The organism is Anoxybacillus sp. FSL W8-0104 (assembly GCF_038004465.1).
GTDB classification, from domain to species: Bacteria; Bacillota; Bacilli; order Bacillales; family Anoxybacillaceae; genus Anoxybacillus; species Anoxybacillus flavithermus_G.
In genome coordinates this window covers 2,330,001-2,441,254 of record NZ_JBBOQU010000001.1, presented here as the reverse complement: position 1 = coordinate 2,441,254, position 111,254 = coordinate 2,330,001, and the positions used below count along the sequence as shown (strand labels likewise).

Here is a 111,254-nt window from a genome sequence, read left to right as displayed (position 1 = left end):
CAATATATAATTCTTTCCAAGGTTGATGTTCATTGTTTAATAAATATTCTTGAGCAAATTTTTGTCTGTCTTTTTTATGGCGAAAGGTATTCACATTAAATTTTTTGGTTAAAAGTCCATCCAATATAAAGTACAGTTTTTGTTTCGAGTTATCGTTAATTAATGTGATTTTTTGATTTTTTCTGTCCATGGTTAAACCAATTGCATCTCTCATATCTGGGTCAGATATAATTCTTTCTATAGTTGTTAAACCGAAGTTATCTCTGATTTCAGGATGAATACCTTTTAGAAATTCGAGTAAATACTTCCTAAAGGCGTCTGTTGATTGAAATCTTACTTTACTTTCTGTATCCCAGTTAAGCCTTCCTGCACCTTTGTTTTCGCCAGTATGCTTTAATTCAATGAAATGGTGTTTAATACCTTCGTCATCAATAATAACGCAATTAATCTCTTTTATATTACTATAAGAAAATTTTTCTTTTATTTTTTTCACTTGTCTTATGAATTTATCACGATTTCTAGTAAAGTGAGGGGTTATATCTGGATCGTTTAAAATTTTAACTGCTGTTACTCGTCTATTGCCTTCATCGGCTACATATACTCCTAATTTTTCGTCATAAGAAACGATTAAATTTTCACTTGGATCTAATCCGTACTGAGCGATATCTTTAATTAATTCTAATATTTTACCTTGACTTACTATTAAATCCATTTCTTTTAGTTCATCTTCTTGGGGTTCATATCTCGGATTTAATATATTAACATGTATTTTATCAATGTTAATAGTTTTGAACTTATAAGCCATAATGACACCTCTTTGGGAATCGATTGTCATATTAGGTATAGATTTACTTTAATAATATCTAGTTTTGTTAACTAAAAATAAAAATACAAAATAATACATAAATTGACATTACATAAACAAAAATATACACGCTTTTGACAGCGTGTTATTCCTTTTCTTTATTTTTCTCCTTCGCCTTATGAACAACCCACTCAAAGTGCTTAATGATTTCCTCGATTTCTTCTTCCGATAAATGTTTCCACTTCTCAATATCAAAGAATCCCATCTGCTCGATTCCATACTCTTTGATGAGCTGATTAATCCTCGCCAGTGTACCTAATTCCTCATTGTCGCTGTCGCTCCCTGGCGGATTCGGATCATCCGTGCGACCGAGTAGGTAGTCTGCTGATACACCGTAGTAATCAGCAAACTTGTTGATAATATCTGGATCTGGATTGCTTGTCCCTGATTCGTAGCGATGAATTTGATACTTTGTAAGCCCGAAAATCTCTCCAGCTCTCTCTTGGGTCAGGTTGTGCCTTTCGCGCAACTTCTTCAAACGGTTTCCCAGTACACTCATAGGCATAGTGACTCCCTTACATTTCTAAGATTTATCATATCATAATTGCTAAAAATGCAAAATAAAATTGCGTAAAACGAAAAAAAGTATTTGACATTGCACAAAACGCAATTTATACTAAAATCAAAGGTTGCGAAAAATGCAACAGAAAGAAGGTGAGATGTTGTTTAAATTGAACCTTGAAAAGGTCAAGGAACTACGAAAAGAAAAGGGTCTCTCACAAGAAGAAGTTGCAAAAATACTAGGTCTAAAGACTGTGTACCCATATCATCGTAAAGAAAGTGGAAGACAATCGTTTACAGCAGAAGAGCTTATGATGTTGTCTAATATCTATAACGTCCCCTGTGAAAAATTTTTTTACTCTTCTTGTTGCAAAAAATGAAACTTTGTGGTTGAGGCATCGTTCCTTGACAACCCAATCCCATGACATGAAAGGAGGTGAGTAAGATGAGCGTTCTAAACAAATACGTGATTATCGCACATTTTCATCTCATGTTAAGACAAAACAATTTTAGTGAAGCAGACCTAAAAGAAGCGGTCGATCTGCTTCACAAAGAGCTGTTCCCAGAGGTTTGGGCGAAAACTAACGATTTGAATAATAGCAAAGCTTAATTTGCGTTAATAACTTGTTCAGAATTTATCGCACGTTTTGTGTTTTTAAACTCCTTAACACCCCAATCCATTGTAAGGAGGTGAAACCGAATGACAATTGAGCAACAAACGAATAAAGAGATTGTTCAAGCCATTGAACAATATGTCGAACAAGAGTCTGAAGAGTGGGTGCAACATGTTCTCAGCAATGCAAAAACGGTAGGCGATTTAATGACGGCTCTCTGGGAGCATGGCAAAGTAAAAAAAGACGGAACCGAAGTTGAACGTATGTTACATCGCTTAATTTATGAGCGCGGCGCATCCACAATAAAAGCTTTGATTAGAGAAATGGAGTGCCTTGTGTCCGAAAAAGCACTGTCTCACTTTGGAGACAGCGCAATACGCTAATTTAGTTGCTGAATTTGATCTTTTAGCATACGTTCAACAATCTCATGTTGTCTTTTGTAGTTTTCAAATTCTGAATATAACCAAGATGTATTTCGATCCCGTTGCTCAATCACTTCCTTTAATTCAAAGTAAACATCATTCCAGAAGTTGAACAGTGAAGTGATTTCATAATGAGCAAGCTCTTCGTTCATTGCTAAAAATAATTTAGCTTTTTCACTAAGTGTATAAATCTCTGATAAGTAAACGCTGACGATTGGCGACGGATTTTTAGGATCGTTTACCGTTTTTTGATACAAAGAATTTGTTTTATGAAAGAGCTCAGTGCAATTGTTCAGAAACTCAATCAAGCGATATTTATCCATTTGTTTTTCACCTCCTTCCTGCCGTATTCATTCGCCAAGAAGGAGGAAATTCCTACAAAAAACGACCTGACTGAAACAAGGTTTATGAACAACCATAGTAACGGAAATGAGCGATGTTTTAATGCAAAGGAGGTAGGTTTAATTGGATAAAATCTGGTGGTCCATGCAAGACCTCAAAGAACGAACGGGCTATAGCGAGGATTGGCTCAAAGAGAACATCCTCTTGCATCCTCGCTATCGGCAAATGCTTGATTTAGAAAATGGTGGGTTTGTGTATTACCCAGAGAAAAAAGGAGAGCGTTGGTGCTTTATCGCATCGCGTATGGAGGAGTTTTTAGCCAAGTATTTCCGTGACATATTCACGACAAAGACCAACACAAAATCACGGATCGCTCAATGAACTTCCACTGTTGACGCTGGTTGTTCTAATGATACTGTAACATGCCATTCTCAATGGTGATGGTAGAAGGGGGAGAACAGGAAATGAAACGTGGTAGAGCGGCCGATGCGGTGAAGTCGGCGCGGCAGGCGACAGGGATGACACAACAACAACTTTCGTTTGAAATCTATGAATCTCGCGAAGCAGTTTCACAGCAAGAAAACGGACGGTATCGAGTGCAGCCGAATATATCGAAATATTTTGCAGAGAAGCACAACAATCCGTGGGTGGCACTGGAAGCGGCAGCGGAATATACAGGATGGGGACCTGTGAAGCTGGACGGTGAGGTGGTCGATTTACACCGAGCAAGTGTGGCGATGAAAACAAAAGAGGAACTAACCGAAGCGCTACAAGCAATTGAAAGTGTATGTGTAGCGAACCATCCTCGCGCGATTAGGGAGTACGACAAACAGCACTTGGAAGAAGCGATTTTACAAGCAATTGATGCAATTGTTGCGCTCACGCAATACGTCGCAGTTATATGTATGGATTACGGTTTTTCCTGGTTTAAAATGTGGCAACGGCATCGTACAAAATTGCAGACGAAAGGATTTATTAAGAGATAGGGGAGGAACAAAAATGGATCATGCGATTGAAAGGTTGAAAACATTCTTGGAAGCCGAGTTGGACTTTTTGCGTGAAGAATGGAAGGACGGAAAAGGAGGGTACAAAAAACTTTCTGATTGCCCGTCATACAAAACATGCAAAGCATATGTGGATGCAATCAATGTTCTTGTGAAAGCTTATTATCATCCAGAGTACGTGGAGCAATATAAATGTCCATCTGTAAAAGAATTAATTTGAGGAGGAGAGAACAATGAGTTTTTGTTTAACAGCAAGCCGTTTAATGAAAGCAAGCGAAGTAAAAAAGTTATGCGCAGAATTGCGTAATGATCCAGCAATATTGGTGTTAGAAATGGAGTTAAAAAAGGAATGGTACAAAAGAAAAATGGCCAGTGCGCCAACACTAGCCATCGCTCAATAAATAATCAACCTTTGATCTAATCATATTCTAGCATAAACGATTCGCGAAAGGAAGGGCAAGCGCATGCTTGCCGATTGGAGTACAAGCAAAAGATATCTCCCATCTTGAAAGTGGGTGTGTCCCCCAGCCCACGAGCTTGTACTTCAATCGGTGCGTATGCACACTAGACCGAGCGAGAGCGGGCGACGATCCGAAAGGGGAGCCGCGCCAAAATACATGCGATGGCCATTGCGAAGACGTCTAGTCATTCATTCAGAAGGAGGAAGAGGTTATGCAAGATATGCTCTTTTTGCAAGAAGAGGATTTGTTACAAAAAGCATCGCGGTGCGTCGAGTATATACAGGAATCACTTCAAAACCGCGACTATGAAACGGCAAAAATTGAAATGTCGGAGCTACGCTTTTTATTAGACGAACTGCAAGCAATCGAACAAAAGAAATTACGTCGCGCACAGCTTTTTGAAGTTGTCGCTGACATGAAAAAACCGCGGCATCCAAATCGACTTTGTGTCAAGATTGCTGGGGTGATGGTGTGACAAGGGAAGAGAAAAAGCAAATTCGGCTACAAATTTTGAAATTGCTAGATACACAGTGTGCAGGATGTAAAGAACGGCATAGTGGTACACAAAGCACATGTGTAATCAGTTGTCCGATCGGCAAGCAAATGCAACAGCTATCTGTGTTGTTATCGAAAGAAAGCCCTCGCATAAAAAGAGGTAAATGGACCGAAGAGGAAGAGTTTTACCTATGGCAACATAAAGATATTTTCGATGTTCCAGAGCTTGCTGCACGCTTGGAACGAAGTGAATTATCTGTGTATTCAAAGTTGCGCCAGCTTGAGAAAAAGAATGTTTTACCTTGTTAGAAAGGGGGTCATGAAGCATCACTACATTGTATGCTTCATGCGTGTAAATATGCTATTTGAAGTAGAGTTCGCAGCAAAGAAGAACGGCTATTTCGAAACGATCCATACGGCACTCATTCACGCGCTTACTGTGTCCGAGTGCCGAAAAATCGCATTTGAAATAGCCGATCAGCTAGGAAAAGGTGATATACAGGTTTTTATTTCAGACTTCTAGGTTTTATCATGCCACAACATACACTATTTTGCAAGGTTTTGCAAGGGAGGAAGGGGATATACATGGCGACAAGACTTTTAATGGATGAAGAGCCGTTAGTGATTTTACCGTCACTCGCGGCTACGATCGGCTTAAATGAAAGCATCGTGTTACAACAGTTGCACTACTGGCTTGAGCGCAGTAATCACATTCACGAAGGGCATAAGTGGGTATATAACACGTACGAGGAATGGCAAGAACAATTCCCATTCTGGTCGGAAAGTACGATTCGCCGTATTATCACAAAACTTGAAAAGCAAGGGCTCATTATTGCAGGCAATTTTAATCGCTCCAAGATCGACAAAACGAAGTGGTATCGGATCAATTATGACAAATTGGCTGAACTTGAAAACCCGGTTTATGAAGTAAGTACGACTGTTCAAAATGACACCTCGACTGCTCAAAATGAACAGACGACTGACGAAATCGACAGTCCATCTGGTCAAAATGAACAGTCCATCTGTTCAAATTGGACAGACGAAGCGCTCAATTTGAACAGACCAATACCAGAGAATACTACAGAGATTACTACAGAGAAAAAAGAAGAAGTAGAAGAAGACGAGCGCGTGCGCGAAGAGAATCCGTTCACTTTTTTCGAACAAAACGGCTTTGGTGCAATCGGAAGCTACATAAGCGAAAAAATTTCAACATGGATCGACGACACATCTGAAGCGCTAGTTTTAGAAGCGATGAAAATTGCAGTAGAAAATGGCGTCAAGACATGGAAGTACGTTGAAACCATTTTGCGCGACTGGGCAGACAAGGGCTATCAAACCGTCGAACAAGTGCATGCAGCGCAAAAAGCATTTAAAGAGCAGCAAGCAAAGAAACGAAATGGTGCTGGCACGAATGGAAAAAAAGCCGTTCGAACGGAAGTTATTCCAGACTGGCTTAACACCGATTATTCGCAATATGAACAAAAAGCTGAAACAGATCAAGAAGCACTCGAACGCAAACGGCGTGAGTTAGAAGAGCGACTGAAAAAATATCGCAATGATGATTAGGTGAGCCTATGCCGTACCCGATTTGGATTCGCTTAGAGTATCGAAACGACGTTGGGCGAATTGTTGGTTTCACTGGAAGCATTCAATCCGAAACAGCGTTACGTGATGTATTAGAGCGATACGAGATTACTAGAGAACGACTTGTGTCGCTTGAAATCAACGGCAAGCCATATTCGCCGTCAAAACTTGATCGCTTTTTGCGGAGGTGAAGCAGTTGCTTTTGCTCAAACATGTATTGATTCAGCGTCTACGGCGAAAGGGCGTTTTCATTGCAACAGACGGGCGAGCACTATCAAAACTGACGATCGAAGAAATTCAACGGGAATACGAGCGAGCGGAGGGAGAACGTAATGAACTGGTCAAAAGCAACGCTTAGACAGCTATACGTTATCGTGCGATATGAACATTGCCCGATTCGATATAAACAAATGGCGCTAAAAGAGATACAAAAACGATTGGAGGATTTGCGATGAGTCGTAAGTCGCTACATGGCCCAGTTGTCGTCAGTTACCTAACACCAGAAGAGCTTGAAGCGTATCGGAGCCGACCGCGCAAGAAATATTATGACGAAGACAATCGTCGGCTAATCGACTGGCGATGGCCGCAAAACAGAAAGAAAAGGGGAGCGAAATAATGGATTTATCCAAACTTTTTGAGATGCAGCGGGAACTGGATGAGCGGATTGTTCGAGAAAAAGGATTAGATGGTCAGAATCTTTTGCCGAATAAAGTATTAGCCTTACAGGTGGAGCTGGCAGAACTCGCAAACGAGTGGCAAGGGTTTAAGCATTGGAAAACGAATCGGCAACCGAAAGAGGGGATGTTGGAAGAATATGTGGACTGTTTACATTTCATTTTGAGCATTGGATTGAGCGGAAATATCGGGACGATAGAATGGGAACAGATTGAACCGTATAAAGCAAAATCCACTATTCAACAGTTTATAGGCTTGTTTGAATATACATCACGTTTACTTGAAGATATCACGGTATATGTCGACATTTGGAGTTCTTTCATCGGACTTGGAGAAATGCTCGAATTTACTTGGGATGAAATTGAGGCAGCGTATATGCGTAAAAACGCAGTCAACCATCACCGCCAAGAAAGTGGGTATTGAGATGGATGCAAAGCATTGGATGGAAGAATTAAACAAGAATCAAATACTTCGCAACGTGCAAAAATTGCTCGAAATACAAACCGAAAAGGGGATTGAAAAATACGGAACAACCGTCAATCCAAGTGACTACACATTGGTCGGCTGGCTGGAACACTTGCAGCAGGAAATGATCGATGCAATCGTATATTGCGAGGTGCTGAAATTTAAATTTGCGCACTTAATTGCGCTTGAGAAGCTAAATTCGGACGTGAATGACGAATGAAGCGTCGTAAGCGAAAAGCCAGATGGTATCTTTTATATCGCAAGGAACATCGTGATGCTGTTTATGTTTATGAACCATTGCGTAAGTATGAGTTGCAAAGTAGGATTCGACGTGGATGGAAAGTGATTGGATAAAACAAAAAAAGCCGGGATTCCTCCCGACAACCCGATTTCATTATACCACAACGGAGGGATTCCGGTGAGTAAAAGAGCGCAAGAATTGCAGATTGATATAGATAATATGACTGTTTCGCATCCCGTTGTGCCAGGGAAGGTGCTTGTGATTGTCATTGACGGTGTGCAAGGGAAAGCAAAAGTAGCGGAAGCGGTTGAACATGGATATACGATTATTGAAACAGCGAAGGGAAAAACGGCACGAATCAAATTCGAGGAAAGCGAGTTGTTTTAAGTGAAAATAGCGGTTCATGTGTATGAATGCAAGAGTTGCGATGTAGTGTTTGCAGTTTCGCAAGACTTTGAAGAACAGCACCTTGTGCAATGTCCGGTTTGTAAGACGGACGAGGCGCTTCGAGAATTACCTTCTGGAGAGTTGCTTATACAAGCAAAAGCACAGCAATTCGTCGTTCCGGAAGGACAAACAGATATTTATGAGTTCTTGGGGTGAGAGGATTGAATATCACTTTGCCAAATCTCTCAGATGATGACGTAATTGAGCTTGATATGTATATCAGTTGTGCCGTTAGTCAGATGGGAGAGCCTGAAAGTGAAAAAATGCGACAGTTCTTTGATTTTATTCGCCAGAAGCGGCGAGAAATTGAGGAAGATCGTTGGCGCAGCAATCCTAAAAATTGGGGAGCATGCAGTAAATGGCCGTATGAGGATGATTTGCCGTTTTAATACACATTCGACACAAACTATGAAATAGGAAAGGAGATAAATCAAATGGAATTTATTAAAAAAGTTAAAGATGTTGCTTTTTATTATGAAAGATGTTCCGATGGTAGTTTTAAAGTTATTGCTGATTCGGAACTACAACAAAAGAGCGCGATACTTGCTTATGAGAATAGTATTGAAGGTGTTTTCAACTGTGTAAATGTATTTTCTCGTGGTTTTAACTTAAATGGTTTTGAATTAAATATTTCGAAGTAAAAAAGAAACGCCAATAGTGGTCTAGTTTATGGGGAGGGAATTTTCGATGAATCAATTACAAAAGGTGTTTACTTACAGCGGAAGTCAAGTAAGAACAATTATAAAAGATGGAGAGGTCTGGTTTGTTGCAAAGGATGTGTGTGAAGTGCTGGGCATTACTAAACATAGGGATGCTATTAGCCGTTTAAGCGATCGACAAAGGGGGTCGGTGAAGGTGGACACCCTTGGAGGTCCTCAGGAAATGGCTGCAATCAATGAAGCAGGTGTTTATAAATTAGTTTTTCGCAGCAATAAACCGGAAGCGGAAAGGTTCAGCGATTGGGTAGCTGAGGAAGTCCTTCCAACCATACGGAAAACCGGCGGCTATGTAGCGAATGACGACTTATTCGTAGAAACGTATCTGAAGCACGCAGATGAGCAAACGAAATTATTATTCCGCGCTACACTAGAAACGGTTAGGAAACAAAACGAACAAATTGCAATCATGCAGCCAAAAGCTGATTATTTTGACGCGCTTGTTGATCGTCGCTTACTGACAAATTTCCGTGATACGGCCAAAGAATTGAAAGTGAAGCCAAAAGCTTTTGTTGATTGGCTTATTGATAAGAAATATATTTATCGCGATCAGAAAGGGAAACTAAAGCCTTATGCTCAATACGTTCCATCTTTATTCGAATTAAAAGAATGGGAGCGAAATGGACGAGCTGATGTGCAAACGCTCGTTACGCCGAAAGGAAGAGAAACATTTAGAATATTACTACAAAAAGCTGTAGTATAAGGTATAATATGGGTAAGTGAATATGTCCAAGACCGAGAGCGTGAGGACACCGATTGTACAGAGTAGCAAGGCTATTTCTGTATGATTGGTGTCCTTTTTGTTTGATTAGAAAAATGAAAGGGAGAGGAACAATGCGAACAATCCAGCAAGAGTTGAAAAAATGGATGAAAGTCAAAAAAGTTCGGCAACATCAAAACAAACGGAAGAAAGCGCGGAAAAAGAAAAGAGATAAGGAGCGGCTGACGGAGCGAGATATTAAGGAATTAATGGGCGTTGGTCGTCCTGTTTATAGACGCGGCAAGGGTGGGGCATTTCGCCAACGATAATCACTATTTCGGAGGTTGAGAAGATGGACTTTATGCTACCTGAAATCGATCGAAAAGCGACGAAAAAAGCGGTGGAAGCGGCGCTCGAAAAATATCGCATTTTCTTGTTGACATTGAAACTAGACCAGCTGCCAAAGGTGACTCAACATTACTCGCTCGTTCCTGCAAAAACAAATCAGTTCCACTCCTCAACCGAAGAAATGGCCATTCGCAATGCAGATTACGAGCGGGAGCGTGCGGAGTACATTCAGCGCATCGTTGAGGCTGTGAACCGTTTAGATTACTGGGAGCGAGCGGTTATTATTCGGCGATATATGAACGAGGAAGAGGTATTTGATTATGCCGTCTACAACGAGTTAGGAATGAGTCATCGAAATTATTATCGTTTGAAGTCTAGAGCATTTTACAAGCTGGCATTTGCCCTCGAAATAGAAGTGTATCGGAAAAGAAGGAGGGACGAGCCATGAACTTTGTTCAACCCATTCGCGATCCTGAAAAGATTGCGGCAATGAAAAAATACTTGCTACAACGAAACAAGCGCAATTATATTTTGTTCATTATCGGAATTAACACAGGTTTGCGTATATCAGATATATTGCAGCTGAAGAAGGAAGATTTGCTCCAAACGCATTTGAAGTTGCGGGAGAAGAAAACACGGAAGGAAAAACGAATTCGCATTCCGCCAGCGATACGAAAAGAGTTGATTGAGTACGCAAAAACGCTCAAAGACGGTGAATATGCTTTTCGAAGCCGGCAAGGTGGCAATCGTCCCATCGATCGTTCAACAGCGTACCGTATTTTGCGCGAAGCTGCTGAATATGTGTCGCTGGATGAAGTGGGTACGCATACGCTTAGAAAAACGTTCGGCTATCACTTTTACCAACAAACCAAAGATGTTGCGATGCTTCAGGAGTTGTTTAACCATTCGAGCCCACATATCACCTTAAAGTATATCGGCGTTAACCAAGATGCGATGGACAAGGCGATGATGAAATACAAGATATGATTTTTCTTTTTTGGCTATCAGCACAACATAAAAAAACATGGTGTGCACTCGTTCTATAAAATGGCTTAAAGCTAGAAATATCAAGGGGTTTATGAATAGGGCGAGTGCATCAGTCTGTAAATTGAAGTGAACTCATTGGAGGGAAAGCGAGTGTTAGTCGAAGAAGCGAAAAAGCGAATCGAATATTTGCAAGAATACATTCAGATGATCGAAAGCTACACACCGACGACCATGGAAGAAGAAGCGGTGTATTTGTATGTGCAGCTGGAGAGTGTTACGAAAGTGGTGCAGGAACTAAACAAAAAAGGCTATCGGATCGGTAACCGGAAGCTAACGACGGTGGACGTATCTAATATCATTCGCGCCAAACCAAAAGATGAGATGCACGAGCTGGCCAAGCGGATGTTTACGAAGAACAGGAAGCGGGGGAGTCGGTATTGGTAAGCGAATGATGGCACAATCATGGCACAATTTTGGCACAAAGATGGCACAATATTTTCATTTAGAGGTGTTATGATGATAGCGTGAAAGACTTTTGAAGCGGGGCGTCACTCCGATCGGGGTGGCGTTTTTATTTTGAGGTGAAAAGCATGTATAAACTGCATGGTGACGATAAAGACAAGAAACCGAAACGGAAGAAAGAGAAGATGACCTGGCGTGACTGGCTCGACATTATGGGTGTGAAAAGAGACATGTACAAGCGAGTGCGTGGGGCGATTCGAAGAAAGTGAAAGACTGGGCTAAACACTTTTACAAGTCAAAGGCATGGCGGAAATGTCGCGATGCTTATTTTGTTTATCGGCACGGATTGTGTGAACGATGCCAACGTCCAGGGAAAATAGTCCACCATAAAATCTATCTCAATCCAAGCAATATTAATGATCCAGACATCTCGTTAAACTGGCAACATCTCGAATTGTTATGCCAAGACTGTCATAATAAAGAGCACCACGAAAGACGGAGTGTGACGAGATACGACGTGATGTTTGATGAGAATGGCGATTTAGTGATTAGACAATAACCCCCCCTGTTGGAATTTGATGGGGGTCGGTACGGGACCGGCGGGGGGTACCTTCGCGTAACACGCAGGTCTCACGCGTGACCCCCCTACCGAAAAACGGAAGAAAGGCAGGTGATTTTTGCGATGAAAAGAAAGGAAATGACAAAAGAAGAACGGATTACGCGAGAGGAGAAACGATTACGAAAAAGCTACAAGGATTTACCAAAAGATAAGATGCAGGTTGTTGAAGGGTTAATTCGTCGTGCGGCATTCATGCGTGTGACACTTGAGGATATGGAAAAGGACTTGGACGAAAATGGTTTTGTTGAGATGTTCACACAGTCTGAAAAGACGGAACCGTATGAAAGGGAAAGACCTGTCGCGCGGTTGTACAACACGATGAACAAAAACTATCAGAGTATTATTAAACAACTGACCGACTTGTTGCCGAAAGAGGAAGTCAAGGACGATGATGACGGGTTTGAGTCGTTCGTGATGGAACGTGATTAGGTATCCACTTGATTACAACCCGATTCTACACTACTGGGAGAAAATCAAGTGCGGCGAGGAAGTTGTTTCAAACAAAGTCCGCCGTGTTTACAAAAAGTTAGTTGACGAAATTAACAATCCTGATAGTGAGTGGGAATACAATACGAAACGCGCCAATCACGCAATCGAGTTTATCGAAAATTTTTGTAAACACTCGAAGGGGAAAATGGGCGGTAAACCGTTCATCTTGGAATTATGGCAAAAAGCATTGATTGCAGCGGTGTTTGGTTTCGTACACAAGATTGACGGAACAAGAAAACATCGTGAATTGATCTTGATTGTTGCGCGGAAAAACGGGAAATCGGCTCTTGGTTCGGCGATCGCATTGTATATGCTCGTTGCTGATGGAGAACCAGGGCCTGAAGTGGTATCGGCAGCGACCAAAAAAGACCAAGCGAAGATCATATGGTTAGAAGCAAAACGGATGGTCAAAAAATCACCGACGCTACGAAAAAGAGTGAAGACGCTTGTTGCAGAATTGATTAGTGAATTCAACGATGGTTCATTCAAACCATTGTCGAGCGACAGCAACACGCTCGATGGTCTAAACGTGCATTGCGCATTGATTGACGAGCTGCACGCAATTGAGGATAAAAACCTGTATGACGTTATCGTGGACGGCATGAGCGCGAGGGAGCAACCACTTACCGTCATCACGACGACAGCTGGAACAGTTCGTGAAGGAATTTTTGATATCAAGTACGACGAGGCTGAACGTATCATCAACGGATATGATGACCCAGATGGTTATAAAGACGAGCGTGTTCTCCCGATCATCTATGAGTTAGATAGCCGCGAAGAATGGACGGACGAGAAGTGCTGGAAGAAAGCGAATCCGGGACTAGGAACGATCAAAAAATACGACGAGCTGAAACGGAAAGTGGAAAAAGCGAAAGCCAATCTGTTGCTTGTGAAGAACCTGCTAACGAAAGACTTTAATATCCGCGAAACTTCAAGCGAAGCGTGGCTCACATTTGAGCAATTGAACAATACAGAAGTATTTGATATGTCTGTTCTTCGTCCAAAATACGCGATTGGTGGAGTTGATTTATCCAGCACGACCGACTTGACGGCAGCGTGTGTGCTGTTTATGGTGCCTGGTAGTGAAAAAATATACTTTGAACACATGTATTGGTTGCCAGAAGACCTCTTGGAACAACGAGCCAAAGAAGATAAAATCCCTTATGACATATGGCATGAACAGGGTTTACTTCGGACGTGTCCAGGAAATAGTGTTCATCCAAAATACGTGACTGAATGGTTCTTAGAGTTATTGAACGAAAAAGGTGTATATCTCCCTTGGATTGGATACGACTCATGGTCGGCTAAATATTGGGTGGAAGAAATGGAAGGATACTTTGGAAAAGAGTCGATGATACCTGTTATACAAGGTAAAAAGACGTTGTCAGCACCAATGAAAAAACTTGGCGCGGATTTAGAGGCAAAAAAAATAGTGTATAACAACAATCCAATCACAAAATGGTGTTTGTCGAACACAAGTATTGATATTGACAAGAACGGAAATATTCAACCGTCGAAAGGAAAAAATCAACGGCGTCGCGTAGATGGTTTGTCAGCAATGTTGGATGCATACGTCGTGCTGGATCAGAAGTTGAATGACTACCTAAACATGATTTAAAAGGGGGTGAGTTCGTGGCTTTTTGGAATAAGTGGTTTAAAAATAAAGCGCCCGAACAAGCTGGAGTGAAGTTTGAGTTAATCACTGAACGTGGCAACGGGTTTTATTCGTGGCATGGTGAGTTATACAAGTCGGACATTGTTCGTTCAGCTATCCGCCCGACAGCTCGCGCAATCGGGAAATTGGTTGCTAAGCATGTCAGAGAAGGTCCTGACGGCATAAAAATCAATCCTGAACCTTACATGAGGTTCTTGCTTGAAGAACCAAACCCGTTTATGAGTGGTCAGATGTTACAAGAGAAGCTGGTTACGCAATTGCTACTGAATAACAACGCTTTTGCTTTGATTATCCGTGACCAATTTGGTTATCCATCGCAAATTTATCCGATTCCTTGTGTTTCGGTAGAGGCTGTTTACGACAAGTCGGGTGAATTGTACTTAAAATTCATGTTGAGAAACGGAAAGATGATGCAGTTTCCTTATCGCGATATCATTCATTTGCGTCAAGATTTCCATCAGAACGATATTTTTGGAGACAGTCCAGCCGAGGCGATTACGTCGCTAATGGAGATTATTAATACGACCGACCAAGGAATTGTGAAAGCGATCAGAAACAGCAACGTCATCAAATGGTTGTTAAAATTCAAACAAGTGTTGCGGCCTGAGGACATAAAAAAGAACGTTGATGAGTTCGTTCGTAACTATCTGTCAATTGACAGTGAAGCTGGCGGAGCGGCGGCAGCTGATGCGAAATATGATATTGAACAAGTGAAGCCACAGAGCTATGTACCCGATGATAAGCAAATGAACAAGACGCTACAACGGGTATATAGCTTTTTTAATACGAACGAAAATATCGTGCAGTCGAAGTTTACAGAAGACGAATGGGTATCTTATTACGAGGCAACGATTGAACCGATTGCTATTCAGATGAGTTATGAGTTCACACGGAAGTTGTTCAACCGTAAAGAACGTAGTTTTGGAAACAAGATTATTTTCGAGGCATCGAATCTACAATATGCGAGTATGCAGACGAAATTGTCGCTTGTACAGATGGTTGACCGTGGCGCAATGACGCCTAATGAATGGAGACAAATCTTGAACATGGGACCAATTGAAGGAGGCGACGTCCCAATCCGTCGCTTAGATACCGCAGCTATATCCACAACGGAAGGAGGTGAAACCGAGAATGAAGGTTAAAGGAAAAGACAATCTCGTCAACCTGCTACAAGTTAAAAACTTCACTGAAACAAGCGCTGATTTGTATTTTTACGGCGACATTGTTTCCAGTTGGTGGGGAGCATGGGATGATACAGATCAATATCCTAGTTCCGTTCGCGATTTTTTGAATGAAGCGAAAGGAAAAAACCTCAATATTTATATCAATAGTGGCGGAGGGGCTGTATTCGCAGGTATGGCCATTTACAACATGTTGAAACGACATGAAGGATATAAGACCGTATATGTCGACGGTGTGGCTGCTTCCATTGCGTCTGTTATTGCGTTGGCTGGGGATAAGGTGATTATTCCTGCGAACGCTTATTTTATGATTCATAAGCCGTGGACAAGCGCGTACGGTAATGCGAATGATTTCCGTGAAATCGCCGACATGCTCGATAAGCTGGAAGAAGGTATTTTAAATGTCTACAAGGAACATCTCGTCGATGGAGTGGATATTGAAACCATTAGGGAAATGGTGGCAAATGAGACGTGGATGACCGGCGAGGAAGCGGCACAATACTTCAATGTGGAAGTAGGACAAGCTATTGAAGCGGTAGCGTATAGTGGTGACATGTTAGAAAAATTCAAGAACGCGCCTCAACGATTGAAAAAAGCGAAAGAACAAAGTCTTGCTGAATATCAAGCAAGGCTTAATTTTTTGAAACTCAAAGGAGGAATGATTGATGAATAAAAAAGAGTATCTAGCAAAGCGCAAAGCGTTATTAGAAGCAGCAGAAAAAGCGTTAAACGAGGGGAAACTTGAAGAATTCAAAGCGAAGGAAAAAGAAATTAAGGATTTAGACGAGCAATTTGAAGCATTCGCGAAAGCACAAGCTAATATGAACGCATTAAAAGATAAAGTAGCTGTAGATGTTGCTATGGATATGACTACTCAAGACAATGGTGTTGTTGCTTCTACAAAGCCCATTGAAGTGAAAGATGAGAAACAAGTTTATCTTAACGCATGGGCTAAAGAAATGATGGGACAACCATTAGCGGAGCAAGAAAAAGTGGTGTTTGACAAATTTAATGCGGACATTCGCAACGCAACACAAACCGCGGCAACACACGCCATTTTGATTCCAGAAACGGTTCGCGAGGGAATCTGGCGTGAAGCTGGTGAGTTGTACCCGATTCTTGGTGATGTCCGCATGACGTTTGTTCCAGGTGATTTGACAATCATCAAGGAAACGAACGCTGGCGATGACGCGCAATGGTACGACGAAAAAACGGAAGTTGCAGACAGCGGTTTTGGGTTCGGTGAATTGAACTTAACAGGGTGCGAACTTGCGAAGTCCATTCCGATCAGCTGGAAACTTCGCAAAATGTCTATCGATGCATTTATTCCTTACATTCAGACATTACTTGCTGAAAAAATGGGTGCTGCATTAGCGAAAGCGATCGTTAGTGGTCTAGGAAAACCGGGAACAGGCGATACATTTAAGCCACAACCGAAAGGAATTGTGACTGCGCTTGTGGCAGAACAAGGAACTCCACAAATTATCGAATACGATGACACCGATGTTTTAGATTATGACAAACTTGCAAAAGCTATGGGATTAATCAAATCTACTTACAAAAATGGCGCAGTTATTTACGCAAAGAGTACAACTATTTGGAATAAGTTAGCGCTCATTAAAGATAAACAAGGCCGCCCATTATTCATCCCGGATGTAACGACAGACGGTGGCGTTGGACGTATCTTCGGTTTACCAGTCAAAGAAGAAGATTCAGTCGCTGATGACGCTATCTTATTTGGTAACGTTGCGCGCGGTTACGCCATGAACGTCAACGAAAACATGACGATTTACACAGAAGATCATGTTAAACAACGCTACACAGATTACATGAGCTATGCAATTGTTGACGGTGATGTCATGTCAACAAAAGCATTTGCTTATATCCGTAAGAAAGTTCAAGTTTAAGACGGGAATAGCTCCCGTCTTTTCTTTTTGGAGGTGAATGGTGTTGGCCATTAAGAAAAAGACGAACGAAGATGTAGAGGTTGTCAAAGAAGTAGCGGAAAAGACAATTGTACTCCAAGCGAAACGACAATTGACGTTCGATGAACATATCGAGTTGTCAAAACGTTTACGATTTGAAGAAGAACAAAGTGGCGTAAAGATTATTCTTCTTCCGCATAGCGTGAAATTAGGTGAATAGCTATGTTGGAATCGGTAAAGCTGGCGTTGCGTGTAACAATCAGTGATTTTGACGAGGAAATTCAAGGATTAATTGATGCAGCTAAGCGTGACTTATCAATAAGCGGCGTGGACGTGATTGACGAAACCGATCCGTTGATTCGTCGTGCGATCATCACTTATTGCAAAGCGCATTTTGGGTATGACAATCCCGACGCTGAACGATTGCAGGCATCATACGAGAGTTTAAAAGAACACTTGAGCCTCTCGTTCGAATATCGGGCGGTGGATGACAATGCGACATCATGAAGTGATATATTTGGTGTCTGTGCAAATGTCTGAAGACGAAATCGGAAATCAAGTGGAGCAGATCGCAGAGCGAAAAGTATTTGCCAACGAGTTTTCTATATCGTCAACTGAATATTACAATGCGGCGGCAACTGGTATACGTCCTTCCAAATCGTTCGAAATATACTCATCCGAGTATAAAGGCGAAGAAAGATTAAAGCATAAGGACGTCGTATATCGCGTTGTGCGCACGGAAACGCGTGGTGAAAAAACACGTATCACATGCGAAAGGGTGGCGGCAGATGGCTAATATCCCGATTGACAGATTTGCGGACGAGCTTACACAAGCGATTCGAGAGTATACAGAAGACATGGAAAGAAGTATTAATAAAAAGGTCGATGAGACAGCGCGTAAAGTATTAAAAGAAGCGCAATCTCTCGCGCCAAAACGGACGGGTGAATATGCAAAGACGTTCACAATCACAAAAGATGACGAGTACGGAGTGACACGGCGTATCATTTGGAACAAGAAGCACTATCGCCGTGTGCATTTGTTGGAGTTTGGTCACGCCAAAGTAAACGGAGAAGGTCGGGTGAAGGAGCGTCCGCACTTACGACCAGCATACGACAAGTACGGTGCGGCGTTGCCAGACGAACTGAAAAGAATAATCGAAAACGGTGGTTAAGATGACACAGGCAGAGCTATATCAAGCCCTAAAATCCATCGGCTATCCTGTCGCATACAGTTCGTTTTCCAGTCCGGTCACGCCGCCTTTTATCACATATCAGTTTGCCTACTCGAATGACCTGATTGCCGACAATATCAACTATGTATCAATTGATGATTTTCAAATTGAACTTTACACAGCGAAAAAAGACCTTGTAGCTGAACAAAAAGTGCAGGATAAGCTGAAAGAATTAGGCCTGCCCTATCGTAAGTTTGAAGCGTATCTCGACAGCGAAAAGCTGTTTCAGATTATTTACGAGATTCAAATTTTAGGAGGATGATAACATGAGTGCAAATAAAGTCACATTTGGTCTTGAGAAAGTTCACATTGCATTTTTAGATGAGGACAACGCAACACAACCAGCGTGGGAGACGCCAATCCATATTCCTGGTGCAGTGAGCTTCACGCCTGAACCTGAGGGCGAGGAAACGACATTCTACGCCGATAACGGTCCATACTTCACTCACACAAGCAACAACGGGTATTCAGCAGAATTAGAAGTGGCTAATATCCCTGACAGCGTGCTCGCGGAATTGCTTGGATGGGAAATTGACAGCAATGGCATGCTTGTTGAAACGACAGACGGAACACCGCGCGAATTTGCGCTGCTTGGTCAAGTGCTTGGTGACAAGAAAAACCGCCGTTTTGTGTACTACCGATGCAAAGCGAGTCGTCCGTCGAAAGAGCATAAAACACGTGCTGAATCGATCGAGCCGAACACAGAAAAATTGAGCATTCGCATCTTACCAATCGAAATCAACGGCAAGAACGTGGTGCGTGGTGTGCTTGAGTTGAACGACACGAACGCAACGGTTTACAACAGCTTCTTTAGCGCAGTAAAAGTACCAGGAGCGGGGGCGTAATAGATGAGAACGATTCAGATTGGTGAAAAACAAATCGGGTTAAAGGCGACACCTTTAGCCCTACTCTACTATAAACAAGCATTCAATAGCGACCTCATCGGCGACATGATGAAAATGCAGAGCCTTGCAGATGACCCCTCTACATTCGATAGCGTCCTTCTTCTTCAAATCGCATGGGCAATGGCAAAAGCGCATGAAGGTGTGGGCAAACCGTTCCCTGACTTCACAACATGGGTAGCTGAACTTGATTCCTTTGACTTTTCTGACACAACAGTGATGGGCGCGATCATGGACGAGGCGACAGACGGCTTTTTTCGTCGAAGTGGAAGAAACGGCGGAAACACAAAGTGATATACAACCAGCGCGGCTCGACTTACAGCTACTTGTAGTCGGGAAACGTGCTGGTCTTTCTTTCAACGAAATCAACGAGTTCAGAGTGCGTGACCTCATGCAGTTTGTCGACGTACTGACAGAAAGTACAGAAGGCAAGAAGAAACGCGCAACGCAATCTGAGATTGACGCTTTCTTTACGTAAGGTGGTGAGAACATGGCGGAAAGTGTGCGTGGGATTAACGTTGTCATCGGAGCGGACACAACAAGGCTTGGTCAAGCCCTTTCTGACGTCGAATCAAAAAGCAAGAGTATCCAGCAAGAATTGAGACAGGTCGAACGTCTATTGAAATTTGACCCGTCGAACACGACTTTACTTGCTCAAAAACAACAGTTACTTGCCCAGCAAATTGAGAACACAAGTGAGAAGCTAAACCGTTTGAAGTCGGTACAACAACAAGTCAATGAACAATTCCAACGCGGTGAAATCAGCGAGGGGCAATATCGCGCTTTTCAACGCGAGATTGAAAAGACGGAAGGGCAATTGCGCAGTTTACAGAGCCGATTGGACGAGACGAACGGTGCAATTAAACAAAACGCAAGCACATGGGGACAGCTACAAGAGAAGCTGAATGCAATCGGACAACGCGCGCAAGAGGTTGGGCAACGTATGCAAGCGGTTGGGCAAGAATTAGCAATGTCGTTTGGCGCGGCAACGCTTGCGATCGGCGGAGCGTTAGGGATTGCGACAAAGAAATCAATGGATTTTGAAGCACAATTGTCGTCGATTAAGTCCGTGTCGGGCGCGACAGGGCAACAGATGGAACAGTTGAAAAATCTCGCAATTGAGATGGGTGCAAAAACAAAATACAGCGGTTTAGAAGCGGCGCAAGGTATTGAAGAATTGATTAAAGCGGGCGTGTCGCTTGAGGATATCATGAAAGGAGGGTTAGAAGGCGCGCTTTCTCTTGCGACTGCTGGGGAATTAGACTTAGCAGAGGCAGCAGAAATCGCGTCAACAGCGCTCAATGCTTTCAAAGCCGATTCTCTGTCGGTTAGTGACGCAGCAAACCTTCTTGCTGGCGGTGCGAATGCGTCCGCGACAAGCGTAAAAGAATTGAAATACGGTCTATCGCAAGTGTCGGCTGTAGCGGCAGGACTTGGGTTGAGTTTCAAGGATACAACAACAGCATTGGCTCTATTCGCGAACAACGGATTAAAAGGCTCAGATGCTGGTACGTCGCTCAAGACAATGTTGAGCAACCTCATACCTAAATCGGACGCGGCGGCAGGAATGATGAAAGAACTTGGGATTATTACGAAAGATGGCGCTAACTCATTTTTCGATGCAAACGGAAATATCAAGTCAATGGCTGATATAGCCGGGATTTTACAAAACGCCTTAAAAGGGTTGAATGCTGAACAAAGACAAAACGCACTCTACACAATGTTTGGTTCAGATGCTATCCGCGCAGCAAACATCTTGTACAAAGAAGGTGCTGACGGTATCAAGAAAATGTACAGCGAGATGAGTAAGGTAACAGCGGCACAGGTAGCAGAAGAAAAGATGAACAACTTGAAAGGTCGCATTGAGGAGTTGAAGGGCGCTTTTGAAACAGCACAAATCACGATAGGCAATGCGTTAACACCAGCTATTGATGCACTTGTGAAAGCACTACAGGGACTTGTAGATTGGTTCAACAACCTTTCGCCAGCAACACAGCAGTTCGTCGCTATCGGCACAGCTGTTGTTGCGGCACTGATGGGAATTGTGGCTACTTTTGGTGTAGTTCTAGCTGTAATAGGCAGCGCTGTAACGGGATTCGGAGCTCTTGTTTCTGTATTTCCTGGAATTTTAACAGGCCTAGCAGCAATTAGAACAGCTTTTGCTGTTATGACAGGACCTATCGGTTTAGCTGTAGCTGCATTGGTTGCAGCGGGCGTAGCGATTTATCAAAATTGGGACACAATCAAAGCGAAAGCAATTGAAATATGGGGTAGTATCAGAGAGTGGTTCAACTCAACACTTGACGGTATTAAGCAGTTTTTTGAAACGACATGGATACAAATAGGAGAGTTTGTTATCTCTACATGGGAAAGTATTAAACAAGTTACAACAACCGTATGGAACGCGATAAAGGATGCTGTGATTACTATTCTCAATCCTTTTATTACTGTTGTGACTAACTTGTTCAATGGCATGAAAAATGGCTTACAAATGATTTTTGAGGGGCTAAAGCAGTATTTCAGCGGCGTATGGGAGTTAATTAAAAACATCTTCCTTGGTGCAGTCCTTCTCATTGTCGACCTTGTAACAGGTGATTTTGAAGGTCTAAAAAATGATGCGAAAGCTATCTTTGACAATCTCAAAAACGCTTTACAAAGTATTTGGGAAGGAATAAAACTTGTTTTTAGCGGTGCTTTAGAAGTAATAAAAGGTTTTGTGAACGCCGCTTGGGAGAACGTCAAATCAAATACATCTATCGTGTTTAATGCTGTAAAAAGTACCATCTCGTCCATTTGGGAAGGAATCAAATCCTTCTTCTTTACAACGGTTGAAAATATCAAAACAACAATCAGCAACGGTTTTGAAAACATGAAAAACGCTGTTTCTGAAAAGATGACAGCAGCGAAATCAAAAATAGAGGAAATCTGGAACCAAGCAAAGTCGTTTTTGGAAGGCATCAATCTGTATGAGATCGGCAAAAACATCATTCAAGGACTCATTGATGGTATTTCTTCAATGGCTAGTGCTTTGTGGGAAAAAGCTAAAGAAATAGCCGATATGGTTAAAAATACAATTCGCGATGCACTCGACATCAACTCACCTTCTCGTGTCATGCGTGATGAAGTGGGGAAATGGATTCCGATTGGATTGGCAGAAGGCATCAATCGAAACATCAATGCCGTTGTTTCTGCTACAAATCGTATGGTACGAGCGACAATTCCGAATGTCACGGGATATTCGAGTGCTGGCATTCCTGCTACTGCAACGATCAATGTCCCAAAAATGGCTGGTGCAAAGATAGAAAATCACTTCCATTTTCACTCAACCGCGCCAACGCCATCTGAAGTTGCGCGTAAAACTCGTCAAGTAAGCCGTCAACTCGCAATGGAATGGGGGCTATGATATGCAGCGAATTATCTTTACAAATGCAAGAGGTCAATCGGTGGAGCTGAAATCGTCAGCTCCTTTTCTTTTGCAAAGTGTCGATGGGCTTGGCGATGTCGACGCCGATATTCAAACACAGAAAGCCCCATTTCAAGATGGCAGCACATATATTGATTCAGTTTTGCAGGAAAGAGCTATCTCTTTGCAAATTGCGATTCTAGCAGCGGATAAATCGACACTATTACAGAAGCGTCAATACCTTGCTTCTGTCTTCAATCCTAAGCTTGGACCCGGAACGCTTCGGTATGAGAACAGCGAAACTGTTCGTGAAATAGAAGCAGTTCCCGATGGGGTACCGGTTTTTCCGAGCGGGAAGGAAAATCGAGGGCCTACATTCCAAAAGGCACTTGTCAATTTGCTATGCCCTTCTCCGTTCTGGCTAACAGAAGAAAAAGTCGATCAGCTAGTCGTTTGGGAAGGAGGACTGGAGTTTCCTCTAGAGTTGCCTACTTTCTTTGCGCAGCAATCTGCTAATAAGGCAAAAATTCTATTTAATGATGGAGATGTAGAAACGCCCATTTTCGTGACCTTTCACGGTCCTGCAACAGCTCCGATTCGGATTATTAATGTGACAACAGGCGAATTTATCGAGGTAAATCAAAGTCTTTTGCCTGGGGAACGGTTAGAAATTAGTACTGCTTTTGGCCAAAAGAGAGTAACAAAGGTGCTAGCTGACGGAACTGAAGTAAACGCGTTTCACTATATTTCACTGGACAGCACGTTTTTTCAACTTATACCTGGGAACAACCTACTTGATTACTCGACAGGCGCAGACTATGAACGAGCTGCAGTAAAAATTACATGGTGCAATCGTCATTTAAGCGTGTAGGGAGGTGGGAATATGGCAGAAGAATATTCGTTTTTTAATAGTGTTAACGGCGATAGAAAGTATGATATGGAGCAATTCGCAACGTACTTTAAGCAATTTCTATCGAATGGAATTTATCACACGAACAATGTTCCAGCATTAAGAGTATCGCATGTATCAGGAATGCAAACAAAACTAGAACCGGGTTCAGCTTATATCGAGGGTTACATGTATCGAAATACAGAAGATATCATTTTTACTCATGAAGCCGCGGATCCAACAAATACGCGGATTGACCGCATTGTTTTACGCCTTGATAGAAGTGTAAATGCAAGGTATATTAAGGCGTTTGTTAAAAAAGGAACTCCGGCAACGAATCCACAACCGCCAGCACTTCAACGCGATGACATTGTATATGAAATCAGTTTAGCTCAAGTAAGGATTGAAGCAGGGAAAACAACTATTTCGAGCGTGAAGGACGAGCGATTGGATCCCAACGTCGCAGGATTGGTATCATCTCTTATCACGGTGCCAACGGAACAATTTTTGGATGAATGGAATGCATGGATGGCTGAAATGAACGAGAAAAAAGAAGACTATCAAGCGGCTTGGGAAAGCTGGTTCAACGGTATTCAGAATCAAATCGGGGCTAGGTTATTAACAGGTAGCGTTGAGCCTTCTAATGCAATCGCTGGTGACATATGGCTTAAAACAGTGTAGGTGACGGACATGCAACCGATTCGCATATTGACACCATCGTTTCAATTTCTTGGTGAGATAGATGATTATGAAAGCTTGCAATTCATCCGTCGTTTCCGTAAGCCCGGAGAATTTGAATTACACATTAACGCGAACAAAAATCTGACGGATACGTTGCAAGAAGACAATCTCATTGTTTTGAGTCCGCGTAAAGTTGGAGTCATTGGGCATCGAGAGTTGAGTAGGGAAAATACGGAACAGTTAATGATTAAAGGGTATACACTACAAGGAATACTTAGCCGACGCATCACAGTTCCGCCAGTCGGGCAAGCATACGACAAGATAAAGGCTAATGCTGAAACTGCCCTTAAACATTACGTCCGTCAGAATGCTGTTGAGCCAGTTGATCCCAACCGAATCATTCCTAATCTTATCATTGCTGATGATTTGCAACGAGGCGCTATTGTCGATTGGCAATCACGATTTAAAAATCTTGTTGACGAGCTGGAGTCTATTTCATTTTCTGCCGGAATTGGATGGGATGTTTTTTTGGACTTGCAACAACAAAAATGGGTTTTTGAAGTCTATGAACCTAGAAATCTCACTGCGTCACAGAGCGAATTACCGCCTGTGATTTTTTCTATAGATTTTGACAACATTAAGAATCAAACGTTCACAGAAAGCAGTGTGAGCTATAAAAATTACGGTTATATCGGCGGCCAAGGCGAAGGCGAGGATCGTGCAGTTGTTGAAGTAGGTGACGCATCGGGCATATCCCGAATTGAGACATTTATTGATGCCCGTGACATTGAAGATGGGGAAAATCTCACTGTGCGGGGGCAACAAAAACTACAGGAAATGCAAAAAATATTGAGCTTTGAATCAGAAATCCTCACATATGGTCCGTTTGTTTATGAAAAGGATTGGGATTTGGGCGACATCGTAACTGTGCAAGACAAAAAATGGGGAATTACATTAGATACGCCGATCACAGAAGTCAAGGAAATCTATGAGCCTGGTGGATTTCGTCTCGAAGCGACGTTCGGGAATACTATGCCGACTTTGATCGAACGTATCAAAAAGACAATCGATGTTCCTATGGTTGAAAAACCGATTAAAACAAACGTTCCAACAAAGCTTTCAGAACTTGAAAACGACGCCGGGTATATCACTGCGGATGATATTCCTGCGGCACAATCATTTATTCATGAGCAGCTCACGCCTAGTAGTCTGTGGGTCATCACTCATAATTTGAATAAATATCCTACTGTCACGGTAACGGACAGCTCGGGAAACGTGGTAGTAGGAGATATAAAGCATACATCGTTAAATACGACTGAAATAAGCTTTTCCGCAGCATTTGCAGGAAAGGCTATTTTAATTTAGGGGGTGAGGAGAATTGAAGTTCTTAACGAATTTGGATTTGTCGAAAAATGAGATACAGAACGCCCGTATTCAGAACCTTGCAACTGCCCCATCGAATCCGGTGGCAGGACAAATTTATTTTAATAGCACAGATAAAAAGTTCTATGGCTACAACGGATCTGGATGGGTTGATCTCGGGCAAGTTTTGACAGGTGACTCAATCATATCTTTACTCAATGCTTCGTCTTTAAAGATTGATGACGATAATCTTTCTACTAACGCCAATGATGCAATCAGTAAACGTCACAGTCACGCAAATAAAGCTGTCCTTGATGCGATTGAAGCAGCATATACAACAGCGGAAAAGAATAAACTTGTCGGTCTCCCTGAAATCAGACAAGGGTTAGAAGCTGATCGTCCGGCTGCAACAGGTAGTGGAATGATATATTTTTCGACGGACACAAAGAAAATCTGGAAAGATACAGCGCCTAATACATGGACGCAGATGGGCGGACAAGACACAATAGATTGGTCTGCTATCACAGGAAAACCGACTGAATTTACTCCGCCAATTGCAAGCGCTACGACGCTAGGTGGAATCAAAGTAGGGGCGAACCTAACAATCTTACCTGACGGGACTCTAAACGCCAATGACAATCCTGCTTCCTTCATCCGAAAGCAGGAACGGTTCACGGTTGCGGCAGGTCAAACGGTTTTCAATCTCACAAAAGGTACGTATAAACCAGGAACGGGAGCCATCACTTGGTTTTTAAATGGTGATAAGCAAGATGATGCAGCGCTTATAGAATCTTCTCCTACAAGTGTGACTTTGCCAGCTGGTCTTCCAGAAGGCAGTGAGGTCATGTTCGAATACTACGAAGTAATCAATTGGCACCCGTTTCCGATTCATGCGAATGAGCATTTGACGGGCGGAGCTGATCCGATTCCATTAGCAACGCCGACAAGTGATGGTTTGATGCCCAAGGACGCTTTAGCAAAATTGAACGGAATCGCTGCGGGTGCAGAAGTCAATCAAAATACATTTGCCAACGTGAAAGTTGGTGCTACTACTATTGCGGCTGATTCAAAAACAGATACTCTTGAATTAGTGGCAGGAGCGAATATTTCTCTTACTCCAGATGCTACAAACGACAAAATAACGATTGCGGCAACGGTTCCAGTCACTAGCGTAAACGGAAAAACAGGAGCTGTTTCACTTACTGCATCAGACGTTGGAGCGGAAACACCAAGCGGAGCGCAAGCAAAAGCAAATACAGCCGAAGCCAACGCAAAAGCTTATACCGACACAAAGATTGCAAGTTTGATTAACAACGCTCCTAGTACGCTAGATACACTGCAAGAACTTGCGGCGGCACTTGGGAACGATCCGAATTTTGCAACAACGATTTTGAATCAACTTGCTTTACGGACAAAAAAATATGCAGCTACTATCGGGGACGGCACAACAACGACATTCACGCTTACGCACAATCTAAACACACAGGATGTGGTTGTGACTGTTCGTGAAAATGCAAGCCCATATAATGTGGTTTTTGCCGATGTCCAAATCACGGACACTAATAATATCAAGTTGTTATTTGCTACAGCACCATCTTCCAATCAGTATAGAGTTGTCGTCATAGGATAGGAGGGAGTGGGATGAGTTGAAATTTTTTGGTATAGAACTAAAATTCAACGGATTTGATATCTGGCACAGAGGAAATCTCACAAATTTAAGCCAGCTCAATAATGATGTTGGGTACGCGACCACTTCACAAATTCCAACAAAACTAAGTCAGCTTCAAAACGACATCGGTGCAGGAGGTGGTGTGAAAATAACGACTAGTCCTACAGCTCCATCTAATCCAAGCCCAGGAGACTTTTGGTATAAGGAGGTATAGAAATAATGGCAGATAAAAATATTCAAATGACACAGCGAAACGCAAGTAATACAGGATGGGATAATCTTTTCCCAGTAACAAAAGATAGTAATGTTATTATCACGGACCCGAATAACCGATTCGCTGGAACCAAGTTAGATCAGGTTCTTGATGAACTTTTTACGTTTGCCAATGACGGGAAAACAGGTGTCGCCACCGTCGTTGGAAGTCCAGCAACAGCAGGCGACACATTCAGTCAGTTAGTAACACATATTCAGAATGCTAAAAACACAATGGCGACAAACCTATCTAATAAAGGCGTTTCAGCAAGCGGAACGGAAGCGTTACAAGCATTAGCCGATAAAATTGCGGATGTGAATACAGGGAAAAAGTGGGCGGTCGTTTCGGTTCCCGGGTACAGTAAAGGGTCAGTAATACCAATAACCGGTTTAGGGTTTAGACCTTCTATTTGTATCTTTAGACATACAGGTAACTACGCGGTGGGCGGTTCATATCATGGCGGATCTCGCGGTGTCACCGTGACGACTTACGGGACAACTCACTATTCAGTTTCTTATAATGTTTCGGGTCTGCGACTATACCTGCAAGATGTCACTGACAATGGATGTGATGTATATGTTGGCGGTGATGGGTCAAGTTTTGATATGCTATCGGTCAGCGGAACTGCCTATTTATTTAGTTGAAAACAATTGCGAAAGGAGATGGCGTTGTGAAAATAGGCAGTAATTTAACATATGAAGCCCGCATACAGATTCAATCTAATGGGTTTATTTATCCTACAGGTATGGTAGTTCTACACCTTCAAGAAATAAAGTTACTTGGTGGGCTTTTGAATAAGGAGGATAAATATGATTAATAAAATTGGTCGCAGATTATATTTTGAAGTTGCAACAGGAAATATTTTAGTTGACACAGGTGAAAAAATCGGCTATGTAGTGCAAACTACTGTAGAAGAAGATATTGCTTCATATAAAGTTTTATCAGAAAGAAATAGAAATACATTTGACCATATCGAATTACCTTATGGTGCATATGCTCAAGACTTTGCAGAATGTAATGGATATAGAGTAAATCCCGAAACAAAACAACTTGAATTTAGTTATCCCGACCCGAACGCAACCGAGCCACAAGAGCCTGTTTATCGCAAACCGTTATCAGAAGAATTAGAGGAAACGAAACAAGCAATTGCTGAATTGGCTTTATTAATAACTCAAAATGTAATGGATATAGAGTAAATCCCGAAACAAAACAACTTGAATTTAGTTATCCCGACCCGAACGCAACCGAGCCACAAGAGCCTGTTTATCGCAAACCGTTATCAGAAGAATTAGAGGAAACGAAACAAGCAATTGCTGAATTGGCTTTATTAATAACTCAAATGGGAGGTATGTAAGATGTTTAATGAAAATAGCGGATTAGTAAAAGTTTGGGTGAGCCTTGTTCTAAACGGCACATATACACTCGACCAAGTGCCGAAATTGTCCAATCTTAAAGAAGTGGTTACGCAAGTAGTCAATAGCGTGAAGTAATGAATTAAACAAACGCCAAAACAGAGGCGTATTTTTTATCGTTTTAGGCGAGAAGACTCCCACTTCTAAGCGAAGCGAAAGTGGGAGTATCAAGCCTTTATACAGAAAGCGAGGTTGTTGAGTTGGAACGCTTAGAAGTTGCTTTTAAAACCGGCGCGGCTGCGGTTGGGGCTGTTGTCGGTTTTTTGTTTGGTGAGTCAACAGGATTATTAGTTGCGTTATTTTGGATGGTTGTGATTGATTACGGGAGCGGATTGGCTGCTGGCTACACAGAAAAAACGTTATCAAGCAAGATTGGATTCAAAGGCATTATTAAAAAAGTGATGATTTTTGTCATGGTGGCACTCGCCCATTTGGTCGATAGCGCGCTCGGAACAAAAAACATGTTCCGAGATGCGACTATCGTTTTTTATATGGCCAACGAGCTGCTAAGCATTTTTGAAAATGCAGGACGAATGGGAGTGCCAGTGCCGGAACGACTTACACAGGCGGTAGAAGTATTGAAAGGGAAATCCGAAAGAGGTGTTAACTATGACAATCGGACTGAAAGAATTGATTGAACGCGCCGAGAAAAAGTTGGTTGGTGTACATCCTCTTGTTGCAACAAAGGCACGACAACTCATCGAACGGGCGTACAAGGAAGGTATCAACATCATCATCACACAAGGATTACGCACGATTGAAGAACAAAACGAACTGTACGCACAAGGTCGAACGAAGACAGGAAAAATCGTAACCAATGCGCGCGGCGGATACAGCTACCACAATTTCGGACTTGCCTTTGATTTTGCGATTTTAAACGCAGACGGAAGCGTGAATTGGAACGTCGATGAAAAATGGAAACGTGTTGGAGCGTTAGGAAAATCACTTGGACTTGAGTGGGGAGGAGATTGGAGGGACTTCCCTGACTACCCGCATTTTCAATTGACGTTTGGTTTGTCACTCGCCGACCTACGTGCAGGAAAAAGACCGCCAACACAATCACCACAACAAAAGGAGGAAAAAGAAGTGAACAAAGATGATGTGAAGGGACATTGGGCAGAAGCGAGTATACGTAAAGCGATGGAAAAAGGTGTGATAAAAGGATATGCAGACGGGACGTTTAAACCTGACGAGCCAGTCACACGTGCACAGTTAGCAGTCATTCTCGATCGATTAGGACTATTGGAATAACCCCTGCCAAACGGCAGGGGATTTTTTTGTTTTTCTACATAATTCGACAACATTTTTTCGTTAATTGTGATATGGTGTAAACGTAATAGTGCAAAAGGGGGGATATTACATGGATGATATTGCATTGATTATTAGTCTTATTGCAATGGTTGTTTTTCTTGTTTATTTGGTTCGTGGTATTGCGTGGGTTGCAAAAAAAAGAGAAGGAACAAAAGCGCTATTTAAACGGTCGCTTATCGCTTTAGCAGTATCTCTTGTAGGATTTATTGTGTTTGGAATGACGACAGAGCCGCCAAAGGAAACAGCGAAAGAACCAAAGCAAGAGCAGCAGAAAGAAAAGACAAAAGAGCAAAAATCCGAAAAGTCATCTGATGAGCAAAAATCTAAACCAGCCGTAGCTCAGCCAAAAGAGGAAAAAGAAGATGTGAAAAAAGAAGAACCGAAAAAAGAAGAGGTAAAAAAAGAGGAGTCAGTTAAAAAGGCTGAACCTAAAAAGCAAGAAAAAACAATCGATGAGGTTGTAAAAGAAATCATCTATGACAAAGTTGGTAAAAAATCGAACATGGGGGAAAAACGTATCATCGAACTGCAAGTCAATGACAATTTAGGAACACCTGATAAGACAGATAAAATCATTATCGCAAAGTTGTATGCTAATGAAAATTTAACGACTAATATGACAAGAGATGGAATCCTAATGGATAGCAAAGACCTGTTTCAAGAAATGTTTAAACACAAAGAGATCAGCGAAGCTGTTTTAATGTGGAACCTTACTCTTGTCGATCAGTACGGGAATGAATCGGTTGATACTGTTTTAAAGGTTGGGCTGGATCGTGCGACAGCTGATAAAATCAACTGGAAGAACTTTTATTACAAGAACTTCGAAAACATTGCTCCGCAATATTTCGTGCATCCAGCATTGTTGAAGAAATGAGCCTACTCGCTTTGAGTAGGCTCTTTTTGTTTCTTTGGTACACAGTATCACAGACAAGAAAAGAAAAGGTGGAGAAGTGGTGCCGACAATATGAGATTCCGCATGAAGTGTTGTGTAAGCAGGATTTTTGAAGAAAAAAGAAGGCGGAGATCACGCTCCGCCTCTTTTTTGCATAGATTTATACATTGAAAATAATTTTGCACAAATTTTGCACGATACAAAAGAACGTGTGGCTCAAATATTGAAATATCAATACTTTTAGGTATATGGTTATTATCCTGCCGAGGGCGTTAATTAACCCCTGCTTGCTATGCAAGCGGGGTTTTTGTATAAAAAAATAAAGTCCGGTGTGCCGCACCGGACGAATAGATGAATTTTGCGAGGCTTGCTCGCTTGTTCTATAAGAATGATAACATGCCTTCGATGCATATGCATAGTAGAAAAAACATCCAATATGTTTTTATCGTCTCTCCCTTATAGAGATGATAAAATGAGGATGAAGGGAGATGGCATGAATGGAGATGCAATTAACGCAAAGGCAAGAGCTAAAAGTTGCGTTGACAAAAGAGCTTGTTCAAGCGATTGAACTGCTGCAATATTCAACGATCGAACTACAATCGCTTTTACACGAACAAGCGCTTGAAAATCCATTTATTGAGTTGCATGAACGAAAACGAACAGCTACAAAGCGACGCGATCAAACGAATCGGATGAATTATATCGAAAATGTAAGCGCTTTTAATCGTTCGCTTGCTTCACATTTACATGGCCAACTCGTTGGTATGCGTGTATCCGACGAGGAGAGAAGAGCACTTGATTATTTAATTGCGTCACTTGATGAATATGGTTATTTGCATACAACAATTGCCGAGGCGGCTTGCCATCTTCAGTTAGAAGAAACGACTATATCGCGAGCACTTCATATGTTACAGTCACTTGATCCTGCTGGGGTAGGAGCGGAAAATTTGTCGCATTGTTTATATTTACAACTCATCCGTCTTCCACAAAGGGATGAGCTAGCAGAGACGATTGTGACGGAGTATTTCGAATCGTTTGTCCATAAAAAATGGAAAGAAATAAAATCGAAACTAGGTGTAGAGTTAGCGGACTTACAGCGGGTGTGGGAACTTATTCGTACGCTCCATCCACGCCCAGGAAGTTTGTATAACGATGAACAAATGACGTATATTGTTCCTGATGTCATCGTGTCATATAGTAATGGGGTGTGGAATGTGACGATGAATGAAGAAATTATTCCAACTGTTGTATGGAATGAATCGTATGAACGGAAAGTACGATCGGATGATCCACACGTTCAAAAATATATCGAGGAAAAACGTCAACAGTTTCAATGGATCCAACGTTGTTTAATGCAGCGAGCAACAACGATTGAGCAAATTGCCTGTGAGTTAATTCATCGACAACGTGATTATTTTGAAAAAGGTTTGCTCCATATGAAGCCACTTACGATGCGCGAAGTGGCAACAGCATTAAACATTCATGAATCGACCGTCAGTCGCGCGGTGAAAAATAAATATATGCAAACGCCTCATGGTTTAATTGACATGCGCCGCTTTTTTACAAGCGGTGTTGATGAACACGCATCGCAAGAAAAAGTAAAAGGTTTAATTGCGGAATTAATTAAGCAAGAAAATGGGCAAAAACCTCTTTCCGACCAAAACATTGCTGATTTACTCGAGCAACGATACAATATTTGTGTAGCGCGGCGGACGGTCGCGAAATATCGTGAACAGCTTTGTATTCCACCGGCTTCGAAACGAAAGCAATATGCATAAAGGGGACAAAACATGAAAATCGTGTTATATTCGAAAGAAAACTGCTGTCTTTGTGATGAAGCAAAAGACATTCTTCGCGAGTTACAAGTCGAATGGGAAGAAGTCGATATTTATAAAAACGAGCAGTGGCTCGAACGATACCAACTCATGATACCTGTCATCGAAATCGACGGGGAAATCGTTGCATATGGTCGTATTCACAAAGATGTCATAAGAAAACGATTACAACAAATACGAAGCAGTTGAATAACGTTTCACTTCCTGTTACAATAAAGTTGTGGCAGGGGTGAATTTTTTACGTAAAGTGGGACATAATACGTCGTAGCGGGACTTGAAACGTCCTGAAAAAGAAAAAGAGAGTAAAGAAGGAAGAAAAGAGCATGCGACAATGGATTGATGTTCAACGAAAATTGTTGCCTGATCTTCTCGCGATTATGCAAAAGCGATACGAAATTTTGCAGCACATCCGCTTAATGCAACCGATTGGACGCCGAACATTATCCTTAAACTTAGGCATTAGCGAGCGCGTCTTACGGTCGGAAGTGCAGTTTTTAAAAAAGCAAAATTTGCTTGATATTACAACTGCGGGCATGAGTGTTACATCAGAAGGAAACGATGTGCTCATTCAACTTGAAGATATGATGCGAGAAGTACTCGGGTTAAAAGAGCTGGAAAGAAAAATAAAAAAGAAACTTCCTGTCAAAGATGTCATTGTCGTTGCTGGAGACAGTGACCAATCCCCTTGGGTGAAAAGAGAGATGGGAAGAGCTTGTGTCTCACGTATAAAACATTCACTAACAGGGAAAGACGTTGTAGCAGTAACTGGTGGAACAACCCTTGCTGCTGTCGCTGAAATGATGACACCTGATGCAAAATATCGAAATGTGTTATTTGTTCCGGCTCGTGGTGGGCTTGGAGAAGATGTGACGAACCAAGCGAATACGATTTGTGCGCGCATGGCGGAAAAAGCAATGGGACATTATCGTTTGTTACATGTCCCTGACCAACTAAGTGCTGAAACGTATCAATCGATTATTGAAGAACCAGCTATTAAAGAAGTGCTTGAATTAATCAAGTCATCAACGATCGTCATTCATGGTATAGGTGACGCAAAAACGATGGCGGAACGGAGAAAAACACCGCCGGAGGACATGAAAAAAATTGAGCAAAACGAAGCGGTGGCGGAGGCGTTTGGTTATTACTTTAATCAACATGGAGAAGTTGTTCATAAAGTGAACACAGTTGGCATTCAGCTCGAAGATGTGCGCCACGTTCCTTGCGTCATTGCAGTGGCAGGAGGCGCTTCGAAAGCAAAAGCGATTCAAGCGTATATAAAACAGGCACATCAGTGCATCTTAATTACAGATGAAGGTGCAGCAAAACAGTTAGTACGGGATGATTCATCCCTCTAAAATACATTCCTACAATTTCAAAGGAGGAAAAAAACATGGCAGTAAAAATTGGTATTAACGGTTTTGGTCGTATCGGCCGTAACGTATTCCGCGCAGCATTAAAAAATCCTGAAATTGAAGTGGTTGCAGTTAACGACTTAACAGATGCAAAAACGTTAGCACATCTTTTAAAATATGACTCTGTTCATGGCACATTAGATGCAGAAGTGGCTGTCAACGGCAACAACATCGTTGTAGATGGAAAAGAAATTATCGTCAAAGCAGAGCGCGACCCAGCAAACTTAGGATGGGGCGAACTTGGCGTTGATATCGTTGTTGAGTCAACAGGACGCTTCACAAAACGCGAAGACGCAGCGAAACATTTAGAAGCAGGCGCGAAGAAAGTCATCATTTCTGCACCAGCGACAAATGAAGACATTACAATCGTGATGGGCGTAAACGAAGACAAATACGATCCAGCAAACCATCATGTCATTTCAAACGCATCTTGTACAACAAACTGCTTAGCGCCATTTGCGAAAGTATTACATGAGAAATTCGGCATCATTCGCGGTATGATGACGACTGTTCACTCGTATACAAACGACCAACAAATTCTTGATTTACCGCATAAAGACTTACGTCGTGCGCGTGCAGCAGCTGAATCGATCATTCCAACATCAACAGGTGCGGCAAAAGCAGTGGCACTTGTATTGCCTGAATTAAAAGGAAAATTAAATGGTATGGCGATGCGTGTACCAACACCAAACGTATCTGTTGTTGACCTTGTTGCTGAACTTGAAAAAGAAGTGACAGTGGAAGAAGTAAACGCAGCTTTAAAAGCAGCGGCAGAAGGTGAATTAAAAGGCATTCTTGCTTACAGCGAAGAGCCATTAGTTTCTCGTGACTACAACGGCTCAACAGCTTCTTCAACAATCGATGCCCTTTCAACAATGGTTATGGAAGGTCGCATGGTGAAAGTTCTTTCTTGGTACGACAACGAAACAGGATATTCTCACCGCGTTGTTGACCTTGCTGCATACATTGCGTCAAAAGGTTTATAATTTTTTGGATTGTTTGCCCAAAACGGTTTATAATAAATAGTTGGACATACCGAGAAGGGGAGCGGGGTTCATCCCCACTCCCTTTCTATATATCACACGAATAAGGGGGCCTCTCCATGAACAAAAAAACAGTTCGTGACATTGATGTGAAAGGGAAACGTGTATTTTGCCGCGTCGATTTTAACGTGCCAATGCAAAACGGTGTCGTCACTGACGATACACGCATTCGCGCCGCGCTCCCAACGATCCAATATTTAATGGAACAAGGAGCGAAAGTCATTTTAGCGAGCCACCTTGGTCGTCCGAAAGGAAAAGTTGTTGAAGAGATGCGCTTAAATGCCGTGGCAGAACGTTTAAGTGAATTGCTTGGCAAGCGCGTCGTGAAAACAGATGAAGCGTATGGCGATGCAGTGAAAGCTGCGATTGCTGAAATGAATGAAGGCGATGTGTTATTGCTTGAAAACGTACGTTTCTATCCTGGTGAGGAGAAAAACGATCCAGAATTAGCGAAAGCATTCGCAGAACTTGCGGATGTATATGTCAACGATGCGTTTGGTGCAGCTCATCGTGCGCATGCATCGACAGAAGGTATTGCCCATCACTTGCCTGCGGTAGCTGGATTCTTAATGGAAAAAGAAATTGAAGTGTTAGGAAAGGCATTATCTAATCCAGATCGTCCGTTTACGGCAATCATCGGTGGGGCGAAAGTAAAAGATAAAATTGGCGTCATCGAAAACTTATTAGACAAAGTCGATAATTTAATTATCGGTGGCGGATTAGCTTACACATTTGTGAAAGCGCTCGGATATGAAATCGGAAAATCGTTATTAGAAGAAGATAAAATTGAATTAGCAAAATCGTTCATGGAAAAAGCGAAAGAAAAAGGCGTCAACTTCTATATGCCTGTGGATGCAGTTGTAGCTGACGATTTTTCAAACGATGCAAACAAAAAAGTAGTGAACATCGATGAAATTCCAAGCGATTGGGAAGGACTTGACATCGGTCCGAAAACACGCGAATTGTATCGCGACGTCATTTTAAAATCAAAACTTGTTATTTGGAACGGTCCAATGGGCGTATTCGAAATGGATGCGTTTGCTGAAGGAACAAAAGCTGTTGCACAAGCGCTTGCTGATGCGAAAGATACATATACGGTCATCGGTGGCGGCGACTCAGCAGCAGCGGTTGAAAAGTTCAGACTTGCAGACAAAATGGATCACATTTCTACAGGTGGCGGTGCGTCGCTTGAATTTATGGAAGGAAAACAACTTCCAGGTGTCGTCGCATTAAACGATAAGTAAGAAAGGGGTTAAAAGCGATGCGAAAGCCGATTATTGCAGGCAACTGGAAAATGCATAAAACGTTAAAAGAGGCGCTTCAGTTTGTGGAAGAAGTAAAACATGAGGTTCCTTCCAACGAGCAAGTGGATGCCGTTGTATGTGCACCAGCCCTCTTTTTAGCGCATTTAGTTGAGGCGACAAAAGGAACAAATGTAAAAATTGGTGCGCAAAACATGCATTTTGAAGATCAAGGGGCATTTACAGGTGAAATTAGCCCCGTTGCGTTAAAAGATCTCGGTGTGGAGTATGTTATCATCGGGCATTCCGAACGCCGTGAAATGTTTGCGGAAACAGATGAAACAGTCAACAAAAAAGTGCTTGCGGCATTTAAGCACGGACTTGTGCCAATCGTTTGTTGCGGGGAGACATTAGAAGAGCGTGAAAGCAACCGTACAAATGAAGTCGTTCGTGTACAAGTTGAAAAAGCGCTTGAAGGCTTAACAGAAGAACAAGTAAAGCAAGTTGTCATCGCCTATGAGCCAATTTGGGCGATCGGAACAGGAAAATCGTCCACGGCAGACGATGCAAACAACGTATGCGGCTACATTCGCCAAGTCATTGCGAACAAATTCTCACAAGAAGCGGCTGATGCGGTACGCATTCAATACGGTGGTAGCGTAAAGCCGGAAAATATCGGTGCATTTTTAGCGCAAGAACATATTGACGGCGCACTAGTCGGTGGCGCCAGCCTAGAACCACAATCGTTTTTACAACTCGTGGAGGCAGGAAAATGAGCAAACAACCAGTAGCACTAATTATTTTAGATGGGTTTGGACTTCGGGAGGAAACGTTCGGAAATGCGGTGGCGCAGGCGAAAAAGCCGAACTTTGACCGCTATTGGAATGAGTTTCCGCATGCGACGTTAACGGCATGCGGCGAAGCGGTTGGACTTCCAGAGGGGCAAATGGGGAACTCGGAAGTCGGTCACCTAAACATCGGTGCTGGTCGCATTGTGTATCAAAGTTTAACGCGTGTCAATATCGCCATTCGCGAAGGTGAGTTTGAGCGCAACGAAACATTTTTAGCAGCGATGGATCATGTGAAAAAACACGGAACAAATTTGCACATTTTCGGTCTTCTTTCTGACGGTGGTGTGCATAGCCATATTAACCATTTATTCGCTTTACTCAAGCTCGCTGCAAAAGAAGGCGTAAAAAACGTGTATATTCACGGCTTTTTAGATGGACGTGACGTCGGTCCGCAAACGGCGAAAACGTACATTCAACAGCTAAATGAGCAAATCGAACAAATTGGTGTCGGTGAAATCGCGACATTATCGGGTCGTTATTACTCGATGGACCGCGATAAACGTTGGGAGCGTGTCGAAAAAGCGTATCGTGCGATGGTGTATGGAGAAGGTCCAGCATATCGCGATGCGCTTGCGTGCGTCGATGATTCATATGCGAACGGCATTTACGACGAATTCGTATTACCGTCTGTGATCGTACGTGAAGATGGAACGCCAGTCGCAACGATTCAAGATAACGATGCGGTTATTTTCTACAATTTCCGTCCAGATCGTGCGATTCAAATTTCAAACACGTTTACAAACGATGATTTCCGTTCATTCGATCGTGGACCGAAACATCCGAAAAACTTGTTCTTCGTATGCTTAACGCACTTTAGTGAAACAGTAAAAGGGTACGTGGCATTTAAGCCGACGAACCTTGATAATACGCTCGGTGAAGTATTGTCACAAAACGGGTTGAAGCAATTGCGCATTGCCGAAACAGAAAAATATCCGCACGTTACATTTTTTATGAGCGGCGGTCGTGAAGAAAAGTTCCCTGGCGAAGAGCGCATTTTAATTGACTCGCCAAAAGTAGCCACATACGATTTAAAACCAGAGATGAGCGCATACGAAGTAACGGACGCTTTACTGAAAGAAATTGAAGCAGACAAGTTTGATGCGATTATTTTAAACTACGCAAATCCTGATATGGTCGGCCATTCCGGAATGCTAGAGCCGACGATTAAAGCAGTCGAAGCAGTCGATGAATGTTTAGGAAAAGTCGTCGATGCGATTCTGGCAAAAGGCGGGATTGCGATTATTACCGCTGACCACGGGAACGCGGACGAAGTGACAAATCCAGACGGCAGTCCGAATACGGCGCATACGACAAACCCAGTGCCGGTCATTGTCACGAAAAAAGGCATTACACTTCGTCAAGATGGCATTTTAGGCGACTTAGCGCCAACGATGCTTGATTTGCTCGGATTACAACAACCGAAAGAAATGACAGGAAAAACGTTAATTGTGAAATAAGAAAAGGAGTGATGAACGATGCCAACAATTATTGATATTTATGCTCGTGAAGTATTAGACTCTCGCGGCAATCCGACAGTAGAAGTAGAAGTATATACAGAATCAGGTGCGTTCGGACGTGCCCTTGTACCGAGTGGAGCGTCAACAGGTGAGTATGAAGCGGTTGAATTGCGTGATGGCGACAAAGGTCGCTACCTTGGTAAAGGTGTATTACAAGCAGTGAAAAACGTAAACGAAGTCATCGCGCCAGCATTAATTGGTAGCTACGATGTGACAGAGCAAGTTGCTATCGACCGTGCATTAATTGCGTTAGACGGTACAGAAAATAAAGGAAAATTAGGGGCAAACGCAATTTTAGGCGTTTCAATGGCTGTTGCGCGCGCAGCTGCTGACTACTTAGGCATTCCTCTATATCAATATTTAGGCGGATTTAACGCAAAAACATTGCCAGTGCCAATGATGAACATTTTAAATGGCGGTGCGCATGCAGATAACAACGTTGACATTCAAGAATTTATGATTATGCCAGTTGGCGCACCAAACTTCCGTGAAGCGCTCCGTATGGGTGCGGAAATTTTCCATAGCTTAAAATCAGTGTTAAAAGCGAAAGGCTACAACACCGCTGTTGGTGATGAAGGTGGATTCGCTCCAAACTTAAAATCAAACGAAGAAGCGTTGGAAACAATTATCGAAGCGATTGAAAAAGCAGGCTACAAACCAGGCACAGAAGTGATGCTTGCGATGGACGTGGCATCTTCTGAGCTTTACAACAAAGAAACAGGCAAATACCATTTAGAAGGCGAAGGCGTTGTGAAAACGTCAGAAGAAATGGTTGCTTGGTATGAAGAACTTGTCAACAAATATCCGATCATTTCGATCGAAGACGGCTTAGACGAAAACGACTGGGCTGGTCATAAATTATTAACAGAACGCCTTGGCAAAAAAGTACAACTCGTCGGTGACGATTTATTCGTAACAAATACGAAAAAATTAGCACAAGGTATCGAACAAGGTGTCGGCAACTCGATCTTAATTAAAGTAAACCAAATCGGTACATTAACAGAAACATTTGAAGCGATTGAAATGGCGAAACGCGCAGGTTACACAGCGGTTATTTCTCACCGTTCTGGTGAAACAGAAGATAGCACAATCGCCGACATCGCCGTCGCAACAAACGCAGGTCAAATTAAAACAGGTGCACCTTCACGCACAGACCGCGTCGCAAAATACAACCAATTGCTTCGCATTGAAGATCAATTAGGCGAAACAGCGGTATACGATGGAATAAAAACGTTCTACAACTTGAAGAAGTAAGAAATAAGGATGCCTTCGCATGGGGGCATCCTGTTGTTTTTGTACGTTATGTCGATTTTAGAAGAAGTATGTCGAAGAATACATATAGACAAAGAAAAATGAGTGCCGCTATGATTGAATTGTAAAAAAGGGTTAGGAGAGGAGATTTGAATGATAAATAAAATACTGTAGTTGAGCAATTTTCGTTACAATAATTACCATTTAAAAAGAGACAAACAGGGTACCCCTTATGCCACGTGGAGCTGTTTTTTCACGGTATCAATGGGAATATTTTGTTTTGCTGCACGGTAAATGAACTCCACGAGGCTATGTCCTTTTCTCTTGCGCAGGAGATCGAGCCCATCCGAAAAATCACTGTTAGACTCGAACATGCTGTACACATACGCAAGTTGCACCAAGATCCAATACCGTTTCACCGCCCGACGCCCGCGAACGCGGTATCCATCGAGTTTCAGCTGGTCTTTCGCTTGACGGAAAAAACATTCGATCGACCAACGTGCAGCATAGTAGCGCAAGATCTCTTCATCGCTTAGCTCGCGATCGGTGCTCAAGACGCAATGAAGATGTTTCGGCGTCATCGGCTGATCGGCTTTCCATGCGAGCAGCACCACGGCATCCTTGAGACCGTTCAGAGCGCCTTCGTAGCGATACACCCGATAACGCTCTTTTCCCACCGTGACGAGGCGGGTATCCCGTGGCTCCATAGATTTGGCAAATTCTTTTGCTTGAATGGCCGTCCCTTTTGGATAGAGAATCCGATTCGTCTTCAGCATCGCGATGACGTGGAACCCTTTTTTTAAGCAGGCTCCCACGAGGGTTTTCGATGGATACCAAGAGTCCATGAGCACATAAACGGGTCGACTCACATCCAACGAAGAAAGCATCTCGATCGCGAGTTCCCCTTTGCTTTTCCCCACCGTCTTGTCGTAGAGGCGAAAGGCAAAAGGAAACGCTTGGGTCATCGTATGAACCATGAGCCAAACGAGAGAATGTCCCCAGATCGACTTTTTCTCTGCGTGAGAATAGTGCCAATCACACCCTTGAATGGCGTGTGTTGCCCGTGACGAGGGCTTCGTTTTTTGGCAAATCGTATCATCGATCGAAACAAAAATGGGTTGATTCTCTCGTTTCGAGCTGCGTTCGACACGATGAAGCACCCACTGTTGGAGTTTGCGAAGCAGCGTCTCTTCCTCCCATGGGCTTTTCGTGAAAAAATGGCTCAGTGTCGTGCGATGGTTCGGATGAAAACTCCCATGATGTAGATCGGTCAGCGTTCCCGAAAAGCCCTTTGTAATCATCGCATCCACGATATGAACGAGATGCTTCATGACAGGTTTCGAGAAATAAAGGGCCAACCCCAACATCGTCAAAAACTTGTGGATTCCTTGGTGATGTGCTAATCTATTCATGAGACATGAACCTCCTTGTGAATGGTTTGTTGGCACATCTATTCTAACCAAGGAATCGGGTTCATGTCTTCTTTTTTGTTTGGTTGTAAATTTATGTTAGTAAATTTGCTCATCTACAGTAAAATATTTATTGCAATTTTGGCAGGAGTTTTTGGTCTCTCGTCTGTTTTTATGATAGGTGTCAATTTAGCAAGTGCGACTTCAAATAATACACCCATTGTACAAAAAGAAACATCTACCGCTACGTTTTTGACAATTACACCAACTATTCAAAATGCACAAATTACTCAACAACAAGTGCAGCCTTATGGGATAAAAGGATTCCTAGTTAAACAAGCAATTAAAATTATTAAAGCTGCCATTGATAAAGGCGGAGATGTTTTAAACTATATATTGAAATGGTTTGATGAGGATACAGCAAAATATTTTAATAATAATAAAAGCAAAGTTGTAGAAGCATTAGATGATCTAGAAAGTTGGATTGATGATGCGAATGATTTAGCTCAAAGTACAATTAAAACTAAACTAAATTCCTTATTAATCGAAGCGAGAGTACCTGGTACATATTCGTTACTTATCGCTGATGCTATTGCAAGAACGATTACTTGGTTAATCCTTTAATTTTATATTTTATCAAAACTGATATGAGGAGATAACGATGAGAAAAATTTACGAATACTTATCAATCGAAGAGAAAAAAGAAGCAGTTAAAAGACTAAAACGAGATTTAATAAAATTAGAACAGGAGATATCCGAAAATAAAAGCTCTTTTTCAAGTTTTATATGTGAAGTACTGTACAGTACACGTGATAAATGGAGGTTGGAGATTGAGGAACTAGAACACGAAATAAAATGTCAACTAGACAAATGAGTGTTTCTCATGGTCAACAAGTTAAAAAAGCAGCAACATTCGTCACAGTCCTAGCTTCTGAAAGTAGTGAAGCCTTGGGTCGGAGTTCCAAGGCTTCACTTGTTATATAAGGCACCTCTTAGGAAACATGTAGCTGTTTTTTATAACACAGTTGAAGCTCGATTTGCTTTGTAACGAGCTTCAATGGAATCGGGGACATGTCTCCTGTGTTAATAAAATTTTAGATTTTTTAGGGACTCAAAAAATGGTTTCTGTTCATTTGCATCACCCCTCTCTTTATTCGAATTGTAAAACAAAATCAAGGGGGAAAAAGATGTTTTCGACAAATTTTGCAATCTTGCTGTGGCTTTTTATTTGTCTGTTGTTTCGGAAAATCATCATGACTAAAGTTTTATCCCGTATCTTTTCGTCCGTTGTACAAATGAATCGTGTTGTGTTAAAATGAAACTATTGTGATGTGCGTCGTTGGAGGTGTAAAGTATGCATGCGTTTCTTGTTACGTTACTTGTAATTGTTTGTATTGGAATCATTGCGGTTGTTTTATTGCAATCAGGCCGAAGTGCAGGGCTTTCTGGTGCGATTACCGGCGGTGCTGAACAATTGTTTGGTAAACAGAAAGCACGCGGCATTGATGCGGTGTTACACCGTCTGACTGTTGTGCTTGCGGTGTTGTTTTTCGTATTAACAGTAGCTGTCACTTATTTTGAACTGTAACAGCGGTCCAGCAATGTGGATCGCTTTTTTCGTGGAGAAAGGAGGAATCATTTGTGAAACTTGTTGCACCACAACCGTTTACGTTTGAAGCTGGTGAACGTGCTGTTTTATTATTGCATGGATTTACTGGAAATTCGGCGGATGTTCGTATGCTTGGTCGTTTTTTACAGTCAAAAGGATATACGTGCCACGCTCCAATTTATAAAGGACATGGCGTGCCGCCAGAGGAGCTCGTTCATACCGGCCCGGAAGATTGGTGGCAAGATGTGATAAACGCTTACGAATATTTAAAACAAACCCATGAAAAAATCGCTGTTGTTGGATTATCGCTTGGCGGTGTGTTTTCGTTAAAACTTGGCTATACTGTTCCTGTCGTTGGCATCGTACCAATGTGTGCCCCGATGTATATTAAAAGCGAACAGACGATGTATGAAGGAGTTTTAGCATACGCTCGCGAATATAAAAAGCGAGAAGGAAAAAGCGAGGAGCAAATCGAGCGCGAAATGGCGGAGTTTGCGAAAACGCCGATGAAAACATTGAAAGCACTGCAACAACTTATTGCTGATGTGCGCGATCATTTAGATTTCATTTATGCACCTGTTTTTGTTGTACAAGCGCGTCATGATGACATGATTAACCCAGATAGTGCAAATATTATTTATAACGGCGTCGAGTCTCCCGTAAAACAAATAAAATGGTATGAGGAGTCAGGACACGTCATTACGCTTGATAAAGAAAAAGAACAGCTTCATGAAGACATTTATGCATTTTTAGAATCATTAGATTGGTAATCCTCGAAAGGAGGAAGTAAATGAAGGAAAAATTATTATCGTTTATGCGCGATGAAGCGTATAAACCTCTGACTGTTCAAGAGCTAGAAGAAGCGTTTCATATTACAGACGCAGCCGAATTTAAAGAACTTGTCAAAACACTTGTCGCATTAGAAGAAGAAGGACTAATCGTCCGAACGAGAAGCAATCGGTATGGATTGCCGGAGAAAATGAACTTAATTCGCGGCAAAGTGACCGGCCATGCGAAAGGGTTTGCGTTTGTCATTCCAGAAGATCCGACGCTTGATGACATTTTCATTCCACCGTCGGAATTGAAGAATGCGATGCATGGCGACACCGTTCTTGTGCGTGTCAACGGACAAGCAACGGGGGCGCGTCAAGAAGGGACGATCGTCCGCATTATTGAGCGGGGCATTACAGAAGTCGTCGGTACGTATACAGAAAGCAAAAACTTCGGTTTTGTCATTCCAGACGATAAAAAAATCGTCAACGACATTTTTATTCCGAAACATGCTTCAAACGGTGCGGTTGAAGGGCATAAAGTTGTCGTCCGTTTAACGACGTATCCAGAGGGACGTATTAGTGCAGAAGGGGAAGTTATTAAAATTTTAGGGCATAAAAACGATCCGGGGGTCGATATTTTATCGATTATCCATAAACATGGATTGCCGCTCCAATTCCCAGAAGACGTCATTGCCCATGCGAACAGCATTCCGGATACAATTTCGGAAGAAGATTTACAGGGTCGACGGGACTTACGCAACGAAATGATTGTGACGATTGACGGCGAGGACGCAAAAGATTTAGACGATGCGGTGACCGTAACAAAGTTAGCAAACGGAAATTATAAGTTAGGCGTTCATATTGCCGACGTAAGCCACTATGTGACGGAAGGCTCGCCGATTGACCGCGAAGCATATGAGCGCGGAACGAGCGTTTATTTAGTTGACCGCGTCATTCCGATGATTCCGCATCGCTTGTCAAACGGTATTTGTTCATTAAATCCGAAAGTCGATCGCTTGACGTTGTCGTGCGAGATGGAAATAAACGATCGCGGTGAAGTCGTGAGCCATGAAATTTTTCAAAGCGTTATTCGTACGACTGAACGAATGACGTATACCGATGTGAACCGCATTCTTGTCGATAAAGACGAGGCGCTAAGAGAAAAATACGCTCCGCTTGTGCCGATGTTTGAGTTAATGGCGGAATTGGCGGATATTTTACGCGACAAACGCATGAAGCGCGGTGCAATTGACTTTGATTTTAAAGAAGCGAAAGTGCTTGTCGATGAAAATGGAAAACCGTATGATATCATCTTGCGTGAGCGTTCTGTTGCTGAACGATTAATCGAAGAATTTATGTTAGCGGCAAACGAGACGATTGCAGAACATTTTCATTGGATGAACGTTCCATTTATTTATCGTGTGCATGAAGATCCGAAGCCTGAGAAGCTGCAGCGTTTTTTAGAGTTTATTACGAATTTCGGCTATATTGTCAAAGGAACAGGAAACCAAATTCATCCGCGCGCCTTGCAAGAAGTGTTGGAAGCGGTACGTGGCGAGCCAGAAGAAATGGTCGTATCAACCGTCATGCTCCGGTCGATGAAGCAAGCGCGTTATGATGCTGAAAGTCTAGGTCACTACGGGTTATCAACGGAATTTTATACGCATTTTACATCGCCGATTCGTCGCTACCCAGACTTAATTGTGCATCGCCTTATTCGCACGTATTTAATTAACGGGCAAATCGACGAACAAACGCAGCAAAAATGGGCGGAGAAGCTTCCGGAAATTGCCGAACATACGTCGAATATGGAACGTCGTGCAGTCGAGGCAGAGCGCGAAACAGATGATTTGAAGAAAACAGAGTTTATGGAAGATAAAATTGGCATGGAGTTTGACGGCATTATTAGCTCGGTGACAAACTTTGGATTGTTTGTTGAACTGCCGAATACAATCGAAGGGCTTGTACACGTTAGCTATTTAACGGACGATTATTATCATTACGATGAGCAGCATTATGCGATGATCGGCGAACGAACAGGGAAAGTGTACCGCATCGGTGACGAAATTACGGTGCGCGTCATTAATGTCAATAAAGAGGAGCGCATCGTCGATTTTGAAATTGTCGGTATGAAAGGGCGCAAACGTAAACAAGCGAAAGCTGCTCCAGTCGTCATCGAAGGAAAACAGAAAAAGAAAAAAGAAGAGCAATGGCCAACGAAAAAAACGAAGAAAAAGAAAAAGTTTTATGAAGATATACCAAACATGAAAAAGAAGAAAAAGAAAAAACGATAAGGAAAGCCTCCACTGATGAGGCTTTTCCTTTCTTCTTATTTTTGCTAAAATATTCGTTGTCTGAAGGGAGGGAAACAAATGCCAAAAGGGGAAGGAAAGCTGATCGCTCAAAATAAAAAAGCACATCACGATTATTTCATTGAAGAAACGTACGAAGCAGGACTTGTGTTGCAAGGAACGGAAATTAAGTCGATTCGCGCAGGCAAGGTGAACTTAAAAGATTCATTTGCGAAAGTGGAAAAAGGTGAAGTGTTTTTGCATAATATGCATATTAGTCCGTACGAACAAGGCAACCGTTACAATCATGATCCGTTGCGGACGCGCAAACTACTGCTTCATCGTCGCGAAATTAGCAAGCTCATCGGCTATACAAAAGAACAAGGCTATACGCTCGTGCCGCTCAAGCTATACATTAAAAATGGTTTTGCGAAACTGTTGCTAGGCGTCGGAAAAGGAAAGAAAAAATACGACAAACGGGAAGATATGAAAAAGAAAGAAGCCCAACGCGAAGTCGAACGCGCTTTCCGCGAACGGCAGAAATAAACCCAGTATGTTACAATTGCAAAGCACCTGAAATGTGATATAATAAAAAGTGTCAGCCAGTTATAAAAGCTTAAGCTTCCTTCGTACGTTTCTCTTATACGGGGACGTTACGGATTCGACAGGGGTAGATCGAGCTTAAGCTGCGAGCCGAGGGGATCGTCCTCGTAAAAACGTCACTTAAAGATAACTGGCAAAGAAAACTACGCTTTAGCTGCTTAATTAACGCGGCTAACTCCTACCGCCATCGCCCATGTGGCGGCCTAGGGGTTCATAACAAGTGGGCTACGCCCAAGTCCGCCGTCTGAGGACGAGGGAAGAGAATAATCAGACTAGCTGCTCGGATGCCTGTCGGTAGGCGGAAGAAGCAGCGAAACATAAATATACCGACTACGCTCGTAGACGCTTAAGTGGCGATACCTCTGGACGTGGGTTCGACTCCCACCGTCTCCATACGCTAATGAGAAAACGCTAGAGAGTAAATGCCTCTCTAGCGTTTTATATTTAATAATACCATCCGCCACCATATGGATAAAACGGATATGGACGTGGTGGATAATAATATGGGCGTGGCGGATAAAACGGATAAGGCGTTAATGCGCTGCCGAGCAATCCACCTAGAAAGCCCCCAAAAAACGGTGCACCGAAAAAACCGAAAAACGGTCTGCGACCATACATTTGAGCATTCCCTCCTCGCAAATTCATCATTACATTAACACGATATGCAAGGCGTTTGTCCAATGGTTGGGCTCATCATAAGAAAAACCGACTGCATCAGCAGTCGGCTTTTCTTATTGTATCATATTGTTGTACGGGAATTGGCTCGCATATCCTTGAAATTGTTGATATGATTGTTGTAATTTTTGCTGGTCTGCTTGTTCAAGCGCATACCAACCTTTTTTAAACATTAAGTTGTACAATTCACGTTGACAGTTTTGTGTTTCGGTAAATATATGCAATATTTCGTCATACAAATGTTGATGACTTGCTTCATTTAAAAACGTACAATAACTGTCTGTCATATATTTTTCAGTCGATAACATATCATTAATAAAATCGCGATCGTTCATTTGTGGGGTTTTTGGAATTTGTGTTTCTGGATTTTGCACCTTCATGTTATGTCCTCCTTTATTGCACGTGGGCAGATGGTTGCAATTGATGTAAAAGTTGCTGATAATGACGTTGGTGCATTTGTCCAACGCGATCAATCGCTTGTTTAATTTCTTGATCTTGACATTGAGAAGCGAAAAAATGTGCTTTTTTCATCGCAATCAAATTCCATGAGAGCGCATCCGTTAAATAAAGGGCGTCTTTCGTCGAAATCATTTTAGGCGGTTGAGCCATCATCGCTTGTTGTTGCATGTTCATTTGTTGCTGCATCTGGATCCCTCCTAATAAAATCGCATTCGACTGTATATTGCCCACTTGCTGTATAGTTATACGTATGTAGACAAAAAATACGATTATTCGACAAAAGCATATTCAAGCGATTGAAAACGTGTTACAATACGGGTGGATGCGCTTGCAAAAGGGGGTAAACAACAATGGAGCAGTTGATGCGCGACTTTTTCTTATTTTTGTCAAAAAATAAAACGTTAACAAAATTGGCGAAGCGTTACGGTCTTCGTTTCGGTGCGTCGCGTTTTGTAGCGGGAGAAACAATCGAACAGGCAGTAGAAGTTATTCAACAACTGAATCGTAAAGGACTAGCGGTCACGATCGATTATTTAGGTGAATTTGTTGATAACGAGCAAGAAGCGAATGAAATGGCGAACCATTCGATTGAGGCGATTCGTGCAATTGGTGAAAATAAACTAAATTCACAACTATCATTAAAAATGACGTCGATGGGATTAGACATTTCCGATGAGCTTGTGATGAAAAATATGCGCCGTATTTTAGATGAAGCGAAAGCCCACGGCGTATTCGTTACAATTGATATGGAAGACTATTCTCGTTGTCAAAAAACAATCGATATATTTAAGCAGTTAAAGAAAGAGTATGACAATGTTGGAACGGTATTGCAAGCATATTTGTACCGTACGGAAAAAGACATCGAAGATTTAAATGCGTATCATCCGAATTTACGTCTCGTGAAAGGCGCGTATAAAGAGTCACAGGAAGTCGCTTTTCCAGACAAAAAAGATGTAGATGAAAACTTTAAAAAGATTATTAAGATGCATCTATTAAACGGAAACTATACAGCTGTTGCTACGCACGATGATGAGATAATTGAATACACGAAACAACTCGTGAAGGAATATAACATCCCGAACGATCAATTTGAATTCCAAATGTTATACGGCATTCGTCCAGAGAGACAAGAACAATTAGTACGTGAAGGATACACAATGCGCGTCTACGTTCCATATGGAACCGATTGGTACGGCTATTTTATGCGCCGTTTAGCAGAACGCCCAGCCAACGTGGCATTTGTGTTAAAAGGTATATTCAAAAAATAAAGGTGGGGTGTCCCACCTTTATTCATTTCCCATATTTTCTTTTCCATATTGTTGATTTTGGCTTGTTTTCTTTCCGCCTCCATCACGTTCCACCGTCGGACCAGCATTTCCTTTCACACTTGCAGCGCTTACACCTGCTTTAGACGGGTGTTTTTTCATTTTCATTGCCTCATCACCTCCTTTTGTATCATTTCCTAAATCGTTGACAAAATTCGCTACATTTATTTGTTGCGAAAATTTAAAATATAATTTATATTTAAGATAAAGGAAAAATGAATGACCATTCATTCAATTCGGATAAGGGGGAACGAGCATGCGAATTAAAAAAGCAGCGGTTCTCGGTTCCGGAGTTATGGGATCGGGAATTGCGGCGCATTTAGCGAACGTCGGCATTCCGACATTGTTGTTAGATATTGTACCGAAAGAGTTGACAGCTGAAGAACAAGCAAAAGGATGGACGCTTGAACATAAACAAGTGCGCAATCGCATCGTCAATCAAGCGGTTCAACGTTTATTGAAACAAAAACCAGCGCCACTTATGTCGAAAGACAACTTAGCATTGATCGAAGTCGGTAACTTTGAAGATGACTTTCATCGCTTAGCCGAATGCGATTGGATTATTGAAGTCGTTGTTGAACGACTTGATGTGAAAAAAAGTGTGTTTGAAAAAGTGGATGAAGTCAGAAAGCAAGGAAGTATCGTCAGCTCAAACACGTCCGGCATTTCCATCGAAGCGATGGCCGAAGGACGCTCGGACGATTTTAAAAAGCACTTTTTAGGCACGCACTTTTTCAATCCACCGCGCTATTTAAAACTATTAGAAGTCATTCCGACAAAGCACACTGATCCAGCTGTTGTTACGTTTATGAAACAATTTGGTGAAAATGTGCTTGGCAAAGGCGTCGTTCTTGCGAAAGATACGCCAAATTTTATCGCCAATCGGATCGGTACGTACGGTTTGCTTGTGACGGTACGTGAAATGATGAAAGGCGGCTATAGCGTCGGCGAAGTCGATTCTGTGACAGGCCCATTAATCGGTCGTCCGAAAAGTGCGACGTTCCGCACGCTCGATGTCGTCGGTTTAGACACGTTTATTCATGTAGCTAACAACGTATTCGAAAAAGTAGAAGGCGAAGAAAAAGAAGCGTTTACTGTTCCGTCTTTTATGAAAACGATGGTTGAAAAAGGATGGCTTGGCAGTAAGTCAGGGCAAGGATTTTTCTATAAAAAAGGAAAAGACATTTTTGAATTAAATTATGAAACGCTCGAGTATGAACCGACGAAAAAACTAAAGGCACCGTCGATCGAGATGAGCAAACAAGCAAAAGGAACAGCGAACAAATTGAAAGCGCTTGTATATGCGAACGATCGCGCTGGTCAACTGCTGTGGAATATTTTAAGCCCGACGTTATTATATTCCGCTCAGTTGCTCGGTGAAATCGCAGATGACATCGTAGCGATTGACCGTGCAATGAAATGGGGCTTTGGCTGGGAGCTCGGTCCTTTTGAAACATGGGATGCGATCGGTGTGAAGCAGTCTGTTGAAAAAATGAAAGCGGAAGGTCGTCAAGTACCATCGTGGGTTGAAGATATGCTTGCGAGCGGATATGAGGCGTTTTATAAATACGAGCACGGTCGCGTATCATACTACGATCGTGGACAATATAAGCCGGTTGAAGAAAATGAAAAAGTCATTCACATTCAGCGCTTAAAAGAACAAAAAGGGGTCATTAAGAAAAATAGTGGTGCAAGTTTAATTGACCTTGGTGACGATGTAGCATTACTCGAATTTCATTCACCGAACAACGCCATTGGATTTGACATCGTCCAAATGATTAACTACGCGTTAGAAGAAGTTGACCGCAACTATAAAGGACTTGTCATCGGAAATCAAGGAAAAAACTTCTGTGTCGGCGCGAACCTTGCGATGATTTTAATGGAAGCGCAAGATGATAACTATTTTGAAATTGAAATGGTCGTTCGTCAATTCCAACAAGCGATGATGAATATTAAATATAGCACTAAACCGGTCGTTGTCGCACCATTTGCGATGACGTTAGGCGGTGGAACGGAAATTTGCTTGCCAGCTTCACGCATTCAGGCAGCTGCAGAAACATACATGGGGCTTGTTGAGGTAGGTGTAGGTCTCATTCCAGGCGGTGGTGGAAATAAAGAGCTATACATTAAACATTTAAGCGGCATGCCAAACGGTGTGGAATTTGATTTGCAAAAGGTTGCAAATAAAGTGTTTGAAACGATTGCGATGGCGAAAGTATCGACATCGGCAGCAGAAGCGCGTGAGTTAAATTTCTTAAATGCACAAGATGGTATTTCGATCAATGGTGATCATCTCATTCATGACGCAAAACAAGCTGTATTAGCGCTATATGAGAGCGGATACAAACCGCCGGTGCGTAAAAAAATCCCGGTTGTCGGGGAAACAGGGTATGCGGCGTTGTTGCTTGGCGCTCAAGGCATGTATTATTCAGGCTATATTTCGGAGCATGATTTAAAAATTGCGAAAAAGCTTGCATACGTCATCGCTGGTGGAAGCGTACCGTACGGAACAGAAGTGGACGAACAATATTTGCTTGATTTAGAGCGCGAAGCATTTTTAAGTCTTGTCGGTGAGCCGAAAACGCAAGCGCGCATGCAACATATGCTTGTTAAAGGAAAACCGTTAAGAAACTAAGGGGGGATTGACGTGAAAGAAGCGGTCATCGTTGCCGGGGCGCGCACGCCTGTCGGCAAAGCGAAAAAAGGGACGTTAGCAAACGTCCGCCCGGATGATTTAGGGGCGATTGTTGTTAAAGAAACGTTGAAACGAGCAGGAAACTATGAAGGAAACATTGACGATCTCATTATCGGCTGCGCTATGCCAGAGGCAGAACAAGGGTTGAATATTGCGCGCAACATTGGTGCGCTTGCTGGTTTGCCGTATACAGTGCCAGCGATTACAATTAACCGTTATTGTTCATCAGGATTACAAGCGATCGCTTATGCGGCAGAGCGAATTATGCTTGGGCATGCAGATACCGTCATTGCTGGTGGCGTGGAGTCGATGAGCATGGTTCCAATGATGGGTCATGTCGTACGTCCGAACATGAAGCTCGCAGAAAGTGCGCCAGAGTATTACATGTCGATGGGGCATACAGCTGAGCAAGTCGCGATGAAATATGGGGTGACGCGCGAAGAGCAAGATGCGTTTGCTGTTCGCAGCCATCAAAGAGCAGCAAAAGCGATTGCCGAAGGAAAATTTGTCGATGAAATTGTGCCGGTCGAAGTGACAGTCCGTCATATTGAAAACAATAAATTAGTAGAGAAAAAGATGACGTTTAGTCAAGATGAAGGAGTACGCCCAGATACAAATATGGAAACGCTCGCGAAGTTACGCCCTGCGTTTTCGGTAAACGGAACGGTAACAGCAGGAAACGCTTCCCAAACGAGCGACGGAGCAGCTGCGGTGATGGTGATGGATCACGAAAAAGCGAAAGCGCTCGGTTTACAACCGCTTGGTAAATTCCGCTCGTTTGCTGTTGCAGGTGTTCCACCTGAAGTGATGGGTATCGGTCCGATTGCAGCCATTCCAAAGGCGCTTGAGCTTGCGGGTCTTGAGCTTTCTGATATCGGTTTAATTGAACTGAACGAGGCGTTCGCATCACAATCAATTCAAGTCATTCGCGAACTCGGACTAGATGAAGAAAAAGTAAACGTAAACGGAGGAGCGATCGCCCTCGGTCATCCGCTCGGTTGTACAGGTGCAAAGCTAACGTTGACACTTTTATATGAAATGCGTCGTCGCAACGAACAATTTGGTATTGTCACGATGTGCATTGGCGGCGGTATGGGTGCTGCTGGCGTATTTGAATTATTATAAGAGGGGGAAATAATGATGGAAAAAACATTGAAAGTTGCACAAGGCGGTAGCTTTTTAATTGAAGATGTGTCACCAACGCAAGTGTTTACACCAGAAGATTTTACAGACGAACAGAAAATGATTGCGAAAACGACAGAAGAATTTGTCGTGAATGAAGTGTTACCGCAACTTGAACATTTAGAAAATCATGAGTTTGATCGTTCTGTTGCGCTTTTAAAACAAGCAGGTGAACTCGGATTGCTTGGTGCAGATGTGCCTGAAGAATATGGTGGATTAAGTTTAGATAAAATTAGCTCGGCATTAATTGCTGAAAAAATGGCGCGTGCGGGCGGCTTCTCGATTTCACACGGTGCGCACGTCGGGATCGGCTCGCTTCCAATCGTCTTGTTCGGAACAGAGGAGCAAAAACAAAAATATTTACCGGCACTAGCGACAGGTGAGAAAATTGCTGCTTATGCGTTAACAGAGCCAGGCTCTGGCTCAGATGCGCTCGGTGCGAAAACGACAGCCAAACTAAATGCGGAAGGTACGCATTACGTTTTAAATGGGGAAAAACAATGGATTACAAACGCTGGTTTTGCCGACGTATTCGTCGTCTATGCCAAAGTAGACGGTGAGCATTTCACGGCATTTATCGTTGAGCGCGATTTCCCCGGCGTATCGACAGGAGCAGAAGAAAAGAAAATGGGCATTAAAAGCTCATCGACGCGCACATTAATTTTACAAGATGCGCTCGTTCCGAAAGAAAACGTCCTTGGCGAAATCGGCAAAGGCCACATCATCGCCTTTAACATTTTAAACATCGGCCGTTATAAGCTTGGCGTCGGTGCCGTTGGCGGAGCAAAACGTGCCCTAGAAGTGACGATTCAATACGCCAATCAACGTCAACAATTTAAAACACCAATTTCGAAATTTACATTAACACAAGAAAAATTAGCGACGATGGCGTCGAAATTGTATGCGGCAGAAAGCTCCGTTTACCGTACAGTCGGTTTATTTGAAGCGCGCATGGGACAGTTGACAGATGAACAAGCAAAAGACGGAAAAGAAACGGCAAAAGCGATTGCAGAATACGCGATTGAATGCTCTTTAAACAAAGTGTTTGCGACAGAAATGCTTGACTACGTTGTAGATGAAGGTGTACAAATTCATGGCGGTTACGGCTTTATGCAAGAATACGAAATTGAACGCATGTATCGCGATTCACGTATTAACCGTATTTTTGAAGGAACGAACGAAATTAACCGCCTCCTTGTACCAGGAATGTATTTAAGAAAGGCGATGAAAGGTGAATTGCCGCTTTTACAAAAAGCGCAACAATTACAAGAAGAATTAATGATGTTGATGCCGGAAGAAGTTGGCGATGGCGTGCTTGAACAAGAGAAGTACCTTGTCCGCAATGCGAAAAAAATCGCTTTAATGGTCGCGGGACTGGCGGCGCAAAAATTCGGTCCGAAACTTGAAAAAGAGCAAGAAGTGCTTGTGAATATTGCAGACATCGTTAGCAACGTATATGCGATGGAATCTGCGCTTTTACGCACGGAAAAAGCGATTGCCCAATCTGGCGTTGAGAAAAACAAACAAAAAGTATTGTATACACAAATTTTCTGCCAGGAAGCATTTAACGAAATTGAAGCACATGCAAAAGAAACGATCGTCGCTGTCGAACAAGGTGACATGTTGCGTATGATGCTATCAGCATTGCGTAAATTAACACGTCATACGCCAATCAACATCATTGCGAAAAAACGTGAGGCAGCGCAAGCACTAATTGAAGCTGAACGATATGTTGTGTAATAATGGAAGTACCAGACGCATCGTCTGGTACTTTCTGTTTGTTATATTGTGTATAGATGAGGTCAACAACCCAACGACTAAAATCGTGGGCTTGTAAGCCCCATGTTGACCAGACCAAGGCTTGAAACAGAGCCTACGTTATAGATGTCATGACACGGTGGGGTGCTTCTCCAGCCCTACCCCCTGTCGTGCAAGATTAAACAAGCGTGGTGGGTGGCGCTAGTGTCTTGCACATAACAAGCATCTATAACATGGTCGAGGAGAATATGACCTGCGTAAGCAGAGGAAAGGGGAGGACCCTATGGTTTTTGTGTTAGACACAAATAAGTGTCCGCTTGCTCCTTGTCACGAAGCAGTTGCGAGAAAGCTGTTGAAACAAGGGAAGGCGGCGATTTACAAACGATTCCCATTTACCATTATCTTGAAAAAATCAGTGGACGAATCAGAAAATGAAACAACATATCGGCTAAAAATCGACTATGGAAGTAGACATACAGGATTAGCGATTTTGCGAGGACAAGAAGTGGTATGGTTAGGGCAACTTGACCATCGCACAGACATCAAGGAAAGAATAGATAAAAGGCGTGCTTTTCGTCGAGCAAGACGAAATCGAAAAACAAGATACAGAAAACCACGCTTTCTGAACCGCAAGCGAAAGGAGGGATGGTTGCCTCCATCACTAGAGAGTCGTGTGCAAAATATCCAAACATGGGTTAGCCGTCTAAAAAAGTTATGCCCCATTGGACATATATCATACGAAAATGCCAAATTCGACACGCAACTCATGCGAAATCCTGAAATCAGTGGCATTGAGTATCAGCAAGGCACGCTTCAAGGATACGAAGTAAGAGAATACTTGCTTGAAAAGTTTGGACGAAAGTGTTGTTATTGCGGAAAAGAAAACGTTCCACTTGAAGTGGAGCATATTATTCCAAAATCGAGAGGCGGGACAGATCGAATAGATAACCTTTGCCTTGCATGTCGAGATTGCAACCAAAGAAAAGGAAACCAAACAGCAGAAGAGTTCGGCTGTCCACACATTCAAAAACAAGTCAAAGAATCATTAAAAGACACAAGTATCATTAACGCAACAAGATGGAAAGTGTACGAAGTATTAAAGCAGGCAAGATTAGATGTTGAGTGCGGAACAGGTGCACGAACAAAAATGAATCGTATTCGTTTAGGTTTGCCGAAAACACACTATTTTGATGCCTGTTGCGTTGGAGAAAGCACACCAAACCACTTGTACTTCAAAACAAAAGAAGTGTTATTCATCAATGCAAAAGGGCGTGGCAGTCGTTCACGCACAAACCTAGATAGATATGGCTTCCCAAGGGGTTATCTTGCAAGACAAAAGTTCTTCTTTGGCTTCCAAACAGGAGACATGGTTAAGGCTATTGTTCCAAGAGGAAAATACAAAGGCGTGTGGTTTGGTGAAGTGGCATGCAGGAAGACTGGAAATTTCGACATCAAAGGAAAAGACGGTAAACGTATCGCACAAGGAATCAGCTATAAATATATTCAAGTCATTCAGCGATTTGATGGATATACTTACAGAAAGGAGGAAGCGGAACTTGCACAAGGCGCAATTCCTCCCCGTGCCTAAAGGCAGGGGCTTCCTTGCGTGAGTTTCGTGAGAAGATGGTAACATTTTATTGGTATCCAAAGTGCGGCACATGTCGCAAAGCAAAAAAATGGCTAGATGACAACAACATTTCTGTGCAAGCGATACATATTGTTGAGCAGCCTCCGTCAAAAGAGCAGTTGCGGACGTTATATGAAAAAAGTGGGCTTGATTTAAAGAAATTTTTTAATACGAGCGGCATGAAGTATCGTGAACTTGGATTAAAAGACAAATTAAAAACGATGACAGAAGAAGACATGCTGCAATTGTTGTCATCAGACGGGATGTTAATCAAGCGTCCAATCATCACAAATGGCGAGCAAGTTATTGTCGGATTTGACGAACAAAAATATCACGAAATGTTTAAATTATCGTGAAATCATGTTGAAAATCGTGTATGATGAAAAAGAAGATGATATGTTGGAGGGAAAACGATGAGCATTCCAAAAGAGCTACGTTATTCACAAGAACATGAATGGGTGCGTGTCGAAGGAAATACAGTTCGCATTGGGATTACGGACTTTGCCCAGTCAGAACTCGGCGATATCGTATTCGTTGAATTGCCAGAAGTGGGGGCGCAACTGACAGCAAATGAGCCATTTGGTAGCGTGGAGTCAGTGAAAACTGTGTCTGAATTATATGCCCCAATTAGCGGAAAAGTCGTAGCTGTGAACGAAGAGTTAAACGACAACCCAGAGTATGTAAACGAATCACCATATGATAAAGCGTGGATGATCGTCATTGAGCCAAGCGATTTAAGTGAAGTGGACAACCTATTAACGGCAGAACAATACGAACAAATGATTAATCAAGAGTAAAACACACATCACAGGGCACCCTATGACACTGGGGTGTCTTTTTTGTTAAAACAAAAAACAATCGATATTACAAAAGATGTTGTTGGGAAATTTAATGAAAACGGCAACTTTGAGCTGTTTTATGACAACGAATGTGTTGGAGGATTTGTTCAAGAAACGAATAAGTTAAAGTTAAAGCATGGATACCAACAACAAAACAGGCGTATTTTGAAAAGCGTAACAGTTACTGAACATCCAAATATGAAATATGTCGATTGTGACATAGAAGGTGGTTGGTGTTAAGGACAGCGCCATCGCTGTCCTTTTGTATTGAATAAAAGGAGAAAAAGTGTACGATCACGAATATAATATACATAAATGAATGTACAAGGTGATGACGATGGCGATTGTTGAGGTAGAAAAAGTGATTATTGTCGAAGGGCGCTCAGATAAACGAAAAGTCGAAAGCATCATTAGTGAGCCAGTTGAAATTATATGTACAAACGGAACGCTTGGCACCGCCAAACTTGATGAATTAATCGATGCTTTGTACGATAAAGAAGTGTACATTTTAGTCGATTCCGATGAAGCGGGGGAGAAATTACGTCGTCAACTCCGTCGAGAGTTTCCGCATGCTGAGCACTTATATATTGATAAAATGTATCGTGAAGTCGCAGCAGCTCCGAAGCATCATATTGCGGTCGTGTTATTAAGTGCAAATATCGATGTACACGCACAATATTTATAGAAAGTTGTGTCAACAACCCAATGACTAAAGTCATGGGCTTGTAAGCCCCATGTTGACCAGACCAAGGCTTGAAACAGAGCCTACGTTATAGATGTCATGACACGTTCGGGTGCTTCTCCAGCCCGTTCCTCTGTCGTGCAAGGTTAAACAAGCGTGGTGGGTAGCGCTAGTGTCTTGCACATAACAAGCATCTATAACATGGTCGAGGAGAATATGACCTGCTTTATGCAGAGGAAAGGGGAGAACCCTATGGTTTTTGTGTTAGACACAAACAAACGTCCGCTTGCTCCTTGTCACGAAGCAGTTGCAAGAAAGCTGTTGAAACAAGGGAAGGCGGCGATTTACAGGCGATTTCCATTTACCATCATCTTGAAAAAATCAGTAGACGAATCAGAAATTAAAGCAACATATCGGCTAAAAATCGACTATGGAAGCAGGCATACAGGATTAGCGATTTTGCGAGGACAAGAAGTGGTATGGTTAGGGCAACTTGACCATCGCACAGACATCAAGGAAAGAATAGATAAAAGGCGTGCTTTTCGTCGAGCAAGACGAAATCGAAAAACAAGATACAGAAAACCACGCTTTCTGAACCGCAAGCGAAAGGAGGGGTGGTTGCCGTCATCACTAGAGAGTCGTGTGCAAAATATCCAAACATGGGTTAACCGCCTAAAGAAATTATGCCCCATTGGGTATATATCATACGAAAATGCCAAATTCGACACGCAACTCATGCGAAATCCTGAAATCAATGGTGTAGAGTATCAACAAGGCACGCTACAAGGATATGAAGTACGGGAGTATTTGCTTGAAAAGTTTGGGCGGAAGTGTTGTTATTGCGGAAAAGAAAATGTTCCACTTGAAGTGGAGCATATCATTCCAAAATCGAGAGGTGGAACAGACCGAGTGGATAACCTATGTCTTGCCTGTCATGACTGTAATCAGCGCAAAGGAAGTAAGACAGCAGAAGAATTCGGGTATCCGCACATTCAAAAGCAAGTCAAAGAATCATTAAAGGATACAAGTGCTATCAACTCGACAAGATGGAAAGTGTATGAAGTGTTAAAGCAGACAGGATTAGATGTCGAGTGTGGAACAGGTGCACGAACAAAAATGAATCGTATTCGTTTAGACTTGCCGAAAACACATTATTTTGACGCTTGTTGTGTAGGCGAAAGCACAACAAATCACTTATATTTCAAAACAAAAGAAGTGTTATTTATCAAGGCAAAAGGGCGTGGTAGTCGCTCTCGTACAAACCTAGATAGATATGGCTTCCCAAGAGGTTATCTTGCAAGACAAAAATTCTTCTTTGGTTTTCAAACAGGGGACATGGTTAAGGCTGTTGTCCCAAGAGGGAAATATCAAGGCGTTTGGTTTGGCGAAGTCGCATGTAGAAAGACTGGAAGTTTCGATATTAAAGGCAAGGACGGAAAGCGTATCGCACAAGGAATAAATTATAGATATGTCCAAGTCATTCAGCGATTTGACGGATATGCTTATGGAAAGGGGGTGGCGGAACTTGCGTAAGGTGCAATTCCTCCCCGTGCCTAAAGGCAGGGGCTTCCTTGCGTAGGTTTCGTGATCGTTGTGAAAGTTGTCTATATGTACACGCCATTATGTGGAACATGTCAAGTGGCAAGTCGTATGGTTGATGTACTTGAGCAGTTATTGCCATCTGTTACATTTGAACGTCAAGATTTAAACTACGTGCCGGACAAAGCGGTTGAGTGGTGCATCGAAAGCGTTCCGTGTTTACTTATTTTTCAACATGATAAACTTGTACAAAAAATATATGCTTTTCATTCTGTTCCATATTTATACGAAACGTTGCGAAAGCTGGCTGAATAAAGCCAGCTTTCGACATATTTCTTGGGAAATTGACGAGGAAACGAGACATTTGTCGAGCGTTTATAGCAGGAACTACTCGCATTTATATGGAAACAATGGATATTGAGAAATATGGAACGGGGGCGGTTAAATGAACATGTTAGCGCCGATTTTGCCGAGTGATTGTTTATATATTCAACTACAATGGGAGAGTCGAGAAGTATTATTATGCATATCGAAAGAAGGGATTCGTCGCGTAGAAGAGGTAGATGGCGAGCGAGTCATTACGATTCGTGGTTCGGCACAGGCAATTATGTCGCTATTGCAAGGGTCTTTAAAACTACAGCAACAACTGCGATTAAACGAATTGTCCGTCACAGCATCGTTTCGTCACATTTTATTGTTAGAGTCGATCTTTTTCCTTGCCAAGCCGTATGATGTTGTTCGTTGACGAGCAATATGTATCGTGTTAAAATTCTAAATATTCACAAATTATTACATGTGGGGGAGAAACGATGAAATTTGAAACGATTGCTGTGCACGGTGGCTTGCAAACGGATCCAGTAACGAAAGCGCGTGCAGTGCCAATTTATCAATCGAATGCGTATTTGTTTGATAACACAGAGCATGCGGCCAATTTGTTTGCGTTAAAGGAAGCTGGGTACATTTATACGCGCATTCATAATCCGACGGTAACGGTGTTTGAAGAGCGTGTCGCTCAACTTGAAGGGGGCATTGGTGCTTTAGCGGTAGCGAGCGGCATGGCTGCTATTACGATGGCAATATTAAACGTCGCTCAAGCGGGAGATGATATTGTTTCTGCTTCGACGTTATATGGAGGAACGTACAATTTGTTTGCGAATACGTTGCCGAAATACGGCATTACAACACATTTTGTCGATCCGTCTGATCCAGAAAATTTCCGTGCGGCAATTACACCAAAAACGAAAGCGATTTTTGCTGAAACAATTGGCAACCCAAGCCTGCATGTGTTAGACATTGAGGCAGTTGCGGAAATTGCGCATGAAGCAGGCATTCCGTTGATTATTGACAACACGTTTGCGACGCCATACCTTTGCCGGCCAATCGAACACGGAGCGGATATTGTTATTCATTCGGCAACGAAATGGTTGCTTGGTAACGGAACGACGTTAGGTGGTATCATTGTCGATGGTGGAAAATTTGATTGGCATTCGCCGAAGTTTCCAGCGTTTACGGCGCCAGATCCAAGTTACCATAATCTCGTATACGCAGACATCGGTGCGGCGGCGTATATCGTCAAAGCACGCGTGCAGTTGTTACGTGACTTAGGACCGGCGATTAGCCCGTTCAACGCCTTCCAGTTTAATTTAGGGCTGGAGACGTTGCATGTCCGCATGAAAGAGCATATTGCCAATACGAGAAAAATCGTCGAGTATTTGGACAACCATCCAGCAGTTAATTGGGTGTTGTACCCTGAACATGACAATCATCCAGCAAAAGAGCTAGCGAAAAAATATATGCCAAAAGGGGCAGGAGCAGTCGTTGTCTTCGGCATTCAAGGTGGCCGTGAAGCAGGGGCTACGTTAATTAACAACGTTAAGCTTTGGTCGCATGTTGCCAACGTTGGCGATGCAAAAAGTTTAATTATTCATCCTGCAAGTACAACGCATCAACAATTAAGTGGAGAGGACTTAAAAGCATCCGGTGTGACAGAAGATATGATTCGTTTATCGGTCGGAATTGAAAATGTCGATGATTTAATCGAAGACTTAGAACAAGCGATTGAAGCGGCGACAGGGGTACGGTCGATGTATTCGCGGGTGTAAATATGAAAGGTGCTAGTTAGATTTTTCGACTAGCACCTTTCATTTTATGAGTTGTAACCGCAGCGCTTCGGCAACCGCTCCTGTTCGTGACGAAACCCCTAATTTTTCGAAAATAGAAGAAAGGTGACGTTCCACTGTTCGTTTGCTTATCTTTAGCCGTTCGCTAATTTGTACACTCGTTTGATCATCTGCCAACATTTGTAGTATATTGATTTCAATGTTTGTTAAACCATGCTTTGTTGAATACATAGTTTCACTATCCACCAAAAAATATTTTTCTCCTTCGTTGCTGTATCGGATCATATGTGCTAAATGAGTGGAAACTTTTTCTTTTGACAATACGACGGATACACCTGCCTCATGCGCAGATAAGGCGAGCGGTGGATAGTTGCATAGCATAATGACATTTATTGTGGGGTATATTTCCTTCGCATTTTTTATCCAGCCCAATGCTTTTATTATGTGCATGTGCACATTTATCACAATGACATCTGGTACATGTATATGTATGAAAGTATCTAGTGAATCGATACAAGAACAAGAACCGATAACTGTTATATTGCTTTCGTTTTCCAACAATTTTTTCAACCCAAGCAAATAGATAGGGTCAGAATCAATAAGCAATGTACGAATAGCCATGCAATTTCTCCTCCACTTTTTTACTAGATTCTACTTCATTTAATAAACTTTGTCATTTATTTTGAAGAAATTGGCGGATTTTCGCCAAAAAATTGGCGGAAAATACGGATTTTTTTCTTTTCTATTTTTGGTAAAATGAAAATAGCTGATCAGCTATTTTTGGGAGAAGAAGCGGAGGAGTATGAGCAATGTATAAGTTGAAATAAAGAACGTCCGATTTTTATACAATATGTTGTACCTATGGTGAGTAATCAGCTAAATAAAAATTTCTGCTTATATTCATGATACCGATGTTTAACTGGCGCTAATGTACAAGTCTATCTCATTATGGACAAGTAGCGGAGAACTAGCATTACAATTGGACTATGTGAGGAGAGAAAATAATGAAAAGTAAATTTAGAAGGCTTATTTTAGTTGCTACCCTAGCACTAACTGCTACTCTGTTATTAGATGGTTTTTTTGGGTCGTTAATTACTACTGAAGCTAGTACGCTCCCGAAACGAGTATATAAAGAGGGGAATGTAACAATTACAGTTACTCCTGCAGTAGGGAGTTCAATGGCAAAATTAAGCAATTCAAAATCAAAAATTGCTCCACTTGATACGATTGTCCGAGGAAATAAAGAAACAAAAACGGTTCAGAGTATGTATGGTACAGTGACGATGACAGTTACGTACGATCGAAATCTAACGACTAAGACTTCTACTATTACGGGGATTTATTCTTTAGTAAATACAGATTCTTACTTGAAATTAGTTGATAAATGGTATACATCTAGTGTTGCACAAGCTGACTACTATGACTCCTTTCATAAAGTGTACGTAACGATTAGAATTACAAAAGAAGAATGTAATTAAAGGGTCCGTTTGGCATGTAACTATGTATGCCTACAATTGGAAAGTTTAACTTCATTTTTTGAACTGAAGAGGCTGATCTGAAACGCTAATGCGTGCTGGGTCAGTCTTTTGCATTTTAACAAAGCGGTGGGTTGTTCGTAGCCCGACATCCGAAGAGTAGCGATTTCTCATGCTATATATTCCGTTCACTTGATTATGAAGGGGAAATAGTTGAAAAATTTTTATTGACACCGTCCTTCTTTCGATGATATACTCACCTTTGTAATTTAAAATGATCCTCAAACATATTAAAACGTTAACTGAATAAAGCGTTTAAAAGCGCTCTTATCAAGAGAGGTGGAGGGATGTGCCCGATGAAACCCGGCAACCGTCAGCGCTGCTGAAATGGTGCCAATTCACACAAAGCGTTTGCTTTGAGAGATAAGAGACAGAATGGACGATTCGCGCCTTTCTGTTCTCTTGAGCAGAAAGGTTTTTTTCATGGAAGGAAGGTGACAGCAACGTGATCACATTATCGAATGTAACAAAAGTGTACAAAGCAGCAAGTGGACATGTGACCGCTGTTGATCGTGTGAACTTGCATATTGAAGCAGGAGAAATTTTTGGTATTATCGGCTATAGCGGCGCAGGGAAAAGCTCGCTCATTCGGTTATTGAACGGATTAGAAAAGCCGACGAGCGGTGAAGTCATTGTTGATGGGAAAGATATGGGGAAAATTAGCGGGAAGCAGTTACGCCAAGCGCGCCAACAAATCGGTATGATTTTTCAACATTTTAATTTACTTTGGTCGCGAACAGTGCGCGAAAATATTGCTTTTCCGTTAGAAATTGCTGGCGTGCCGAAAGAAGAACGGATGAAGCGCGTCGATGAACTCATTCAGCTCGTCGGTTTGCAAGGGAGAGAAAATGCGTATCCGTCACAACTGAGCGGCGGACAAAAGCAACGCGTTGGTATTGCACGCGCATTAGCGAACAATCCGAAAGTGTTGTTGTGCGATGAAGCAACATCGGCGCTTGATCCGCAAACGACCGACTCAATTTTAGACTTGCTTGTTGACATTAATAAACGTCTTGGTTTAACGATCGTATTAATTACACACGAAATGCATGTTATTCGTAAAATTTGTGATCGTGTAGCGGTCATGGAAAACGGAAAAATTGTCGAGATGGGCGAAGTGCTTCACGTGTTCCGCAAGCCAGAGCAGCCGATTACGAAACGATTTGTTCAGCAAGTCACAGAGCCGGAAGAAACGAAAGAGGCGATGTTGCATCTTCTTGAGCGATATCCAAATGGAAAAGTTGTACAGCTTACATTTGTTGGCGAAGAAGCTGAGCAACCACTCATCACGCACATCATTCGACAATTTGATTTGAACGTGAACATTTTGCAAGGGAAAATTTCGCAAACGCATCACGGTTCATACGGGGTGTTGTTCGTTCATTTAGACGGTGCGAATGACGAGATTGAGCGAGCGCTCGATTTCATTCGCCAGCAAGAAGTTGAAGTGGAGGTGTTGGCGAATGTTCAATGAACTATTTCCGAACGTCGTTTGGGATAAAATATGGGCGGCCACGACGGAAACGTTGTATATGACCGCCGTCTCCGTTGTCGCAACGTTTGTGCTCGGTATTTTACTCGGATTGTTGCTGTTTTTAACGTCTAAGGGAAACATATGGGAAAATCGTTTTATTAACGGTGTGATCGCATCGTTCGTCAACATTTTTCGTTCCATCCCGTTTATTATTTTAATTATTTTGCTCATCCCGTTTACAAAGCTTGTTGTCGGTAAGATTCTTGGGGCAAATGCCGCGTTGCCTGCACTAATTATTGGTGCCGCGCCGTTTTATGCACGCATGGTCGAAATTGCGCTTCGTGAAATTGATAAAGGTGTTATTGAAGCGGCAAAAGCGATGGGGGCGACGACAGCAACAATTATTTGGAAAGTGCTTCTCCCTGAAGCGTTGCCAGCACTTGTATCTGGTATTACAGTTACAGCGATCGCGCTCGTTGGTTATACAGCGATGGCAGGAGTTGTCGGTGCTGGAGGGCTTGGAAACTTAGCGTATTTAGAAGGGTTTCAACGTAACAATAACGACGTCACGTTCGTTGCAACAGTGCTCATTTTAATCATCGTCTTTATCATTCAGTTTATTGGTGACCTTGTCACTTCTAAAATAGATAAACGATAAAAGGGGGAAAAAACAAATGAAAAAATGGTTCTCTTTACTTGTTGCTGCAGTTGTTGTATTAGCGCTCGCTGCTTGCGGAAAAAGCGAAAGTGCCGAAGAAAAGACGAATAAGCTTGTCGTTGGTGCATCAAACGTGCCACATGCCGAAATTTTAGAAAAAGCAAAACCGATTTTAAAAGAAAAGGGTATTGAATTAGAAATTGTTACATTCCAAGATTTCGTATTACCAAACAAAGCATTAGCAGATAAAGAGTTAGATGCAAACTATTTCCAACACATTCCTTATTTAGAAGCACAAATGAAAGAACATGGCTATGACTTTGTAAATGCTGGCGGTATTCATATTGAACCAATCGGTGTATACTCTAAAAAATATAAAAGCCTTGAAGAGCTACCAAACGGTGCAAAAATCATTATGAGTAACTCTGTTGCTGATCACGGTCGTATTTTATCGATGCTTGAAGAAAAAGGACTAATTAAATTAAAAGATGGTGTCGATAAGACGAAAGCAACAATTGATGACATTGTTGAAAATCCGAAAAATTTAGTATTTGAAGCAGATATCGAAGCAGGATTGCTTCCGCAAGTGTATAAAAATGATGAAGGAGATGCGGTATTAATTAACGCAAACTATGCGTTAGATGCCGGATTAGATCCAGCAAAAGATCCGATTGCGGTTGAATCGCCAGAAAACAACCCATACGTGAACATTATCGCGGTTCGTAAAGGTGACGAAAAACGTAAAGAAATTCAAACGCTTGTTGAAGTGTTGCAATCAAAGGAAATTCAAGACTTCATTTTACAAAAATATAACGGTGCTGTTATTCCAGCAACGAAATAAGGATGCCCATTCGGGCGTCCTTTTATATTTTCTCGAAAACGACGCATGATAAAAAGGAAGGAGGAGTACATATGTCGATAGAACAAGGTTTACGCAACACATGCCTCATGTTGGACGAGCGTTTAACGCGTTTACTCACGTGCATTAAAAGGATAGGGCTCTCCTATCCTTTTTTACATACGTGATAAATTAAACCAACTTTAGAAACAGAAAAGTATCAAAATGCTTGCAATAAGGTTGCTAATACTTTTCATCTGTTATAAAATTGTAATGAGAATAAAGTGAGAATTACGTTTCATGAACATAAGCGAAACTGGAGGTATTTTTTTATGGCAACATTAACGATTAAAGATCTTCACGTTGCAATTGATGGAAAAGAAATTTTAAAAGGGGTTAACCTTGAAATTAAAGGTGGCGAGTTCCATGCGATCATGGGGCCGAACGGAACAGGGAAATCGACGTTATCCGCTGCCATTATGGGGCATCCAAAATATGAAGTAACAAAAGGAAGCATTACATTAGATGGGCAAGATGTATTAGAAATGGAAGTAGATGAGCGCGCTCGTGCTGGGCTATTTTTAGCGATGCAATATCCGAGCGAAATTAGCGGTGTAACAAATGCGGATTTCCTTCGTTCTGCTATTAACGCACGTCGTGGAGAAGGAAACGAAATTTCATTAATGAAATTCATTCGCCAATTAGACGAAAAAATGGCGTTTTTAGAAATGAATCCAGATATGGCGCATCGTTATTTAAACGAAGGATTTTCAGGTGGAGAGAAAAAGAGAAACGAAATTTTACAATTAATGATGTTACAACCGAAAATTGCTATTTTAGATGAAATTGACTCAGGCCTTGACATTGACGCATTAAAAGTTGTTGCAAAAGGTGTAAACGAAATGCGTAATAGCGACTTTGGCTGTTTAATCATTACGCACTATCAGCGTTTATTAAACTACATTACGCCAGATTACGTGCATGTTATGATGCAAGGACGCATCGTGAAATCTGGTGGTCCAGAATTAGCACAACGTCTTGAAGCTGAAGGATACGACTGGATTAAAAAAGAATTAGGCATTGAAGATGAAGTCGTTGAGCAAGAAGCGTAAGCGTTAGGAGGATTTATGATGATCGAGACGAAACTACCATTCGACCAACAGTATGTGCGCTCTTTTTCTGAAGGGCGTGGAGAACCGGACTGGCTTTTAAACGTTCGCTTACAAGCTCTTGCGCAAGCGGAACAACTTCCTTTACCGAAGCCAGATAAAACAAAAATTGATCGTTGGAACTTTACACAATTTTCTACTCATCTCGTTGAAAGCGCACCGCTTTCGTCGTTAGAAGAGTTGCCAGAAGAAGTGAAAGTGCTTATTGATATCGATGAGGAACAAAAAAATGTATATGTGCAACGCGATCATACATGTGCATACGTATCGCTTGCAGATGAACTAAAAGAAAAAGGTGTTATTTTCACCGACTTAGCGACAGCTGTCCGCGAACATGGTGAGCTTGTGCAAAAATATTTTATGGACGGCGTCAAAGTAAATGAACATCGTCTGACAGCGCTTCATGCAGCGCTTGTGAACGGCGGGGTGTTTGTATACGTACCAAAGCATGTCCAAGTCGATGTGCCATTGCAAGCGGTATATGTACATGAAAAAGCGGAAGCGTTATTTAACCATGTCATTATCGTTGCGGACGTCGGTAGCAAAGTGACGTATGTTGAAAACTATATTTCAACACGTGAACGTTCCGAAGCGATCGTGAACATCATTGCTGAAGTGTTTGCATTAGACGATGCGCAAGTATTTTTTGGCGCTGTGGACAGTTTAGCTAAAGGAACGACGACATATGTGAACCGTCGTGGAATTACAGGCCGCCATGCGCGCATTGAATGGGCGCTCGGTTTAATGAACGACGGAAATACAATTTCAGAAAACATTACGCGCTTGATCGGCGATGGGTCTTTTGGTGATACAAAGACAGTTGTTGTGAGTCGCGGTGAGCAAGTCCAAAACTTTACGACAAGTGTTATTCATTACGGCAAGCATACGGAAGGATACATTTTAAAACATGGCGTAGTCAAAGATGAAGCGACATCCATTTTTAACGGGATTGGTAAAATTGAGCACGGGGCATCAAAATCAAACGCAGAGCAAGAGTCGCGTGTGCTTATGTTAAGCCCGAAAGCGCGCGGCGATGCAAACCCGATTTTGTTAATTGATGAAGATGATGTGACAGCAGGCCATGCGGCATCGGTCGGCCGTGTCGATCCGACGCAACTATATTATTTAATGAGCCGCGGTATTCCGAAAACGGAAGCGGAACGATTAATTATTCATGGCTTTTTAGCACCAGTCGTCAATGAAATTCCGATTGAGCGTGTGAAAAAACAATTAATTGAAGTGATCGAAAGGAAAGTTAAATGATGAACGTAAAAGAACTTCGTCAACTATTCCCGATTTTAGATCAACAAGTAAACGGCAAACCGCTCGTTTATTTAGACAGTGCAGCAACGTCGCAAAAACCGTTGCCGGTCATTGAGGCGATTGACAATTATTATCGACAATATAATTCAAACGTTCATCGTGGCGTGCATACGCTCGGGACGAAGGCAACTGACGCATATGAAGGGGCGCGTGAAAAAGTGCGCCGCTTCATCGGTGCCGCTTCGACGGAAGAAATTATTTTTACGCGCGGGACGACAACGGCCATTAACTTAGTGGCGGCAAGTTACGGTCGCGCAAACGTGCGCGAAGGCGATGAAATCGTTATTACGTATATGGAGCATCATAGCAATATCATCCCATGGCAACAAGTTGCTAAACAAACAGGGGCAACGTTAAAATACATTCCGCTTCAACCAGACGGCACGATCCGGTTAGAAGATGTGGAACAAACAGTCACGCCAAACACGAAAATTGTTGCGATCATGTACGTATCGAACGTCCTAGGTACGATCAATCCTGTAAAAGAAATTGCGCAAATTGCCCATAAGAACGGTGCCGTCGTTGTTGTTGACGGGGCACAAAGCACGCCGCATATGAAAGTAGATGTGCAAGATATTGACTGCGATTTTTATGCGTTTTCGGGACATAAAATGTGCGGGCCGACAGGTATCGGTGTGTTATATGGCAAAAAACATTTGCTTGAGCAAATGGAGCCTGTTGAATTTGGTGGCGAAATGATTGATTTTGTTGGGTTGTACGAGTCAACGTGGAAAGAGCTTCCGTGGAAATTTGAGGGTGGTACACCAATTATCGCAGGAGCGATTGGCTTAGGAGCGGCGATTGATTTTCTTGAGCAAGTCGGGTTAGATCATATCGCTGAGCATGAACATCGTTTAGCGCAATATGCGCTCGAACAGCTTGCGACGATTGACGGATTGACGATTTACGGCCCGAAAGCGCGCGCAGGGCTTGTGACATTTAATATTGACGGTGTGCATCCGCACGATGTTGCGACCGTCTTAGATGCGGAAGGTATTGCTGTTCGTGCTGGTCACCATTGTGCGCAACCACTTATGAAGTGGTTAAACGTGACGGCAACTGCACGTGCAAGCTTTTATTTATACAATACCGAAGAAGAAATTGATGCACTCGTTTCAGCATTAAAGAAAACGAAGGAGTATTTCAGCTATGTCTTTTAATAGCCATTTAGATACGTTGTATCGACAAGTTATTATGGATCATTATAAAAACCCGAGAAATCGTGGTGTGTTAGAAGGGGAGCACGTCGATATAAACATGAACAACCCGACGTGTGGTGATCGCATTCACTTAACATTAAAAGTAGAAGATAGGAAAATTGTCGATGCGAAGTTTGAAGGAGAAGGTTGTTCTATTTCGATGTCCTCTGCATCGATGATGACAGAGGCGATCAAGGGAAAAACAATTGAAGAAGCGCTTAAGCTATCAACGATTTTTTCAGACATGATGCAAGGAAAAGATTATGACGACTCAATTGATTTAGGCGATATTGAAGCACTTCAAGGCGTATCAAAATTCCCTGCCCGCATTAAATGCGCTACATTAGCGTGGAAAGCGATGGAAAAAGGATTGCATGAGCAACAAGGCTAGTCATAAAAAAGGAGGCGAAAGAGATGGCGAAAAAAATGCCAGAAATCGGTGAATATAAGTACGGTTTCGCCGATAAAGACGTATCTGTATTCCGTGCTGAGCGCGGCTTAACGCGCGAAATTGTAGAAGAAATTTCGCGAATGAAAAATGAACCAAAGTGGATGCTCGACTTCCGCTTAAAAGCGTTAGACATTTTTTACAGCATGCCGATGCCACAATGGGGCGGCGATTTATCAAGTTTAGATTTCGATGAAATTACTTATTACGTCAAACCATCGGAAAAATCCGGTCGTTCTTGGGATGAGGTGCCGGAAGAAATTAAAGCAACGTTCGATAAGCTCGGTATTCCAGAAGCAGAACAAAAATATTTAGCTGGGGTATCGGCGCAATACGAGTCGGAAGTTGTATACCATAACATGAAAGAAGATCTAGAGAAATTAGGGGTCATTTTTAAAGATACAGACTCGGCGTTAAAAGAAAATGAAGATTTATTTCGCCAGCATTGGGCAAAAGTTGTTCCGCCGACAGATAATAAATTTGCAGCGCTCAACTCCGCTGTTTGGTCTGGTGGTTCATTCATTTACGTACCAAAAGGTGTAAAAGTTGATACGCCGTTGCAAGCGTATTTCCGAATTAACTCGGAAAATATGGGCCAATTTGAGCGGACGTTAATTATCGTCGACGAAGGGGCACACGTTCATTACGTTGAAGGCTGTACGGCGCCTGTCTATACGACAAACTCGCTTCATAGCGCCGTCGTTGAAATTATCGTGAAAAAGGGCGCGTATTGCCGTTATACAACGATTCAAAACTGGGCAAACAACGTCTTCAACCTCGTGACAAAACGTGCAGTTTGCGAAGAAAATGCGACGATGGAATGGATCGATGGAAATATCGGTTCAAAATTAACGATGAAATACCCAGCTGTCATTTTAAAAGGAGAAGGCGCGCGTGGCTTGACGCTTTCGATTGCGATTGCTGGCAAAGGGCAACATCAAGATGCTGGCGCGAAAATGATTCATTTAGCGCCAAATACGTCATCAACGATCGTCTCAAAATCGATTTCGAAACAAGGTGGAAAAGTCACATATCGCGGTATCGTTCATTTCGGACGGAAAGCGGACGGTTCTCGTTCAAATATTGAGTGTGACACGCTCATTATGGATAATCAATCGACATCTGATACGATTCCATACAACGAAATTTTAAACGACAACATTTCGCTTGAGCATGAAGCAAAAGTGTCGAAAGTATCAGAAGAACAACTATTTTATTTAATGAGCCGCGGCATCTCTGAACAAGAAGCGACAGAAATGATCGTTATGGGCTTTATTGAGCCGTTTACGAGAGAATTGCCGATGGAATACGCCGTTGAAATGAACCGACTCATTAAGTTTGAAATGGAAGGTAGTATTGGGTAATAAACGAGCTGATGATCTGCGTGATGCAGGTCATCGGCTTTTTTTGTATGTTATGGTAAGATAAATGTAGGTGATGAATATGATTTATGTCGGATTAACGGGATGGGGCGACCACGATCGTCTATATCCGTCACGTCTTGCCGCAAAAGATAAGTTAACAGCATATGCGGCCCATTTTCCAACTGTCGAGGTCGATGCGTATTTTTATGCGATTCAGCCGCGTCAAAACGTTGAAAAATGGACGATGGAAACGCCGGAATGTTTTCAATTTATCGTTAAAGCGTATCAAGGGATGACGGGTCATCAACGTGGAGATATTCCGTATGCGAGCAAAGAGGAGATGTTTACAGCATTTTTGCAATCCATTGAGCCGTTTCAGCAAGCAAATAAGCTTGCGATGGTGTTGTTTCAATTTCCACCGTGGTTTGACTGCCAAAAAAAGCATGTCCATTATTTACGTTGGTGTCGGGAACGAATGGGGAATGTTCCTGTGGCACTTGAATTTCGTCATCAATCTTGGTTTTCCCCTCCGTTTTACGAAAAGACGTTGCGTTTTATGGAAGAAGAGCGCTGGATCCATAGCATTTGCGATGAACCGCAAGCGGGGGAAGGATCGGTACCGACTGTTTTGCATCCAACAGATCCAAATAAAACGCTCATTCGTCTACACGGACGCAACGTAGCTGGTTGGAATAAACGAGATGACGAAAATTGGCGTGCCGTTCGTTATTTATATCGATACAACGAGCAAGAGTTACAAGAATGGGTAAAACATATTCGTCTGTTACAAACGAAATGTGAACATATTTACGTGTTGTTTAACAACAATTCGGGCGGTGATGCCGCCCATAATGCAAAACAGCTCTTGCAGATGTTAAGTATTGAGTATACGGACTTAGCGCCACGGCAATTAGATTTGTTTTCGTAATGGGGGATGAAAATGGAATATATACTCCTTTTAGTGGTCGGTTTTTTAGCAGGAACGATCGGCAGTCTTGTCGGTTTAGGGGGAGGGGTCATTATCGTTCCCGCGCTTCTTTTTTTAAGCACCGCACATGTATTGCCAGCGATTTCACCACAAATGGCGGTTGGTACATCGCTTGTCGTCATTATTTTTAATGGATTGTCGTCGACTTTAACATATATGAAGCATAAAATGGTGGACTATAAAAGCGGCTTGTTTTTTTTCATCGGTAGTGGACCGGGGGCAATGCTTGGTGCATGGGTAAATCAACATGTGCATATGCAACATTTTTCGCTTTACTTTGGACTGTTTTTAATTGCTGTTTCATTTTTGCTTATGTTTCAATCGCGTTTTTCACCGCGTGCAACACGAACGTTTCCTATTATGCGCACATATGTCACGAACGAAGGAGAGGAAGTGACATATGGCTATAATCCGTTCATCGCTACGCTCATTGCGTTTATTGTTGGCTTTGTCGGCGGGTTTTTTGGCATTGGTGGCGGTTCGCTCATGGTGCCTGCGATGATGTTATTGTTTTTGTTTCCTCCCCACGTAGCCGTTGCTACATCGATGTTTATCGTTTTTTTATCATCCATTGTTAGTTCACTAACTCATGTGTTTATAGGAAATGTTGCATGGGCGTTTGCGCTTTCGCTTATTCCGGGCGTATGGGTCGGTGCAAAATGTGGCGCATGGCTTAATCGGAGACTAAAAGGAAAAACAGTTGTGACGCTATTGCGGATCGTACTCATTTTACTTGGGGTTCGTTTAATCGTGCAAGGACTTGGCTGGTAAAGGGAAAGGTGTGTTGCAAACATTGAAAGAGACGATACATATTTATCATACAAACGATGTGCATAGCCATTTTGAACATTGGCCAAAAGTAGTGCATTATTTACGAAAAAAAAGAAGCGAGCATAAAAAACAAAATGAACATATGGTTTTGCTCGATATTGGTGACTTTATTGATCGATTTCATCCATTGACAGAAGCGTCGGATGGAAAAGCTAATATCACCCTTTTAAACGATGCAGCATACGATGCGGTCACAATTGGAAATAATGAAGGAATTACACTGAGTCATAAACAGCTCGATACGTTATATGCACATGCTAAATTCCCTGTGATTGTTGCGAACGTTTTTTATGAAAACGGAGAGCGCCCACATTGGATGAAGCCGTATGTTATCATGACGTTCGGGTGTGTTCGCGTGGCGTTCATTGGGGTGACCGTTCCGTTTCAGACGTTTTATGAGCTGCTTGGATGGCGTGTTGCGGATCCATTTGAGACGGTCGCTCAGCTTGTGGAAGAGCTTTCGGAAAAAGTGGATGCGATCGTTTTATTATCTCACTTAGGCGTAAATGATGACGAAAAAATGGCAGAAATGTTCCCACAATTGACAGCGATTTTAGGTGGTCATACCCATCATGTATTTGAGCAAGGAAAATGGGTGAATGAAACGTTGCTCTGTGGAGCGGGGAAATTCGGTCATTATGTTGGGCATGTCACGTTGACGATCGATCAAAAAAGTCGAAAAGTAGATATGAAGGCGCATGTACAACATACGGAAGCGTTAGAATATGAATGCGAAGAAACAAAACAAAAATTAAATGATATGATTGCACAATCTGCTCGTGCGTTGGCTCAGCCGATTGTACAATTGCCAGAGACGCTACATATTGATTGGTTTGCCCCGTCTCCATTGGCAACCATTCTTGCGCAAGCGTTAAATGAATGGTGTGAGGGCGATGTAGCGATGGTGAATGCCGGGGTGCTACTGTCTTCTCTCGAAAAAGGTGTTGTGACGAAAGGAGACATTCACCGCATTTGTCCACATCCGATTAATCCATGCAAAGTATATTTGCGAGGGAGCGAGTTAAAAGAAGTCATTTTACAAGCGGAAACTGAACAAATGAAACAGTTACGTCTGAAAGGATTTGGATTTCGTGGAGAAGTAATGGGACAAATGGTGTATGACCGCATTACTGTTGAAAAAGAACAACTGATAGATGGTCAAGCACATGTGCGCCGCATTTTTATTCATGATCAGCCAATCGATGAGCAAAAAACGTATGCGGTGGCGACAATTGATATGTTTACGTTCGGACATTTATATCCAGAAATATATCGGGCGAAAAAACAATATTATATGCCAGAAATGTTGCGTGATGTGCTTGCGTGGAAGCTAAAAAACATGTATCAATCGTAGGCACCCTTCGTTCCTTTATTCATACATTGAATAAAGGAAAGGAGCGTGAACATATGATTGAGGTAAAACCGTTATGGATTAACGGAGAACCGTTTACAGCGATTTCTGTTCAGTTGCCTAAAACAACGTTATTAGCTGTTGCAAATGATAAAGGATACATTATGTGCGGGGCGTTAGATGTAGCGCTGTTAAACGAAAAATTGCGTGATCGCGGTATTGTCGCAGGAAGGGCGGTAGGGGTGCGAACAATTGACCAACTGTTAGAAGCACCGCTTGAGTCTGTCACTTTTGCGGCTGAACAATTAGGGATCTCACGTGGAATGAAAGGAAAAGACGCTTTGCTTCTCATGAAATAAAATAATAATCCCCTGCTTGATCGCATACATATAGCGTGAGAGGGGGGATTTTTGTTGTATCAACAATTGCGCAAAAGAAGAAAACCGCTACCCGTCCGTTATATTTTTTTAATCACGTTCGTTTTTTTTATTGTTTCGACTGTTGCGAGCCTTTGGTTCATTAATAGAGGGATTGAACCGACGCTTATGGCGATCGCCGAGAAAGAAACGCGCCGCCTAGCGAACTTAGTGATAAACAATGCGATTAGTCAACAAATTGCTGAGGACGATTTCAACGTCGAAAACTTTATTAAAATTGAAAAAGATGGGCAAGGAAAAATTTCGGCTATTGACTTTAATGCAACAGTAGTCAATCGTGTATTAGCAAAAACGACAAACCGCGTACAGCGAAATTTAAAAGCAGCATCGGAAGGAAAACTATCCGCGCTTGAGTTTCCAGACGTGCAAGTTGAAACGGAAATGGAAAAAGGGATTATTTATTATATCCCGCTCGGACAAGCAACAAACAACGTCTTATTAGGGAATTTAGGTCCGCGTATACCGGTTCGCTTTTACGTCATTGGGGACGTTCATTCGGATGTCAACAAAAATATTCGTCCATTTGGAATTAACAATGCTTTAATAGAAATAGCAATTCATATCGAAGTGAACGTGCAAATTATTATTCCATTTGCAACAAAAACAGCAACGATTCAAAACGACATTCCTGTCGCTATCCAAATTATTCAAGGCGAAGTTCCGCAATTTTACAATCAGGGAGGGGAAGGAAATACGTCGATTCAAATTCCTGTTAAATAATGAAAGCAATTAAAATGTACATGATGATCGGTATAGCTATGATTTAGAGGGTATCGCTCATGCAGTAAAGAAAAGCCGTCAGTCATAAAAAAAAGATGGGGCAAAATGCCTCATCTTTTTTTCATTCGTTCTTGTCTTTCCCACTGTTTTAAATAAGGATATGGATCGAACGACCATTCTGTATAGCCATTATCTTTATACATCCCATAATGAAGATGAGGTGGAAACTTACCTGACGTTCCGGGTGGCCCATAACCAGAGCTTCCGACTGAACCGATGAGCATGCCAGGTTCCACAATAGATCCTTCTTCTAAATTGTTGGCGAATCCGTTTAAATGTGCAAAGTAGTGGTACGTATTGTTGATGTCACGAATACCGATGCGCCAACCACCGTATTTGTTCCAACCTTTTAATTCAACGATGCCATAACATGTAGAACGAACCGGCGTGCCATAGTGAGCAAAAATGTCTGTTCCTTCATGAATGCGGCGCCCTCCCCACCCGCGTGCATCTCCCCATGTACTCCGATAGCTATATTCAAAGCGGCGCGGAATTGGGAAGGCATATTGATCGAGTTGTATTGTCCCAAAATGTTTATATAGCTTCACTTTTCCTAAAATGATATCGACGGTTTTGTTTCGCTCATAATAATCCCATAGCGCCATTTTTATATGCGTATGATCCGTGCCATATGATCGTAAAAAGCGAGCGAATGCAAATAATACGTCTTCATCGTTTGTCCGATCAGCGATACCGTCTCCATTTCCATCTATCCCTATGCCACCGAATTGGCTAATGGTAAACGGGTTTTGATCTTCTTGATTTTTGTTGAGTGGACCCGCCCAGCGTTCCGGGGGAATATAAATGCTAATTACTCCTGTTGGTTTCGGTAGATCTCTACGTGCTTGGCGAACACTTCGTTCATATTGATCAACAGCGGCGAAATAGTACCATGGAATGAAAGAAATCGCTTCGGCCTTTTTATAAAGTTCCATTCGCTTGTCATATAAATCATTTGGTGCAGCTGCAAATGCTTGAAACGGCACGAAAAGAAGAAAGATGATGCACCATAATGTTCTCACGCACTCTTGCTCCTTTCTCCGAAGTTCATATCATTAGTTTGGGGTAATCGACTGTTTTCATAAATAAAAAATGTTGGAAAAACAAACTGTTTTGTATTGTAAGGCAATAACTCGTATAATGGGTAATGTACATTAACGAGTGGAGCGTGAAAAACATGTCAACAAAAGAACAGCACCTTCGCAAACCAGAATGGTTAAAAATAAAGTTAAATACGAACGAACATTATACAGGCTTAAAAAAAATGATGCGTGAAAAACAGTTGCATACTGTATGCGAAGAAGCACGTTGCCCAAATATTCATGAATGTTGGGCGGTTCGTCGAACAGCAACGTTTATGATTTTAGGGGACGTATGTACGCGTGCTTGCCGCTTTTGTGCCGTCAAAACAGGATTGCCTACTGAGTTAGACTGGCAAGAACCAGAGCGTGTTGCTGAATCCGTTCGTCTAATGAATTTAAAACATGTCGTTGTGACTGCTGTAGCGCGCGATGATTTAAAAGATGGTGGGGCAGCTGTATTTGCGGAGACAGTTCGCGCCATTCGTCGTAAAAATCCATTGACGACGATCGAAGTATTGCCGTCTGACATGGGTGGCGTGTATGAAAACTTAAAAACGTTAATGGACGCGCGGCCAGATATTTTGAACCATAATATTGAGACGGTTCGTCGCCTTACTCCACGTGTGCGTGCGCGTGCCACGTATGAACGTTCGCTCGAATTTTTACGCCGTGCAAAAGAAATGCAGCCGGACATTCCAACGAAATCTAGTTTAATGGTTGGACTTGGTGAAACAAAAGAAGAAATTTTAGAAGCTATGGACGATTTACGAGCCGTAGGAGTCAACATTTTAACGATTGGACAATATTTACAACCAACGAAAAAACATTTGAAAGTGGAGAAATATTATCATCCGCATGAGTTTATGGAATTAAAAGAGATTGCACTAGCGAAAGGATTTAGCCATTGTGAGTCCGGTCCGCTCGTTCGCTCTTCTTATCATGCGGATGAACAAGTACAATCAGCAAAGGCGGCGGAGTGAATGATGAAGGATGTCCCACTTCATTTGAGCGGGACATCCTTTTTTCTTATTGCATCATGTTCATTTCTTCGCGTTGCACGCCATTTTCGTTTTCCCCGCTACTTACTTTTCTTCCTTGTGGTGATTTAAGCATTTCTTTAATTGTCTGTTGTAAAATTTGATCGATATTTCGGCTATTAGCGTCTAAACGTCCGAAGCGCTCAATATCTTGAAACATGCGCGGATTGTCTGAAACATATACGTGATAATAACGTGGAACGACAGAAATCGCTGTTTTTTTCACTTGATCGGCTGTTTCAAAGCGATTTGTACTATCTGTTTTGTAAACGACGAACACTGTATCGTCTGTGACGAGCGTTCCAACGTCATAAACGTTCGGAAGCTGTGTACATAATTTGCTAATTAAGTCCGCAACGTTTTCACGGTTTAATACTGGAATGGTCGCATATTGTGTCGTGTCCCCTGGAATAGGACTTTTTTGATGACGGACGTAACCGAAATTAGTTAACCGTGAATCCATCCCATTTTTTACGCCATGTTCGTTATATAAATCGTTTCGTGAACGGACGTTAATGGTGGTTCCGCTTTTTTCATACAAAGATGTGGATTCATTCATTTGAGCACAGCCAGATAATAAAACGATAGTGCTAATCCCTGTCCATAACCATGTATTACGCAAAGTAACTCCCCCCTTCTTTTTTATTATTCGCTTTATGGAAAGGATCATAACGGTGATTGCCTGGGAGAAAGACATGTTTTATGATAGAAATGGGAAGAAGAGGTGAGAACTATGATTTGCGTTCATAATACATGTTACGAGCTCGTGGAAAATGTGCGTAACGGGTTCAATGAAGAAGCGTTTCGTGCTCGCTACACAGACATTTTAAATAAATATGACTACATTGTCGGTGATTGGGGATATAACCAACTTCGTTTGCGAGGCTTTTTTGATGACCATAATCAAAAGGCGACATATGATACGAAAATAAGTACGTTATCGGAATATTTGTTTGAATATTGTAATTTTGGATGTGCATATTTTGTGTTGCGGAAAGTGAAAAAATAGGTCAGAACACCTGACCTATTTTTTGTCAACTACCCCCACTTAGCTAACGCTTGAAGTGAGGGCTTGCAACTCCCCAGAAGTGCAAACGGACTTCTTCCTCCTTCCTTGACTTGGGGTTGCATCAGGGGCAGGTTGACGACTACCCAACGACGCAGGTCATGCCTGCATCGTTACCGATTCTCTCGGTGTGTCTGTTGGCAGTACTTGGCTTCCACACACAACAGACGGACCTACGCTCGATGTTTTACGGTTACAACGTTTCCTGTAACCAACTCCATACATCGAGTAGCAGTTATTGGAGTGCCTTTATTGAACGGTTTTCTCCACGCCTTTATTATATCATACACAAAAGAAAGGGGGAACGCGCATTCCTCTCCCACTTACTCCCTTTGGTCGTTGAAGTGGGAGTCTCCTGCGCGAAATAGGATGAATATGGTTGTTGTCCGTTCTCGTCTGGATCGTCATGAACGGGATGTGCCCCTGGATCTTGGCGTGGAATATTTTGATGAAGCGATTTGTACTCGTAATTAAATGCACTATAATATCGCTGTCCTTCTTGCCACGGGGTACTTTTATTTTGTACCGGCTCATGTTCACCACGCGGCGCGCCATATGGACCTTCAGGCAATGTCTCTGGAACGAGAAAATTTTTTCTTGCTTCTACCGTTGAAAAATCATGATATGTTTCATCGGTCATATGAACGCTTCCTTTCGTTTTTTACATAGCGTATCCTTTAACCGACGATTTCATGTAAAAAGTTTCGTAATTCGTTTGCTTCCTCTTCATTGATATTGTATGCATGTTCAATATATCCTGGTTCTTGTAAGTCGTCTGAACCGATAATGGCAAACCGGTTACTTTGTAAATCAAGGACAAGCACTTTCCCATAAAAACGGTCTGTTTGGACGATCGCTAAATCAAACCGTTCATTTTTTCCAACGAAGCTAACAAAACGTGTTTTCGTATCGACTGTGTCATCATATAAAAAGAAACGCTCCATATTCAAACCTCCGTATGTTTTTGTTTGCTTCTTCATCTTAACAAATTTCTGATAGATGTGTAAAAGAAAGCGCTATGATACAATAAAATAAAACACTGAGGGGAAGATGGATGATGTATTTTGTTGATCGTCAAAAAATCGAAAAAACATTGCAATATATGGAGCAAATCGTTCGTTATGTGGAACAACCGTTTCATACACCGATCGAGAAACTCGCGCTTGAGCGCATTGCACATGTCATTATTGAATCTATTATTGATGTAGGAAATGCCATGATTGATGGTTTTATTATGCGCGATCCAGGGAGTTATGAGGACATTATTGATATTTTAGTCGATGAACGTGTCCTTTCAGCTGAAGATGGAGAAGCGCTAAAACAAATCATTCATTTCCGTAAAAAGCTCGTTCAACAATACATCGATGTGCCGCATGACGAATTGTTGGAAGTGTTGCAACGTCATAAGCATGTTCTTCATTCTTTTCCGCATGCTATTCGCACATACTTACATGATGAACTAGGCCCAGTGTCTGCCTTTTTAAACGAAAATGTTTAAAAATTGTGCGTATAGGGAAAATCGTTTAAAATGGAAGAGGGTGAAACATGATGCGAAAAAAAACCTCTTCTACAAAAGAGCAAATTTTAAAAATGTTAAAAGTGCAGAAACGGTTGACTGTCGGTGAAATGGCGGAACAATTGCAAATTACAGAAATGGCTGTCCGCCGTCATTTAAGTGCATTAGAGCGTGAAGAATTGATTGAATCGACGCTTGTTCGTCAGCCGATGGGAAGGCCGACGAACGTATATGAGTTGAGCGCAAAAGGACATCAGCGTTTCCCGCGTCATTATCAACAAACGATGCTTGATTTTTTAGCTGATTTAGAACAGATGGGCGGGAAACAAATTGTAGCAGATTTGTTTCAAAATCGACAAGAGCGAATGAGAAAACTATACGAACAACAATTTGGTGATAAATCGTTTGATGAAAAAATAAAAGAACTTGTGGCGGTACAAAATGAGCACGGATATATGTCAGAGTTGTTACAGTACGATGACGGTTCATTCGAGTTAGTGGAACATAACTGTCCGATTGCAGAGGTTGCCCAAGCGTATCCGATTGCTTGTGAGTGCGAACGAAAGTTGTTTGAGATGCTTATTCACGAGGCGGACATTGTGCCAAAAACATGTTTAGCTGATGGGGATGATGCGTGTCGTTACCATATTAAGCGAAAAAAATGAACAATCGTTGACAGTTGCTGCTCCCTTTTTGACAAAAATAGTTGTTTTGCGTTAAAGTTTGAACGTGCAAGTTGTCAAAAGGAGTGGCAAAAGTGAAAACGTATAAAGGATATTTAATTGATTTAGATGGTACGATGTATCGCGGGACCGAACGAATTGAAGAGGCGTGTGCGTTTGTGCATCGTCTTCATGAAAAGGGTATTCCGTATTTGTTTGTCACGAATAATTCTTCACGCACGCCAGAACAAGTAGCTGAAAAGCTACGGAATTTTGGCATCCCTGCAACGAAAGAGCAAGTATTTACAACAAGTCAAGCAACGGCCAATTACATTTATGAAAAGAAGCCGAATGCTTCTGTGTATGTGATTGGAGAAGATGGCATTCGTCGAGCGCTTGAAGAAAAAGGGTTTACATTTGCGAATGAAGATGCAGAAGTTGTTGTAATGGGCATTGATCGCAGCATTAATTATGAAAAATTAGCGATCGCTTGCTTAGCTGTTCGCAACGGAGCGATGTTTATTTCGACAAATGGAGACATCGCGATTCCGACAGAGCGTGGACTGTTACCAGGAAACGGTTCACTTACATCTGTTGTCGCTGTATCGACACAGACGAAACCGATTTTTATTGGGAAGCCAGAAAAAATTATTATGGAACAGGCGCTTGACGTGCTCGGTGTGCCAAAAGAAGAAACGTTAATGATCGGGGATAACTATGATACAGATATTATGGCGGGAATGAATGCCGGAATAGATACGCTCCTCGTTCATACAGGCGTGACGACGAAAGAAATGTTACAAACGTATGACCGACAACCGACATATGTCGTCGATTCGTTAAAGGAATGGATGGAACGTATATGAAAGAGGCTAACCCTAAAACGCAAATGCGTCTCGGGGTTAGCCTTGCTTTTTTAGTATTACAGTTTATATTGGCTATCGCTGAAGGAAAAACAATCGTTTATTCAACGTGGGCGGCGCGATGTGCTAAACGACTTGAAGCGGCAGCAGCAATCGCTCCAACGATATCATCTAAAAATGTATGACAGTAACCTGAAGATTTATCATTTAATTGTTTTAAAATACCCGGTTTTTGTTTATCGATGTAACCGTAATTCGTAAAACCAATGGAACCATATACGTTAACGATGGACAGAGCTAAAATTTCATCGACGCCATACAGTCCTTCGTCTTTTGCGATAAACGATTGAAGAGGTTCTTCCAACAATCCTTTTTCCGCTAAAATATCGAGCTGAATGCCGGTAAATAGCGCATTTTGCACTTCGCGTTTTGCGATGACTCGATTGACGTTATGAATACATTCGTCCATTTGTAAGTCAGGATGATATTTAGATTGTAAATAATAAACGAGTTCCGCAATATGTTCGATGGTTACCCCGCGATCTGCAAGCCATTGTCGTGCAATTTGCTCCATTTTTCCTATTTTCTTTTCCTCCATCCAACTTCACCTATTTCATTTTTTGTTTTTTACAATGTATGTGTTTTTTTATGAAACGTGCGTTTATTTCCTCTCTCATATGAAGTTTATACGTATTTTTTAAACATATACATGAAAGAAGGAGGGATGTGCATGGATTATTATTTTCGTGTCGATCATATGGAAACAAAAAATGATCGTCTTCTCGTTCGAAGTGGAAATGACATATATGTTGCGATACCGACGAATGAGAGAGAAAGCGACATACAGCAGTTGTATTATATGGCGATGTATATGCGAGCACAAGGTGATGAAACGATTGCAACGTTGCTTCCGACGAAGACAGGTCGATTTGTTGGGCAGTTGCAAGGGATGCGAGTGAGTGTATGGAAGATGGGAAAGCGAAATGAAACAGACGATTTAGCACAACAGATGGCATTATTTCATCAGCGCGGGCGCACATATCCGTATGATGTTTCCACAAGAAACCGATTCGGTCAATGGAACGAGCTATGGGGGCAACGCATTGATCAATTAGAACAGTTTTGGCAATGGCAAGTGAGATCGTCTGAAAAAAATGAAATGGACGAATTGTTTATTGAGACATTTCCGTATTACTTAGGCTTAGCCGAAAATGCGATTCAGTATGTCGTAGATACCCAATTAGATGAAGTTCCAATGCGTAGCGATATGCGAACCATTTGTCATGAACAATTTGCGCCTGAAGCATGGGAGATGGGGAAAATACCGACGGATTGGGTGTGTGATCATGCAGGTCGCGATATAGCAGAATGGATAAGAAAGCAATGGCTTATGAAACAAGTAGACGGAACGATTACGCATTTTTTACGGACGTATGAACGGGTGCAAACACTTAGTCGCTTTTCTTGGCGGATGATTTATGCTCGCTTACTATTCCCGCTTCATTATTTTCAAGCAATTGAAAACTATTACGGAACAGCAGGAGACATAAGACAAGGCTATGAACAGCAATTGAGACAAGTGTTTGAAGAGAGTGATATGTATGAACAAAAACTTCGCCATTTTCATGACATGACTACTGTTTCCATTCCTCGTCTTGACTGGTTATAAATGTGCTACAATAAAACGGAGGACAATGTGCGAAAGGGGTTAAAAAGATGGGAAGACCGTATGTGTTTATTACAAGAAAATTACCGGACGATATTGTTGCTCCGTTATGTGACAAATATGATGTAAACATGTGGCCACATGAGCATCTTGTTGTTCCACGCGACATATTGCTTCAAGAAGCAAGCAGGGCGGAAGCGTTAATTACAATGCTATCTGATCGCATTGATGAGGAGCTGTTGAAGCAAAGTCCGAAGCTTCGCGTGGTGGCAAATGTGGCGGTCGGCTACGACAATATCGACGTAGAGGCAGCGAAAACATATGGAGTTATCGTTTGTAACACGCCCGATGTGTTAACAGAAACGACAGCGGATTTAACATTTGCTTTACTGCTAGCAACAGCGAGACGATTAATTGAAGCAGCCGAGTTTGTTAAAGGAAGGAAATGGAAAAGTTGGAGCCCGCTGTTACTTGCCGGGACAGATGTTCACCATAAAACGATTGGAATTGTCGGTATGGGGAAAATCGGGCAAGCTGTTGCGCATCGAGCGAAAGGGTTTTATATGCGCGTGTTATACTATAATCGTTCACGAAATATTGAGGCAGAAAAGACGCTTGATGCGACGTATTGTTCGTTTGATGAATTGCTGAGGCGATCTGATTTTGTCGTCTGTTTAACTCCTTTAACGAATGAAACGTATCAATTGTTTAATCGTGCCGCGTTTGCGAAAATGAAATCATCAGCCATTTTTATTAATGCAGGACGCGGGGCGATCGTTGATGAAGAGGCGCTATATGATGCGTTAATTCATCGACGCATTGCCGGAGCAGGGTTAGATGTGTTCGCACAAGAGCCGATTCGTTCTGATCATCCGCTTCTGCAACTACCAAATGTTGTTGCACTCCCCCACATAGGAAGTGCGACGAAAGAAACGAGATATGCAATGATGCATGTATGTTGCCGCAATGTGATGGCCGTCTTAGAAGGAAAAGAACCATATACACCTGTGCGTTAGAGCCAATAGGCTCTTTTTTTATTTTTTTAGAAAATTTTTAAACATAAAACGTTTTCATATGATACGATAGTGAAAATAAGGATTGTAAATGAAGCGGAGATGTCCTATAATGTCTACTATATAAAAACAAATGTTCACTACAGGAAAACAAGAGGTGGGGAAGATGGTAAAAAGCGTGTCAGTCGGATTATTAGGATTAGGAACGGTTGGTAGTGGTGTTGTCAAAATCATTGAAAACCATCAAGATAAATTGATGCATCAAGTCGGTTGCCCTGTAGAAATTAAAAAGGTTGCCGTTCGCGACCGCGATAAAAAGCGAGATGTCGCTTTGCCGGAGGCGGTATTAACAACACATGTAGAAGAAGTGATTAACGACCCGGACATTGATGTTGTCATTGAAGTCATGGGAGGCATTGAAGAAACGCGCCAATATATATTACAAGCATTAAAAAATGGAAAGCATGTCGTTACAGCGAATAAAGATTTAATGGCATTATACGGTACAGAGTTGCTCTCCATTGCGTCTGAGTACGGTTGTGACTTATTTTATGAAGCAAGTGTAGCAGGAGGCATTCCAATTTTACGCAGCCTTGTGGACGGATTAGCTTCTGACCGTATTACGAAAATGATGGGGATTGTCAACGGAACGACAAATTACATTTTAACAAAAATGAGCAAATTTAATCGGCCGTATGAAGAAGTATTAGCGGAGGCGCAAGCGCTTGGTTATGCGGAAGCAGATCCGACGTCAGATGTGGAAGGATTAGATGCAGCACGGAAAATGGCAATTTTAGCTCGGCTTGGCTTTTCGATGAATATTGATTTACAAGATGTGTACGTAAAAGGGATTACTGGGATTACGGAAGAAGATTTAAACTATAGCAAACGACTCGGTTATACAATGAAATTAATCGGTATTGCCCATCGAGACGGCGATAAAGTTGAAGTGAGTGTACAACCGACGTTGTTGCCAGAGACGCATCCACTTGCGTCTGTAAACGATGAATATAATGCAGTTTACGTTTATGGAGAAGCGGTCGGAGAGACGATGTTTTACGGTCCGGGGGCAGGAAGTTTGCCGACAGCAACGTCTGTTGTGTCCGATTTAGTTGCCGTCATGAAAAATATGCGTCTTGGGGTGAATGGAAGAAGTGCAGTTACTCCGCAATACGATAAGCAGTTAAAAGACGATAGCGAAATATACTCGAAATATTTTTTACGCATTCATGTGAAAGATCAAGTGGGAGCGTTTGCGAAAATTACATCGCTCTTTTCAGAACGGGGAGTAAGTTTCGAGAAAATTTTACAACTTCCTTTAAAACAAAAAGATTTAGCTGAAATTGTACTCGTTACACATCAAGCGTCCTTAAAAGATTATCGTGATGTATTGCAGCAATTGCGTGATTTAGAAGTCGTCGAAAAAGTGAAAAGCTCGTATCGCGTAGAAGGGGAAGGTGCATTGTAATGTGGAAAGGGTTGTTACATCATTATCGTGACTATTTGCCAGTGACCGATCAAACGCCGCTGTTATCGTTAAATGAAGGAAATACGCCACTTATTCCGCTTGTTCACTTATCAGAAAAACTCGGTGTGGAATTATACGTTAAAACAGAGGGGGCAAACCCAACAGGATCGTTTAAAGATCGCGGAATGGTGATGGCTGTCGCTAAGGCAAAGGAAGAAGGAAGCGATACGATCATTTGTGCTTCGACAGGTAACACGTCCGCTGCTGCTGCGGCGTATGCTGCGAGGGCGAATATGCGTTGCATCATCGTCATTCCTGATGGGAAAATTGCGCTTGGGAAGTTGGCACAAGCGGTTATGTATGGAGCGGAAATTGTTGCAATTCAAGGAAATTTCGATCATGCATTAAAAATGGTACGCCGTTTGAGTGAGATGGCTCCGGTTACGCTCGTTAATTCAGTAAACCCGTATCGGATCGAAGGACAAAAAACAGCCGCTTTTGAAATTTGCGAACAACTCGGGGAGGCGCCAGATATTCTTGCTATACCAGTTGGAAATGCAGGAAATATTACAGCTTATTGGAAAGGGTTTAAGCAATTTCATGAAAAGCATGGCACAAAATTACCAGAAATGCGCGGATTTGAAGCGGAAGGGGCGGCAGCGATTGTACGTAATAAAGTGATCGAAAATCCTGAAACGATTGCGACAGCGATTCGCATTGGTAATCCAGCTAGTTGGGAATACGCTGTTCAAGCTGCCAACGAATCAGGTGGAAAAATCGATGAGGTAACAGATGAACAAATTTTGGAGGCGTACCGTTTGCTTGCGCGCGAAGAAGGAATTTTTGCAGAGCCTGCTTCGTGTGCATCGATAGCTGGTGTGATGAAGCAAGTGGCAAGTGGTGAAATTAAAAAAGGCAGCCGTATTGTTGCGGTGCTAACTGGAAACGGATTGAAAGATCCGAATGTAGCGATGGAAGCGATGAAAGTTCACCCGATCGTCTTGCCGAATGATGAGGAAGCGGTGTTTGCGCATATTCAAGGAGCTGTTCTTCAATGAATGATGGGGAGATGTTAAAAATTGTCGTTCCAGGAAGCACAGCCAACCTCGGTCCTGGCTTTGACTCGATCGGATTAGCGGTATCGTTACATTTAACATTGGAAGTCGTGCGTGCAGAATCGTGGGGATTTATCCCAAAAACAGATGAAGTAAAAAGCATTCCAACCGATGAAAGTAATCTAATTTATCAAGTAGCAAGTAAATTAGCAGGCGAGTATGGTGTAACGTTGCCGCCTTGTCATGTATTTGTCTCAAGCAATATTCCGTTTACTCGTGGACTTGGTAGCAGTGCTGCGGCGATTGTGGCGGCTATTGAGTTGGCAAATGAAATTGGACGTCTCCGTTTGTCGCAAGAAGAGAAAATGAGGATAGCGAGTGTATACGAAGGGCATCCTGATAATGTTGGCGCCTCTTTGTATGGGGGGTTAGTAATTGGTAGCTATGTAAAAGAACGTACGCATGTTGTGCACGTACCGCACATCCCGATAGATCTCATTGCGGTCATTCCGACGTATGAACTGGAGACGAAAAAATCTCGTACCGTTCTTCCGAGTGAGTTCACACGTGCGCAGGCAGTAGAGGCGAGTGCGGTTGGAAATGTGCTCGTTGCCGCATTGCTTACACAAAACTGGTCACTGGCAGGTGAGATGATGGATGCGGATCTTTTTCACCAGCCATATCGGGAGCGTCTCGTACCTGAATTGAAACGAGTGCGTGTCGTGGCGAAGCGGAGTGGAGCATTCGGTGTCGCATTAAGTGGTGCTGGTCCGACGGTGCTATGTTTTGCGGAACGAGGGCAAGGAGAGAAAGTATATCATGCGTTGAAAGTGGCGTTTCCGTATAGCGATGTTCGGATGTTGTCAGTAGAGGAGACAGGTAGCTCTGTATATAAAATGGCGTTAGAGAAATGAAAAGGGTGCCCAATCATTTTTTGGACACCCTTTTTGCTGTTAGAACACTTGTTCAACTTCAACAACGCCAGGAACTTCTTCAAGCAATGCCCGCTCAATACCAGCTTTTAACGTAATCGTTGAGCTTGGGCAGCTTCCGCAAGCGCCGAGAAGGCGAAGTTTAACAACGCCATCTTCCACATCAACTAATTCGCAATCTCCGCCATCGCGAAGTAAAAATGGACGAAGTTTATCTAATACTTCTTGCACTTGTTGTTTAATATCTTGATCTGTCATTTTCATCGACTCCTTTCACTAATTTTATTATAATCATCATGATGAAAAAAATCTATTCACGTTACTTAACTTTTTTCCGTGGGAGAGAGTCAACTACCCCCACTTAGCTAACGCTTGAAGTGAGGGCTTGCAACTCCCCAGAAGTGCAAACGGACTTCTTCCTCCTTCCTTGACTTGGGGTTGCATCAGGGGCAGGTTGACGACTACCCAACGACGCAGGTCATGCCTGCATCGTTACCGATTCTCTCGGTGTGTCTGTTGGCAGTACTTGGCTTCCACACACAACAGACGGACCTACGCTCGATGTTTTACGGTTACAACGTTTCCTGTAACCAACTCCATACATCGAGTAGCAGTTATTGGAGTGCCTTTATTGAACGGTTTTCTCCACGCCTTTATTATATCATACACAAAAGAAAGGGGGAACGCGCATTCCTCTCCCACTTACTCCCTTTGGTCGTTGAAGTGGGAGTCTCCTGCGCGAAATAGGATGAATATGATTGAAATATGTGTGTACGGAGCAGATACAGTTTGTGCTTCTTGTGTCGGTGCCCCGTCATCAAAAGATACGTATGAATGGATTCAAGCTGCAGTTTCACGAAAATATCCGAATCATGCGTTTCAGTTCGTTTATGTTGATATTTTTTCGCCACCGGAAGATGATGAAAAGCGTCAGTTTGCGCAAAAGATCATCGATGAAGATTTATTTTATCCGGTTGTCGTTATTGATGGTGAGATTGTTGACGAAGGAAATCCGAAATTAAAAAACATTTATGAAGCGATTGAAAAAAGGGCGGAGTAATTCGCCCTTCATCTCAATATCCGTTATGGTACTTATACATCCATAAAACACCTGATTTTAGAAGGCGTGGGACGCGACCGGTTAGTGGACGATCAGCAACGAGACCAAATCCATGCTTTTTGCCTAATGATCCTAAAACGCCTTTTAATTTAATTGGTGGAAATTCGCTTGGTGGTTCTTCACCTTTCCACCGCTTTTGCAACACTTGGGCGATTTGTTCTGCCTGACCTTCAGCAAGTTGAGCGCTTGGGGCATGCGGTAAGCTTGCACAGTCCCCAACGACGTATACATTTTCTATATTCGGTATGTGATGTTGTGGTGTTAACACAACACGTCCTTGATTGTCTTTTTCAACATTCAGTTCGCGAACGACGCGATTCGGTTGAATGCCGGCAGTCCACACAATCGCATCACAGTGGATAGCTTCATCGTGGTTATATAACGTATGTTCTTCGACTTTTGTAATATTGGATTGGCGAATAAGCTCAACACCATGTGAATGAAACCATTGTTCTACGTAATGACTTAGCCGTTCAGGGAACATAGACAAAATACGTGTGCCGCGATCAAACAGTTTCACGTGTAAATCTGGACGACTCTCTACTAGTTCGCTTGCCAATTCCACACCGCTTAATCCAGCTCCAACGACGCCGACAATGCTATGCGGTGGGAGATTGCTTAGCTTTTGGTACGTTTCTCTTGCTTTGTCGATAGTTTGAATGCTATAAGTAAAAATGTCTGCACCGGGGACACCGTGATATTTGTCTTCACAACCTAATCCGATGACTAAGTCATCGTACGGAATACACGTTCCATCTTGAAGGTGAACGACTTCGTGATGAAGATCAATTTTTTGAACCTCACCGAACACATAAGAGAGGTGAGGATGTTCTGGGAACGGGACGCGAATATGCTGGTCACTAATTGTCCCGGCAGCCAAAGCGTAATATTCGGTTTTTAAGCAATGGTATGGAATGCGATCAATTAATGTAATATAAATATGTTCTGGTAAATTTGGAAGGATGCGGAGTAAAATGCGCATATTTCCGTATCCGCCGCCAAGTAGCACGAGGTTTCTCATGGAAGCTTTCCCCTTTTGATAAAATTCGACCATTAAAAGTATAACGAAATTGTGACAAAATAACAACATTTTTTCGAGAAACATGAATGATTAAGGTGTTTTTTTGACAGTAATATTACATCATTTTTTATGAAAGTGTTATAATAATAAGGTTGGGGTGAATATAGTGTTAAGACCGATTGTTGAATTTTGTATAAGCAATTTAGCAAATGGTTCCCAACGTGCCCTAGAGCAATTAGAGAAAGATCCTAACTTAGATATTATTGAATATGGCTGTTTAGGGTATTGTGGGAAATGTGCCAATACGTTGTTTGCGATGGTAAATGGGGATATTGTCACAGCAGAAAATGCGGATCAACTTGTCGAACGAGTTTATGCATATATTGAGGAAAATCCAATGTTTTAGGGGGCTATTGTGCCCCCTTTTTTTCTTCACGAATTTCTTGCCAACGGTCGTAAGCCATGTTGACGATTCCTTTTTCAATTGTTTCTTTTTTTCGTGCAATCACACGTGAAAAGTAAATAACCGCTTGTTTTTCTTTTCCTAGCCTGCGGTACAATTCGCCGATTAAATACAATAAACGGACTTCCGACATATGTGTATGAATAAAAGCATCCGTTTCTGTTGAAAATTCCTCTGTTGCCGCAAATCCACAGTGTGGACAAACATGGACGTAATATAAAAGCGGATTCGCTTCTTCGCTAGCATAATATGAACAAAAGTCCGTATCGTGTTGGACCGGGCGGATGAAACGTGAACGAACTTTTTTCGTTGTATATGTTTGTTTGCAAACAAGACATGTAACGGTACGATCGTATAAGACATCCATTATGTTCCCTACCTCGTATAGTTGATAGTCATATTATACTATACGCTGTTCGTGTTGCCTGTGACTTTTTATGTATTTGTAAAAAAGTTGTCACGGTTATGATGACGATGTATAGTGTTATTAAAGATGTATGCGGAGGGGAAGTAATGAGAAGTTTTTCATTTACGAAAATGCACGGTCTGGGAAATAGTTACATTTACGTAAATATGTTTAAAGAGTGTTTAGCAGAAGAAGAATTATCATATATCGCAAAACGTGTGTCAAATGTGCACACAGGAATCGGTTCGGATGGGCTTATTTTAATTTGTCCATCCGATGTAGCTCCAGTGAAAATGCGTATTTTTAATAGCGATGGATCGGAAGGAAAAAACTGTGGCAACGGGTTGAGGTGTGTAGCGAAATATGCATATGAACACGGAATTGTTCAGGAGGAACAGTTTCTCATTGAAACGTTATCAGGTCTTGTAGAAGCTCGTGTGTTTGTTGAAGATGGGAAGGTCAATAGTGTAGAAGTAAATATGGGAAAACCTCGTTTATCCCGCGCTGAAATACCGATGATAGGAAAAGAGGATGATATTGTCGTTAGTGAACCGATCGAATTTGAAGGGCATACGTATTATATGACAGGTGTATCGATGGGGAATCCTCATGCTGTGTTTTATGTGGATCAAATCGAAGATGCCCCCGTCACTTCTCTTGGACCGATTGTTGAAAAAGATGAGCGTTTTCCAGAAGGAATTAATGTAGAGTTTGTAGAAGTGGTGAACGACCGCGAACTTCATTTTCGTGTGTGGGAGAGAGGTTCCGGTGTGACGCAAGCGTGCGGAACAGGGGCTTGTGCAGCGGTTGTGGCATCCGTATTAAACGGAAAAACGAAGCGAAACGAAGAAACGGTTGTTCATTTAGCTGGTGGAGATTTGTACATTACGTGGAAAGAAAATGGTGATGTGTTGATGCGTGGAGCAGCCGAAACTATTTGTATAGGTGTATACTACTATTAAAAAGGAGTGAGATCGAATGGAACAAATCGTTTTGTTAACAGAAAAAGCCGTAGAACAAGTAAAACAGATGATGAAAGAAAGCGGAGAAGAACACGCTTATTTTCGTGTCGGTGTGTACGGTGGAGGGTGTAGCGGATTATCTTATGCGATGGGATTTGAACACAATAAACGTGAGGACGATCATGAGTTTGAACAAAACGGTTTGCGCATATTAATCGATAAAGAAAGTGCACTTGTATTAAAAGGAACGACGATTGATTATGAACAAGGAGCGATGGGTGGCGGATTTACGATTCATAATCCGAACGCTATTGCTTCATGTGGTTGCGGTTCATCGTTCCGCACAGCAACTCATGCTGGTACGCCGGAGGAATGTTAAATATGAAAGGGCAGAGGAATATCATCTTCGCTCTTGGGTTTGCACTAATTGTAGCGTTATTTTCTATTGCGAATATCCAAAACGTGAAAGTGAACTATATTGTCGGTTATTTTGAAACACCATTAGTGATTGTTATTTTAGGTTCTGTTACAGTTGGTGCATGCATCGTTTTTCTCGTTGGTGGATGGAAGTTTGTAAAGATGCGAAATTATACAAAAAAGTTAGAAAAAGAAATGGAGCAGTTGCGATCCTCTCTACCGAATGAGGAAGTAGCTGCCACGATTGAAAATGTGGTGAATGAAAATGATCATTCGAAGCCCCTCTCTTAAGAGAGGGGCTTCGAATTATTCAAACATCGATGTAGAATGAAGTGGTTGTACTTTTGCGTTTGGATCGATGTATGATTTCGCATTGTTGACCGCTGTTGGTGCTTCACCAAATCCGCAAGCAATTAATTTCACTTTTCCTTCGTATGTGCAAATATCGCCTGCTGCATACACACCTGGAATGTTTGTTTCCATTTTAGAGTTTACTTTAATGCAGTTTTTCTCAATTTCTAACCCCCACTCTTTAATTGGGCCAAGGGAAGAAATGAAGCCATAGTTAACAATGACTGCGTCAACATCAATCGTTTCGCGCGTTTTTGTTTTGACTTCTTCTAGAACAACCTGTTTGATACCGTTTTCATCCCCGATCAATTCGACAGGAACGAACGGTGTTTTTACATCAACAGATGAGTTCATTAAATTTTCGACGCTATGTTCATGGGCACGGAATTTATCACGGCGATGCACAATCGTTACTTTTTTAGCGATTGGCTCAAGCATAAGCGCCCAGTCAACTGCAGAGTCACCACCACCGCATACGAGCACATTTTGACCGGCAAATTTATTCAAATCATCAACGAAGTAATGTAAGTTTTTACCTTCGTATTGTGTCGCGCTTTCGAGCTCTAACCGCCGAGGCTGAAATGCACCGTTTCCAGCAGTAATGATGACCGCTTTTGAATAATGAATTTCCTTATTTGTCGTTAGTTTAAATGTCCCATCTTCCAATTTTTCTAACTTTTCGACAGACTGTTCTAAGCAAACGGTTGGGTTAAATTTGCTCATTTGTTCTTTCAAGTTGTCAATGAGTTGTTGGGCGCGAATTTTCGGGAAGCCCGCTACGTCATATATGTATTTTTCTGGGTAAAGCGCGGAAAGTTGTCCACCGAGTTGCGGAAGACTTTCGATAATTTTGACGCTCGCTTGACGCATGCCGCCGTAAAACGCTGTAAACATGCCGACAGGACCACCACCAATAATGGTAATATCGTATAATTTTTGATCTTCTTTCACGTTCTTTCCTCCTAAAACGCAAATTTTCATGTATTATCATACCATAAAAAATGGATAAACGCTTTTGTTGTTTTGAAAATTTCGACATGAACTCGATAAAAATTATGACTAAAAATTGAACAAATAACTCTTGAAAAAGAGAGAAAAAAAGAATAAGATGTTAACGTAGAAATGACAACTTTGTTACAAAACGTTGTATTTTTTTGGTCTATTTCGTGAATAAATTCACAAACTTTCTAAGCGATAAAAATCGTTCAAAAAGCGCAAGCTAAAAAAATAAGAAAAGGTGGAAGTGATTCGTTTGAAGAAGCCAAATGTTGTTGTATTAGGTGCAGGTTATGGTGGATTGATGACAGTAACGCGTTTACAAAAAATGATTGGCGTCAACGAAGCAAGCATTACGCTTGTCAACAAACATGATTATCATTACGAGTCAACTTGGTTGCATGAGGCGGCAGCAGGAACGTTACATCATGAGCGCGTTCGCTATGCGATTGCTGACGTCATCGACCAAAGTAAAGTAAAATTCATTCAAGATACGGTTGAAAAAATCAACCTCGAAGAAAAACAAGTGTTGCTTCAAAATCATGAACCATTAACGTATGATTATTTAGTTGTTGCGCTTGGATTTGAATCTGAAACGTTTGGCATTAAAGGACTAAAAGAGTATGCTTTTTCAATTGCCAACGTTAACGCAGCTCGTCAAATTCGCGAGCACATTGAGTACCAATTTGCGACATATAGCACAGAAGAAGAAAAACGTGATGAGCGCTTGACTATTGTAGTTGGCGGCGCAGGATTTACAGGAATCGAATTTTTAGGTGAGCTAGTTAACCGTGTTCCTGAACTTTGCCGTGAGTATGATGTTGATCCAAATAGAGTGCGTATCATTTGCGTGGAGGCAGCGCCTACAGTTCTTCCGGGCTTTGACCCAGAACTTGTTGAATATGCGGTAAATGTTCTTGAGAAAAAAGGTGTTGAGTTTAAAATCGGCACAGCGATTAAAGAATGCACACCAGAAGGTATTATCGTTAGCAAAGATGACCAAGTTGAAGAAATTAAAGCGGGAACAGTTGTATGGGCGGCTGGAGTACGTGGAAGCCGCGTTATTGATGAATCTGGCTTTGAAGCGATGCGCGGTCGCGTGAAAGTTGATCCGTTCTTGCGTGCGCCAGGCCATGAAGATGTGTTTGTTGTTGGGGACTGTGCGTTAATCATTAACGAAGAAACGAATCGTCCGTATCCTCCAACAGCGCAAATTGCGATGCAACAAGGAGAAGTTTGTGCGAAAAACTTAGCTGTATTAATTCGTGGGCAGGGTGAACTACAGCCGTTTAAACCAGACTTAAAAGGAACAGTATGTTCGCTTGGTCACGATGATGCCATCGGGGTTGTGTTCGGTAAGAAAATTTGGGGCACAAAGGCAAGTGTGATGAAAAAAGTGATTGACAACCGTGCGCTTTACTTAATCGGTGGCCCAACACTCGTTGCGAAAAAGGGAAAATTTAAATTACTATAAAAACGAGCGAAGCAATTTTTCGCTCGTTTTTTCTTTACAAATCATTTGTTTTTATGTATAATTATCTGAAAATTAAGAAAAAGGAGAGGTAGTTATGAATAAAACAACGTGTCAATATTGTGCAGGGAACGGTTATGTTCATGTAGCGGTCGGTGGCTCGGAAACATGCCATTATTGTGAAGGGACAGGAGTAGAAAAAGATGAAATGGTGATCAAGCAATAATTGACTGATGTTTTCGCTTTCAGTACACTTAAAATGGTGTATTGGAGGTGAAAATGTATGGAGATGAGCATTCCGGTTCTACTCATTTCTGTTTTATTATTTTTCGTTTTATTTTTTGGTATTGGTTTTTTATTAAATATGATTTTGCGGACGACGTGGACGATGGCGATATTAAGTCCATTTGTTTTGTTATTGTGGATTGATAAAATTTCTGTAATGGACTACGTGACAAGTCCATCCGCTTCGCTCGCTCATGTGAAAGAGCGAATCGAATCATTAGCAAGCGCCGATTTAATTATTTTAAGTAGCGGTATTGTTGGTGCTATTGTCTCAGGTGTCGTTATCCAGACGCTGAGAAAAAAAGGATATCGAATGTTTTAAGCCTTCACAATCGTGGAGGTTTTTTTTGTAGCTAATGTATATTTTTTTGAATGTTGGAAAGAAATACAACCGTGGGAGGAGTGAATAAATGGGTATAAAATGGTTAAGAAGAACGACCATGGTTGTATTGTTTCTATGTGCGTTCATGACGACATTTCAATCGATATCGGGCGTTGAAGCGAAAATGCTGTCTGATTGGTTTTCACCTTCACGTTTTTCTTTTTTCTCGTTTAAATCATTATTTTCATCAGATACGTATGAGTACGTAGCTGATCGTTTTCGTAAACACGAAAAACAAGTGACTCAACTCTCGTCACAGCAGACGACAAACGAATCGTTGACGCTAGAAGAAGCGTTTGACTGGTCACGATATCCTTCTGTCACAGTTGTAGCGACAGGATATACAGCGGGAGTGGAGTCAACAGGAAAAACGCCCGATCACCCGAGTTATGGCATTACATATTCGGGTGTACGTGTAAAACGTGATTTGTACTCAACGATCGCAGCAGATTTGAAAGTTTTTCCGATTGGAACGATTTTATTTATCCCAGGATACGGATATGGTGTTGTTGCAGATACAGGATCAGCGATTAAAGGTCATAAAATTGATTTATACTATGAAACAGTAGATGATGTGTATAAACATTGGGGGAAGAAAAAAGTGAATGTATATGTCGTCAAACGCGGAGATGGGACATTATCGGAGCAAGAGATGATCGCACTGAACGAAAACGAATCGATGCAAGTGTTTCGACAACAATATATAAAGAAAAAGGAAGTCGGGCTATAACCGAACTTCCTTTTTCTTTGTTATGCAACGTTTTCGTTATATGTTTGGTGTTCGTTTAGCGCTTTGTAAATGCGTGGTGCGATGACACCAGCAACAACTGATAAAATGATATCTTTTGGAAGTGGAACGAGCATCCAGCTCCAAGCCATTGTGTATGAAAAGCCTTCTGGTGCTTCAGCCCATAACTTATATGCCATGTACATCCAATTCGTTCCTACAACATAGTTAATGATCATACCGACGATTGTTGCGGTGATAAAACGCGCTATCGAACGGTTTGCACTTTTTTCAACCAATAAGCCAGTAACGTAAGCAGCAAGAATAAAAGAAAGAATAAAGCCAAATGTTGGAGCAACGACTATCGAGAACCCTCCGTTAAAACGGGCGAAAACAGGCGCACCGAACAGTCCAATGAGCATATACACTGTCATTGCCATCGCGCCGCGTTTTGCTCCGAGAATGGCGCCGGCTAATACGCAAAAAAACGTTTGTAGCGTAATAGGAACCCCTCCGATGACAAGAAAAGGTGCCCACGATGTAATGTTTGCTCCAATCGCCATAAGCGCGGCAAACATGGCGATAAATGTTAAATCTTTCGCTTTCATTTGTTAACCTCCTTATTTTGATAGTTAACAAAATCGTAGCTGATAAAACAAAAAACGTCAATACATAAGTGACATGTACTTGTACAATATAACGGTATGGAGGGATGACAATGAAGGAAGAAGAACAATTGCTTCGCGCAAATCGATTAGGGGTGAAAGAAGATATCATTCATGTGAGTGAAACAGATGATGGATATGATTTGCGCGACGCAGCCCATATTGGTGAGAAACAAATGGCGGCACCGAATTATCGCCAGTAAAGAAGAAAGGTGAGTTGGCAACAAGGCGACTCGCCTTTTTTTGGAGAAAGCGTTATATGAATCGTATTTGGATTAAAAGAAATGTTTATTTCAGACCCAATACCAATCGATTGGAGTTGTTTTTGTACTTCTTCTTGTTTCGATTGTTGAGCTTTCTCCATCAATTGTTTCGCAAAAACAGGATCGTTCGCAATTTTTGAGGAAATAGCTGTTGCGTCTTTAAAAAGTTTTTGGATCGCTTTTGCCGATTGTGTAAATTGTGTAATATCGACGTTTGGATACATCGTTCTCCCTCCTTGCAAGCAGTATATGATGGAAAGAAAAAAACGCTCAAAGTTCGCCTTTGAGCGTTTTTATAAGTAACGAATGAAAATATATGCGTGTGAAATAAGTAAGGAAATAAGCGTAAGTGGCGCTCCAATTTTCAGAAAATCAAAGTAGCTAAACCCGTGTCCTTCACGTGAGGCAATTCCTGCCACGATCACGTTTGCTGATGCTCCGATTAACGTTCCGTTTCCACCTAAGCAAGCGCCAAGGGATAATGACCACCATAATACATCAATTTGTGCTGAATCAGGAGATAGTCCCATTCCAACAGCCATATCTTGAATGAGCGGGATCATCGTCGCAACAAAAGGGATGTTGTCAATGGTTGCTGATGTGATTCCAGATACCCAAAGAATTAAGTAAGACGCGGCGTGAATATCGCCACCGGTAATTTCTAATGCTTTTTCTGCCAAACTTTTGATTAGTCCGATATCAACGAGACCGCCGACGAGCGTAAATAATCCGGCGAAAAAGAAAATGGTTGTCCATTCGACAGAAGCAAATACTTCTTCCAAATCGTGCTCTTTTACACCGATTAACATTAAAATAACTGCGCCTGTCATCGCGATGACCGCCGCATCGACGTGAATGACAGAATGCAACGTAAATCCTAAAATCGTTAATGCGAGAACAGAAACAGACTTTTTCAATAGTACCGCATCTTTAATGTATTGTTTTTTATCGACTTTCATAAGCCGTTCGATGAGCGCAGCGTTCGCTTGAAGACGTTTGCGATAAAAGACGTACAAAATCGCGATAATGACGAGCATAATAATTAAAACGACAGGGCCTAAATTAAATAAAAAGTCGTTAAACGTTAAATGTTTATTGGCAGAGCCAATCATAATGTTCGGTGGATCTCCGATTAACGTCGCTGTTCCGCCAATGTTAGAAAATAGTACTTCAGAAATTAAAAATGGAATAGGATCTACCTCTAACATGCGTGTAATGGAAAATGTCACCGGGACAACGAGTAATACCGTTGTGACATTGTCGAGAAAGGCGGAAAGGGTAGCTGTCAGTAATGATAAAATGACTAAAATGTTAATCGGACTCCCTTTCGCCATTTTTGCGGCTTTGACTGCTACATATTGAAAAAAACCTGACTTACTCGTAATATTAACAAGAATCATCATGCCGATTAAAAGCGTAATTGTCCCCCATTCGATATGATGGGTATACGCTGCGTTCAAGTCAACAATGCCAAAAATGATCATAAAAGCAGCACCTAATAAAGCGATCACAGCACGATTAACTTTTTCTGAAATGATTATGGCGTATGTAATCAAAAAGATAGCAATAGCCGCATAATATTGAAAGTTGCTTACTTCATGAGTTATTGTCTCATGCACGTCTGTCATTCCTTTCTTTTTGCAGTTTTTCAGTGGCTGAATTGTTTACGAATCCAATTATATTCCTTTTTACAAAGTGAAACAATTGCCTTTATGGTATAATCGATTGATGAGACGATATACGGAAAGGTTGATTGTATGACTAACATCATATTTGGACTGTTTTTGTACTTTCCAGAAGATAAAACCGAATACATTCCTGCTGCCATTTCGTTTATGGCATTTTTCATCGCTGCGGTGTTGACGATGCGGTTGATTATAAAAATTTCAAAGCGTCAAGAAGAAAAAGCAAAGCAATTTGAAGAGCAGCTGAAAAAACAACAAGCGAAAGATTAAATAAATGAAAATAGGGCATAATAAGCCGTAAATATGTAGTTGGAGGGCTTGTTGTGCGTCGAGTAATTGTTTGTTTCTTTTTATTGCTTGTAAGCGGATGCGTGGAAGAGAAAGTGAAAAGCGTCGATGTCAATGTAATTAATGAAGATGGAGACTCGCTTGGAACGATTAAAATGTCTCAACAACCTAAAGGAGTAAAACTGGACATTAACCTCAAAGGGCTGCCACCAGGGGAGCATGCGATGCATATTCACGACAAAGGAACATGCGAACCGCCTGAATTTAAATCAGCAGGGGAACATTTTAATCCAGAAGGAAAGGAGCACGGGCTTCTTCATCCGGAGGGGGCGCATGCGGGTGATTTACCGAATTTAATCGTGAAAGAAGACGGAACAGTTAAAGTACAATTGATGGCTCCGAATGTCAATTTATCAGAAGAGAAAAACGGTTTGTTTACAAAAAACGGAACGTCGATTGTAATCCATGAAGAAAAAGATGATGGCATGTCTCAGCCAGCGGGAAATGCAGGCAAGCGAATCGCATGTGGTGTCATAAAAAAGAAGTAGCAGCAAGCGATCAGCAAGCGATGTCGTCTTGCTTCTTTTTTTGAAAAAATACGTGCATTTTTTTCTAAATTATGTGAAAATTTATAACAGGGGGGATTCATGATGAAGTTAACTGAAAAAGAAATCGAAATCGTTGAACTGTTAGAAAAAAACGCGCGATTGCCGATTGAGACAATGGCGAAAATGCTTTCTCTTCCTGTTTCGGAAGTGGAGCATATGATAAAAAAGTTAGAGGAAGCAAAAGTCATTGTACAATATGCAACCATTGTGGACTGGCGGAAAGTTGATGGGCATGAAGGTGTGACAGCGATGATTGATGTAAAAGTGACACCAAAGCGAGGCGTTGGATTCGACGAGGTAGCAGAACGTATTTATCGTTTCCCGGAGGTCAAATCTGTTTATTTAATGTCGGGAGCATATGATTTATCTGTTGTTATTGAAGGACGTTCCATGTCTGAGATTGCCCATTTTGTTTCTGAAAAATTGTCAACGCTTGACTCTGTTATTTCAACGACAACTCACTTTATTTTGAAGAAATATAAACATGACGGCACTGTATTTGAACAAGGTGATCAAGATCGAAGAATCGTGGTGGCACCGTGATGCAAAAGACGAAAACGTACGTATCTGATACTGTATCGCGTTTACAACCATCTGGTATTCGGAGATTTTTTGATTTAGCAGCGAGCATGGAAGGGGTCATTTCATTAGGGGTTGGTGAGCCGGATTTTATTACCCCTTGGAGTGTGCGTGAAGCTTGCATTCTATCGTTAGAACAAGGATATACGTCATATACAGCAAATGCTGGTTTGTGGGAGTTACGAAAAGCAATTAGCGATTATTTAGCGCGCCGTTTCGAAGTGCTATACGACCCAGCAAATGAAATTATTGTCACGGTTGGAGCAAGTCAAGCGCTTGATGTTTCTCTTAGAGCGATTTTGAATCCGGGTGATGAAGTCATTGTTGTAGAACCAAGTTTCGTCTCATATGCACCGCTCGTTTCGCTAGCTGGCGGCGTGCCGATTCCAATTCAAACGAGCGGAAAACATCACTTTAAGTTACAGCCCGAACAAATTGAACAAGTTGTGACACCGAAAACGAAAGCATTAATTATTTGTTCACCGAACAACCCGACAGGAACGGTATTAAATAGAGGAGAACTGGAACAAATCGCACGCATCGTAGCAAAGCATGATTTGCTTGTTATCTCAGATGAAATTTACGCGGAGTTATGTTACGAGGAACAATATATAAGTTTTCCGGCCATTGCCCATATGCGAGAGCGAACGGTTTTAATTAACGGATTTTCAAAAGGATTTGCGATGACGGGATGGCGATTAGGCTTTGTTGCAGCACCGAAAGATTTGGCGGCGGCGATGTTAAAAATTCATCAATATACGATGATGTGTGCACCAACGATGGCACAATATGCAGCTATTGAAGCGTTGCAAAACGGGGCGGATGACGTCGAACAAATGAGAAAAAGTTACCGGCAACGGCGCAACTTTTTTGTGCAATCATTAAATGAAATCGGTCTTACTTGCCATATGCCGGGAGGAGCATTTTATGCATTCCCTTCCATTCAATCAACAGGCATGACTTCAGAGCAGTTTGCGGAACGTCTATTGTTAGAAGAAAAAGTTGCCGTTGTTCCTGGGCATGTGTTTGGAGCAAGTGGAGAAGGATATATTCGTTGTTCGTATGCTTCATCGCTTGAACAATTACAAGAGGCGATTCGACGCATGAAGCGGTTTCTTGAACGACTATAAAAAAGCTGACGGCCGTCAGCTTTCTTTGTTGTATTTGAGTTCATATAACATTTGCATGACGCGTAGAAAATCTTCTTCGCTAAATTCTTTTGCTTTTCGTAAAATAAGTTTTGCCCGTTTAAGTCCAATTTCTTTAATTAAGTATTCGATTTCTGGATCGAGGCTGGATGAATTGGATACATCTGCTCGTTCTAACAATTCTGATGCTGGAACATCAAGAGCGGTACAAAGTTTTAAAATTGTTGGTGTATCAGGCACTTGTTCACCTGATTCGTATTTTTGGATCGTTGCTACCCCTACACGAACTTTCATCGCCAATTCTTGTTGTGACATATTTCGCTGCTCTCGGTACATGCGAATATTTTCACCAATTGTGCTCATTTATTCTCCCACCTCTCCAAAATTCGTTTACAACTTTATCATACCATGTTCTCATTTATACTCGTGCACAAAATTAACACTTTTTAAGCGAATTATGTTACAATTTTTCAAAAAACGAGGAGTGTTTCATTTGGAGTGGAAGGAAGGTGCGATCGTTACGGGTATTGTGACGGGAATACAGCCGTACGGCATATTTGTATCGCTTGATGAACGAACACAAGGACTCATCCATATTTCAGAAATCACAGATGGATATGTAAGAAATATTTACGATTATGTGGATGTCGGGCAGTCCGTTCGGGTAAAAATTATTGCGATTGATGAAAAAACGAAGCGAATTAGCTTATCTTTACGAGATGTTGATCATGAAACAATGAATATCGAAACCCCTTTAGGATTTCAACCATTGAAAATGCAACTAGAAAAGTGGATTGCAGAAGCGAAAAAACAATACAACTCACCGAATGATCGGTGAGTTGTTCGTTTATGTCCTTGACATTTTTGGTTCTGTACGTCCGAGCTCTTCCGTTGGTTTAAACAGAAGTACGAGATTAATGAGCCCTGCAATTCCAACAAGAGCATAAACAATGCGAGCAAATGCCGATGCTTGTCCGCCGAAAATGGCTGCCACAAGATCGAAACGAAAAAAGCCAATGAGCCCCCAGTTAAGCGCTCCAATAACAGTAAGCAATAGTGCGATTCGTTGTAACGTACTCATGTTCATCCTCCTTGGTAAAGTAGTGTATTCATTTATAGAATGGATAATTATTTTTGAAATATGCACAACGAAAAAGAAAAAAATGCAAGTTTCTTTACTTATTTGTTTATTTTAGAAATAATGGAGAAAAAGGAGGAAATTTAATGGAACAGTTTATTTTTCACAACCCAACAAAATTAATTTTTGGAAGAGGACAAATTGAACAACTAAAGAAAGAGCTTGCTCCGTATGAACGTATTTTAATGGTGTATGGTGGGGGCAGCATTAAGAAAAACGGTGTGTATGATGATGTCGTTTCTGTTTTTCGCTCATTGAATAAATGGTGGACGGAGTTATCAGGTGTCGAGCCGAATCCACGGTTATCTACTGTTCAAAAAGGGATTGACATATGTCGTGCAGAAAAAGTTGATTTTATTTTAGCTGTTGGTGGCGGAAGTGTTATTGATTGTGCAAAGGCAATTGCTGCAGGCATTCTATACGATGGAGATGCATGGGATTTCATTTCACGAAAAACAACCGTTCAGCGGGCGCTTCCACTTGGAACTGTATTAACACTAGCAGCCACAGGATCAGAAATGAATGCAAATTCTGTTATTACAAATTGGGAAACGAAGGAAAAATACGGTTGGAGTAGCCCGGTTGTTTTTCCTAAATTTTCGATTTTGGATCCTGTTTATACAACAACTGTTCCGAAAGATCATACAGTGTATGGTATTGTTGACATCATGTCGCACGTGTTAGAACAATATTTTCATCATGCCCCAAATACGCCACTGCAAGATCGGATGTGTGAGTCGATTTTGAAAACGGTGATCGAAACGGCGCCAAAACTTGTAGACGACCTGCAAAATATCGACTATCGTGAAACGATTTTATATTGTGGAACGATGGCTTTAAACGGAATTTTACGCATGGGGCTGCGTGGTGATTGGGCAACACATAATATTGAGCATGCTGTATCAGCGGTGCATGATATTCCGCACGCAGGGGGGTTAGCTATTTTATTCCCGAACTGGATGAAACATGTGCTTGATGAACATATAGAGCGGTTTAAGCAACTAGCCGTTCGTGTGTTTCATGTTTATCCAGAAGGGAAAGGAGATCGTGAAATCGCGTTAGAAGGAATTGAAAAGCTTCGGGCATTTTGGAATAGCTTAGGCGCTCCAAGTCGATTAGCTGATTATGACATTGGCGAAGAATCATTGCCACTCATAGTGGAAAAAGCGATGGCGTTCGGCTCGTTTGGTAATTTTAAAAAGCTACAACACGATGATGTTATGGCGATTTTAAAAGCTTCGTTATAAAGTGCGAAAAATGTCATAATGAATCCGTTTACATGGTTTTTGCTAACTTGATTCTCTTTGTTTGTTTCGCTAAAGTGAAAGAGGATACAATCATTGAGGAGGAAACGTACATGACGCATATTCAGTTTGACTACTCAAAAGCGTTGTCGTTTTTTGGTGAACATGAACTAACGTATTTGCGCGATGCTGTAAAAGTAGCACATCATGCACTTCATGAAAAAACAGGGCAAGGAAACGACTTTTTAGGATGGATTGATCTTCCTGTCGCATATGACAAAGAAGAGTTTGCTCGCATTCAACAAGCAGCGAAAAAAATTCAACAAGACTCTGATGTGTTATTAGTGATCGGTATTGGTGGTTCTTATCTCGGGGCTCGTGCAGCGATTGAAATGTTGCAACACTCGTTTTACAATGTGCTTCCGACAGAAAAGCGGAAGACACCACAAATTATTTTCGTCGGTAACAACATTAGTTCTACATACATGCGTGATGTGATGGATTTACTCGAAGGAAAAGATTTTTCGATCAATGTCATTTCAAAATCAGGAACGACGACAGAACCTGCGATTGCCTTCCGTATTTTCCGTAAGCTTCTTGAAGAAAAATACGGAAAAGAAGAAGCTCGTAAACGCATTTACGCAACAACAGACCGTGCGCGCGGAGCGTTAAAAACGTTAGCAACGGAAGAAGGATATGAAACGTTTGTTATTCCAGATGATGTTGGAGGACGCTACTCTGTTTTAACAGCTGTCGGTTTATTACCGATTGCAGTAAGCGGAGCGAATATTGAAGCGATGATGAAAGGCGCTGCACAAGCGCGTGAAGATTTCAGTAAATCAGAGTTAGAAGAAAATATCGCTTACCAATACGCTGCGGTGCGAAATGTGCTTTACAATAAAGGGAAAACAATTGAAATGCTCATTAACTACGAGCCAGCATTGCAATATTTTGCAGAATGGTGGAAACAGTTATTTGGCGAAAGTGAAGGAAAAGATCAGAAAGGGATTTTCCCAGCTTCAGCAAACTTTTCAACTGATCTTCACTCTTTAGGACAATATGTGCAAGAAGGTCGTCGCGATTTGTTTGAAACAGTGTTAAAAGTGGAAACGCCGCGTCATGAGTTGACGATTGAGGCGGAAGATAACGATTTAGACGGTTTAAACTATTTAGCAGGAAAAACAGTCGACTTTGTCAACACAAAAGCGTTTGAAGGTACATTGTTGGCGCATACCGACGGGGGCGTGCCAAACTTAGTTGTCACACTACCGCGATTAGATGAATATACATTCGGTTATCTCGTTTACTTCTTTGAAAAAGCGTGCGCCATGAGCGGATATTTACTTGGTGTGAATCCGTTTGACCAACCGGGGGTAGAAGCATACAAAGTAAATATGTTTGCCTTGCTTGGTAAACCAGGATACGAAGAGAAAAAGGCAGAACTTGAGAAGCGATTGAAATAATTAAATTTAAAAGAGCTTTCCCTGCGCGCAGGGAAAGCTCTTTTTTTTGGACATAATAATGAACAGAGGAGGCGTGATCAATATGATTGAAATTCCATCTAGACTAGAAGGAAAAACGTTTTTGTTAAACGTGTTAGAACAACAATTAAAACCGCTTGGTTACGTAATCGGTGGAAATTGGGATTATGATCACGGTTCGTTTGATTATAAAATGGCAGATGATGTCGGCTATCAATTTTTGCGTCTTCCATTTGTTGCTGTAGATGGGCAGCTTGATTCGTATGGGGCAACGGTTGAATTGAAACGCCCATACGTCCTATGTCATAAATATCAGCGCGGATTAGACGACAACGTGCATGTTGGAAACGTAAGCGCTTCGTTTAATCAGTTTTCCGAACCAGAAGACTCCGATGCAACTGTACCAGACAAATATGTATCGATGGCAAAGATGCTTGTCAAAGATGTAGAAGATCTGTTATTACACTAATACAATGAGCTCATCTGTTTTTTGAATGGCTGTATGGCCTTGTGGATTGATCGTTACTTGTTGCTCGTTTGCAATGCCGATGAGCAATAGTCCTTCCTTGTTTAACTCGGTAAGCAATGTATGAAACGACATGCCGATCCATTCATCGTGAACAGTTAAACGCTTGATCGGATGTTTTTTCAATTGTTCCATGTCGTTTAATATATTTGGGGCTGAAAGACAATTTGTCATTAAAAAACTGATCCATTTATTCGTTTCAATAACTGCATCGGCTCCCGCTCGTTTTGCATTATCGACTTGCGGTGTTGTTAATACTTCCACAACAGTATATACATCGGGGTGGAGTGCTTTAATTGTCAAAAGAGTGACAATAGATGCTAAGTCCGCTTCTGTTTCATTTTTATGTTGGTTCGCAGTAATGATGACGGCATGAGCGTCGAAAACGTTCGCTTTTTTCCATACATCATCGTGGGTCGGATTTCCTTTAATAAAATGAATGTGCTTCGGCATATCCCAACGTTGCAATGTTTCGTCGATGACAAGGCACGGCACATGGGGAGGTAGAAGTGTGAGCAGTTGGCGAATCCGTTCATTCCAACCAACTAAAATAACATGTTGACCTTTTGTATAAGGAAGCTCCCCAGCTGATAAAGCGTTTTCTTTTGAAATGGCCTTCGCAGATAGTGTAACAAAATAAGCTGAGACGAACGCGGTGCCGAGCGAAATGAGAGCGATGGCGACAACTTTACCAACGACAGTTTTTGGAACGAGGTCTCCATAACCGATAGTTGTAGTTGTGATGAGCGCCCACCATATTCCGTCGAATGTTGTTGAAAATGTTTGTGGCTCCACGATATGAATGACAATCCCAAATAAACAAATGATCGTTGTAATTGTTAGTATGATGCGTGCGAGCGGAGAAAGCCGCCAATATGAAGCGAGAAACTCGTACCATCTCATGTATTTTCCCTCCTTTTTTATCATTGTAGACGAGAAAATCTCGTTTCTTACATATTTTTTCTACAAAAACAAACGATATAAACGAAAGGAGGGAATGAAATTGGATATAAATCGCATCAAGCAAATCGTTTCTTCCCCAGATGATATTCGTGTATGTTATCACGGTCAGTCTGTTTGGATTGATGGGTACGATGAAGCAAACCGAACAGCCACCGTACATATGCGTGGGAGGGAACATGAACGCCATACCGTTCCAGTGGAAGAATTGACGGAAGAGTAAAAGAAAAAACCCTTGCATGGCAGGGGTTTTTTCTATGGAGCATATCGGGATCCCTTCGCACTGCCAGCACGACGCTCTTCCAAGCTTGTCAGTTACACTACCCAAAATCCTTGAAAAACAGCTTCGTGTTTTATTCAAGTAAAAGTGTAGAAAATAGCATTTATTACGTGAATATGACGGATGGGTGTGCATTGCAGTATTCGAAGTGTGATTTACACGACCAATGCCATCGAACGAACGATCAAGGAGATTCGGAAACGTCTCAAGCCGATGAACAGTTTGAGTAGTTTAGAAGCAGCTGAAAAAGTCGTGTATTTGACCATCCAAGATTTTAATGAGAAATGGGCAGGACGAAAGTTACGAGGATTTTCCGAAGCGCATGAAGCCCTTCAACGAATGTTTGAAGAATGTTACAATTAACTTAATGTAAATAAATGAGATAAGGGGATTCTCCCTTCCTACACAAGAGACTGAATATTCAGTCTATTGTGTGGAGGAAACCAGTCTCCCCTCTATTCTAAATCTATTTCAGAGATACCCTATCTATTTTACATTACACAAAATTCTTGACGGTACCTAGGAACAGATTTGTAATAAAAAAATTAACACTATAACGTTTGACTGTATATTTTTTTTTGCTATATAATTTCATTAAACATACCGAATAATAATAGATGGGGAGTGAGTTCGTTGGGAAGTTGCTTAAAATTGGTGAACTTGCAGAATTAGCTGGTGTTTCCAAACGAACCATTGATTATTATACGCAGTTAGGATTGCTTGAGCCCGTTCGTTCTGAGACCAATTATCGCTATTATCCTGAAGAGAGTATTGAGCATTTACAGTTAATCCATGCATTAAAGAAACAGCATTTAACTCTCGAGGAAATAAGAGAGCGCCTGCAGCTTATGAAAAAACAGCCTGCTCCGATGAATGAAATTATCGATAAAATTGAGCATCTTCAAGAACAAATGCAGCATATTCAAGAAGAAGTGCTGGAATTAAAGCCGTTGCTCAAACAATTAAATGAACAACAGATCAAGATGATGACAAAACCATTGACCCAGCAAGGTTACGCATTGCTACATTCATTAGGGATATTGCTTGGTGGAAATCCTTTTATATATGATTTTCTTTCAAGGAAATAGTGAAGAACAAGAAAAACATATTATACAATTAGCAGGAGGTGGATTCTCTAGCTGTTTGCATGCAGTTAGAGAGCTTAATTGGAGATAGTTAATTTACTGATGGTTGGCATTTTAATTGCCTTGACGGCGTTTTTTGTTGCATCAGAATTTGCCATTGTCAAAGTGCGCCGTACACGGATTGATCAGCTCGTGGCCGAAGGAAATCGAAGCGCCATGGCTGCAAAAAGAGTCATCAGCAATTTAGATGAATATTTATCAGCTTGCCAGCTTGGTATCACCATCACTGCACTAGGGCTTGGTTGGCTTGGGGAACCAACGGTGGAACATTTGCTTCGTCCTGTATTTGAGCAAATGAATTTGAATGAGTCTGTAGCATCTCTTCTTTCTTTTGCGATTGCGTTTGTGGCGATTACCTATTTGCACGTAGTTGTCGGTGAATTAGCGCCTAAAACATTGGCGATTCAAAAAGCGGAAACCATTACGTTGTTATGTTCAAGACCTTTAATCTTTTTCTACAAAATCATGTATCCGTTTATTTGGGTATTGAACGGATCAGCACGTGTCATCATCGGATTATTTGGACTAAGACCGGCATCCGAACACGAAGTCGCCCATTCTGAGGAAGAGTTGCGGCTTATTTTATCTGAAAGTTATAAGAGCGGAGAAATTAATCCGTCGGAGTATAAATACGTAAACAATATTTTTGAGTTTGACAATCGGATTGCCAAAGAAATTATGGTGCCGCGCACAGAAATTGTCGCATTAGATAAAAACGATTCAATCGCGGACATTTTGGAAATTATGAGGAAAGAAAAATATACACGCTATCCTGTTATAGACGGCGATAAAGACCATATTGTTGGGATGGTGAACATAAAGGAAATATTAACGGATTGTATTCGAAATCCACAAGCGATTGAAAAGAAGTTAGATGATTATATTCGTCCAATCATACAAGTAATTGAATCGATCCCTATTCATGACTTGTTCGTAAAAATGCAGCGAGAACGAGTCCATATGGCGATTTTAGTTGACGAATATGGCGGAACAGCTGGACTTGTGACGGTTGAAGATATATTGGAGGAAATCGTCGGTGAAATTCAAGATGAGTTTGATATTGATGAAGTTCCGATGATTCGCAAAGTGAACGAGCATACTACCATTGTTGATGGAAAAGTGTTGATTGAAGAGGTAAACGATTTACTTGGAACGGATATCGATGATACCGATGTCGATACGATTGGCGGTTGGATTTTAACGGAGAAATTTGATATTCAACAAGGTGAGATTCTCTCCTACGGTGATTATGAATTTAAGGTATTAAAAATGGAAGGTCGCCATGTCCAATTGGTTGAAATCACGAAGCGTGTAAAAACTCCTTTACTTACCGTACAAGAAGAAGCGGAAACAAAATAACAGTTAATATTAAAGAGAGGCTGTCTCATAAGGGTCTGACCTCACGCGAGCTTCACAATATATCGTTCATTTATCCAACGTGATGTCCTATATATTGTGTTGCGGGGTCTGACCCTGTGGTTTTTTGGGCAGCCCCTTCGTTTTTCTAAAAAGACAAGTCATTATTTTATAACACCGTTTCGATTTTTAAAACTATTGGGAGACAAAACAAGACTAACAATCATGGGACTAGTAAATAATCAAGATTGTTGCGTGTGTGAATTATACTAATATAAATGATAATCATTTTCGAGTTAAATATTCTCAATATCGACGCTCCGAATAGAAGGAATTTGATGGATAAATTCGTATACATCTGTCGTTGCCTGCTTTTGATCAACGGATACCTTTAGCTCAACAAAGTGGTTTCCGTTGTCTAAATCTTTAATGCGGACAGTTTTGATGCGAATATTTTTTTGTTTAATAGCGTCGATTACTTCTGAAATTTTTGTTGCATCTAATACAATCAGTTTGACAGAAAGTTCTTTTTCTCTCAGTTGTTTTGGTCCGAAGACGGTTGTTACAAGAGG

Annotated in this window: 148 protein-coding genes, 1 other RNA gene, 3 pseudogenes and 1 riboswitch (2 of these 153 cut by a window edge); of the genes and pseudogenes, 127 read left to right on the top strand and 25 right to left on the bottom strand. The window is 41.8% G+C overall.

Translation table 11 applies throughout. From position 1 onward, the window contains the following. A protein-coding gene (locus NST18_RS13040) for a hypothetical protein (protein ID WP_340721514.1) crosses the window boundary here: on the bottom strand, positions 1-805 show its beginning. Its footprint begins 809 nt before the window's first position; 805 of the gene's 1,614 nt are visible here — the first part of the coding sequence; its start codon is at positions 803-805; its stop codon lies off the left edge, out of view. 145 nt (positions 806-950) lie between these two features. Further along, positions 951-1,364 carry a helix-turn-helix domain-containing protein gene (locus NST18_RS13035; protein WP_340721513.1) on the bottom strand — a complete coding sequence of 138 codons (414 nt, stop codon included), beginning with the start codon at positions 1,362-1,364 and terminating at the stop codon, positions 951-953. A gap of 139 nt (positions 1,365-1,503) precedes the next feature. Here NST18_RS13035 and NST18_RS13030 point away from each other — a divergent pair, with 139 nt between their 5' ends. The 3 genes from NST18_RS13030 (at position 1,504) to NST18_RS13020 (ending at position 2,363) form a co-directional block, all read left to right on the top strand. Then, positions 1,504-1,746 carry a helix-turn-helix domain-containing protein gene (locus NST18_RS13030; RefSeq protein WP_340721511.1) on the top strand — a complete coding sequence of 81 codons (243 nt, stop codon included), beginning with the start codon at positions 1,504-1,506 and terminating at the stop codon, positions 1,744-1,746. 65 nt (positions 1,747-1,811) lie between these two features. Then, positions 1,812-1,976 carry a hypothetical protein gene (locus NST18_RS13025; RefSeq protein WP_155732450.1) on the top strand — a complete coding sequence of 55 codons (165 nt, stop codon included), beginning with the start codon at positions 1,812-1,814 and terminating at the stop codon, positions 1,974-1,976. A gap of 90 nt (positions 1,977-2,066) precedes the next feature. Further along, positions 2,067-2,363, top strand: a complete 297-nt coding sequence (locus NST18_RS13020; RefSeq protein WP_064214193.1) for a hypothetical protein — start codon at positions 2,067-2,069, stop codon at positions 2,361-2,363. On the opposite strand, the gene NST18_RS13015 is transcribed toward NST18_RS13020, so the two are convergent. Next, a complete protein-coding gene (locus NST18_RS13015; RefSeq protein WP_064214192.1) occupies positions 2,360-2,725 on the bottom strand; it encodes a hypothetical protein in 366 nt (121 codons plus the stop codon). The two genes, NST18_RS13020 and NST18_RS13015, sit on opposite strands and share 4 nt — an antisense overlap. A gap of 142 nt (positions 2,726-2,867) precedes the next feature. Between NST18_RS13015 and NST18_RS13010 the strand changes: the two genes are divergently transcribed. The 58 genes and pseudogenes from NST18_RS13010 (at position 2,868) to eno (ending at position 40,377) form a co-directional block, all read left to right on the top strand. After that, positions 2,868-3,125, top strand: a complete 258-nt coding sequence (locus tag NST18_RS13010; protein WP_081253614.1) for a DUF771 domain-containing protein — start codon at positions 2,868-2,870, stop codon at positions 3,123-3,125. Between the two features lie 83 nt (positions 3,126-3,208). Further along, entirely contained in the window at positions 3,209-3,730 is a 522-nt protein-coding gene (locus tag NST18_RS13005; protein WP_088223506.1) for a helix-turn-helix domain-containing protein, read from the top strand. 13 nt (positions 3,731-3,743) lie between these two features. Beyond that, complete coding sequence (locus NST18_RS13000) at positions 3,744-3,968, top strand: hypothetical protein (protein WP_064214190.1); 225 nt, start codon at positions 3,744-3,746, stop codon at positions 3,966-3,968. 13 nt (positions 3,969-3,981) lie between these two features. Continuing rightward, positions 3,982-4,149 (top strand): hypothetical protein, encoded by a 168-nt coding sequence (locus tag NST18_RS12995; RefSeq protein ID WP_163150999.1) that lies wholly within the window; start codon positions 3,982-3,984, stop codon positions 4,147-4,149. A gap of 271 nt (positions 4,150-4,420) precedes the next feature. Then, positions 4,421-4,684: a hypothetical protein gene (locus NST18_RS12990; RefSeq protein WP_340721508.1), complete on the top strand. Its 264-nt coding sequence runs from the start codon at positions 4,421-4,423 to the stop codon at positions 4,682-4,684. Further along, complete coding sequence (locus tag NST18_RS12985) at positions 4,681-5,013, top strand: zinc-finger domain-containing protein (protein WP_192954088.1); 333 nt, start codon at positions 4,681-4,683, stop codon at positions 5,011-5,013. The genes NST18_RS12990 and NST18_RS12985 overlap by 4 nt, the downstream gene beginning before the upstream one ends. 10 nt (positions 5,014-5,023) lie before the next feature. Continuing rightward, positions 5,024-5,227: a hypothetical protein gene (locus NST18_RS12980; protein WP_340721507.1), complete on the top strand. Its 204-nt coding sequence runs from the start codon at positions 5,024-5,026 to the stop codon at positions 5,225-5,227. A gap of 62 nt (positions 5,228-5,289) precedes the next feature. After that, positions 5,290-6,270, top strand: a complete 981-nt coding sequence (locus NST18_RS12975) for a DnaD domain protein (protein ID WP_340721506.1) — start codon at positions 5,290-5,292, stop codon at positions 6,268-6,270. 8 nt (positions 6,271-6,278) lie between these two features. After that, positions 6,279-6,479 carry a hypothetical protein gene (locus tag NST18_RS12970; RefSeq protein WP_019417148.1) on the top strand — a complete coding sequence of 67 codons (201 nt, stop codon included), beginning with the start codon at positions 6,279-6,281 and terminating at the stop codon, positions 6,477-6,479. After that, entirely contained in the window at positions 6,476-6,646 is a 171-nt protein-coding gene (locus tag NST18_RS12965) for a Fur-regulated basic protein FbpA (RefSeq protein ID WP_231106927.1), read from the top strand. The genes NST18_RS12970 and NST18_RS12965 overlap by 4 nt, the downstream gene beginning before the upstream one ends. Then, complete coding sequence (locus NST18_RS12960) at positions 6,621-6,743, top strand: hypothetical protein (protein WP_009362109.1); 123 nt, start codon at positions 6,621-6,623, stop codon at positions 6,741-6,743. Before NST18_RS12965 ends, NST18_RS12960 begins: the two co-directional genes overlap by 26 nt. Beyond that, a complete protein-coding gene (locus NST18_RS12955; protein WP_192949447.1) occupies positions 6,740-6,904 on the top strand; it encodes a hypothetical protein in 165 nt (54 codons plus the stop codon). Before NST18_RS12960 ends, NST18_RS12955 begins: the two co-directional genes overlap by 4 nt. Then, complete coding sequence (locus NST18_RS12950; RefSeq protein ID WP_088223502.1) at positions 6,904-7,386, top strand: dUTP diphosphatase; 483 nt, start codon at positions 6,904-6,906, stop codon at positions 7,384-7,386. The genes NST18_RS12955 and NST18_RS12950 overlap by 1 nt, the downstream gene beginning before the upstream one ends. 1 nt (position 7,387) lies before the next feature. Next, on the top strand, positions 7,388-7,648 hold the full coding sequence (locus NST18_RS12945) for a hypothetical protein (RefSeq protein ID WP_064214185.1): 261 nt from the start codon (positions 7,388-7,390) through the stop codon (positions 7,646-7,648). A 198-nt stretch (positions 7,649-7,846) separates the two neighbouring features. Then, positions 7,847-8,056, top strand: a complete 210-nt coding sequence (locus tag NST18_RS12940; RefSeq protein ID WP_064214202.1) for an XtrA/YqaO family protein — start codon at positions 7,847-7,849, stop codon at positions 8,054-8,056. After that, positions 8,057-8,272 carry an FmdB family zinc ribbon protein gene (locus NST18_RS12935; protein WP_340721502.1) on the top strand — a complete coding sequence of 72 codons (216 nt, stop codon included), beginning with the start codon at positions 8,057-8,059 and terminating at the stop codon, positions 8,270-8,272. It abuts the gene before it with no gap. Further along, a complete protein-coding gene (locus NST18_RS12930; protein WP_231106928.1) occupies positions 8,269-8,505 on the top strand; it encodes a hypothetical protein in 237 nt (78 codons plus the stop codon). The genes NST18_RS12935 and NST18_RS12930 overlap by 4 nt, the downstream gene beginning before the upstream one ends. A gap of 45 nt (positions 8,506-8,550) precedes the next feature. Beyond that, positions 8,551-8,757 (top strand): hypothetical protein, encoded by a 207-nt coding sequence (locus NST18_RS12925; protein WP_064214182.1) that lies wholly within the window; start codon positions 8,551-8,553, stop codon positions 8,755-8,757. A 46-nt stretch (positions 8,758-8,803) separates the two neighbouring features. Beyond that, on the top strand, positions 8,804-9,535 hold the full coding sequence (locus NST18_RS12920; RefSeq protein ID WP_064214181.1) for a BRO family protein: 732 nt from the start codon (positions 8,804-8,806) through the stop codon (positions 9,533-9,535). Between the two features lie 131 nt (positions 9,536-9,666). Beyond that, positions 9,667-9,861, top strand: a complete 195-nt coding sequence (locus tag NST18_RS12915) for a hypothetical protein (protein ID WP_064214180.1) — start codon at positions 9,667-9,669, stop codon at positions 9,859-9,861. A 23-nt stretch (positions 9,862-9,884) separates the two neighbouring features. Further along, a complete protein-coding gene (locus tag NST18_RS12910; protein ID WP_064214179.1) occupies positions 9,885-10,328 on the top strand; it encodes an ArpU family phage packaging/lysis transcriptional regulator in 444 nt (147 codons plus the stop codon). After that, positions 10,325-10,867, top strand: a complete 543-nt coding sequence (locus NST18_RS12905) for a site-specific integrase (RefSeq protein WP_009362098.1) — start codon at positions 10,325-10,327, stop codon at positions 10,865-10,867. Before NST18_RS12910 ends, NST18_RS12905 begins: the two co-directional genes overlap by 4 nt. 126 nt (positions 10,868-10,993) lie before the next feature. Next, entirely contained in the window at positions 10,994-11,311 is a 318-nt protein-coding gene (locus NST18_RS12900) for a hypothetical protein (protein WP_340721498.1), read from the top strand. A gap of 146 nt (positions 11,312-11,457) precedes the next feature. Beyond that, complete coding sequence (locus NST18_RS12895) at positions 11,458-11,598, top strand: hypothetical protein (RefSeq protein ID WP_196762572.1); 141 nt, start codon at positions 11,458-11,460, stop codon at positions 11,596-11,598. After that, positions 11,595-11,888 carry an HNH endonuclease gene (locus tag NST18_RS12890; RefSeq protein WP_081254040.1) on the top strand — a complete coding sequence of 98 codons (294 nt, stop codon included), beginning with the start codon at positions 11,595-11,597 and terminating at the stop codon, positions 11,886-11,888. The genes NST18_RS12895 and NST18_RS12890 overlap by 4 nt, the downstream gene beginning before the upstream one ends. 123 nt (positions 11,889-12,011) lie before the next feature. Next, positions 12,012-12,377, top strand: a complete 366-nt coding sequence (locus NST18_RS12885) for a hypothetical protein (RefSeq protein ID WP_192952208.1) — start codon at positions 12,012-12,014, stop codon at positions 12,375-12,377. Continuing rightward, positions 12,370-14,055: a terminase large subunit gene (locus tag NST18_RS12880; RefSeq protein ID WP_340721496.1), complete on the top strand. Its 1,686-nt coding sequence runs from the start codon at positions 12,370-12,372 to the stop codon at positions 14,053-14,055. Before NST18_RS12885 ends, NST18_RS12880 begins: the two co-directional genes overlap by 8 nt. A gap of 14 nt (positions 14,056-14,069) precedes the next feature. Continuing rightward, positions 14,070-15,254 carry a phage portal protein gene (locus NST18_RS12875; protein WP_340721495.1) on the top strand — a complete coding sequence of 395 codons (1,185 nt, stop codon included), beginning with the start codon at positions 14,070-14,072 and terminating at the stop codon, positions 15,252-15,254. Then, positions 15,244-15,966, top strand: a complete 723-nt coding sequence (locus NST18_RS12870) for a head maturation protease, ClpP-related (protein ID WP_340721493.1) — start codon at positions 15,244-15,246, stop codon at positions 15,964-15,966. Before NST18_RS12875 ends, NST18_RS12870 begins: the two co-directional genes overlap by 11 nt. Next, complete coding sequence (locus NST18_RS12865; protein ID WP_192949237.1) at positions 15,959-17,200, top strand: phage major capsid protein; 1,242 nt, start codon at positions 15,959-15,961, stop codon at positions 17,198-17,200. Before NST18_RS12870 ends, NST18_RS12865 begins: the two co-directional genes overlap by 8 nt. 40 nt (positions 17,201-17,240) lie before the next feature. Continuing rightward, entirely contained in the window at positions 17,241-17,438 is a 198-nt protein-coding gene (locus NST18_RS12860; protein ID WP_192949238.1) for a hypothetical protein, read from the top strand. Between the two features lie 2 nt (positions 17,439-17,440). Continuing rightward, positions 17,441-17,725 carry a head-tail connector protein gene (locus NST18_RS12855; RefSeq protein ID WP_064214171.1) on the top strand — a complete coding sequence of 95 codons (285 nt, stop codon included), beginning with the start codon at positions 17,441-17,443 and terminating at the stop codon, positions 17,723-17,725. 25 nt (positions 17,726-17,750) lie between these two features. Next, on the top strand, positions 17,751-18,014 hold the full coding sequence (locus NST18_RS12850; RefSeq protein ID WP_340721492.1) for a phage head-tail adapter protein: 264 nt from the start codon (positions 17,751-17,753) through the stop codon (positions 18,012-18,014). Continuing rightward, positions 18,007-18,390 (top strand): HK97 gp10 family phage protein, encoded by a 384-nt coding sequence (locus NST18_RS12845; protein ID WP_064214169.1) that lies wholly within the window; start codon positions 18,007-18,009, stop codon positions 18,388-18,390. Before NST18_RS12850 ends, NST18_RS12845 begins: the two co-directional genes overlap by 8 nt. A 1-nt stretch (position 18,391) precedes the next feature. After that, positions 18,392-18,712, top strand: coding sequence for a hypothetical protein (locus NST18_RS12840; RefSeq protein WP_064214168.1), 321 nt, complete (start codon positions 18,392-18,394; stop codon positions 18,710-18,712). 4 nt (positions 18,713-18,716) lie between these two features. Continuing rightward, entirely contained in the window at positions 18,717-19,295 is a 579-nt protein-coding gene (locus NST18_RS12835) for a major tail protein (RefSeq protein WP_340721490.1), read from the top strand. A 3-nt stretch (positions 19,296-19,298) separates the two neighbouring features. Continuing rightward, positions 19,299-19,646 carry a hypothetical protein gene (locus tag NST18_RS12830; protein ID WP_192951806.1) on the top strand — a complete coding sequence of 116 codons (348 nt, stop codon included), beginning with the start codon at positions 19,299-19,301 and terminating at the stop codon, positions 19,644-19,646. 640 nt (positions 19,647-20,286) lie between these two features. Beyond that, positions 20,287-22,515 (top strand): annotated as a pseudogene (locus NST18_RS12825) (phage tail tape measure protein); the annotation flags it as partial. 241 nt (positions 22,516-22,756) lie between these two features. Further along, positions 22,757-23,626: a phage tail family protein gene (locus NST18_RS12820; protein WP_340721488.1), complete on the top strand. Its 870-nt coding sequence runs from the start codon at positions 22,757-22,759 to the stop codon at positions 23,624-23,626. A gap of 12 nt (positions 23,627-23,638) precedes the next feature. Next, positions 23,639-24,325: a hypothetical protein gene (locus NST18_RS12815; protein WP_340721487.1), complete on the top strand. Its 687-nt coding sequence runs from the start codon at positions 23,639-23,641 to the stop codon at positions 24,323-24,325. 9 nt (positions 24,326-24,334) lie between these two features. Then, on the top strand, positions 24,335-25,690 hold the full coding sequence (locus NST18_RS12810) for a siphovirus ReqiPepy6 Gp37-like family protein (RefSeq protein WP_340721486.1): 1,356 nt from the start codon (positions 24,335-24,337) through the stop codon (positions 25,688-25,690). A gap of 13 nt (positions 25,691-25,703) precedes the next feature. Next, complete coding sequence (locus NST18_RS12805; RefSeq protein WP_340721485.1) at positions 25,704-27,317, top strand: hypothetical protein; 1,614 nt, start codon at positions 25,704-25,706, stop codon at positions 27,315-27,317. Between the two features lie 16 nt (positions 27,318-27,333). Further along, complete coding sequence (locus NST18_RS12800) at positions 27,334-27,570, top strand: hypothetical protein (protein WP_340721484.1); 237 nt, start codon at positions 27,334-27,336, stop codon at positions 27,568-27,570. Positions 27,571-27,575: 5 nt separating this feature from the next. Next, complete coding sequence (locus NST18_RS12795) at positions 27,576-28,253, top strand: hypothetical protein (RefSeq protein WP_340721483.1); 678 nt, start codon at positions 27,576-27,578, stop codon at positions 28,251-28,253. After that, positions 28,250-28,426: a hypothetical protein gene (locus tag NST18_RS12790; protein ID WP_340721482.1), complete on the top strand. Its 177-nt coding sequence runs from the start codon at positions 28,250-28,252 to the stop codon at positions 28,424-28,426. Before NST18_RS12795 ends, NST18_RS12790 begins: the two co-directional genes overlap by 4 nt. Next, on the top strand, positions 28,419-28,805 hold the full coding sequence (locus tag NST18_RS12785; RefSeq protein WP_340721481.1) for a hypothetical protein: 387 nt from the start codon (positions 28,419-28,421) through the stop codon (positions 28,803-28,805). Before NST18_RS12790 ends, NST18_RS12785 begins: the two co-directional genes overlap by 8 nt. A 159-nt stretch (positions 28,806-28,964) precedes the next feature. Then, positions 28,965-29,099, top strand: coding sequence for a hypothetical protein (locus NST18_RS12780; protein WP_340721480.1), 135 nt, complete (start codon positions 28,965-28,967; stop codon positions 29,097-29,099). A gap of 122 nt (positions 29,100-29,221) precedes the next feature. Beyond that, complete coding sequence (locus NST18_RS12775; RefSeq protein ID WP_340721479.1) at positions 29,222-29,659, top strand: phage holin family protein; 438 nt, start codon at positions 29,222-29,224, stop codon at positions 29,657-29,659. Beyond that, positions 29,631-30,272, top strand: a complete 642-nt coding sequence (locus NST18_RS12770; RefSeq protein WP_088223488.1) for a M15 family metallopeptidase — start codon at positions 29,631-29,633, stop codon at positions 30,270-30,272. Before NST18_RS12775 ends, NST18_RS12770 begins: the two co-directional genes overlap by 29 nt. Before the next feature lie 109 nt (positions 30,273-30,381). Next, the gene (locus NST18_RS12765; RefSeq protein ID WP_340721477.1) at positions 30,382-31,206 is read left to right on the top strand and encodes a hypothetical protein; all 825 of its coding nucleotides are present in this window, start codon (positions 30,382-30,384) and stop codon (positions 31,204-31,206) included. Between the two features lie 515 nt (positions 31,207-31,721). After that, positions 31,722-33,002: an RNA polymerase factor sigma-54 gene (rpoN, locus tag NST18_RS12760; RefSeq protein WP_004892504.1), complete on the top strand. Its 1,281-nt coding sequence runs from the start codon at positions 31,722-31,724 to the stop codon at positions 33,000-33,002. Positions 33,003-33,014: 12 nt separating this feature from the next. Next, on the top strand, positions 33,015-33,248 hold the full coding sequence (locus NST18_RS12755) for a glutaredoxin family protein (RefSeq protein WP_004892501.1): 234 nt from the start codon (positions 33,015-33,017) through the stop codon (positions 33,246-33,248). Between the two features lie 134 nt (positions 33,249-33,382). Continuing rightward, a complete protein-coding gene (locus NST18_RS12750) occupies positions 33,383-34,414 on the top strand; it encodes a sugar-binding transcriptional regulator (RefSeq protein ID WP_004892497.1) in 1,032 nt (343 codons plus the stop codon). Between the two features lie 35 nt (positions 34,415-34,449). After that, positions 34,450-35,457, top strand: a complete 1,008-nt coding sequence (gene gap / locus NST18_RS12745) for a type I glyceraldehyde-3-phosphate dehydrogenase (RefSeq protein WP_004892494.1) — start codon at positions 34,450-34,452, stop codon at positions 35,455-35,457. A 116-nt stretch (positions 35,458-35,573) separates the two neighbouring features. Beyond that, complete coding sequence (locus NST18_RS12740) at positions 35,574-36,758, top strand: phosphoglycerate kinase (protein ID WP_004892491.1); 1,185 nt, start codon at positions 35,574-35,576, stop codon at positions 36,756-36,758. A 17-nt stretch (positions 36,759-36,775) separates the two neighbouring features. Then, positions 36,776-37,531 (top strand): triose-phosphate isomerase, encoded by a 756-nt coding sequence (gene tpiA, locus NST18_RS12735; protein ID WP_004892489.1) that lies wholly within the window; start codon positions 36,776-36,778, stop codon positions 37,529-37,531. After that, positions 37,528-39,063, top strand: coding sequence for a 2,3-bisphosphoglycerate-independent phosphoglycerate mutase (gene gpmI / locus NST18_RS12730; protein ID WP_088223510.1), 1,536 nt, complete (start codon positions 37,528-37,530; stop codon positions 39,061-39,063). Before tpiA ends, gpmI begins: the two co-directional genes overlap by 4 nt. 18 nt (positions 39,064-39,081) lie before the next feature. Continuing rightward, positions 39,082-40,377, top strand: a complete 1,296-nt coding sequence (gene eno, locus NST18_RS12725) for a phosphopyruvate hydratase (RefSeq protein WP_004892483.1) — start codon at positions 39,082-39,084, stop codon at positions 40,375-40,377. Positions 40,378-40,604: 227 nt separating this feature from the next. Here the strand turns inward: eno and NST18_RS12720 are convergent, their stop codons facing one another. Further along, entirely contained in the window at positions 40,605-41,786 is a 1,182-nt protein-coding gene (locus NST18_RS12720) for an IS701 family transposase (protein WP_088223189.1), read from the bottom strand. A gap of 93 nt (positions 41,787-41,879) precedes the next feature. Between NST18_RS12720 and NST18_RS12715 the strand changes: the two genes are divergently transcribed. The 7 genes from NST18_RS12715 to ssrA all read left to right on the top strand — a co-directional run bounded on the left by NST18_RS12715 (position 41,880) and on the right by ssrA (position 47,455). Continuing rightward, positions 41,880-42,407, top strand: a complete 528-nt coding sequence (locus tag NST18_RS12715) for a hypothetical protein (RefSeq protein ID WP_230456218.1) — start codon at positions 41,880-41,882, stop codon at positions 42,405-42,407. Between the two features lie 37 nt (positions 42,408-42,444). After that, on the top strand, positions 42,445-42,657 hold the full coding sequence (locus NST18_RS12710; RefSeq protein WP_004892480.1) for a hypothetical protein: 213 nt from the start codon (positions 42,445-42,447) through the stop codon (positions 42,655-42,657). A 480-nt stretch (positions 42,658-43,137) separates the two neighbouring features. After that, on the top strand, positions 43,138-43,371 hold the full coding sequence (secG, locus tag NST18_RS12705) for a preprotein translocase subunit SecG (protein WP_004892478.1): 234 nt from the start codon (positions 43,138-43,140) through the stop codon (positions 43,369-43,371). A 53-nt stretch (positions 43,372-43,424) separates the two neighbouring features. Further along, positions 43,425-44,162, top strand: a complete 738-nt coding sequence (locus tag NST18_RS12700) for an alpha/beta hydrolase (RefSeq protein WP_004892476.1) — start codon at positions 43,425-43,427, stop codon at positions 44,160-44,162. A gap of 20 nt (positions 44,163-44,182) precedes the next feature. After that, the gene (gene rnr, locus NST18_RS12695) at positions 44,183-46,459 is read left to right on the top strand and encodes a ribonuclease R (protein WP_064214201.1); all 2,277 of its coding nucleotides are present in this window, start codon (positions 44,183-44,185) and stop codon (positions 46,457-46,459) included. Between the two features lie 78 nt (positions 46,460-46,537). After that, a complete protein-coding gene (gene smpB / locus NST18_RS12690; RefSeq protein ID WP_004892472.1) occupies positions 46,538-47,002 on the top strand; it encodes an SsrA-binding protein SmpB in 465 nt (154 codons plus the stop codon). Between the two features lie 100 nt (positions 47,003-47,102). After that, positions 47,103-47,455, top strand: a transfer-messenger RNA (tmRNA) gene (gene ssrA, locus NST18_RS12685). A gap of 48 nt (positions 47,456-47,503) precedes the next feature. Here ssrA and NST18_RS12680 read toward each other — a convergent pair. The 3 genes from NST18_RS12680 to NST18_RS12670 form a co-directional block, all read right to left on the bottom strand. Beyond that, a complete protein-coding gene (locus NST18_RS12680) occupies positions 47,504-47,677 on the bottom strand; it encodes a hypothetical protein (RefSeq protein WP_009362281.1) in 174 nt (57 codons plus the stop codon). A gap of 113 nt (positions 47,678-47,790) precedes the next feature. After that, entirely contained in the window at positions 47,791-48,114 is a 324-nt protein-coding gene (locus NST18_RS12675) for a spore coat protein (RefSeq protein WP_004892464.1), read from the bottom strand. A gap of 13 nt (positions 48,115-48,127) precedes the next feature. Continuing rightward, positions 48,128-48,379, bottom strand: a complete 252-nt coding sequence (locus NST18_RS12670) for a hypothetical protein (RefSeq protein ID WP_340721476.1) — start codon at positions 48,377-48,379, stop codon at positions 48,128-48,130. 164 nt (positions 48,380-48,543) lie between these two features. On the opposite strand from NST18_RS12670, the gene NST18_RS12665 reads away from it, so the two are divergent. Next, positions 48,544-49,461: a proline dehydrogenase family protein gene (locus NST18_RS12665; RefSeq protein ID WP_004892460.1), complete on the top strand. Its 918-nt coding sequence runs from the start codon at positions 48,544-48,546 to the stop codon at positions 49,459-49,461. Between the two features lie 18 nt (positions 49,462-49,479). Here NST18_RS12665 and NST18_RS12660 read toward each other — a convergent pair whose 3' ends face one another. Further along, positions 49,480-49,626, bottom strand: coding sequence for a YuzL family protein (locus NST18_RS12660; RefSeq protein WP_009362277.1), 147 nt, complete (start codon positions 49,624-49,626; stop codon positions 49,480-49,482). Positions 49,627-49,774: 148 nt separating this feature from the next. Between NST18_RS12660 and NST18_RS12655 the strand changes: the two genes are divergently transcribed. The 12 genes from NST18_RS12655 (at position 49,775) to NST18_RS12600 (ending at position 61,942) form a co-directional block, all read left to right on the top strand. Further along, the gene (locus tag NST18_RS12655; RefSeq protein WP_064214154.1) at positions 49,775-52,153 is read left to right on the top strand and encodes a 3-hydroxyacyl-CoA dehydrogenase/enoyl-CoA hydratase family protein; all 2,379 of its coding nucleotides are present in this window, start codon (positions 49,775-49,777) and stop codon (positions 52,151-52,153) included. Positions 52,154-52,165: 12 nt separating this feature from the next. Beyond that, positions 52,166-53,338, top strand: coding sequence for an acetyl-CoA C-acetyltransferase (locus NST18_RS12650; RefSeq protein ID WP_004892453.1), 1,173 nt, complete (start codon positions 52,166-52,168; stop codon positions 53,336-53,338). A 15-nt stretch (positions 53,339-53,353) separates the two neighbouring features. Next, the gene (locus tag NST18_RS12645; RefSeq protein WP_004892449.1) at positions 53,354-55,135 is read left to right on the top strand and encodes an acyl-CoA dehydrogenase family protein; all 1,782 of its coding nucleotides are present in this window, start codon (positions 53,354-53,356) and stop codon (positions 55,133-55,135) included. 301 nt (positions 55,136-55,436) lie between these two features. After that, entirely contained in the window at positions 55,437-56,741 is a 1,305-nt protein-coding gene (gene iscB / locus NST18_RS12640; RefSeq protein WP_088223486.1) for an RNA-guided endonuclease IscB, read from the top strand. A 35-nt stretch (positions 56,742-56,776) separates the two neighbouring features. Then, a complete protein-coding gene (locus tag NST18_RS12635; protein WP_004892444.1) occupies positions 56,777-57,136 on the top strand; it encodes an arsenate reductase family protein in 360 nt (119 codons plus the stop codon). A 57-nt stretch (positions 57,137-57,193) separates the two neighbouring features. Then, positions 57,194-57,577: a glycine cleavage system protein GcvH gene (gene gcvH / locus NST18_RS12630; RefSeq protein WP_004892441.1), complete on the top strand. Its 384-nt coding sequence runs from the start codon at positions 57,194-57,196 to the stop codon at positions 57,575-57,577. A 33-nt stretch (positions 57,578-57,610) separates the two neighbouring features. Beyond that, a complete protein-coding gene (locus NST18_RS12625) occupies positions 57,611-57,859 on the top strand; it encodes a YusG family protein (protein WP_004892436.1) in 249 nt (82 codons plus the stop codon). 97 nt (positions 57,860-57,956) lie between these two features. Then, on the top strand, positions 57,957-58,304 hold the full coding sequence (locus NST18_RS12620) for a toprim domain-containing protein (RefSeq protein WP_004892434.1): 348 nt from the start codon (positions 57,957-57,959) through the stop codon (positions 58,302-58,304). 249 nt (positions 58,305-58,553) lie between these two features. Then, on the top strand, positions 58,554-59,834 hold the full coding sequence (gene iscB, locus NST18_RS12615; RefSeq protein WP_088223485.1) for an RNA-guided endonuclease IscB: 1,281 nt from the start codon (positions 58,554-58,556) through the stop codon (positions 59,832-59,834). 51 nt (positions 59,835-59,885) lie between these two features. Further along, positions 59,886-60,155 carry a thioredoxin family protein gene (locus tag NST18_RS12610; RefSeq protein ID WP_004892431.1) on the top strand — a complete coding sequence of 90 codons (270 nt, stop codon included), beginning with the start codon at positions 59,886-59,888 and terminating at the stop codon, positions 60,153-60,155. Between the two features lie 130 nt (positions 60,156-60,285). Next, a complete protein-coding gene (locus NST18_RS12605) occupies positions 60,286-60,585 on the top strand; it encodes a hypothetical protein (protein ID WP_004892428.1) in 300 nt (99 codons plus the stop codon). A 64-nt stretch (positions 60,586-60,649) separates the two neighbouring features. Next, entirely contained in the window at positions 60,650-61,942 is a 1,293-nt protein-coding gene (locus tag NST18_RS12600) for an O-acetylhomoserine aminocarboxypropyltransferase/cysteine synthase family protein (protein ID WP_004892425.1), read from the top strand. A 39-nt stretch (positions 61,943-61,981) separates the two neighbouring features. Here the strand turns inward: NST18_RS12600 and NST18_RS12595 are convergent, their stop codons facing one another. Beyond that, positions 61,982-62,581: a response regulator transcription factor gene (locus NST18_RS12595; protein WP_004892423.1), complete on the bottom strand. Its 600-nt coding sequence runs from the start codon at positions 62,579-62,581 to the stop codon at positions 61,982-61,984. A gap of 383 nt (positions 62,582-62,964) precedes the next feature. Between NST18_RS12595 and NST18_RS12590 the strand changes: the two genes are divergently transcribed. The 14 genes from NST18_RS12590 to yunB all read left to right on the top strand — a co-directional run bounded on the left by NST18_RS12590 (position 62,965) and on the right by yunB (position 76,295). Next, the gene (locus NST18_RS12590) at positions 62,965-63,438 is read left to right on the top strand and encodes a hypothetical protein (protein WP_004892420.1); all 474 of its coding nucleotides are present in this window, start codon (positions 62,965-62,967) and stop codon (positions 63,436-63,438) included. 321 nt (positions 63,439-63,759) lie between these two features. Next, positions 63,760-63,865: riboswitch (SAM riboswitch) on the top strand. Positions 63,866-63,940: 75 nt separating this feature from the next. Continuing rightward, positions 63,941-64,969, top strand: a complete 1,029-nt coding sequence (locus NST18_RS12585) for a methionine ABC transporter ATP-binding protein (protein WP_004892418.1) — start codon at positions 63,941-63,943, stop codon at positions 64,967-64,969. Next, a complete protein-coding gene (locus NST18_RS12580; RefSeq protein ID WP_004892414.1) occupies positions 64,959-65,627 on the top strand; it encodes a methionine ABC transporter permease in 669 nt (222 codons plus the stop codon). The genes NST18_RS12585 and NST18_RS12580 overlap by 11 nt, the downstream gene beginning before the upstream one ends. Before the next feature lie 16 nt (positions 65,628-65,643). Continuing rightward, positions 65,644-66,468 (top strand): MetQ/NlpA family ABC transporter substrate-binding protein, encoded by an 825-nt coding sequence (locus tag NST18_RS12575; RefSeq protein WP_004892412.1) that lies wholly within the window; start codon positions 65,644-65,646, stop codon positions 66,466-66,468. Positions 66,469-66,797: 329 nt separating this feature from the next. Continuing rightward, positions 66,798-67,577: a Fe-S cluster assembly ATPase SufC gene (gene sufC / locus NST18_RS12570; protein WP_004892408.1), complete on the top strand. Its 780-nt coding sequence runs from the start codon at positions 66,798-66,800 to the stop codon at positions 67,575-67,577. A 15-nt stretch (positions 67,578-67,592) separates the two neighbouring features. Then, positions 67,593-68,897, top strand: a complete 1,305-nt coding sequence (gene sufD, locus NST18_RS12565) for a Fe-S cluster assembly protein SufD (protein WP_004892407.1) — start codon at positions 67,593-67,595, stop codon at positions 68,895-68,897. Continuing rightward, the gene (locus tag NST18_RS12560; protein WP_004892404.1) at positions 68,897-70,117 is read left to right on the top strand and encodes a cysteine desulfurase; all 1,221 of its coding nucleotides are present in this window, start codon (positions 68,897-68,899) and stop codon (positions 70,115-70,117) included. The genes sufD and NST18_RS12560 overlap by 1 nt, the downstream gene beginning before the upstream one ends. After that, positions 70,107-70,547 (top strand): Fe-S cluster assembly sulfur transfer protein SufU, encoded by a 441-nt coding sequence (gene sufU / locus NST18_RS12555; protein WP_004892402.1) that lies wholly within the window; start codon positions 70,107-70,109, stop codon positions 70,545-70,547. Before NST18_RS12560 ends, sufU begins: the two co-directional genes overlap by 11 nt. A gap of 23 nt (positions 70,548-70,570) precedes the next feature. Beyond that, entirely contained in the window at positions 70,571-71,968 is a 1,398-nt protein-coding gene (gene sufB / locus NST18_RS12550; protein WP_004892400.1) for a Fe-S cluster assembly protein SufB, read from the top strand. Between the two features lie 79 nt (positions 71,969-72,047). Continuing rightward, positions 72,048-72,896, top strand: a complete 849-nt coding sequence (locus tag NST18_RS12545) for a DUF72 domain-containing protein (RefSeq protein ID WP_035018916.1) — start codon at positions 72,048-72,050, stop codon at positions 72,894-72,896. Between the two features lie 12 nt (positions 72,897-72,908). Continuing rightward, positions 72,909-73,727, top strand: a complete 819-nt coding sequence (locus tag NST18_RS12540; RefSeq protein WP_004892397.1) for a sulfite exporter TauE/SafE family protein — start codon at positions 72,909-72,911, stop codon at positions 73,725-73,727. Positions 73,728-73,749: 22 nt separating this feature from the next. Then, positions 73,750-75,141 carry a bifunctional metallophosphatase/5'-nucleotidase gene (locus tag NST18_RS12535; RefSeq protein ID WP_035019272.1) on the top strand — a complete coding sequence of 464 codons (1,392 nt, stop codon included), beginning with the start codon at positions 73,750-73,752 and terminating at the stop codon, positions 75,139-75,141. Between the two features lie 53 nt (positions 75,142-75,194). Beyond that, positions 75,195-75,497, top strand: a complete 303-nt coding sequence (locus NST18_RS12530) for a YunC family protein (protein WP_004892392.1) — start codon at positions 75,195-75,197, stop codon at positions 75,495-75,497. Between the two features lie 51 nt (positions 75,498-75,548). Beyond that, positions 75,549-76,295 (top strand): sporulation protein YunB, encoded by a 747-nt coding sequence (gene yunB / locus NST18_RS12525; protein WP_004892389.1) that lies wholly within the window; start codon positions 75,549-75,551, stop codon positions 76,293-76,295. Positions 76,296-76,405: 110 nt separating this feature from the next. Here yunB and NST18_RS12520 read toward each other — a convergent pair whose 3' ends face one another. After that, positions 76,406-77,377, bottom strand: a complete 972-nt coding sequence (locus NST18_RS12520) for a M23 family metallopeptidase (RefSeq protein WP_004892387.1) — start codon at positions 77,375-77,377, stop codon at positions 76,406-76,408. Between the two features lie 155 nt (positions 77,378-77,532). Between NST18_RS12520 and lipA the strand changes: the two genes are divergently transcribed. Then, positions 77,533-78,417 carry a lipoyl synthase gene (gene lipA, locus NST18_RS12515; protein WP_064213863.1) on the top strand — a complete coding sequence of 295 codons (885 nt, stop codon included), beginning with the start codon at positions 77,533-77,535 and terminating at the stop codon, positions 78,415-78,417. Positions 78,418-78,463: 46 nt separating this feature from the next. Here lipA and NST18_RS12510 read toward each other — a convergent pair whose 3' ends face one another. Beyond that, a complete protein-coding gene (locus NST18_RS12510; RefSeq protein ID WP_004892383.1) occupies positions 78,464-79,096 on the bottom strand; it encodes a YhcN/YlaJ family sporulation lipoprotein in 633 nt (210 codons plus the stop codon). A 111-nt stretch (positions 79,097-79,207) separates the two neighbouring features. On the opposite strand from NST18_RS12510, the gene NST18_RS12505 reads away from it, so the two are divergent. Continuing rightward, entirely contained in the window at positions 79,208-79,483 is a 276-nt protein-coding gene (locus NST18_RS12505; protein ID WP_004892381.1) for a YutD family protein, read from the top strand. A gap of 427 nt (positions 79,484-79,910) precedes the next feature. Here the strand turns inward: NST18_RS12505 and NST18_RS12500 are convergent. Both NST18_RS12500 and NST18_RS12495 read right to left on the bottom strand, forming a co-directional pair. Next, positions 79,911-80,180: pseudogene (locus NST18_RS12500) on the bottom strand (cytosolic protein); the annotation flags it as partial. A gap of 37 nt (positions 80,181-80,217) precedes the next feature. Further along, positions 80,218-80,484 (bottom strand): DUF3055 domain-containing protein, encoded by a 267-nt coding sequence (locus NST18_RS12495; protein ID WP_035018914.1) that lies wholly within the window; start codon positions 80,482-80,484, stop codon positions 80,218-80,220. Between the two features lie 113 nt (positions 80,485-80,597). Here NST18_RS12495 and NST18_RS12490 point away from each other — a divergent pair, with 113 nt between their 5' ends. From NST18_RS12490 to NST18_RS12480, 3 genes are all read left to right on the top strand, one after another. Continuing rightward, a complete protein-coding gene (locus tag NST18_RS12490) occupies positions 80,598-81,038 on the top strand; it encodes a DUF86 domain-containing protein (protein ID WP_004892369.1) in 441 nt (146 codons plus the stop codon). Positions 81,039-81,085: 47 nt separating this feature from the next. After that, complete coding sequence (locus tag NST18_RS12485) at positions 81,086-81,721, top strand: helix-turn-helix transcriptional regulator (protein WP_004892366.1); 636 nt, start codon at positions 81,086-81,088, stop codon at positions 81,719-81,721. 92 nt (positions 81,722-81,813) lie between these two features. Then, positions 81,814-82,584 carry a TIGR01457 family HAD-type hydrolase gene (locus tag NST18_RS12480; protein WP_004892363.1) on the top strand — a complete coding sequence of 257 codons (771 nt, stop codon included), beginning with the start codon at positions 81,814-81,816 and terminating at the stop codon, positions 82,582-82,584. Positions 82,585-82,681: 97 nt separating this feature from the next. On the opposite strand, the gene NST18_RS12475 is transcribed toward NST18_RS12480, so the two are convergent. Next, positions 82,682-83,179 (bottom strand): phosphatidylglycerophosphatase A family protein, encoded by a 498-nt coding sequence (locus tag NST18_RS12475; RefSeq protein WP_004892362.1) that lies wholly within the window; start codon positions 83,177-83,179, stop codon positions 82,682-82,684. A 132-nt stretch (positions 83,180-83,311) separates the two neighbouring features. On the opposite strand from NST18_RS12475, the gene yutH reads away from it, so the two are divergent. From yutH to thrB, 5 genes are all read left to right on the top strand, one after another. After that, positions 83,312-84,250 (top strand): spore coat putative kinase YutH, encoded by a 939-nt coding sequence (yutH, locus tag NST18_RS12470; protein ID WP_035018912.1) that lies wholly within the window; start codon positions 83,312-83,314, stop codon positions 84,248-84,250. Between the two features lie 47 nt (positions 84,251-84,297). Continuing rightward, the gene (locus NST18_RS12465; RefSeq protein WP_004892357.1) at positions 84,298-85,263 is read left to right on the top strand and encodes a 2-hydroxyacid dehydrogenase; all 966 of its coding nucleotides are present in this window, start codon (positions 84,298-84,300) and stop codon (positions 85,261-85,263) included. Between the two features lie 163 nt (positions 85,264-85,426). Beyond that, positions 85,427-86,728, top strand: a complete 1,302-nt coding sequence (locus NST18_RS12460) for a homoserine dehydrogenase (RefSeq protein ID WP_004892354.1) — start codon at positions 85,427-85,429, stop codon at positions 86,726-86,728. Then, positions 86,728-87,786, top strand: coding sequence for a threonine synthase (gene thrC, locus NST18_RS12455; protein ID WP_004892352.1), 1,059 nt, complete (start codon positions 86,728-86,730; stop codon positions 87,784-87,786). Before NST18_RS12460 ends, thrC begins: the two co-directional genes overlap by 1 nt. Continuing rightward, positions 87,783-88,697 carry a homoserine kinase gene (thrB, locus tag NST18_RS12450; protein ID WP_004892349.1) on the top strand — a complete coding sequence of 305 codons (915 nt, stop codon included), beginning with the start codon at positions 87,783-87,785 and terminating at the stop codon, positions 88,695-88,697. Before thrC ends, thrB begins: the two co-directional genes overlap by 4 nt. Positions 88,698-88,736: 39 nt before the next feature. Here thrB and NST18_RS12445 read toward each other — a convergent pair whose 3' ends face one another. Then, positions 88,737-88,973 (bottom strand): NifU family protein, encoded by a 237-nt coding sequence (locus tag NST18_RS12445; RefSeq protein WP_035018909.1) that lies wholly within the window; start codon positions 88,971-88,973, stop codon positions 88,737-88,739. Between the two features lie 496 nt (positions 88,974-89,469). On the opposite strand from NST18_RS12445, the gene NST18_RS12440 reads away from it, so the two are divergent. Beyond that, a complete protein-coding gene (locus NST18_RS12440; protein ID WP_035018906.1) occupies positions 89,470-89,775 on the top strand; it encodes a YuzD family protein in 306 nt (101 codons plus the stop codon). Positions 89,776-89,788: 13 nt separating this feature from the next. Here NST18_RS12440 and NST18_RS12435 read toward each other — a convergent pair whose 3' ends face one another. Further along, positions 89,789-90,856: an NAD(P)/FAD-dependent oxidoreductase gene (locus NST18_RS12435; RefSeq protein WP_004892340.1), complete on the bottom strand. Its 1,068-nt coding sequence runs from the start codon at positions 90,854-90,856 to the stop codon at positions 89,789-89,791. Between the two features lie 166 nt (positions 90,857-91,022). Between NST18_RS12435 and NST18_RS12430 the strand changes: the two genes are divergently transcribed. Continuing rightward, positions 91,023-91,262, top strand: a complete 240-nt coding sequence (locus tag NST18_RS12430) for a YuzB family protein (protein ID WP_006322168.1) — start codon at positions 91,023-91,025, stop codon at positions 91,260-91,262. A 4-nt stretch (positions 91,263-91,266) separates the two neighbouring features. Here the strand turns inward: NST18_RS12430 and NST18_RS12425 are convergent, their stop codons facing one another. Then, a complete protein-coding gene (locus tag NST18_RS12425) occupies positions 91,267-91,686 on the bottom strand; it encodes a DUF2225 domain-containing protein (protein WP_004892335.1) in 420 nt (139 codons plus the stop codon). 146 nt (positions 91,687-91,832) lie between these two features. Between NST18_RS12425 and dapF the strand changes: the two genes are divergently transcribed. Genes dapF through NST18_RS12410 form a run of 3 tightly spaced genes read left to right on the top strand, consistent with a single transcriptional unit; the run spans position 91,833 to position 93,395 of the window. Continuing rightward, on the top strand, positions 91,833-92,687 hold the full coding sequence (gene dapF / locus NST18_RS12420) for a diaminopimelate epimerase (RefSeq protein WP_004892332.1): 855 nt from the start codon (positions 91,833-91,835) through the stop codon (positions 92,685-92,687). 16 nt (positions 92,688-92,703) lie between these two features. Beyond that, on the top strand, positions 92,704-93,066 hold the full coding sequence (locus NST18_RS12415) for a HesB/IscA family protein (protein WP_004892330.1): 363 nt from the start codon (positions 92,704-92,706) through the stop codon (positions 93,064-93,066). After that, complete coding sequence (locus NST18_RS12410; protein WP_004892327.1) at positions 93,060-93,395, top strand: LapA family protein; 336 nt, start codon at positions 93,060-93,062, stop codon at positions 93,393-93,395. The genes NST18_RS12415 and NST18_RS12410 overlap by 7 nt, the downstream gene beginning before the upstream one ends. A 15-nt stretch (positions 93,396-93,410) precedes the next feature. Here the strand turns inward: NST18_RS12410 and NST18_RS12405 are convergent, their stop codons facing one another. Beyond that, positions 93,411-94,406: an NAD(P)/FAD-dependent oxidoreductase gene (locus NST18_RS12405; RefSeq protein ID WP_004892325.1), complete on the bottom strand. Its 996-nt coding sequence runs from the start codon at positions 94,404-94,406 to the stop codon at positions 93,411-93,413. A 292-nt stretch (positions 94,407-94,698) separates the two neighbouring features. Between NST18_RS12405 and NST18_RS12400 the strand changes: the two genes are divergently transcribed. From NST18_RS12400 to NST18_RS12385, 4 genes are all read left to right on the top strand, one after another. After that, positions 94,699-95,925 (top strand): NAD(P)/FAD-dependent oxidoreductase, encoded by a 1,227-nt coding sequence (locus NST18_RS12400; protein WP_004892323.1) that lies wholly within the window; start codon positions 94,699-94,701, stop codon positions 95,923-95,925. A gap of 94 nt (positions 95,926-96,019) precedes the next feature. Beyond that, positions 96,020-96,148: a YuiA family protein gene (locus NST18_RS12395; protein WP_004892321.1), complete on the top strand. Its 129-nt coding sequence runs from the start codon at positions 96,020-96,022 to the stop codon at positions 96,146-96,148. A 57-nt stretch (positions 96,149-96,205) separates the two neighbouring features. Then, positions 96,206-96,529 (top strand): YuiB family protein, encoded by a 324-nt coding sequence (locus NST18_RS12390; RefSeq protein WP_004892319.1) that lies wholly within the window; start codon positions 96,206-96,208, stop codon positions 96,527-96,529. An 88-nt stretch (positions 96,530-96,617) separates the two neighbouring features. After that, positions 96,618-97,319 carry a 3D domain-containing protein gene (locus NST18_RS12385; RefSeq protein ID WP_004892317.1) on the top strand — a complete coding sequence of 234 codons (702 nt, stop codon included), beginning with the start codon at positions 96,618-96,620 and terminating at the stop codon, positions 97,317-97,319. Positions 97,320-97,339: 20 nt separating this feature from the next. Here NST18_RS12385 and NST18_RS12380 read toward each other — a convergent pair whose 3' ends face one another. Then, positions 97,340-97,924, bottom strand: coding sequence for a biotin transporter BioY (locus tag NST18_RS12380; RefSeq protein ID WP_004892316.1), 585 nt, complete (start codon positions 97,922-97,924; stop codon positions 97,340-97,342). Between the two features lie 110 nt (positions 97,925-98,034). On the opposite strand from NST18_RS12380, the gene NST18_RS12375 reads away from it, so the two are divergent. Further along, complete coding sequence (locus NST18_RS12375) at positions 98,035-98,184, top strand: hypothetical protein (RefSeq protein WP_164875865.1); 150 nt, start codon at positions 98,035-98,037, stop codon at positions 98,182-98,184. Here the strand turns inward: NST18_RS12375 and NST18_RS12370 are convergent. Further along, on the bottom strand, positions 98,172-98,468 hold the full coding sequence (locus NST18_RS12370; protein WP_004892313.1) for a hypothetical protein: 297 nt from the start codon (positions 98,466-98,468) through the stop codon (positions 98,172-98,174). The two genes, NST18_RS12375 and NST18_RS12370, sit on opposite strands and share 13 nt — an antisense overlap. Before the next feature lie 69 nt (positions 98,469-98,537). Further along, positions 98,538-99,863, bottom strand: a complete 1,326-nt coding sequence (locus NST18_RS12365) for an ArsB/NhaD family transporter (protein ID WP_004892309.1) — start codon at positions 99,861-99,863, stop codon at positions 98,538-98,540. A gap of 138 nt (positions 99,864-100,001) precedes the next feature. On the opposite strand from NST18_RS12365, the gene NST18_RS12360 reads away from it, so the two are divergent. From NST18_RS12360 to NST18_RS12345, 4 genes are all read left to right on the top strand, one after another. Beyond that, positions 100,002-100,199 carry a hypothetical protein gene (locus NST18_RS12360; protein ID WP_004892308.1) on the top strand — a complete coding sequence of 66 codons (198 nt, stop codon included), beginning with the start codon at positions 100,002-100,004 and terminating at the stop codon, positions 100,197-100,199. Positions 100,200-100,252: 53 nt separating this feature from the next. Beyond that, complete coding sequence (locus NST18_RS12355) at positions 100,253-100,765, top strand: superoxide dismutase family protein (protein ID WP_004892305.1); 513 nt, start codon at positions 100,253-100,255, stop codon at positions 100,763-100,765. 102 nt (positions 100,766-100,867) lie between these two features. Continuing rightward, positions 100,868-101,368 carry an Lrp/AsnC family transcriptional regulator gene (locus NST18_RS12350; protein WP_004892302.1) on the top strand — a complete coding sequence of 167 codons (501 nt, stop codon included), beginning with the start codon at positions 100,868-100,870 and terminating at the stop codon, positions 101,366-101,368. After that, positions 101,368-102,534: an aminotransferase gene (locus NST18_RS12345; RefSeq protein WP_004892300.1), complete on the top strand. Its 1,167-nt coding sequence runs from the start codon at positions 101,368-101,370 to the stop codon at positions 102,532-102,534. The genes NST18_RS12350 and NST18_RS12345 overlap by 1 nt, the downstream gene beginning before the upstream one ends. Before the next feature lie 15 nt (positions 102,535-102,549). Here NST18_RS12345 and NST18_RS12340 read toward each other — a convergent pair whose 3' ends face one another. After that, a complete protein-coding gene (locus NST18_RS12340; protein WP_004892298.1) occupies positions 102,550-102,915 on the bottom strand; it encodes a helix-turn-helix domain-containing protein in 366 nt (121 codons plus the stop codon). 130 nt (positions 102,916-103,045) lie between these two features. Here NST18_RS12340 and NST18_RS12335 point away from each other — a divergent pair, with 130 nt between their 5' ends. After that, a complete protein-coding gene (locus NST18_RS12335) occupies positions 103,046-103,390 on the top strand; it encodes a CvfD/Ygs/GSP13 family RNA-binding post-transcriptional regulator (protein ID WP_004892296.1) in 345 nt (114 codons plus the stop codon). Between the two features lie 9 nt (positions 103,391-103,399). Here the strand turns inward: NST18_RS12335 and NST18_RS12330 are convergent, their stop codons facing one another. Then, positions 103,400-103,633 (bottom strand): DUF378 domain-containing protein, encoded by a 234-nt coding sequence (locus tag NST18_RS12330; RefSeq protein WP_004892293.1) that lies wholly within the window; start codon positions 103,631-103,633, stop codon positions 103,400-103,402. 143 nt (positions 103,634-103,776) lie between these two features. Here NST18_RS12330 and NST18_RS12325 point away from each other — a divergent pair, with 143 nt between their 5' ends. The 3 genes from NST18_RS12325 (at position 103,777) to NST18_RS12315 (ending at position 106,884) form a co-directional block, all read left to right on the top strand. Continuing rightward, the gene (locus NST18_RS12325; protein WP_340721474.1) at positions 103,777-104,937 is read left to right on the top strand and encodes an iron-containing alcohol dehydrogenase; all 1,161 of its coding nucleotides are present in this window, start codon (positions 103,777-103,779) and stop codon (positions 104,935-104,937) included. Positions 104,938-105,047: 110 nt separating this feature from the next. Then, the gene (locus tag NST18_RS12320) at positions 105,048-106,397 is read left to right on the top strand and encodes a glucose-6-phosphate isomerase (RefSeq protein WP_004892287.1); all 1,350 of its coding nucleotides are present in this window, start codon (positions 105,048-105,050) and stop codon (positions 106,395-106,397) included. A gap of 82 nt (positions 106,398-106,479) precedes the next feature. Next, entirely contained in the window at positions 106,480-106,884 is a 405-nt protein-coding gene (locus tag NST18_RS12315) for a YugN-like family protein (protein WP_004892286.1), read from the top strand. Here the strand turns inward: NST18_RS12315 and NST18_RS12310 are convergent. Continuing rightward, on the bottom strand, positions 106,876-107,844 hold the full coding sequence (locus tag NST18_RS12310) for a potassium channel family protein (protein WP_004892284.1): 969 nt from the start codon (positions 107,842-107,844) through the stop codon (positions 106,876-106,878). The genes NST18_RS12315 and NST18_RS12310 overlap by 9 nt on opposite strands. Positions 107,845-107,944: 100 nt before the next feature. Between NST18_RS12310 and NST18_RS12305 the strand changes: the two genes are divergently transcribed. The 4 genes and pseudogenes from NST18_RS12305 to NST18_RS12290 all read left to right on the top strand — a co-directional run bounded on the left by NST18_RS12305 (position 107,945) and on the right by NST18_RS12290 (position 110,685). Next, positions 107,945-108,124 carry an H-type small acid-soluble spore protein gene (locus NST18_RS12305; RefSeq protein WP_035018897.1) on the top strand — a complete coding sequence of 60 codons (180 nt, stop codon included), beginning with the start codon at positions 107,945-107,947 and terminating at the stop codon, positions 108,122-108,124. Between the two features lie 195 nt (positions 108,125-108,319). Beyond that, positions 108,320-108,544 (top strand): annotated as a pseudogene (locus tag NST18_RS12300) (transposase); the annotation flags it as partial. 254 nt (positions 108,545-108,798) lie between these two features. Further along, complete coding sequence (locus NST18_RS12295) at positions 108,799-109,269, top strand: MerR family transcriptional regulator (protein WP_004892278.1); 471 nt, start codon at positions 108,799-108,801, stop codon at positions 109,267-109,269. Between the two features lie 78 nt (positions 109,270-109,347). Beyond that, on the top strand, positions 109,348-110,685 hold the full coding sequence (locus tag NST18_RS12290; RefSeq protein ID WP_004892276.1) for a hemolysin family protein: 1,338 nt from the start codon (positions 109,348-109,350) through the stop codon (positions 110,683-110,685). A gap of 293 nt (positions 110,686-110,978) precedes the next feature. Here the strand turns inward: NST18_RS12290 and NST18_RS12285 are convergent, their stop codons facing one another. Beyond that, positions 110,979-111,254 carry the 3' end of an MgtC/SapB family protein gene (locus NST18_RS12285; protein WP_004892274.1) on the bottom strand. Its footprint extends 402 nt past the window's final position, so only the last 276 of its 678 coding nucleotides appear in the window; its start codon lies beyond the right edge, outside the window; its stop codon occupies positions 110,979-110,981.

Bases quoted from the DNA above. Each gene is read 5' to 3' on its own strand.
- NST18_RS12855 (WP_064214171.1), top strand. From the start codon at position 17,441: ATGTTGGAATCGGTAAAGCTGGCGTTGCGTGTAACAATCAGTGATTTT.
- NST18_RS12910 (WP_064214179.1), top strand. From the start codon at position 9,885: ATGGACTTTATGCTACCTGAAATCGATCGAAAAGCGACGAAAAAAGCG.
- NST18_RS12970 (WP_019417148.1), top strand. From the start codon at position 6,279: ATGCCGTACCCGATTTGGATTCGCTTAGAGTATCGAAACGACGTTGGG.
- smpB (WP_004892472.1), top strand. From the start codon at position 46,538: ATGCCAAAAGGGGAAGGAAAGCTGATCGCTCAAAATAAAAAAGCACAT.
- NST18_RS12785 (WP_340721481.1), top strand. From the start codon at position 28,419: ATGATTAATAAAATTGGTCGCAGATTATATTTTGAAGTTGCAACAGGA.
- NST18_RS12990 (WP_340721508.1), top strand. From the start codon at position 4,421: ATGCAAGATATGCTCTTTTTGCAAGAAGAGGATTTGTTACAAAAAGCA.
- NST18_RS12540 (WP_004892397.1), top strand. From the start codon at position 72,909: ATGGAATATATACTCCTTTTAGTGGTCGGTTTTTTAGCAGGAACGATC.
- NST18_RS12345 (WP_004892300.1), top strand. From the start codon at position 101,368: ATGCAAAAGACGAAAACGTACGTATCTGATACTGTATCGCGTTTACAA.
- NST18_RS12560 (WP_004892404.1), top strand. From the start codon at position 68,897: ATGAACGTAAAAGAACTTCGTCAACTATTCCCGATTTTAGATCAACAA.
- NST18_RS12755 (WP_004892501.1), top strand. From the start codon at position 33,015: ATGAAAATCGTGTTATATTCGAAAGAAAACTGCTGTCTTTGTGATGAA.
- thrB (WP_004892349.1), top strand. From the start codon at position 87,783: ATGAATGATGGGGAGATGTTAAAAATTGTCGTTCCAGGAAGCACAGCC.
- NST18_RS12635 (WP_004892444.1), top strand. From the start codon at position 56,777: ATGGTAACATTTTATTGGTATCCAAAGTGCGGCACATGTCGCAAAGCA.
- NST18_RS13015 (WP_064214192.1), bottom strand. From the start codon at position 2,725: ATGGATAAATATCGCTTGATTGAGTTTCTGAACAATTGCACTGAGCTC.
- NST18_RS12885 (WP_192952208.1), top strand. From the start codon at position 12,012: ATGAAAAGAAAGGAAATGACAAAAGAAGAACGGATTACGCGAGAGGAG.
- eno (WP_004892483.1), top strand. From the start codon at position 39,082: ATGCCAACAATTATTGATATTTATGCTCGTGAAGTATTAGACTCTCGC.
- NST18_RS12295 (WP_004892278.1), top strand. From the start codon at position 108,799: ATGGGGAGTGAGTTCGTTGGGAAGTTGCTTAAAATTGGTGAACTTGCA.
- NST18_RS12580 (WP_004892414.1), top strand. From the start codon at position 64,959: ATGTTCAATGAACTATTTCCGAACGTCGTTTGGGATAAAATATGGGCG.
- NST18_RS12380 (WP_004892316.1), bottom strand. From the start codon at position 97,924: ATGAAAGCGAAAGATTTAACATTTATCGCCATGTTTGCCGCGCTTATG.
- rpoN (WP_004892504.1), top strand. From the start codon at position 31,722: ATGGAGATGCAATTAACGCAAAGGCAAGAGCTAAAAGTTGCGTTGACA.
- NST18_RS12310 (WP_004892284.1), bottom strand. From the start codon at position 107,844: ATGAGATGGTACGAGTTTCTCGCTTCATATTGGCGGCTTTCTCCGCTC.
- iscB (WP_088223486.1), top strand. From the start codon at position 55,437: ATGGTTTTTGTGTTAGACACAAATAAGTGTCCGCTTGCTCCTTGTCAC.
- NST18_RS12325 (WP_340721474.1), top strand. From the start codon at position 103,777: ATGGAACAGTTTATTTTTCACAACCCAACAAAATTAATTTTTGGAAGA.
- gpmI (WP_088223510.1), top strand. From the start codon at position 37,528: ATGAGCAAACAACCAGTAGCACTAATTATTTTAGATGGGTTTGGACTT.
- NST18_RS12740 (WP_004892491.1), top strand. From the start codon at position 35,574: ATGAACAAAAAAACAGTTCGTGACATTGATGTGAAAGGGAAACGTGTA.
- NST18_RS12575 (WP_004892412.1), top strand. From the start codon at position 65,644: ATGAAAAAATGGTTCTCTTTACTTGTTGCTGCAGTTGTTGTATTAGCG.
- NST18_RS12765 (WP_340721477.1), top strand. From the start codon at position 30,382: ATGGATGATATTGCATTGATTATTAGTCTTATTGCAATGGTTGTTTTT.
- NST18_RS12360 (WP_004892308.1), top strand. From the start codon at position 100,002: ATGACTAACATCATATTTGGACTGTTTTTGTACTTTCCAGAAGATAAA.
- NST18_RS12620 (WP_004892434.1), top strand. From the start codon at position 57,957: ATGGCGATTGTTGAGGTAGAAAAAGTGATTATTGTCGAAGGGCGCTCA.
- NST18_RS12605 (WP_004892428.1), top strand. From the start codon at position 60,286: ATGAACATGTTAGCGCCGATTTTGCCGAGTGATTGTTTATATATTCAA.
- dapF (WP_004892332.1), top strand. From the start codon at position 91,833: ATGAGAAGTTTTTCATTTACGAAAATGCACGGTCTGGGAAATAGTTAC.
- NST18_RS12435 (WP_004892340.1), bottom strand. From the start codon at position 90,856: ATGAGAAACCTCGTGCTACTTGGCGGCGGATACGGAAATATGCGCATT.
- NST18_RS12830 (WP_192951806.1), top strand. From the start codon at position 19,299: ATGAGAACGATTCAGATTGGTGAAAAACAAATCGGGTTAAAGGCGACA.
- NST18_RS12720 (WP_088223189.1), bottom strand. From the start codon at position 41,786: ATGAATAGATTAGCACATCACCAAGGAATCCACAAGTTTTTGACGATG.
- thrC (WP_004892352.1), top strand. From the start codon at position 86,728: ATGTGGAAAGGGTTGTTACATCATTATCGTGACTATTTGCCAGTGACC.
- NST18_RS12445 (WP_035018909.1), bottom strand. From the start codon at position 88,973: ATGACAGATCAAGATATTAAACAACAAGTGCAAGAAGTATTAGATAAA.
- NST18_RS12385 (WP_004892317.1), top strand. From the start codon at position 96,618: ATGGGTATAAAATGGTTAAGAAGAACGACCATGGTTGTATTGTTTCTA.
- NST18_RS12440 (WP_035018906.1), top strand. From the start codon at position 89,470: ATGATTGAAATATGTGTGTACGGAGCAGATACAGTTTGTGCTTCTTGT.
- NST18_RS12320 (WP_004892287.1), top strand. From the start codon at position 105,048: ATGACGCATATTCAGTTTGACTACTCAAAAGCGTTGTCGTTTTTTGGT.
- NST18_RS12680 (WP_009362281.1), bottom strand. From the start codon at position 47,677: ATGTATGGTCGCAGACCGTTTTTCGGTTTTTTCGGTGCACCGTTTTTT.
- sufD (WP_004892407.1), top strand. From the start codon at position 67,593: ATGATGATCGAGACGAAACTACCATTCGACCAACAGTATGTGCGCTCT.
- sufC (WP_004892408.1), top strand. From the start codon at position 66,798: ATGGCAACATTAACGATTAAAGATCTTCACGTTGCAATTGATGGAAAA.
- yutH (WP_035018912.1), top strand. From the start codon at position 83,312: ATGGATTATTATTTTCGTGTCGATCATATGGAAACAAAAAATGATCGT.
- NST18_RS12505 (WP_004892381.1), top strand. From the start codon at position 79,208: ATGATTTGCGTTCATAATACATGTTACGAGCTCGTGGAAAATGTGCGT.
- lipA (WP_064213863.1), top strand. From the start codon at position 77,533: ATGTCAACAAAAGAACAGCACCTTCGCAAACCAGAATGGTTAAAAATA.
- NST18_RS12715 (WP_230456218.1), top strand. From the start codon at position 41,880: ATGTTAGTAAATTTGCTCATCTACAGTAAAATATTTATTGCAATTTTG.
- tpiA (WP_004892489.1), top strand. From the start codon at position 36,776: ATGCGAAAGCCGATTATTGCAGGCAACTGGAAAATGCATAAAACGTTA.
- iscB (WP_088223485.1), top strand. From the start codon at position 58,554: ATGGTTTTTGTGTTAGACACAAACAAACGTCCGCTTGCTCCTTGTCAC.
- NST18_RS12645 (WP_004892449.1), top strand. From the start codon at position 53,354: ATGGAAAAAACATTGAAAGTTGCACAAGGCGGTAGCTTTTTAATTGAA.
- NST18_RS12845 (WP_064214169.1), top strand. From the start codon at position 18,007: ATGGCTAATATCCCGATTGACAGATTTGCGGACGAGCTTACACAAGCG.
- NST18_RS12390 (WP_004892319.1), top strand. From the start codon at position 96,206: ATGGAGATGAGCATTCCGGTTCTACTCATTTCTGTTTTATTATTTTTC.
- NST18_RS12475 (WP_004892362.1), bottom strand. From the start codon at position 83,179: ATGGAGGAAAAGAAAATAGGAAAAATGGAGCAAATTGCACGACAATGG.
- NST18_RS12955 (WP_192949447.1), top strand. From the start codon at position 6,740: ATGAGTCGTAAGTCGCTACATGGCCCAGTTGTCGTCAGTTACCTAACA.
- NST18_RS12665 (WP_004892460.1), top strand. From the start codon at position 48,544: ATGGAGCAGTTGATGCGCGACTTTTTCTTATTTTTGTCAAAAAATAAA.
- rnr (WP_064214201.1), top strand. From the start codon at position 44,183: ATGAAGGAAAAATTATTATCGTTTATGCGCGATGAAGCGTATAAACCT.
- NST18_RS13030 (WP_340721511.1), top strand. From the start codon at position 1,504: ATGCAACAGAAAGAAGGTGAGATGTTGTTTAAATTGAACCTTGAAAAG.
- NST18_RS12835 (WP_340721490.1), top strand. From the start codon at position 18,717: ATGAGTGCAAATAAAGTCACATTTGGTCTTGAGAAAGTTCACATTGCA.
- NST18_RS12375 (WP_164875865.1), top strand. From the start codon at position 98,035: ATGAAGGAAGAAGAACAATTGCTTCGCGCAAATCGATTAGGGGTGAAA.
- NST18_RS12750 (WP_004892497.1), top strand. From the start codon at position 33,383: ATGCGACAATGGATTGATGTTCAACGAAAATTGTTGCCTGATCTTCTC.
- NST18_RS12840 (WP_064214168.1), top strand. From the start codon at position 18,392: ATGACACAGGCAGAGCTATATCAAGCCCTAAAATCCATCGGCTATCCT.
- NST18_RS12795 (WP_340721483.1), top strand. From the start codon at position 27,576: ATGGCAGATAAAAATATTCAAATGACACAGCGAAACGCAAGTAATACA.
- NST18_RS12370 (WP_004892313.1), bottom strand. From the start codon at position 98,468: ATGTATCCAAACGTCGATATTACACAATTTACACAATCGGCAAAAGCG.
- NST18_RS12415 (WP_004892330.1), top strand. From the start codon at position 92,704: ATGGAACAAATCGTTTTGTTAACAGAAAAAGCCGTAGAACAAGTAAAA.
- NST18_RS12850 (WP_340721492.1), top strand. From the start codon at position 17,751: ATGTCTGAAGACGAAATCGGAAATCAAGTGGAGCAGATCGCAGAGCGA.
- NST18_RS12410 (WP_004892327.1), top strand. From the start codon at position 93,060: ATGTTAAATATGAAAGGGCAGAGGAATATCATCTTCGCTCTTGGGTTT.
- NST18_RS12675 (WP_004892464.1), bottom strand. From the start codon at position 48,114: ATGAAGGTGCAAAATCCAGAAACACAAATTCCAAAAACCCCACAAATG.
- NST18_RS12780 (WP_340721480.1), top strand. From the start codon at position 28,965: ATGTTTAATGAAAATAGCGGATTAGTAAAAGTTTGGGTGAGCCTTGTT.
- NST18_RS12315 (WP_004892286.1), top strand. From the start codon at position 106,480: ATGATTGAAATTCCATCTAGACTAGAAGGAAAAACGTTTTTGTTAAAC.
- NST18_RS12870 (WP_340721493.1), top strand. From the start codon at position 15,244: ATGAAGGTTAAAGGAAAAGACAATCTCGTCAACCTGCTACAAGTTAAA.
- NST18_RS12945 (WP_064214185.1), top strand. From the start codon at position 7,388: ATGGATGCAAAGCATTGGATGGAAGAATTAAACAAGAATCAAATACTT.
- NST18_RS12330 (WP_004892293.1), bottom strand. From the start codon at position 103,633: ATGAGTACGTTACAACGAATCGCACTATTGCTTACTGTTATTGGAGCG.
- NST18_RS12865 (WP_192949237.1), top strand. From the start codon at position 15,959: ATGAATAAAAAAGAGTATCTAGCAAAGCGCAAAGCGTTATTAGAAGCA.
- NST18_RS12425 (WP_004892335.1), bottom strand. From the start codon at position 91,686: ATGGATGTCTTATACGATCGTACCGTTACATGTCTTGTTTGCAAACAA.
- NST18_RS12770 (WP_088223488.1), top strand. From the start codon at position 29,631: ATGACAATCGGACTGAAAGAATTGATTGAACGCGCCGAGAAAAAGTTG.
- NST18_RS12905 (WP_009362098.1), top strand. From the start codon at position 10,325: ATGAACTTTGTTCAACCCATTCGCGATCCTGAAAAGATTGCGGCAATG.
- NST18_RS13035 (WP_340721513.1), bottom strand. From the start codon at position 1,364: ATGAGTGTACTGGGAAACCGTTTGAAGAAGTTGCGCGAAAGGCACAAC.
- NST18_RS12670 (WP_340721476.1), bottom strand. From the start codon at position 48,379: ATGCAGCAACAAATGAACATGCAACAACAAGCGATGATGGCTCAACCG.
- NST18_RS13020 (WP_064214193.1), top strand. From the start codon at position 2,067: ATGACAATTGAGCAACAAACGAATAAAGAGATTGTTCAAGCCATTGAA.
- NST18_RS12655 (WP_064214154.1), top strand. From the start codon at position 49,775: ATGCGAATTAAAAAAGCAGCGGTTCTCGGTTCCGGAGTTATGGGATCG.
- NST18_RS13005 (WP_088223506.1), top strand. From the start codon at position 3,209: ATGAAACGTGGTAGAGCGGCCGATGCGGTGAAGTCGGCGCGGCAGGCG.
- NST18_RS12485 (WP_004892366.1), top strand. From the start codon at position 81,086: ATGATGCGAAAAAAAACCTCTTCTACAAAAGAGCAAATTTTAAAAATG.
- NST18_RS12545 (WP_035018916.1), top strand. From the start codon at position 72,048: ATGATTTATGTCGGATTAACGGGATGGGGCGACCACGATCGTCTATAT.
- NST18_RS13000 (WP_064214190.1), top strand. From the start codon at position 3,744: ATGGATCATGCGATTGAAAGGTTGAAAACATTCTTGGAAGCCGAGTTG.
- NST18_RS12895 (WP_196762572.1), top strand. From the start codon at position 11,458: ATGTATAAACTGCATGGTGACGATAAAGACAAGAAACCGAAACGGAAG.
- NST18_RS12975 (WP_340721506.1), top strand. From the start codon at position 5,290: ATGGCGACAAGACTTTTAATGGATGAAGAGCCGTTAGTGATTTTACCG.
- NST18_RS12660 (WP_009362277.1), bottom strand. From the start codon at position 49,626: ATGAAAATGAAAAAACACCCGTCTAAAGCAGGTGTAAGCGCTGCAAGT.
- NST18_RS12600 (WP_004892425.1), top strand. From the start codon at position 60,650: ATGAAATTTGAAACGATTGCTGTGCACGGTGGCTTGCAAACGGATCCA.
- NST18_RS12810 (WP_340721486.1), top strand. From the start codon at position 24,335: ATGCAACCGATTCGCATATTGACACCATCGTTTCAATTTCTTGGTGAG.
- NST18_RS12915 (WP_064214180.1), top strand. From the start codon at position 9,667: ATGCGAACAATCCAGCAAGAGTTGAAAAAATGGATGAAAGTCAAAAAA.
- NST18_RS12710 (WP_004892480.1), top strand. From the start codon at position 42,445: ATGAGAAAAATTTACGAATACTTATCAATCGAAGAGAAAAAAGAAGCA.
- NST18_RS12815 (WP_340721487.1), top strand. From the start codon at position 23,639: ATGGCAGAAGAATATTCGTTTTTTAATAGTGTTAACGGCGATAGAAAG.
- sufB (WP_004892400.1), top strand. From the start codon at position 70,571: ATGGCGAAAAAAATGCCAGAAATCGGTGAATATAAGTACGGTTTCGCC.
- secG (WP_004892478.1), top strand. From the start codon at position 43,138: ATGCATGCGTTTCTTGTTACGTTACTTGTAATTGTTTGTATTGGAATC.
- NST18_RS12980 (WP_340721507.1), top strand. From the start codon at position 5,024: ATGAAGCATCACTACATTGTATGCTTCATGCGTGTAAATATGCTATTT.
- NST18_RS12960 (WP_009362109.1), top strand. From the start codon at position 6,621: ATGAACTGGTCAAAAGCAACGCTTAGACAGCTATACGTTATCGTGCGA.
- NST18_RS12820 (WP_340721488.1), top strand. From the start codon at position 22,757: ATGCAGCGAATTATCTTTACAAATGCAAGAGGTCAATCGGTGGAGCTG.
- NST18_RS12465 (WP_004892357.1), top strand. From the start codon at position 84,298: ATGGGAAGACCGTATGTGTTTATTACAAGAAAATTACCGGACGATATT.
- NST18_RS12920 (WP_064214181.1), top strand. From the start codon at position 8,804: ATGAATCAATTACAAAAGGTGTTTACTTACAGCGGAAGTCAAGTAAGA.
- NST18_RS12995 (WP_163150999.1), top strand. From the start codon at position 3,982: ATGAGTTTTTGTTTAACAGCAAGCCGTTTAATGAAAGCAAGCGAAGTA.
- NST18_RS12340 (WP_004892298.1), bottom strand. From the start codon at position 102,915: ATGAGCACAATTGGTGAAAATATTCGCATGTACCGAGAGCAGCGAAAT.
- NST18_RS12925 (WP_064214182.1), top strand. From the start codon at position 8,551: ATGGAATTTATTAAAAAAGTTAAAGATGTTGCTTTTTATTATGAAAGA.
- NST18_RS12495 (WP_035018914.1), bottom strand. From the start codon at position 80,484: ATGGAGCGTTTCTTTTTATATGATGACACAGTCGATACGAAAACACGT.
- NST18_RS12395 (WP_004892321.1), top strand. From the start codon at position 96,020: ATGAATAAAACAACGTGTCAATATTGTGCAGGGAACGGTTATGTTCAT.
- gap (WP_004892494.1), top strand. From the start codon at position 34,450: ATGGCAGTAAAAATTGGTATTAACGGTTTTGGTCGTATCGGCCGTAAC.
- NST18_RS12590 (WP_004892420.1), top strand. From the start codon at position 62,965: ATGAAAAGTAAATTTAGAAGGCTTATTTTAGTTGCTACCCTAGCACTA.
- gcvH (WP_004892441.1), top strand. From the start codon at position 57,194: ATGAGCATTCCAAAAGAGCTACGTTATTCACAAGAACATGAATGGGTG.
- NST18_RS13025 (WP_155732450.1), top strand. From the start codon at position 1,812: ATGAGCGTTCTAAACAAATACGTGATTATCGCACATTTTCATCTCATG.
- NST18_RS12490 (WP_004892369.1), top strand. From the start codon at position 80,598: ATGTATTTTGTTGATCGTCAAAAAATCGAAAAAACATTGCAATATATG.
- NST18_RS12530 (WP_004892392.1), top strand. From the start codon at position 75,195: ATGATTGAGGTAAAACCGTTATGGATTAACGGAGAACCGTTTACAGCG.
- NST18_RS12460 (WP_004892354.1), top strand. From the start codon at position 85,427: ATGGTAAAAAGCGTGTCAGTCGGATTATTAGGATTAGGAACGGTTGGT.
- NST18_RS12595 (WP_004892423.1), bottom strand. From the start codon at position 62,581: ATGGCTATTCGTACATTGCTTATTGATTCTGACCCTATCTATTTGCTT.
- NST18_RS12350 (WP_004892302.1), top strand. From the start codon at position 100,868: ATGAAGTTAACTGAAAAAGAAATCGAAATCGTTGAACTGTTAGAAAAA.
- NST18_RS12950 (WP_088223502.1), top strand. From the start codon at position 6,904: ATGGATTTATCCAAACTTTTTGAGATGCAGCGGGAACTGGATGAGCGG.
- sufU (WP_004892402.1), top strand. From the start codon at position 70,107: ATGTCTTTTAATAGCCATTTAGATACGTTGTATCGACAAGTTATTATG.